Source organism: Syntrophales bacterium (assembly GCA_035363115.1).
In the GTDB taxonomy this organism is placed as follows: Bacteria; Desulfobacterota; Syntrophia; order Syntrophales; family PHBD01; genus PHBD01.
On the sequence record DAOSEM010000001.1, the window covers coordinates 285,840 to 400,190 of the forward strand.

The window sequence follows — 114,351 nt, forward strand, 5'->3', positions numbered from 1 at the left end:
CTCCACGAAGGACTCCGCCGTGTCGAGGATGATACCGATTTCCTCAACCGACAGGTCCTTGATTCCCAGGATATCTTTCTTCTGCAGGATCATAAATGGACCTCGTCTGGTCTGTCCGGTCCGTCGGCCGGTTTCCTGTTCATTCCTGGCCGGGCTCGATGACGACTTCGTCGACGCCGTTCTTTTCCGTCAGGTGCACGCTCACATCCTCCCAGAGGGAGGAGGGAAGGTTCTTGCCGACGAAATCGGCCCGGATGGGGAGCTCCCGGTGCCCCCGGTCGATCAGGACGGCCAGTTGGATGAGCTTCGGCCGTCCGAAGTCGATCAGGGCGTCCATGGCCGCCCGGATCGTCCGCCCGGTGAACAGGACGTCGTCCACCAGGACGACCTTGCGGCCGTCCAGGGAGAAGGGGATGTCCGTCTTGCCCAGTTGGGGCTTCCGTTTGGAAGTCTGAAGGTCGTCCCGGTACAGGGTGATGTCGACGATCCCCATGGGCACGCGGGCCTTTTCAATCTGCTCGATCTTGATCTGCAGCCGCTGGGCGAGATAGATTCCGCCCGTCCGGATGCCGATCAGGACCAGGTCTTCGATTCCCTTGTTCTTCTCGAGAATCTCATAGGCGATCCGCGTGAGGGAACGGTCGATGCCTTCCGCATCCATGACCACTTTTTTCTTTTCCATGCGATGGGCTGCCCCCCTTGGCAAAAAAAAACCTTCCCGGGCATTGGGAAGGTGTCACGTCATTCTGTCTCTGCGGAGCGGTTTTTTCATGGCGTTCCTTTTTCAATCTCGCCGGATCAAGTTAAAAGGACCGGTCCTTTTCGAGAGGGTACGTTAGTCCAGCGGGCCGCGGCCTGTCAAGGACAAACTGCCCGCTTCCCTGCTGCGGTCGGTCGGCGCTTCTTATTTCGTGGAACTGTGGTATAAGGACACCCGAAAAAGCGCCGGGGAGGGGTGGGACCGAACGTGAAGATCATCATCGTCGGGGCCGGCGAGGTCGGCTACCACATCGCGAAGAAACTGTCGGAAGAGAAGCAGGACGTGGTGCTCATCGACAAGGATCCGGGCAAGATCCGGCGGATCGGCGAGAACCTGGATGTCCAGTCCTACCAGGGTTCCGGCACCAGCCCGCAGGTTCTCCGGGATTCCGGGATCGCGGATGCGGACATGCTGGTTGCAGCGACGGACAGCGACGAGGTGAACCTGATCTCCTGCCTCCTGGCCCGGAGCCTCAATCGCCACATGCTCAAGGTCGCCCGGGTGAAAAACGAGGAGTACCTCCGCGAGACGGATCTCTTCCAGAAGGAGCTTCTCGGAGTCGACCTGATCATCAGCCCCCGGATCATGATGGTGGAGACGATCCTGAACCTCATGAAGATTCCCGGGGCCTCCGAAGCGGTCGATTTCGTCGGCGGCAAGGTCAAGCTGATCGGATTTTTCGTGACGGACGACCTGCCCTTTTCGGGGCAGAAGCTGAGCGCGCTCCGTGGATTCGAGGGAAGAGCCCTGGTGGCGGCCATCGTCCGGGGGCACCGGATCCTGATCCCCAGCGGCGGAGACACGATCCAGCCCCACGACCTGGTCTACATGGCGGTCCGGGCGGATCACCTCGACGACACCCTCGAACGGCTCAACCTGAAGGGGGGGCCCGTGAAGAACATCTTCATCGTCGGTGGCGGCGAGACGGGGTACGCCGTGGCCCGGGCCCTCGACGGCCGTGGCCTCAACGTCCGGATCCTGGACCATGACGGGGACCGCTGCAAGAAAATGGCGGCGACCCTGGACAAGGTCCTGGTCATCCGCGGCGACGGGACGGACCGCGACCTGCTCCGCGAGGAAAACGCCGGTGCCTCGGACCTGTTCATCGCCCTCACGGGCGACGAGGAGAGCAACGTCTTCATCTCCCTCCTCGCCAAGGGATTGGGCGCCCGCCGCACGATCACCCGGGTGAGCAAGCTCAGCTACATGCCCGTGGTCTCCGCCATGGGGCTCGACACGGTCCTGAATCCGCGGATGGCGGCGGTTCGGGCGATTCTCCAGTACATCCGCCGGGGGCGGATCCTGTCGGTGACCCCCCTTCGGGAGGAGCAGGCCGAGGCCATCGAGGCGGAGGCCCTGGAGACCTCCGAGATCGTCCGCGCCCCCCTCTCTCGGGTCAAGTTCCCCAAGGGGGCGATCCTCGGGGCCATCGTGCGGGGGGAGGAGATCATCATCCCCCGGGGTGATACCGTCGTCAAACCGAAGGACCGGCTCATCATCTTCGCCATGCAGGACGTCGTCGCCCGGCTGGAAAAGCTCCTGACGGTGAAGCTGGAGTATTTTGAATGAACGGGCGGCTCATAGCCTACCTGCTTTCCATCCTCGTCCTCGACCTGGGCCTCTTTATGGTCCTGCCCGTCCTGGTCTCCCTCTGGTACGGGGAGCCGTGCGCCCGGCAGCTGTTTCTCGCTGCGATCCTCACCGGATGCCTGGGCCTGGCCATGCGGGCCGCCTCGGGCCGGCCCGCCGACCGGTACCTGAGCCACCGGGACGGAGTCGCCATTGTGACGGGAGGGTGGGTGCTGGCCGGCCTGGTGGCGACCCTGCCCTATCTCCTGACGGGGACCATCCCGGATTTCACGGACGCCTACTTCGAGTGCATCTCCGGTTTCACCACCACGGGCTCCAGCATTTTCAGCAACGTCGAAGTTCTGCCGAGGGGCGTCCTCTTCTGGCGGAGCCTCACCCAGTGGCTCGGGGGCATGGGGATCATCGTCCTGTCCATCGCGATCCTTCCCTTCCTGGGGATCGGGGGGATGCAGCTCTACAAGGCGGAGACGCCCAGCCCCGTCGTGGACAAGCTGACGCCGCGGATCTCCGACACGGCCAGGGTCCTGTGGAAAGTATACGTCCTGCTGACGCTGATGCAGATTATCCTGCTCCTCTTCGGCGGCATGTCCCTCTTCGACGCCGTCTGCCACGCCTTCACGACGATGCCCACGGGCGGCTTTTCCACGAAGAATGCAAGCATCGCCGCCTATAACAGCGTCTATATCGAGGTCGTGGTGACCGTGTTCATGGTCCTGGCGGGGATGAACTTCGCCCTGCATTACCGGCTGCTCCGGGGAGATTTCCGTTCTGTCCGGAAAGATCCGGAGATCCGGGTCTATCTCCTCATTTTCGGAGTCCTGACGCTCCTGGTGGCGGTGGACCTTTTCGGCCGGACCTGCCCGTCGGCGACGCAGGCCCTCCGTTACGCCTCCTTCCAGGTGGCCTCGATCCTGACGACAACCGGCTATACCACGGCGGACTTCGAGCAGTGGCCCGCCTTTTCCCAGATCGTGCTGCTCCTGTGCATGTTCCTCGGCAGTATGGCCGGATCCACCGGCGGCGGCATCAAGACGCTCCGCCTGCTCCTGCTTGCCAAGCACGCCTACCTCGAGATCGTCCGCGTAATCCATCCCCACGCCATGACCATCGTGAAACTCGGGAATGTCCCCGTCTCCCAGTCCGTCCTCCGCAGCGTCTGGGGATTTTTTATCCTCTTCATGGGCATCTTCGTCCTGGCGACGCTTGTCATGAGCGCCCTGGGAGTCGATTTTCTGACCTCCGTCTCTTCCGTGGCCTCCTGCCTGGGAAACGTGGGGCCCGGGTTGGGCGCCGTCGGGCCGATGGATAATTTCGGCGGCCTGCCGGCGGCGGGAAAGTGGGTGCTCATCGCCTGCATGCTCCTGGGGAGGCTGGAGATTTATACGGTATTGGTATTCCTGATGCCCCGCTTCTGGAAGGACTGACGGGCTGCTGAAAAACAGCCGTCTGCGGCGTTTCCCTCCTCCTTCGCCATTCGACGTACCGAAAAGGGTACGACTCATGGCTCAGGATTTCGGGGGCCTTGCATCCGGGTATTTTTGAACAGCCCGCTACAGGCTTCCGGCAGGGATGTTCCAATTGCTCCTCTGGGAACCCCCGGTCGCGCCCCCGCGGACGTCGGCTGGTAAATGGGTAAATAGGGACACTTCCCCTATATTTTCTCGTAATGGTCGGTCCGGGGAGGGGGGCTTCCCGGAGCGCGAATAGCGGCTTTTTCGGGGCACCCTGCCGTCGCAGCGCAGCGCCCGCAAAGTCCTGTGTTTGAACACCGTCCGGTGCGAGTTATGACTTTGCAGCGGAGCGAAAAGATGCAAAGGGAGCAGATTTGAAATCTGTCCCATACGCTTCTGAACGCAAGGGATGCCCCCTCCCTGTTCAAACGGAAGCTTTTTCCCGTCGTAATTTCGCGGGGGCGCGACCGGGGGTTCCCAGAGGAGCAATCAGGAAGCGTTTCCAGGGCAGGGAGATCCGATTTGCCGGCACCGGAAACAGGAAACGCTTCCGCGACGGCGGGAATCCCCGTGGCAGCCCCCGCGCCCCGGATGAATCTGCCGGCCGTGGGGGCTGATACAGGAGAGTCGTTGTTTCAGGCGTGGTTGCGGAGCTTCAGCTCCTGAGGGTGTGGGTTGAGATAAACCTGGTCTTTCAGGTATGGCTCGTCGAACTTCCGGACGTAGTGGCGGATCAGGGTGACCGGGACGATCAGCGGGATATCGCCCCGGCGGTAGTCGGTGATGACCTCCTGCAGCTCCTGCCGCTCGTTCGCGGAAAGCTGTTGCTTGAAATACCCCGCCATGTGCTGGAGGACATTGGCGTTCTTGGCCGGTGTAGCCTTGAGCTGGAGGGCCTCCGCCATGAGCGCCTCGTACCGGGTATACAGCTCGCCCGCTGGGATTGTTCCGGCCTGGGCCACGAGTTTTCCCATCTCACGGTAGTGCTTTTCGCTGTGGGCCAGGATGAAGAGCTTGTGGATGGAGTGAAACCTCACCAGGCGCGAGGGCTTTCGGCCCGCCGCGATCATTTCGCGCCAGCGCCGGCAGGCGAAGATCCGCTCGATGAAGTTCTCCCGGAGGACCGGGTCCTGGAGTCGCCCCTCTTCCTCCACCGGCAGGAGGGGAAAGCGCTCCATGAAGATCCGGGCAAAGATGCCGGAGCCCTTTTTGACTGCCTGGCCGCCCCCTTCCTGGAAGACGTTCACCCGCTCCATGCCGCTGGAAGGGGACCTGCTCTTGAAGACGAAGCCGCAGAGCCCTTCCTTCTCCAGCTCGGCCACGCGGCGGCCGGCCCAGGCCTCCATGCGTCCGGTGAGATCCTGCCTGGAGCGCGTGGTGACCAGGCGGGGCCTCGCCGTGTCGCCCTCCAGGTGCATCGACTCCCGGGGAACCCCCAGCCCGCACTCCACCTCGGGACAGACGGGAACGTACTCCACATGGGCTCCGAGGGTGTCCCGCAGGTAGCGGTCCAGCTTGTGGCCGCCGTCGTAGCGGACGTTTTCTCCCAGGAGACAGGCGCTGATGCCGAGACGGATCCTGCCCGTAGAATCTTGATTTCCCATGCGATCCCCCTCCCGCTCCGGAATGTCCGCCTCCCTGGCTGCGCCCGTCAGGCTTTTTTCAGGTGCCGGACGCCCGTTGCGCCCGCCACGACTACTTCCGAGACGGCGTCCAGGAACAGCCCGTGCTCCACGATTCCGGCCCGCGACTCGAGGACCCGGACCAGCTCCCTGGGGGCCATGATGGGGCCGAAACGGCAGTCCATGATCAGGTTGCCCTGGTCGGTTTTGAAGAGGCTCTTGTCGGCGTTGCGCCGGTGGGATACCTTCGCACCCAGGGATTCCAGGAAAGCCAGTTGGGACCGCCAGCCGAAGGGGATCACCTCCACCGGGACGTTCCGCTTGGTTCCCAGCCGGGGAGAGAGTTTCGACTCGTCCACGACGATGACGACCCGCCGGCTGGCCTGGGCGACGATCTTTTCCCGGAGAAGGGCGCCCCCTCCTCCCTTGATGAGATTCAGGCCCGGGTCCACCTCGTCGGCCCCGTCGATGGTCAGGTCGATGGAAGGCCGGGCATCCAGGGTCGTCACCGGGATGCCGTACCGGAGGGCCTCCTCCTCCGCCTGGAAAGAGCAGGGGATGCCCGTGATGTCCCGGAGCCGGCCGTCCTTCATGCGCTCCGCGATCAGCTTCACGGCGTGGATGGCCGTGCTGCCGTGTCCGAGCCCCACCACCATCCCGGATTCAACGAATTCCACGGCGAACGCCGTGGCCTGTCTTTTCCACTCCGCGGTGTCTGTCGTCATGGTGTTCCCTCCCTGTTCCCCGGTTTTCTGGCGGTCAAGAGGAAGACCGTAAACTCCCGGATACCGCCCCTTTTCCCCTCTTTCAGGATTCGGGCCGCCGTTGTGGTCCCGACGGATTCGAATCCCGCCGCGGCGGCATCCCCGGCCAGCGAAGAGCGGTCGAATCCGAAATGGAAAACGCCCCGGTTGTCATGGTGGAAGCGTCCCTTTTCCGCGTCGAGGTCCGCCAGGGCGATCCGCCCGCCGGGATGGAGGACCGCGAAAACCCGCCGGAGGAGCGCGGGGATGTCCCGGATGTGGTGAAGGGTCATGCTGCTCGCGACCAGGTGGTACGGGCCGGCGGGGAGTGGACCGGCATCGATGTCAACCTGCAGGGTCTTCACACCGGTCCAGCCCATCCGCTCGATCTTTCCGTTCAGAACCTCCAGCATGCCGCGGGACCCGTCCGCGGCGGTCAGTGTTCCGACCTTCGGTGCCAGGAGGAGCGTGAGCAGGCCCGTCCCGCAGCCGAGATCGAGGCAGTCCATCCGTCGGTCCAGCGGGATCTCGCGCACAATCGCGTCGGCCACGTCCCCGGCGAGACGGACCCGCTCCGGCTTTTCGTCCCAGGACGTGGCCGCGTGGTCGAAATCGCGCCGCTGCGCTCCGTCGGATCCGGTCACGGAATACTCCTGGCTTTCGAGTGAGGGTTGCTTGAGGGATGAAATACTATTGCACACTTTTTGCGCCGAGAAAAGGACCTCGGCGCTTCCGCCGCCTTCAGGCCGGTGTGGGGCCTTCGGAGGCCGGCGAGCCGCCGTCTTCCACAGCCCGGCCCTTCCCACGCTTCAGCCTCCGCCCCAGGCGGTCGAAGCAGACGTAGAAGACGGGAGTCACGTAGAGGGTCAGCATCTGGGAGAACAGGAGGCCCCCGACGACGGCCACGCCCATGGACATCCGGGCGTCGCCCCCGGCGCCGATGCCCAGCGCGATGGGCAGGGTCCCGAACAGGGCCGCCATCGTGGTCATCATGATGGGGCGGAAGCGGATCACGCAGGCCTTGTGGATGGCGCTCCGGGCGTCCAGCTTCTCCTCTTCCTCCGCCACGACGGCGAAGTCGACCATCATGATGCCGTTCTTCTTCACCAGGCCCACGAGCATGATGATCCCCACGAAGGCGTAGAGGTCCAGATTCAGGCGGAACAGGATGAGGGAGACGAGGGCCCCGAAGGCCGCCAGCGGAAGGGCCGAGAGGATGGTGACGGGGTGGATGAAGCTCTCGTAGAGAATCCCCAGGACGACATAGATGATGAAAATGGTGACGAAGAGGAGGAAGCCCAGGTTTCCGAAGGATTTCTGGAATTCCTGCGAGGCCCCCTCGAACTGGGCCGTCACGGTCTGGGGCAGCACCCGGGCGGAGACATCCCGGATCTGGGCCATGGCCTGGTCGATGGAGAAGCCCTGCTTGAGATTGAAGGAGATCGTCGCCGAAGGAAGCTGTCCCGAGTGGCTGACCGACAGGGGGACCAGCTTTTCCTCGATGCTTGAGAAGGCTGTCAGCGGGACGAGCTTGTCGCGGGAGGACTTGATGTAGATCATGGAGAGGGAGGACGGGTCTTCCCGGAACGCCGGATCCAGCTCCAGGATCACGTTGTACTCGTTGCTTGTGCTGTAGATGGTGGAAACCTGCCGGGACCCGAAGGACGTGTACAGGCCGTCCTGGATCTGGGAGGCCGTGAGGCCCAGGGACGACGCCTTGTCCCGGTCGATGACGATGCGGATGCGGGGACTCTGGATGTTGAGGTCCGAGTTCACGTCCACGAGCGACGGAAGGCCTGCCATCTTCTCTTCGAGGGCCAGGGCCGCCCGGTAGAGATCCTCCAGGGAGTTGCTCTGCAGCGTGTACTGCCAGGCTGCGGTGGTGGACCTTCCTCCGATTGGAATGGGCGGCGGGTTGAAGGGGAAGGCGACCATGCCGGGGATGTCGTTCAGCTTCGGCCGAAGCTCATTGATGATGTCGGTCACGCTTTTCTTCCGCTCCGAGCCCGGTTTCAGGGTGACGAGGGCGAAACCGGAGTTTGACCCCTCCTCACTGCCGGCGACGGACAGAAGCCCCCGCAGGTCCGGGTGGGCCTGAATGATCCGGTTTACCTCGCCCTGGTGCTCCACCATGTAGTCAAAGGAGGACCGGTCGGCGGCCTTCGTGAAGACGAGGAAATAGTCCTGGTCCTGGGAGGGGACGAAGCCCTTGGGAATCCAGACGAACAGGAAGAACGACAGGAGGAGGATCACCCCGGTCAGGCCGAGCGTCGCCACCGGATGGTTGAGGGGGACCCAGAGGGTCCGGCCGTAGAAATCGGCGGCCCGCCGGAAGAATTGCTCCGTCCACTCCTGGAAGCGCCGCCGCCTGCCGTCGTGATAGCGGTTGAGGAGGCGGCTGCATAGCATCGGGGTCAGGGTCAGGGAGATGAATCCGGAGACGAGAATGGCGACGCCGATGCTGACGGCGAATTCCCGGAACAGGCGGCCGATGATCCCGCCCATGAAGAGAATCGGGATGAAAACGACCACGAGCGAGATGGTCATCGAGAGGATCGTGAAGCCGATCTCCCGGGAGCCCGTAAAGGCCGCCTGCATCGCGTCCTCCCCCTCCTCGATCTTCCGGACGATGTTCTCCATCATGACGACGGCGTCATCGACAACGAATCCGACGGACAGGGTCAGGGCCATGAGGGACAGGTTGTTGAGGCTGAACCCCAGGAGGTCCATGACGGCGAAGGTGGCCACCAGGGAAAGGGGAACGGCGATACCCGGGATGATCGTGGGCAGGAGGGACCCGAGAAACAGGAAGATCACCGCGACGACGAGGAAGATGGTCAGGAGGAGGGTGAACTGGACGTCCTCGATGGATTCCCGGATGTAGTCCGCCTGGTTGTACAGGAGCATGAACTCGACGGCCTCGGGGATCATCTTCTGGAGCTGCGGGATCTTCTCCTTCATGTCCGTGGCGATTCGGACCGTGTTCTGGCCGGGCTGCTTGCTCACGGCCAGGATGATGGCATTGTACTCCGTGTCCTTTGTCAGGAACCAGAGCTTCGTCTTCTCGTATTCGATGGCATCTTCTGCGCGGCCGATGTCCTCGATCCGGATGGGGATGCCGTTCTTGCTGGACACGACCAGGCGGTTGTAGGCCCGGGCGTCGGGGAGCTGGCCGGTCGATTCCATCGTATAGGACTGGAAGGATCCGTCAAGGGTCCCGCCGGGCCGGCTGACGTTCCCCTGCTTGATGGCGTCGCTCACCTCGTTCAGGCCGATGCCCCGGGCGGCCATCTTCCGCGGATCCACCCGGACCCGGACGGCCTTCTTCTGGGCCCCCATGACCTTGACCTGCGCCACGCCGTCCACGGTGGACAGGGAGCCGCTGACGAAATCCTCCGCCAGGTCCTGGACGTCCGTCATCGGCATGGTTTTGGAGGTCATGACGAAGTACATGATGGGCTGGTCGGCCGGATTCGTCTTGGAGTACGACGGGGGCGAGGGCATGTCGTTCGGCAGGAGGTAGCGGGCGGCGGCGATGGCCGTGTTCACGTCCTGGGCCGCGGCGTCGATGTTGCGCTCCAGGGAGAACTGGAGGGTGATGGTCGTGCTGCCCGTCCGGTTCGTCGAGGACATGGACTGGAGGCCGGCGATCTTCGTGAACTCCTTCTCCAGCGGCGTGGCCACGGTGGATGCCATGACCTCGGGACTGGCTCCGGTGAGGCTGGCATAGACCTGGATGGTCGGGAAATCGACGTTGGGCAGGTTGTTGACGGGAAGCTGCCGGTAGCTGTGGATCCCGAAGAAGAGGATGCTCACCATGACCAGGATGGTCATGACGGGCCGGCGGATCCAGATCGCGGAGAGGTTCATCGTCCTGCCTTCAGGGCTTTCCGGCTGCCGCCTTCTTGACCTCCACGGGGAAGCCCTCCCGGAGTTTCAGGTGGCCGTCCGTCACGAGTGTCTCCCCGGGCTCCACCCCCTTCGCCAGGACCGTGTCGGGCCCCGCGACGCGGTCCACCGTCACGGGACGCTGGGTCACCGTCCCATCCTTCCGGATGACGAATACGTAATGGCCCTCCTGGCTTCTCTGGACGGCCGGCGACGGCACCACCAGGGCGCTCTTCTGGATCGTGAGTTCCAGGGCCGCGCTGGCGAACTGCCCGGGCCACAGGAAGCCGTCCGGATTGGGGAATTCCGCCTTGAGGCGGATCATACCGGAGTCGGGATCGACGGCATTGTCGACAAAGACGAGGACCCCCTCCCGGGCGTCCTTTTCCTTTCCGGGCAGCGTGGCCGTCACCTTCAGGGACGACTGCCGCATCTGGCGGCGGACGTCGGCCAGCCGGTTCTCCGGGATGGAGAAGCGGACGTAGACGGGGCGGATCTGGTTCACCGTGGTGAGGGTCCCGGAGTTGGCCGAGACGACGGCCCCGGGATTGACGCCGTACGTTCCCGTCTTGCCCGCGATGGGGGCTGTGATGGAGCAGTACTGGAGGTTGAGCCGCGCTTTCTCGGCGGCGGCGCGGTTGTCCCGGACGGTCTGAGACTGGGTGGTCTCGGTTGTCCGGTACCGGTCGTATTCGGACCGGGAGACGGCTCCCTTCTCCAGGAGGAAGGCATAGCGCCGGGCCTCCGCCCGGTCGTGGTCGAACTGGGCCTCCTCCTTGGCCAGCCGGGCCTCCGCCTGGCGAAGCTCCTCGCGAAACGGGGCGGGGTCCAGGCTGAACAGGAGATCCCCCTTCCGGACCTCCTGGCCCTCCCGGAAATGAACGGCCGCGATCTTCCCGGTCACCTGGGGAACCACCGTCACGGTGCGGTACGCCTCCACGAGGCCCACGGCCTGGATCTGGACGGGCATGTCCTTCCGGACCGCCTCGCCGGCTGTGATGGGCACCGCCGCCGACGCATGCTGCGCTTCCTTCTTTCCGCATCCGGCTGCCGAGAAACCGACAGCCAGCAGCAATACCATCCCGAGGAGAACGCCTCTTTTCATATCTTCTTCCCCGTGGCCTTTTCGATGGCGGACTGGGCCTTCCGGTAGTCGTAGAGGGCCTGGATATGTTTCAGTTTCGCATCGCTGAAGCCCACCGTGGCGTCTGTGACCTCCACCGGCGTGCTCAGCCCCGCCGAGTACTTGAGCGTTACGATTTCCAGGTTTTCCTCCGCCTGCCGGACGGCCAGGGCTGCGTCAGAGATGCTTCTTTCCGCCTTCAGCAGGTTCAGGCAGGCCTTCTGGATCTCCGTGCGGACATCGAGCCGCTTGGAATCCAGCTGGGCCTGGAGCTTGTTCCGCTTCGCCAGGGCCTCCCGGATGCGGTTTTGCGTGGCCATGCCCTCGAAGAAATTGACCGACACGGTCACACCGGCATTCCAGCCCCGGGAGAGGGGCCTTTCGCTCCCGTCATACGAGTAGCCGGCCTTGCCGCTGAGGCTGGGGAGATACTCCTTCCGGGCCAGGTCGATTTCCCGCTCCGCCGCTTCGAGCTGTGCCGCCAGGGATTTCAGGTCCGACCGGGACTCCAGGGCCTGGGCCGTCGCTTCGTCAAGGACGACCGGGTAGCGCTGGAACGCCAGGTTGTCCTCGATCCGGTAGGACGGGGGAGAGGGGATGCCCATGACCTGGTTCATGCTCACCCGGGCCAGCATCTCTTCGTTTTCGGCGGAGGTCAGCTCCAGCCGGGCGTTGCTCAGGTCCACTTCCGCCTTGGTCACGTCGTAGCGGGACTTGGTCCCGGCCTCGAAGAAGAGCTTTGCCTGCCGGAGATGCGCCTCGAACTTGCCGGCCTTCTCCGTCTGCACCTCCCGGTTGCGGGAGGTCCGGAGGAGCTCGTAATAGGCCTCTCGGACGGAGTGGACCAGGGCCAGCCGCTGGTTTTCCAGGTCGTGCAGGGAGGCGTCCCGGGACAGATCCCTCATCCGGATGGTCGCTTCCCGTTTTCCGAAATCGTAGATGTTCTGGGTGAGGGTGGCGGAGGCGCTGTAGTAGCTGTACGATTCCAGGGGAATCAGGGAGTAGTTGTCGGCGGCGTTCCGGTCGTCGGGGGTGTAGCGCGTGTAGCCGCCGGTGACGTCGATCTTGGGGAAGTAGTCCTTCCTCGCCTGGGCCGCCTGGGCCTCCCGGGCCTCCGCTTCATACGCATAGGCCGCCAGGGCCGGATGCCGCTTCAGGGCAATCTCGATGCAGCGGGAAAGGGAGAGGGTCTCGCCTTCCCGGATGGCCGGCACCTCCGCCCGGGCCGATACGGTCGTGAAAAGAAGGAAAAGGGCGATCGGGAACAGGGTGAGCCGGAGATTTCTGAGACCCATGGATCGCTCCGTGTCTTTTCCTTCCGCCGCAGGGAGTGGCCGGAGGCGGCGGATATGCGCCACCATACACAAGTTTCGTCCCGTGATCAAGGAGACCCATGGAAGGGTGAGCGGATTCCCGGTCTCTCTCCCGCCGGAGGTTCACTGCAGAAGCATGCCCAGCCGGTCCCAGCGGACCCATGTGTCGTCGCGGTTCCAGGACCAGTAGATGACAAAGGCCTTGCCCATGACGTCCTTGAGGTCGACGAAGCCCCAGAACCGGCTGTCGTAGCTCTGGTCGCGATTGTCTCCCATCACGAAGATCGTGTCCCTGGGAACGGTAACGGGGCCGAAGTTGTCACGCGGCTGCAGGGAGGCCGGGAAGATGACCTCGTCCACGTGGACCCCGTGGCCGTCGTTCTGGGGATTGCCGTTCAGAAAGATCTGCTTGTTCCTGATTTCGACGGTGTCCCCCCCGACGGCGATGACCCGCTTGATGAAATCCTTGGAGCGGTCTTCCGGGTAGATGAAGACGACAATGTCACCCCGCTTCGGATCCTTGATGGGAATCAGGGTATTGCGGACGAAGGGGATCTTGACCCCGTAAATGAACTTGTTCACCAGGATGTGGTCCCCGATCAGCAGGGTCGGCTTCATGGATCCCGAGGGGATCTTGAAGGCCTGCACGAGGAAGGTGCGGATGAACAGGGCGATCAGAATGGCGATGATGATCGCCTCGACGTACTCCTGGGTCTTGGACTTTGGTTTCGACATGGCTTCCGTTACGAATAAATGTTGATGAGGGTAACGACGATCATGACCAGGGCGGCGCCTCCCTTTGCCAGGATGACCGCCATCCCGCCCAGAATCGACCCCAGGCCGGCGCGCAGGGCCGGCCGGATCTTCCGCTGTTGCATCATTTCCACGGCAAAAACGCCGGCAAATCCTCCGGCGAAGGCCCCCAGCACCGTTCCCAGGCCGAACAGGAACGGGGTGAAGAGAAACATGCCGGCGATGCTGCCCAGGATCGCCGCCCAGGCGCCCTTCCGGGAGGCTCCGAACCGGGCCGCACCGACCGCCCGGAGGCCGAAGTCGAGCGCCTCCGCCAGGGCCGCCAGGAAGACCAGAATCAGGAGGACCTTCCAGCCCAGGGTGGCGAATCCCGTCGCGGCGGCGTACACAAGGGCCGCCGCCAGGATCAGGAACTGGCCGGGCAGTCCGAGCAGGGTGGCCAGCAATCCCACCAGGAAGGTGATGATGAGAAGAAAGATGCCGGCCGATTCCAGAAAGGACAAGTTACTTTTTCCCCTTTTTCCCTGCCGGCCGGAGCCTCTCCCAGGCCAGCACGATGGAGCTGGCGATGAAAATGGAGGAATAGGTTCCGATCACGATGCCGACGAGGAGGGTAAAGGCAAAGTCGTGGATCACCGCTCCCCCCAGGAAGAAGAGCGCCACCAGGACGATGAAGACCGTCAGGGCGGTCAGGATGGTCCGGCTCAGGGTTTCGTTCACGCTGGTGTTGATCAGCGTGGCCAGGTCCTGCTTGATGTTTTTCCGGACGTTTTCCCGGATCCGGTCGAAGACGACGATGGTGTCGTTGATGGAGTAGCCGATGATCGTAAGCAGGGCCGCCACGATGGTGAGGTCGAACTCCTTGCCCAGGAGCGACAGTGCCCCCACGGTGATGATCGTGTCGTGCACCAGGGCCAGGATGCCGCCCACGCCGTAACGGAACTCGAACCGGAAGGCGATGTAGATGAGCATGCCGACCCAGGAAAAGAAAATCGCCAGGAGCGCCTTCTTGGTCAGGTCTTTCCCGACCTTGGGTCCCACGTACTCGACGCGGCGGATGTCGAAGGTCCCCGCTCCGAGGGCGGACGTCAGGGCCTGCTGGATCTTGTCGCTTGTTTCTTTTGTGTTTTCAGCCGAGTCGCCGATGCGCACCACCACCTCGTTCTCACCGTACTGCTGGATGGTGCTCCCCTCCAGGCCGATGGGCTTGAAGGCCGCCCGGATCTTCTCCGGGGCCGGCTCGTGCTGGAACTTGATCTGAATGAGAGTCCCCCCGGCAAAGTCGATGCCGTAGTTGAGACCTCCGTGCCAGACGATGGAGGCGATGCTGATGACGATCAGTGCCAGGGATATGCCGAAGGCGATCTTCATCTTGCCGACGAAATCGAAGTTGGTACCCGCCTTGATCAGTTCCATGCGGTGCTCCTCAGTTTGGGAAATGGCGTCCGGGGTTCTTTCCGCCCCGGTTTCATACGCTGATCCGGGAGATCTTCCGGTTCAGGACGAAGTGGTCGAAGACGATCCGCGTCACGAAGACGGCGGTGAACATGCTGGCGATGATGCCGATGGTGAGCGTCACGGCAAAGCCCTTCACGGGACCGGTCCCGAAGCCGAACAGGAACAGGGCGGCGATGAGGGTCGTCACGTTCGAGTCGAGAATTGTCAGGAACGCCTTGCCGTAGCCCGCCTCGACGGCCATCTTGGGGGTCTTCCCGTTCCTCACCTCCTCGCGGATCCGCTCGAAGATGAGAACGTTGGCGTCCACGGCCATGCCGATGACGAGAACGATGCCGGCGATGCCCGGCAGGGTCAGCGTCGCCTTAAAGGCCGAGAGGGTCCCCATGAGGAGGATGATGTTGAGAATGACGGCGCTGTTGGCGATGACGCCGGCCCATTTGTAGTAGAAGCCCATGAACAGGACCACCAGGAGGCCGCCGATGGCGACGGACCAGAGCCCCTTGTTGATGGAGTCCTGGCCCAGGGACGGTCCCACGGTCCGCTCCTCCAGGATCACGACCGGCGCCGGCAGGGCACCCGCCCGAAGAACGATGGCCAGGTCCTTGGCCTCATCCATGGTGAAGGTCCCCGTGATCTGGGCCTGGCCCCCGGAGATCTTCTCCTGGATGACCGGCGCCGAGTGGACAACGCCGTCCAGCACGATGGCGAGTCTCTTCTTGACGTTTTCCCCGGTGATCCGCTCGAATTCGTTGGCCCCCTGGCTGTTGAACTTGATGGCCACGTAAGGCTCGCCGAAGCGGTCGCTGATCTTGACCTGGGCGTTCTCCAGCGCCCCGCCCGTCAGGAGGGTCTTGTTCCGCACGAGATAGGGCACGTCGGTCCGGCGGCCCGATTCCGGCTCCACCTTGTAGCCGCGGAGGACCGCGCTTCCCTCGGGGACGTTGCCACGGAGGGCGTCGTCCAGGGAATGCTCCTCGTCGAGGAGCTTAAACTCCAGAAGCGCCGTCTTGCCGATCAGGTTCTTCGCCCGGGCGGGGTCCTGGATCCCCGGAAGCTGGACGACGATCCGGTCGTCCCCCTGGGGCATGATTTCCGGTTCGGAGATGCCGAACTGGTCCACCCGGTTCCGGATGGTCTCCAGGCTCTGCTCGACGACAAACGTCTTCATCTCCGCGGCCCGCTTGTCCTTGATCTTCAGGGTCACCTGGTCGCGCCCTTCCCGGGTTTCCGATTTGGCCACCTCCAGATCGGGGTAGCTGTCCTTCAGGATCTTGTCGAAGGCCCCCCGGGAGGCCGGATCCGGCAGCTCCAGGCTGATGCCCGCCTTCGTCCGCTCGATGTTGCGGAAGCGGACGCGCTTGTCCATCAGGGTTTCCTTCAAGTCGTTGGACGTGCGTTCCATCGTGCTTTCAAGGGCTTTCGCGGTGTCCACCTCCAGGATGAGGTGCATTCCCCCCTGCAGGTCCAGCCCCAGGTGGATCCGGTCCGAGGGAAGATTTTTCTTCCAGAACTCGGGCAGGTCCGGAATCAGGGTCGGCGTCAGGTAAAACAGCGCCCCCAGGCAGATGACAACGGTAATGGCGACACGGATGCGGATGCTCTTGATCATGGCGAACCCCTGGTTATTCCTTCGATTCCTTCCCGGCCTTCTGGAGGACGGTGCTGATGAAGCTCTTGCCCACCTTGATTCTCACCTTGTCGGCGATCTCCAGGGTCACGACGTTGTCCGCGACGGCGGTTATTTTCCCCTGGATCCCCCCCGAGGTCATGACCAGATCCCCGTGGGTCAGGCTGGCCAGCATGTCCTTGTGCTCTTTCTGCTGTTTCATCTGGGGCCGGATGAGCAGGAAGTAGAAGATGGCGAACAGGACGCCCATCATGACGATGAAGCTCCAGTCCCCTCCCGCGCCCCCGCCTCCGGGCATCCCCATGGCATATGCGGTTCCGATCACGAAAATATCCTCCCTGATTTATTCGGGAATCTCCGAGTTTGCATCGGCATTCCCCGCCGGCTCGTCTTCCCACCGGTCCAGAAACGCCCGTTTCCAGACCGTATAACTCCCCCCCCGGATCTCTTCCCGGATCCGTTCCATCAGTCGGAGATAGAACCGGACATTGTGAATCGTGTTGAGCACCATGGCCAGGATCTCCCGGGCCATGTAGAGATGCCGGAGGTAAGCACGCGAGTAGTGCCTGCAGGTGTAGCAGTCGCAGGCTTCGTCGAGGGGAAGCTCGTCCTCCCGCCAGCGGGCGTGCTTTATAACAACCTTTTGGGTGTTTGTAAATAATAATCCATTCCTTGCGCATCGCGTGGGCATGACGCAGTCGAAGAGATCGATGCCGGCGGAGACGCTCTTGACGATGTCGGCGGGGGTCCCCACGCCCATCAGGTAGCGGGGCTTTCCCCGGGGGAGGAGCGGAGCCGTCCCGGCCACGATCTCATCCATGATATCCTTCGGCTCCCCGACGCTGAGCCCCCCCAGGGCATAGCCCTCGAAGTCCAGGGCCGCCAGCTCCTCCAGGGCCTGCCGGCGCAGGTCCGGGTACATCCCCCCCTGGACGATGGCAAAGAGCATCTGGAAGCGGTTCGTCCGGGCCTCCAGGGACCTCCGAGCCCAGCGGTTCGTCCGCTCCATGGAGACCCGGGCCTCCCGGACCGTCGCCGGGTAGGGGGTGCACTCGTCGAGGCACATCATGATGTCCGACCCGAGGGCCTCCTGGATGGCCACGGCGGTCTCGGGGGTGAGGTCGTGCCTTGATCCGTCGATGTGGGACTGGAAGGTGACCCCGTCTTCGGTGATCTTCCGGAGGGCCCCGAGGCTGAAGACCTGGAATCCGCCGCTGTCGGTCAGGATCGGGCCGGGCCAGTTCATGAACCGGTGAAGCCCCCCCAGGCGGCGGACCAGCTCGTGGCCGGGTCTCAAATATAAATGATACGTATTCCCGAGGATGACATCCGCGCCCAGTTCCCGGACCGTCTCCGGAAGCAGGGCCTTGACGGTCCCCTGGGTCCCCACGGGCATGAACGCGGGCGTCCGGATCTCCCCGTGGGGCGTGGCGATCCGCCCCAGCCGGGCCCTGGTACCGGTGTCTTCTTTTAACAATTCAAAGCCTGGTTCTGTCATGGACGTCCTTACAACCCAATTTCCCCGCGGCAAAGCAATTGTATCTCGGCGCGGGGGCTGCCACGGGGATTCCCGCCGTCGCGAAAACGTTTCCGCTCTTCACCTTCTGAAATTGATGAGCCTGGGATCCGGAAACGTTTTCTAATCGCTCCTCTGGGAACCCCCGGTCGCGCCCCCGCGGATGCAGAGGAGAGGCGGAAAACAACCAGAATTCCCGTCTCGTGTGCCCCCGCCCCGCGGACATTGGTCGGGGAGGGGGGCTTCCCGGAGCGCGAATAGCGGCTTTTTCGGGATACCCTGCCGTCGCAGCGAAGCGCCCGCAAAGTCATCTGTCTGAGCACCGTCCGGTGCGAGTTATGACTTTGCAGCGGAGCGAGACGATGCAGGGTCGAAAAATCGCTTCTGAGCGCGAGGGAAGCCTCTCTCACGCGCAATTCCCATGAATCAACCCGGCGGCTGTTCAAAAAGGGTTGAATGCAAGGCGCCCGAAATCCCGGGCCGTGAGGCGTACTTGTCGGTACGTCGAGCGGAGCGGGATGAGGGCAACGCAGCAGACGCCCTTTTTCAGCAGCCGCGTATATTCAGAGGATCAGCATCGCATCCCCATAACTGTAAAACCGGAATCCGTCCTCCACGGCCCGGCGGTAGGCCGCCTTCATCCGTTCCGTCCCGGCGAAGGCGCAGACCAGGATGAAGAGGGACGACCGGGGGAGGTGGAAGTTCGTCACCATGGCCCCGGTGCAGCGGAACCGGTGCCCCGGGCGGATGAACAGGTCCGTGTATCCCTCCCCGGCGGCCACCCGTCCGTTCTCGTCGGCCAGCGTCTCCAGTACCCGGGTGGAGGTCGTCCCGACGGCCACCACGCGCCGGGCATCGTTGATCAGGCGGGCCGTTTCCGAAGTCAGTTCGTAATGTTCCGCGTCCAGGCCGGCGTTTTCCAGCGGACCTTCCGGCAGCGGCTGGAAGGTCCCGTATCCCACGTGCAGGGTCAGTCGCGCCACGGGAATATTCTTTTTCTCCAGCTCCGCAAAGACCGCCGGGGTGAAGTGAAGGCCTGCCGTGGGGGCCGCCACGGAGCCGGGGGGACGGGCGTATACGGTCTGGTAGCGCTCCCGGTCATGCGCCGTTCCGGGATCGCCGGGATCCCGGCGGATGTAGGGCGGCAGGGGTGGCCGTCCGATCCTGTCCAGATAGGCGTTGAAAGGCTCCCCGGCGTGAAACCGGACCCGCCACTTCTTGTCGGAAATGCGCTCGACGATCTCCGCGGCGGCCCCCTCCGGGAGGAGAATTCGGTCGCCCGGGCGCAGACGTCGCGCCGGCCGGAGGAGGGCCTCCCAGGTTCGTCCCTCCGGATCCGCTCCCGCCGGAAGCGGGAGAAGCAGGATCTCCACGGCCCCCCCGGTTTCCCGCCGCCCGTTCAGCCGTGCCGGGATGACCCGCGAGTCGTTGACGACCAGGACGTCTCCTGGCTTAAGAAATTCCGGAAGGTCGGCGAAGACGCGCTCCTCCAGCCCGTCCCGATCCCGCCGGACCACCAGCAGGCGCGACCGGTCGCGCTCCGCCGCCGGCTCCTGGGCGATTCGCTCGGGGGGCAGGAAATAGTCGAAGACCGACGGATCCATCCTTATTGCCTGCCGAGATAGACCAGGAGGAGCCCCATGACAATGGCCCCCAGGCCGAGGAACCGGAGCGTGCGTTCGGGGATTTCCAGGAGCTTCACCAGGTACTGCTTGATCTGCGCCGGAAAGGCGAAATAGGGCAGGCCCTCGACGATGAAGACCATCCCGAGGACGCAGAGAAAGAATTCCATTCCGCTTGTCTGTTCCATCCGTCTTTATGCCTCGATGGGGCTGCCCGGCACGGGTCCCTGGCATGTCCCCCGCGTCTTCATTTCATCTGCATCCGGACCCCGTCACGGGAGAAAACCCACCTTCCGCAGGGCTCGCAGGGTGTTGCGCGACACGGGCAGGGCCGCCAGATCCTCCGGGGACAGCCAGCGGGCGTCCGCGGCGTCGTCGGCGCCCTGCACCCGGCCGGAGACGTACTCCCCGATGACGTCCACGATGACGTAGTGGAAGCGGATCCGTCCCTCCGCATCGCGCTCGAAGAAATCGAACGTGTAGACCGGTTCACCCGCCCGGATCACGATTCCCGTCTCCTCCAGGATCTCCCGCTCCGCTCCCGCCTGGATCGTCTCGCCCAGCTCCAGGGATCCGCCGGGGATGGCCCAGAGGCCGCGGCTGGGGTCGATGCCCCGCTCTACGAGAAGAACCCTGCCTTCATGAATGACGATGGCCCCCACGCCGACCCGGGGCCGATCGGGGTATTCCCTTCCGCTCACGGCGCTGCCTCCCGGGAAAAGGTGAACTTGGCCGTCGCCCCGGAATCGGGGGAGCCCCGGAAGGACCGCTCGATAAAGGTGATCCCGCCGCCGCGGTCCGTCATGAGGACGGTCGAGGAGCGGGTCCCGTAGGTCGGGCTCGCAATGAACAGCGGCGACAGGATCCTCTCCCACTCGAGGCCGATCCCGGTTTCGGGGAGGTCCCCGTCGGGGGCCCGCTCCATGTCCGCGAGGAGCCGAAAGAGGGCCTCCGGGTCCGGTTCGGGATTCTGCTCCAGGAGGATTCGGAACGCCTCCCGGCCCCGGCGGATCTTGGGCCAGGGCGTGTCCAGGAGGGCGTTGGACAGCCCGTGGACGCCCGGGGGAACGGGGCCCGACGGCCCCCTGCCGGAGAGGTAGAAAAGCGAATCCGCATCGCCCAGGAACAGGTTGAAGGGATTGTATTCCGGTGCGCGGGGGGCAAGACGCTCCATGGCGGCTTGCGGGGATTCCGATCCCTCCAGGTATTCCCGGACCAGCCACCCCCGGGAGGGCCTTCCCGGCCGGATGGCCGCCGGATCGCGGAAGTTCGTCAGGGCCGCCCAGCGTCCCCGACGGGTCACGCCCAGCCAGGTCCCCCCTTCCTGGAGGTCCCGGCCGCCTAGAATGTCGGGCCGCTCTTCCCAGAAGTCCGCCGCCGCCGTCGGCCGGTCGTAGAACTCATCCCGGTTGGCCGCCAGGATCAGGGGATATTCGGGATGGGCCTGCCAGGCCAGGAGGATCAGGCACATGTCAGGACAGCCCGGCCCGGACACCCGCCAGGATCTTTTCCATGGCATCCCCCGCACCCGCCTGGAGGACCAGGTCCGCGTCCATGTCGTAGGGGGTGGGCGCCATGTTGATGATGACGAGTTTTGCGCCGGCCTCCTTGGCATAGGCGGGCATGTAGGCCGCGGGGTAGACCACCAGGGAGGAGCCGATGACGATGAAGAGATCGCAGCTCCGGGCGTGCTCGGTGGCGTCCCGAAGGACCCGGGGAGGCAGCATCTCGCCGAAGAAAATCACGTCGGGCTTCAGGATGCCGCGGCACTTTTCGCAAACCGGAACATCGGAACCGCCCATGGACTGCCACAGGATCGACTCCAGGGCATAGCGCTCGCTGCAATCGAGGCACTTCACCCAGGCCATGTTGCCGTGAAGCTCGTAGACCCGTTCGGGGTTGTTTCCCGCCTTCTGGTGCAGGTTGTCCACGTTTTGCGTGATGACGGCCCGCAGCCGTCCCATCCGCTCCAGCTCCGCCACGGCCAGGTGCGCCCGGTTCGGCTCGGCGGCGGTGAAGAGGCCGCTCTCCAGGAGGAACCGCCACTGCTTCCGGCGGGTCTGCGGGCTGGAGAGGAATTTGTCGATGGTGAAGTCCTCGGGATCGAACTTCGTCCAGATCCCCCCGGGGCTCCGGAAGTCGGGGATCCCGGACTCGGTGCTCGCCCCGGCGCCGGTGAAGACGACGATATTGGACGACCGGGCGATCATCCCGGCCACGGCGTCGATCTGTTTCTCCAGGTTCGTCTCCGTCATGCTCGTTTCCCACCCTGTCTGGAAGTCGTTCCTCTGTATGGAGAAAGGCCGGCGATGTCAACGGGAAAGACGCCCACGAGGCGCCGCCACCGGGCCTGCGCGGCCGCCCCGGAGCTTTTTTTGTTTGTTTTTGCCCTGTGATTTGGTTAAGGATAATCGCTCCATTCGGGATTGGGGCTCTCCGGCAGAGGAAACCATGGCGAGACGCAGGATCAAGCGGTCGGCAAAGTCCGGCCTTCCCCCCGGAACGCTTGTGCACATCGGTGAGCGCCGCGTGGAGGAGCCGCGGATCACCCTGATCCGGTACGAGGGGGAGCATTTCGAGGAGCACTCCGTCACCGCCGGCCAGGTGGTCCTCCCGCCCCGGGATCAGGGAGGGGTTGCCTGGTACCACGTGGCGGGTCTGCACGATGTGAAGATCCTGGAGCGCCTGGGAGAGGTCTTCGGTCTCCATCCCCTGATCCTGGAGGACATCCTCAACACGGAGCAGCGCCCGAAGATCGACGACGGGGACGACTACATCTTCATCGTCCTGAAAGGCTTCATCAGCGCCGAGGAGCCCGGAGGGGACCTGGTTTCCGAGCAGATCAGCATCGTCCTGGGACCCAACTGGATCCTGTCCCTGCAGGAACGGGAGGGGAACCGTTTCAGCGCGCTCCGCGACCGGATCGCCGCCTGCCAGGGAAGGATCTGCCGCCACGGTCCCGATTACCTGGCCTACGCCCTCCTGGATCAGCTGGTGGACGGCTATTTCGCCATCCTGGAGCAGATGAGGGAGCGGATCGAGGAGGTGGAGGAAGCGGTCCTCGAGCGCCCCGTTCCGGCGACGCTGCACTCCCTTCTGCACCTGAAGCGGGAGGGGATGTTCCTCCGGAAATCCGTCTGGCCCCTGCGGGAGGTGCTGAGCCGCCTGGAGCGGCTGGAGTCGCCCCTGGTCCGTCCGTCCACGGGGATCTACCTGCGGGACGTGTACGATCACGTGATCCAGATCAACGACGCCATCGACAACGACCGGGACATGCTCTCGGGCATGCTCGACATCTACCTGTCGAGCGTCAACAACCGGATGAACGAGATCATGAAGGTGCTGGCCGTCATCGCCACCATCTTCATGCCCATGACGTTCCTGGCCGGCGTGTACGGCATGAACTTCAAGCATTTCCCCGAGATCGAGTGGGCCTGGGGCTACCCTTATCTCTTCTGGGGGCTGATTGTGGTGATGGGCCTGTCGATGTTCGTGTATTTCAGGAAGAAAAAGTGGATGTGAAAAAATAAAAAAACAGAATCGAGGAGGTATTTGCAATGGGAAGCCTGTTTGATGCCACGGATATCGTTCAGTTCGCCGTCCGGGTCGAGGAGAACGGGGCGAATTTCTACCGGTTCGCCGTCCAGCTCATGAAGGACGACGACGCGAAGAAGATTTTCGAAAGACTGGCCGAGGAGGAGCTGAAGCACGGGAAGACCTTTTCCCAGATCTTCGCCGCCATGGAAAAGACCCCTCCGCCGCCGGAATCGTTCGCGGGGGAATACGCGGCATACCTGAGAAGCTATGTGGACAACGCCGTCATCTTCCGGAAGGATCTTCTCGACAAGGAGATGGCCCTGGTGAAGGACACCGTCTCGGCGCTGGATTTCGGGATCCGCCGGGAGCTCGACTCCATCAACTACTACCACGAGATCAAAGAACTCCTGGGCCCCGGAAACTACGACGCGGTCGACAAAATTATCGCCGAGGAGCGGAAGCATTTCTGCATCCTGACGGACCTGAAGGCGAAGTTTTCGAAGTAAATCCGGCACGGATGCCCGGGGCGGTCCGTTCCGGGCATCCGTGTGAAGGAAAAAGGAAGGGGGAGAGATCGAACGCATGGCCACGATGAACCTGACGAAGGAAGGGGCCGTCTTCGTCCTTACGATGACGAACGGCGCGGAACAGAACACCATGACCCTGGACTGGACCGCCGAATTCCAGGCCGCCCTGGACGAGGTCGCGGCGGCCGAGGGAAACGCGGCCCTCCTGGTTACAAGCAACGACCCGAAGTTCTGGAGCAACGGGATCAACCTGCCCTGGCTCCTCGCCCAGCCCAAGGACTGCTTCCCGAAACTGGCGAAGCAGCTCGACGACCTGTTCGTGCGGATCGCCCTCCTGGACATGCCCACGGTGGCCTGCCTCGTGGGGCACACCTTCGCCGGGGCGGCCGTCATGTCCACCTGCTTCGACTTCCGCCTCATGCGGGAGGACCGGGGCTTTTTCTGCTTCTCCGAGGTGGACGTCCGGGTGCCCTTCACGCCCCTGATGCACGAGATGATTTCCACCCTCGCGGATTATCCCAGCCTCCGGGAGTTGATGCTGACGGGGAAGCGGATCGCCGGGCCCGAGGCGCTGGCCATGAAGGTCGCCTCGGCGATCTACCCGGGCGACGTCCTGCCGGCGAAGGCCATGGAACTTGCGGATTTCCTGTCCAAGAAGGACCGGGCGACCTACACCTCCATCAAGCGGGGCCTCCGGAAGGGGCTCATCGCCATGGTGGAGGCGCAGAAGAAATAGACACGGCCCCGGGGAGGGCACGGATGCTGCGGCAAAGGACGGGTGAGCGACATGACCGGCCGGACGAACGACGACCACGTTTTCTACCGGAGCCCCGCGAAGTTCTACCCCACGGTGGAGCGGGGCGAAGGTGTCTACCTCTGGGACACGGACGGGAAACGATACCTTGACGGCTCCGGGGGAGCCGTGGTGGCCTCCATCGGCCACGGCATCCGGGAGATCGCCGCGGCCGCGGCGTCCCAGATGGAGAAGGTCACCTTCACCCACGGCAGCCAGTTCACGAGCCGTCCCGCCGTGGAGTTGGCGGAGCGCCTGGTGCGGATGGCGCCTCCCGGACTGGAGCGGGTCTACTACTGCTCCATCGGCTCCGAGGCGGTGGAGACGGCCGTCAAGATGGCCCGGCAGTACCAGGTGGACCGGGGGAAGCCCTCGAAATACAAGGTCATCTCCCGCTGGACGAGCTTTCACGGGAATTCCCTGGGGGCCCTGTCCCTGGGAGGCCACACGGGACGGCGGAAGTATTACCTGCCCCTGTTCCCCCACACACCCCACATCCCGCCGGCCTACTGCTACCGATGCCCCTGGGGCCGGGAGCCCGCTTCGTGCTCCCTGGAATGCGCCGACGAGCTGGAGCGGGCCATCCTGTACGAGGGACCCGACGCCGTGTCGGCCTTCATCGCCGAGCCCGTCGTCGGGGCGACCGCGGGCTGCCTGGTGCCGCGGGACGGCTATTTCCAGAGGATCCGGGAGATCTGCGACCGCTACGACGTGCTCCTGATCGCCGACGAGGTCATGACCGGGGTCGGCCGGACGGGCAGGAACTTCGCCCTCGATCACTGGAACACCGTCCCGGACCTGATCGTCTGCGCCAAAGGGCTCTCGGCGGGCTACCATCCCGTCAACGTGGTCATCGCGAAGGGGGAGATCCACCGGGTCATCCGGGAGGCCACGGGGACCTTCGTCCACGGCCACACCTACAGCCAGAACCCCCTGGGATGCGCCGTCGCCCTGGCGGTCCTCGACTACATGGACGCCCACGGCCTGGTGAACCGGTCCGCCGTCCTGGGGGCGTATCTCCTGGAGAAGCTCCAGGTCCTCCGCCGGCACCCCATGGTCGGGGACATCCGCGGGCTGGGGCTCTTTGCCGGGGTGGAGCTGGTGAAGGACCGGGAGACGAAGGAGACCTTCGCCCCGGCGCAGAAGGTCAACGCCCTCGTCGGGAGCCGCGCCTTCGCGAAGGGCCTCATCACCTATCCCGGCGGAGGCGGCGCCGACGGCGTCCACGGCGACCACATCCTCCTGGCGCCGCCCTTCATCATCACGGAGGCCCAGATCGACAACCTGGTCGCCACGCTCGACGAGGCGATCGGGGAGGTGGCGGCGGAGCTCGGATAGCCGTCGGCTGCCCGGTTCAGGCCTTTCCGGCCGACGGTCCGTCCGCGGTCCTTGCATAGGCGATCTGCCGGCCTCGGCGGGCGTATGCGTCCGCCAGGATGTCCTCCCGGCTGCGGAAGATGTCCGTCTCCTCGATTCCCAGCCCAACCAGCATGCGCCGTTCCATCTCCGGATGCGGTTCAGCGGTTCCGTCCGCCAGGATGTGCAGCACCTCGACTCCGCGCTCCTGGAGGCGGCGCGCCACGAGGATGCCCCGGTGGCAGTCCAGCGGATCTTTCTCCGCGCACATCAGGGCGATGCGATACGCCTCGATTCCCTTCATGACGCGCTCAATCCCCTGCCGGAACGATTCATCCCGGGCCAGCCGTTCGAAGCAGACCCGTCCGTCAAGGTAATGGGACGGGTTTTCGCTCCGCGCCCCGAGCTCGCGGCCGAGGAAGGCGTACGCGACGCCCGCTTCCTGCAGTTTCCGCTGGATCTCGCTCTTGTTGAACCGGGGAACGTGGCGGCTGTAGGGCCGGGAGCGGACATCCGCCACGGCGTCGATGCGGTGCCGCTCCAGCAGGAGGAGAAATTCCTCCCAGGTGTGGTTCGAGTGGCCGACGGTGTAGACCTTCATGATCGACCGGCCCGCTGCGCCGGAGGAGCAAAGAGATGCCGTCCCATGTCAGGTCCTGTCCGGCCCCCCCGGCGCCGGGACGCCCGTTCCGAAGAGCTGCTCCACCCGGGCCAGCCGCCGGGACGCCTCCCGGGTCGGCTTCCCCGCCGCGGAGACGATCTTCCGGATGGCTTCGAGCGCCCTTGCCCGCAGGCGGGCATCCGGGGGCAGCATGGACGGGATCGCGGCCAGCGCCGCTTCGCGGTCCAGGAGCAGGCTGTAGAACTGCCGCCTCACCATGCGCTTGAATTCCTCCAGGGTGACGGCGTCATTGCGGGCGCGCATCATGCGCAGGGCCTTGAAGTGGCGCTCGTCCACCCCGAACCCCGCTTCCAGCGTGCCGATGTAGATCAGGCTGCGGACGGCCGCCTCGTGCAAGCCGCCCTCGGCGATGCGGGCCTTGAAGGCGGCGATGCGCCCCCGGATGAACTCGATCCGCTCCGGCTCCACGCCGGGCCGCCGGCGCGGGCCCGCGTCGGTCGCCCGCAGTCCCACCAGCGCCTGCAGCAGGGGGGAGCCGTACGTCCACAGGAAGACCTGTTCCACGCTCCTGTCCCTCCAGTCGCGCCAGCCGTCGAGGGCGGCGACGATTCCCTCCGAGACCGCCGACTGCACCTCCTGCAGCCAGTTGTCGGGCGGCAGGGGCCGGCGCTCCCCTCGGACTTCTTCGGCGAGCCGGGCGAGAGGCTTCATCAGCGGGTTCTTGTCGGAAAAGAGCTCGAAGGGAAGCACCGCGGGATTCGTCATGTGCAGCCACGAGGCGACGGCGTCGTTGGCGAAGGTCTGCACGAAGGGCTGCAGCGTCATGCGGTACAGGCCTAGATTGATTTCGGAGACCCGGCGGGCCGTTGCGAACCGGCGGTCGTTTTCCAGGCTCGGCCGGACGACGGCCCGGATGTCGTCCAGGGTGCGGGGCTCGAACCGCACGATCCACTCCCCGGGGACCAGGTCCGGGCTGGCGGCCTCGCCGGTCTTGGGGGTCATGACCGCCTCGAACAGCCCGGGCGGAAGGACGTCGATCAGGTCGATGTTGGAGGCGAATTCATCGTGCTCTTTCCGGGCCACCGAGCCGGACACGAAGATGCCGAGGTGGCCGATGCTCTCGTGGATCGCATAGACGATGGTCTGGTCGCAGGCGAAGAGGTCTTCGTCCTTCTCGTACAGGTCGACGATCCAGCCGAGGGCCTGCTGGGGGGGCGTGATGTTGTCTCCTTTCGAGCAGAAGCAGACGATGGGCGAGCGGATGTTGCGCAGGTCGACACGGATCCCGTCGCTGGTGGTGATCTCGGCGGTGGCGAGCCGGTTGCCGACGAACAGATGGTCGACGATCCACTGCATCTCCGCGGCGTTGAGGTTGACGTGGCCGCCCCAGTAGTTCTCGAACTCCAGGAAGCGGGCCGCCTCGGTATCCACCTTCGCCCAGACGTTGTAGTTCTTGGCCCACAGGGTGTTGGCCGGATTGAGGTTCTCGAAATTTTCCACCAGGTAGGCGCCGTCGAACTTGCCGTTGCCCAGGTCTCCGGTGAGGGCGGTGAGCCAGCTTCCCCCCAGCAGCCCGCCGCTGTAGCGCATGGGATTCTGCCCCTCCACGCCGGCCCAGTAGGAAAGCGGGGCGCCGGCGATGATGATCGGGCCGAACAGATCCGGTCGCAGTGCCGCCAGCATCATGACCGACCAGCCGGCCTGGCAGTTGCCGATCACGCAGGGCCGGCCCTCCGCGTCCGGGTGCAGCTCGATCACCTTTTCCAGGAAGACCGCTTTGGCCCGGATGATGTCCTCGATGGTCTGGTCGGGCATCGGTTCGGGCAGGAACCCGATGAAATAGCAGGGGTGTCCGGCGCGCAGGGCCACGCCGATCTCGCTGTCGGCTTTGAACCCGCCGATCCCCGGTCCGTGCCCGGCCCGCGGATCGACCACGACGAAGGGGCGCTTCAGCGGGTCGACGACGATCCCCGCGGGCGGCTTGATCCGCACCAGTCCATAGCTGGCGGGCCGCTCGAAGAACAGGCCGTTGAGCACCGGCTCGGCCTCGAAATGAAGAACGTGCGGCACAACCATCGCCTTGTGCCGGCGGTACTGGTTGCCCCGCTGCCGGAGCACGTCCCAGTACAGGATCGTGCGCTGCCAGGCATCCGCCCAGTAGTCGACGGCCTGCTGTACGAAACCGGGCACCGCCGGTGCGCCGAATTTGGATTCCTCTGGGGGTGTCACGGGCAAACCTCCTTGCTGTTCTGTCATTTCATGATCAGCAACTCGTCCCATTTGCAATAGAGAAAACGAAGGAAATCGTACTCGAAGGGATAGCCGCTCTCATAGTACCGGAACGGCACCCGGTGTCTTGTGTCGACGGCTTCCAGCGCGGATACGCCCGCGAGGATGACCTCTCCGTGGTTGACGTTCCCGAGGGGGTCGATGGCGTAGAGCGCGGCGTAACGGATGCCCGCGTCCACTGCGAGCCCTCCTGTTCCGCGCACCGTGCTGGGGCCCAGCACGGGCAGGATCAGGTAGGGACCGGCATTGACGTTCCAGCGGCCCAGGGTCTGGCCGAAGTCGCCGTGCTGCCGTTTCAGCCCCATCGGCGTGGCCGCATCGAACAGGCCGCCGACGCCGAGGGTGCTGTTGGCCAGGAAGCGGCCGAGCGTGATGACGAACTTTTTCCCCTGCAACTGGAAAACGCTGTTGTAGAGTGTCCGAAGTTCTCCTATATTACTGAAAACGTTGGAGATACCCTTCTGGGCAAGGGTGGGGACGATGAACTCGTAGCCCTTTACGACGGGAATCACGACGTATCGGTCGAGGCGGTAGTTGAAGTTGTACATGCCGCGGTTGAAGCGCTCCCAGGGATCCTTGATGACGGCGATGCCCTCGTCGTCGCTGAATTCCTCGATCGAGTGCATGGCCGGAACCTCGGGAAGCACCCCGGGAGCCGTCGTAGCGGCACATCCGGCCATGACGGAAACCAGGCACAGGACGATCAGGATCGGGCGGGCAAGACGAAAGAGAGACGGCATGCGGTACACCTCTACTGCTGAAAGAAGCCGACCAGGTCGGTCATGTTGTCCCGGTATTCAAGGTTTCCCATGTGCCCCCCGCGCGGATAGACCCGGGTCCGCTCTCCGAAGAGCACGCGCAGATAATCGATTTCGTCCTTCGAAAGGATGAAGTCGTCTTCGTTCGTCATCGCCCCGAACTTGGGGGATGCCTTCAGGTACGCCTCGATGCTCCTGAGGCCCAGGGAATCGATGTAGGCCGCCCGGTCGAGCCCCGGCCGCTTCCCGCGGAAGTGGGGGTAGACATACTCGTCGAAGAAGTTGAGAAAACTCAGGTGGACGGAGACCCGGAAATAGTCGCCGAGCGGGTCGGTGGCGCTGAGAGCACGGTTTTTCGGTACGACGTAGCCGCCGTTGGTCATGACATCGGAGGTGAAAATCATTCCGGCCAGGGAGATCCGGAAGGTGAGCCCGATGAGCGCCCCGCTTTCCTCGCGCGAGAAGAGGTGGGCCTGGTAGATCGCGTAGAGGAACTCGTTGTCGATGTCGACATAATCGCCCCTGCGGTAGAACTCGGTGAACCGGGCGAGCATCCGGTTGAAGAAGGTGCCGATCTTTCGCTGGCCGCCGGGGATCCGGTCCAGGAGACCCTCGATGCGGGTGACCGAGTGGTAGAGATTCACCGCCGGATTGACCAGGAGGACCCTGCGAAAGTTGAATGTGCGGCGCTCCTCGTCCAGCCTGGCCACGAAGGCCGCCTGGGTCCCTCCCAGGCTGTAACCGCAGAGGTGGAACTCGGACACCTCGACATCCGCCTTCACCCGGTCCCAGACGAGCTCCATGGCCCGGTGGAGATCTTCCGCATCCTCGGTCAGGTCGCCGGGAACGTGGCTTCGGGAGGCGTTGATGATGAAGTTCGGGTGGCTGGGGGACGGCAGGGTGATGACGTGGTAGCCTGCCTTGTAGAGGGCCGCCATCATCACCAGCGCTTTCTGCGACTGGTCATCGGCGCCGGTCCCGGCGATCAGGAAAACCAGGGGAGCCTTCCCGTCCTGGCAGGCCAGCGTACAGCGAAGTCCCTCGTCGTAGAAGAACACATCGGGTTTCCGGAGCGCGGGACGGATGTCGACGACAACCTGGCGAACCCGGATGCGCTCCGGAGGCGGCGCCTTGAGGGGATCGGGGGTCCCCAGGATCGTGGCCTCGTAGGCGCCCGGGATCGGGTATCCGTAGTCCTGGTCCGCCGCCGGTCCGGCAGCGGGCAGCAGCAGGAGACAGAGCATGCAAAGGGTGATGAAGCGCTTCATTCGACAGGACCTCGTTGCGTGACGGCCTCAGGCCGATAAGGAGTTGCCGGGCGAAATGCTCCGGGGGACGAATCAAGGAATGGTCCTTCTATACATGATCGGGGGCCGCGTGCAGAGGAAAAAATCGGGTCGAAAGAACATCTTGCCCAACGGCCGGGAGGATTGTATCCTCTGCCGCGATACGGGTAGTGTTTCAAGCCTCCACCCCTTCCCCTGGAAAGGAGAAAATCATGTTCCGGAGAAAAATCGCGCTTTCCGGCAATCGGATGCGGCATTGCCCCGGGAGGGCTCTCGCCGTTCTTCTCCTGCTGTTCCTGGCTGCCCCGGCAATCCCGGCCGGGGCCTCCGAGACGGTCCCGTCGAAGATCCGGGACGTCATGCTCTTCACGGATCAGGCCCTGGTCACCCGGGAGGCGTCAATCCGCGTCAAGCCGGGCCTCCACGAGCTGCTCCTGGACGTGGAGGCCTTCCAGGTGGACGGTGACTCCGTCACGGCCAGGGTCTTCGGGGACGGGGAGATCCTGGGCGTCCAGTTCCGGGAGGTACCCCTCCGGGAGGCGGCCCAGGAGAACATCAGGACCCTGGAGCAGAAGCTCAAGTCCCTGCGCAGGACGGAGCGGCGCCTGAACGACGACAGGGAGGTCCTCGCAAAGAAGGAGCAGTTTCTGAAATCCGTCGTCTCCTTCTCCGAGGGGCAGGTGCCCAAGGACATCAAGACGTCCTTCCCGAAAACGGAAGACCTGGACAAGACCGTCCGGTTCCTGGGTACGCAGTTTGATGCCGTCGCGCGGGACCGGCGGGCCCTGGACGAGAAGATCGAGGACGTCCGGAAGGACATTGCGGTCGCCGAAAAGGAGCTGCAGGCCTTGCGGAGACCCTCGGGAGAGGCGAAGAAGGTCATCGAGGTGACCTTCCGGGCCGCCCGGGAGCATCGCATCCGCGTCGAGGCGTCCTACCTCGTGCGGCAGGCCGCGTGGGGCGCCCTCTACCGGGCCTCCGTTCCCGCCTCCATGGACGGCGTGGACCTGTCCCTGTTTTCCCGGATCCGGCAGAAGACGGGAGAGGACTGGGACAAGGTGGCCCTCTCCCTCTCCAACGTGGTTCCCCTCAAGGGTGTCGACCTTCCCGAAGCCGCCCCCTGGATCCTCTCGATGCCGAGGCCCGCGCCCATGGCCTACCGGAAGGCCGAGCGCAACGGCATGAGCCGGGCCAAGGCCACCATGGCGGCGCCGGCCCCGATGGCGGAGGCCTTGGCCGGGGCCGTGGAAGACGAAGCCCCCGCCCGGGAGGCCGCCTTCGTCTCTGCCGCCCGGGAGGCGGGTGCGCTGTCCTTCGAGTACCGCATCCCCCAGGCGGTGAGCATCGAGTCGCGGGACAAGGAGACGATCCTGCCCCTGACGGCTAAGCGCCTCAAGGGGGATTTCTTCCTCTACACGGTGCCGAAGGTCAACAGCCTTGCCTTTCTCGTGTGCCGGACCGCCTCCGACGCGGAGCTCCTGAGCGGGCCGCTGAACGTCTATTTCAGCGGGCGCTACGTTGGCAAGACCACGCTTGCGGAAAAGCGGCCGGGCAGGGAGTTCTACCTGAACCTGGGGGCCGACCGGGAGGTGAAGGTCCAGCGGGTGAAGAGCCGGGACAGGCTGAAGGAGACCCTCTTCGGGATGGAGCGGAACACGGCCGTCCGCGAGCTTTCCTACACGCTGACGGTCGAGAACCTGAAGGACAAGCCCGTTACCGTCCGGATTCTCGACGCCGTGCCGGTCTCCCGGACCGACCGGATCCAGGTGAAGGACCTGAAGCTCGACCCCCAGCCGAAGGAAAAGGACGTCCAGGGCCAGGAGGGCGTCTACCTCTGGGAAGTCGCGCTGAAGCCGGGAGAAAAGCGGGATGTCGGCATCTCCTTCGAGGTGTCCTACCCCAAGGACACGCCGCCCGTCGGCCTGTAGGGGCCGTGGGGAGGGCGCCCATGGGAGCGGCCGGGCGGCGGCTGTCCCGGGAGCGGAAGACCCTGGAGGCCATGATCCGACTCCGGTGCCGGGACGTCCACAGGCCGGAGGGAGGCGGTCTCTGCGGGGAGTGCAGCGATCTTCTCCGGTACGCCGAGGGACGCCTCGCAAAGTGCCCCTTCGGGGAGGGGAAGCCCACCTGTGCCCGCTGCCCCGTCCATTGCTACCGGCCGGAGATGCGGGAACGGATCCGGGAGGTCATGCGCTACGCCGGGCCCCGGATGATCCGGGAGCATCCCTGGCTGGCCATGATGCACCTCCTGGACGGGCGCCGGAAAACGCCCGGGAGGCCGGGCAAAGGGCGAGGCAGCCCGGAGGGATGACTGTCGTCGGCTGCCGCCCCGAATCAAATCATTCAGGAGAGTTCACTTCATGGACAAGGTCATCATCACCGCCGCGATCACGGGCAGCCGCATGATGCGCGATGTCGCCCCCCACATCCCCATCACGCCGGAGGAGATCGCCACCTCCGCCGTCGAGGCCTGGCAGGTCGGGGCCTCCATCGTCCACCTCCACGTCCGGGACCCCGAGACGGGCCTCGGCTCCCAGGACCCGGACCTGTTCCGGCGCGTCGTGGAGCCCCTCCGGGAGAAGACGGACCTGATCCTGAGCCTCACCACCAGCGGCATTCCCGGGCGGAACCTGCCGACGGAGGAGCGCCTGGCCCCCCTGGCCCTGAAGCCGGAGCTGGCCTCTTTCGATGCCGGATCGATCAACCTCGGCGGTCGCGTCTTCGCCAACAGCCCGGAATTCCTGGACGAGGCCGCACGGATGATGCGGGAGGCAGGGGTGAAGCCGGAGATCGAGGTCTTCGACCTGGGGATGCTTATCACGGCCGTCCGGATGCGGGACGAGGGGAAGCTGGACGACCCGCTCCACTTCCAGTTCGTCCTGGGGACCCCCTGGGGGGCGCCGGCGACGCCCAAGTCTTTCCTCCACCTTCACGAGCACCTGCCCGCGGACGCCACCTGGTCGACCATCGGCATCGGCCGGGGCTCCCTGCCCATGGCCATGATGGCCCTCATCCTGGGCGGCCACATCCGGGTGGGCATGGAGGACAACATCTACGTGGACCGGGGGGTGCCGGCGAAGACGAACGCCGAGCTGGTGGAGCGGGTGGTCCGCATCTGCCGGGCCTACGGCCGGGACATCGCCACGCCCGCCGAGGCGAGAAAGATCCTGGGAATTTAGTCTCCTGCCGAAATTCGGATTCATTCTTTCAACGAGGCAAACCATTCGTTTCCACCGCATTGCCGCCCCCCCGGACGGCAATCCACGGTTCCAAGGACCGGCCTTTCCCATCACCCCGCCAAACCTGCGCCGACGGGGACAAAGCAGGGTGACCGGCGTCCACACGTGGTAAGCCTCGGTTTTTTTCCTTCTGTCCGGCTGATGTGCACCCGCTTAAGCCCCGTTTCATGTTCCCGCTTTTTTCTTATCGCTGATCCACTTTTCGGCCATGACCAAACGGCCTGGTAGAGGTCCATGCCTGTACCGATGGTCGAACGTTTCCCCTCGGCCACGGCGATGCGGGTCGGTGGAAGTAGAACATGCCGATTATTTTACGGATTACATGACCACGATAAAAACGACTTGACAGGCGAAGGGAGAAAACTTAATTTTCGAACCAAAAGTTAAGTTTTTCTGGAGCGACTCATGGCCAAGAATCTGGACAAGGAAAAAATCCTCGATGTGGTCCGCACGATGTCGGTGAAATACGGCTTCGACAAGCTGACCCTGGCGGACATCGTCCGCCCCCTCGGCGTCAAGAAAACGGCCCTCTATCATTACTTCCCCGGCGGAAAGTGGGAGATGATCGAGGCCATGCTGCACTCCGAGGAAGAGAAGATCATGCGGAAGATGGAGGAGGCCGTCGCCGGGGAATCCGATCCCCGTCAGAAGCTGCGGGCCATGGTTCTGTCGGTCCTCGAACACACCCGCGGCCTGAGGGAGATGCTGGACGTCCCCAGAGAGATGGCGGAGCAATTGGGCGTCATTTACGGCAACATCGAGCTGTCCTTCAACCGGAACATGATCGACACGCTCATTGCGATTCTCGAAGAAGGAAAAATTCTGAAAATATTCACGGACATCGATACGAGTCAGCTGGCCATGTCGATACACTTCATCATGCATCGCATCCATCCGCCCCTTGCCTATGAGGAGAGCTGGCCGGTGCTGAAGGAGCGGGTGGACGGGTTTCTGAACCTGCTCTTCTACGGGATCGTCCGCCCTGAATGCCGTCCGGTGCCCGAACGAGCATGAGTGGAACGGTGAGGCCGCATGTTGAAACCCAGAGGTAATCGTATCGAACGCGTCCGTTTCATTGCCTGCCTTCTCGTGATTCCTGTGTTTCTTGCGGCCGGCTGCAGCGGTGGCAAAAGCGCGAGCGAGCAGGTGAGCGCCCCCGTCCCCGTGGCCGTGAAAACAATCGAGAAAACGGACGTCGAAAAGGTCATCTCCGTCACTGGGAACATCGAAGGGCTGAGAACCGCGCGCCTGGGCTTCCTGGTGGCCGGGAAGGTCAACTACATCGCCGCGAGGGAAGGGGAGACGGTCCGGGCGGGGCAGCTCCTGGCCAGCCTCGACCCGGAGAGCTACCGGATCGGCAAGGAGTTGGCCGACGCCGCCGTCGCCCAAATCGAGGACGAGCACCGGCGACTGACCCTGATGCACGAGCGGAAGAGCCTCTCGGACGGCGACTACGCGAAGATCAACAGCGGTCTGCGGCAGGCCCGGGCGCAGCAGCGGCTGCAGGCGAAAAACCTGGCGGACACGAGGCTGTACACGCCTTTCAGCGGGATTCTCCTGAAGCGCGGGGTCGAAGTCGGGGAGATCATCGGCACGGGCATGCCCGTCTTCGCGGTCTCCGACATCCACGTCGTGAAGGTCAACGCCTCTGTTCCCGAGACGGACCTGCAGTTCATCCGGATGGGCTCCGAGGCCCGGGTGCGCATTTCCTCCCTCGATTCCGAGTATGCCGGGAAGGTCGTGGAGATCGGCTCCCTCGCGGAAGCGACGACCCGGGCGTTTCCCGTGAAGATCGAAGTCGGGAACCCCGATCTGCTCATGCGTCCGGGCATGACGGCGGACATCCGGATCCAGTCCGGAAAGAAGACGGAGATCATGGCCGTGCCCGGGGAAGCGGTCATGCGAGACCCGGACAATGCGGCCTATGTCTTCGTCGTTGATGAAAACCGGAAACAGGCCTTCAAGCGCAGGATTTCCCTCGGGGAGATCCGTGAAAACGGCATCGCCGTGACCTCCGGCCTCGCTCCGGGCGAGCAGGTCGTGGTCGGCGGCCAGCATAAGCTGAATGACGGAACTCCCGTGACAGTCAAGCAGGCACCATGAACTTCGTCAAGAAATCCCTGAAGTATCCCCAGGTCACCGTCTCCGTCCTCCTCATCCTGTTTGCCGTCGGCACCTTCTCCCTCCTGGAGATGCCGCGGCGCGAGGACGCCAAGATCCGTATCCGGGTGGGGCAGGTCATTGCCTTCTACCCCGGGGCCGATTCGCTCCAGGTAGAGGAGCAGGTCACGAAGAAGCTGGAGCAGTACCTGTTCCAGTATGAAGAGGTCCGGAAAGAGAAAACGACCTCCACCACCCGCGACGGCGTCGTCCTCATCAACGTCTGGCTGAACGACAGCGTGAAAGACCTGGACGTCTTCTGGAGCAAGCTGAACCACCAGTTGCTCGTCCAGAAGGCCGTCAGCCTGCCGCCGGGTGTCCAGGGACCCATCGTGAATTTCGAGTTCGGCGACGTGGAGGCGCTCCTGATCGCCATTGAAATGGACGATCCCGACTATGCCCGGATGAGCGACTGTGCCCGGAAGCTGGAAGACAGCCTCCGGACCCTCAAGTCCGTCTCGAAGATCAGGCGCATCGGCGGCCAGAAGGAGCAGATCCTCATCTCGGCGGACAGCGCGAAGCTGGAGCGATACGGGATGACCTTCGCGACGGCCATGATGGTCCTGCAGTCGCAGAACACCATCGGCCCCGCAGGCGACCTTTCGACGCCGGACTCGCAGGTGCGCCTTTACACCAGGGGATATTACCGGACGGAGACGGAGATCGGCGACCAGATCATCGGCCTGGCCAGGACCGGCGAGACGGTGCGCCTGAGGGACGTGGCGGCGATCCAGAGGCAGTACCAGGAGCCGGCCTCCCGGGCCACGGTCAACGGCAGGAACACCATGCTCCTGGCCGTGCAGATGCATGAAGGCCGCAACATCGTCGAGTTCGGGAAAGAGGTGGACCGGAAGCTCGCCGAAACATCGAGGCTCCTCCCGGCGGGCGTCAAGCTGACCACGATCGTCAACCAGCCCGCCGTGGTCGCGAAAAACGTCGGCCATTTCCTTCGCGAGTTCATGCTGGCCATCGTCGCGGTCATCCTGGTCATCGTGCTGCTCCTCCCGTTCCGCGTGGCCGCCGTGGCTGCCATGGCCATCCCCATGACCGTCGCCGTGACATTCGGCGTCATGCACGCCCTGGGCATCGAGCTGCACCAGGTTTCCCTGGCCGCCCTGATCGTGGCGCTGGGCATGGTCGTGGACGACGCCGTCGTCGTTGCCGACAACTACGTGGAGCTGCTGGACGGGGGAGTGGACCGGAAGACCGCCGCCTGGCGCAGCGCCTCCGACCTCGTGGTGCCCATCCTGGCGGCGACGGTGACCATCATTGCAGCCTTCCTGCCGATGACGCTTCTGACGGGCATGGTCGGCGAGTTCATCATCGCCCTGCCCCTGACCGTCTCCATCGCCCTGGCGGCTTCCTTTTTCGTCGCCATGGTCCTGACGCCGCTCCTCTGCCTGACGTTCATCCGGAAGGGCCTTCACGACCGGGAAGAAACCGGGAAGACGAGCGGGAAAAAAGACCGGTCCCTTCTCGACTTCATGCAGCTTGGATACGACCGGGCCATCGCCTGGTGCATGGCCCACTCCCGGGTGTCGATCTCCGCCTGCCTCGTCATCATCCTGCTGGCGGTGGCCCTGTACCAGGCCATCCCCCAGAAATTCTTTCCGGCGGCGGAGCGAAACCAGTTTATCGTGGAGCTGTGGATGCCCACGGGCACGAAGCTGGAGAAGACCGGGCAGGCCGTCCGGAAGATCGAGGGCATGCTGAAAAACGACAGGCGGGTTGTGAACTATGCCGGCTTCATCGGCATGGGGGCGCCGCGCTTTTATTACAATTTCATTCCCGAGCCGCCGGGCGCCAATTTTGCGCAGGTGATCGTGAACACGAACACGGACGAGGAGGCGAAGCAACTCCAGCGTGAGTTGAACGCCCGGGTGGACGGAGAGGTCCCCGAAGGGAGGGTCCAGGCCAGGCTCATGCAGCAGGGAGTCCCCGCCGCCGCATCCGTCGAGGTCCGGATCGTCGGCGACGACATCGCGACCCTGAAAAGCGCCGGCCGCCAGGTGGAGGACATTCTCCGGGAGACCCGCGCCGCCGCCTTCATCCGCTCCGACTTCCGGGAGGACTATTACGGCGTCTCCGTCCGGCTCCTGGACAATGCCGCCCGCATGGGATTCACCACGGAAAGCGTTGCCAAGTCCATTTACGCCGGCTTCACCGGTGCGCCCGTGTCGACCCTCTACGAAGGCAACACGCCCGTGGAGATCCTGCTGCGCCTGGACGAGCGGAGCCGGGGCAGCTTCGACCACCTCAGGAACATGTACCTGCCGTCTCCCGTAACCGGTGCGGCGGTGCCGCTTCGCCAGATCGCGACGCTGGAGCCGCAGTGGCATCACGGCCGGATCCGGCACCTCAATGGTCTCCGGACGCTGACGGTTCAATGCGAGCCGGCGGAGGGCATCCTGGCCTCGCAGGTCCTGAAAAAGGCGCGGCCGCAGATATCCAGAATCGCGCTCCCACCGGGATTCCGGATCGAATATGGCGGGGAATACGAAAACCAGAGGGAGACCTTTTCGGAGATGCTGGTGGTGCTGGCCATCAGCATTGTGCTCATCTTTCTCGTTCTCCTGTTCCAGTTCCGCAACCTGAAGCAGTCCTTCATCGTCATGCTGACGATTCCCCTGAGCATGTTCGGGGCGTTTCTGGGACTGCTGATCACGGGCAATCCCTTCGGATTCACCGCCTTTGTCGGCCTGATCAGCCTGTCGGGCATCGTGGTCCGGAACGCCATCATCCTCATCGACCATGCCAACGAGCTCTGCCGCGGCGGCGCTTCCATCCGGACGGCCGCCCTGGAATCAGGAAAAAGAAGGCTGCGGCCCATCTTCCTGACGGCCAGCGCGGCGGCGATCGGCGTCCTTCCCATGATCCTTTCCGGGTCGCCCCTGTGGAGCCCTCTGGCCAGCGTGATCGCCGTGGGCATCATGCTCTCCATGGTTGTCTCGCTCCTCCTGGTGCCGGTTCTCTACGCCGCCATGATCAAGCCTTCCGGCGTCCTGGCGAAGTCCCCGGCAAGCCTTGAAAGGCCCGCCCATACAGGCCTGCGAAAACAAGTCGCTTCCCTGCTCCTGATCGCCCTGATTCTATTCCCGGCCGGTGCCGGCGCCCAGGACGGCCCGGAGCGGCTGAACCTGCAGAAGGTTACGGAACTGGCCGTCCGGAACAACCGGCTGCTCCATATCAGGCAGCTCCAGGTGGACGAAAAGCGGCAGAAAGTGAGCGAAAGCAGGGTCAAGTATTTCCCCGCCGTCGTGGTCGGCGGCTCGTATCAGTACAGCAGCGTGGCCGGCACGGTCGATCTCAGCCAGGGATTTCTCGGCACGGTTTCCACGGGCTCGGTCCATCTGCCGGTCCCCTCGGTGGACCTGGCCCTGGATCTGAACAGTTACGATGTTGCCAGCGCAGGAGTCCGCTTCTATCAGCCCGTCTCGCAGATCCCGAAGATCCGGTCTGGCGTTGAAATTTCCAAGGCGGACCTCGCGATTTCGGAAATCGAACAGGCCAAGGCGATCATGCAGGTGAAGCAGGCCGCGGAGAAGCTCTATTTCGGCCTGCTGATCCTCCAGAAGCAGAAGGAAGAGGCACAGATCAAGCGGACCCTGGCGAAACGGAAGCTTCACGACGTCGAGAGCGCCGTCCTGGCCGGCAAGACGACGCCGTCCAGCCTGGCGGGATTGAAGGCGGCCGTGGCCGACGAGGAGCAGAACCTTCTGAAGATCCGGATCCAGATCGACGACTATTCCGCCGATCTGAGGCACCTGATCGGCCTGCCGTCCTCCACTCCGTTCGTCCTTGATCCGGTAACCTTCGATGACACCATATACGAACTCATGCCGGTGGATGCCCTGGCCCGGGAGGCGCAGACCGGCAACAGCGATCTGAAAGCGGCGGCCGTTCAGAAAGCCAAGGCCGAGCACGCGATAGACGCCAGCCGGTTCAGCTACCTGCCGGACTTCGGCGTGATGGGCGGCTATACCTGGCAGGAGGGCAATGCGCACTTCCGGCAGAGCGCGATCCATTCCGGGTTCGATCCGGGGTGGAACGTCCGGGACGCCTTCATCGGCGTCTCTCTCCAGTGGAACATCCAGGACGCCGTCTCCAACGTGTACGTGAAGAGGCAGCGCCTCGCCCTGAAAAGGCAGGCCGAAGAGAACCTGGCCAACACGCTGGAGCAGGTGAATGCGGACATCGAAAAGGCGCACCGGAGGGCCTCCCAGGCGGTCGAGCTGATTTCCGTCGCCCGGAAGGTCGTCGACTACCGCCGGGAGGATTACCGGATCCAGAAGGACCGGTACGAGGCCGGGCTGAGTCTCGAAGCGGACTGTCTCACGGCGAAGGCGGCCCTCATGAAGGCCGAGTCGGACCTCTTTGCCGCGCAGCTGAATTACCGGATCGTCGTGACGGACCTGCAACTTCTGTCGGGGAGGCTCTAGCGGTTCGAGGGGGGATGGATGTTCCATTTCGCCTGAAAATTAACAAGGGACTGAAACCGGTTCACTCCAACGCCCATCGGAAACGTTCTTCAAACGCAGGATCCGGCCTTGACAGTGTAAGCGGTGGCTACCGATCTTTGCCGGCAGGGCCTGTGCCTTTTTTCGGGGATGCGGCAATCCGTTGAAATTCCTGTTCCAGACCACTCAGTCCAGTCGCGCTGATGTTCGTATCCAGCGGGTAGGTTTCTTTGCCTGGATAGACAACCCACAGATGGGCCAGTCCCAGTTCCCGGAAAGCCGAGTGCATGGAGGCGCTGACAGCCGGTGCTTCCGCATATTTGAATTCCACTCCCCAGGGTTTTCCCCGGGCATGAAAGAGAAGATCCAACTCTCCCCCGGTGTGTACGGCCCAAAAGAAAACCTCCTCATCGTGGAGCCCTAAATGTCGGATCACCTGCTCCAGGGCAAACCCCTCCCAGGAAGCACCCAGGCGGGGATGATAGAGGAGATCGCTTTCATCCCGGACGGTGAGCAAGGTGTGGAGGAGGCCGGAGTCGCGGAAATAGATTTTCGGCCTTTTCACGAGCCGTTTCGTTGTGTTGTAGAACCAGGGCTGGAGCTGCCGGATCAGGAAGGTGCCCGTGAGAATGTCCAGATAATGGCGGACCGCCGTGTCGGAAACGCCCAGGCTGCGCCCGAGTTCCGATACGTTCAGGACCTGACCGTGATAGTGGGACAGCATCGTCCAGAAACGGCGGAGTTGGAGAGCGGGGACCCGGATTCCCAGATTGGGAACGTCTCTCTCCAGGAAGGTCCTGACAAAGTCTTCTCTCCATGACAGGGAAGCATCCTCGCTTTCCGCCAGGAAAGAGCGGGGAAATCCGCCCCGGACCCACAACCGGCGGTACTCTTCAGGTTTAACGTCCCGGATGGCAAACCCGCCCAACTCGACGAAGGAGATGCGTCCGGCCAGGGTCTCGGAGCCTTGAGCAATCAAGTCCCTGGAAGCGCTGCCGAGTATGAGGAACCTTCTGGAGACGTCGCGGTCGACCAGCACCCGGAGAGCAGGGAAAAGATCGGGGCGGCGTTGAATTTCGTCGATGATGACCAGCCCCTCAAGGGGTTCCAGGGTCAACATGGGATTGGACAGACGCTCGACGACCCTCGGGTCCTCACAGTCGAAATGATGAAACGCCTTCTCCCCGAGGCGATGGGCATACTGCAGGGCAAGGGTGGTCTTGCCGCATTGACGGGGACCGAGAAGGGCGACGACGGGGACGCCGCGCAGTTTTTCCTCGATTGTCTGTAACTCTTTTACTCTTATGATTTCCATTGGATGCAATAGAACCATGAAATTTCTATTTCTGCAAGAGAAATTTCATGGTTCATGCCCGGGGCGAGTCCAGGCGCGACTTGGCAGGCGGACGTCGTTTTCGAACGTCCGTGGCATGGACAGCGGTTGTCGGGAAGATGCCCCCCGACAACGGTTCATCCCCACGCCTGAGGGGTAAATCTATGTGTCCGTCTATCAGAAGGGGGGTGGCAAATTTCCCCCACCCTTTAGGTAATCCTTTGTTAAAGCGATTCAATGGACTGCTTCATGTGAATGTATGTTCGGGTCGGATGATTCGTCGTGCATACGAGAAGCAGCCGGTATTTTCCTCTGCCGATATCCTCAAGATGATCGTTCTTTACCGCCCCTGCCGCCCCATCCACCCGTCGATGTAGGCGGCGACTTCCTGCCAGCCCGGTTCGGCGATGAGGAAGTGGTCGCGGCCGGGAAACTCGCGGTACATGGATACTTTCCCGTATTTGCGATGGATCTTCTGCACGATGGAGGGGGGCAGGAGGCGGTCCTCCTCCGCGGCGATGGTCAGGACCGGGCAGGTCACCTTCGATTCGTCCACCTGTGTGGCCTTGGTGGTATCGAGGAACCAGAAGCTGATCTCCAGGGCCGCCTTCGGAGATTCGTAGGTCAGTTTTTCGAATATCCGTTTCCGCTGATCTTCCGGCACGCGGTGGAAGGAGGAGTATACGGCCCCCTCGAAGGTCGGGCGGATCGGCTCTTTCCAGGAGCCCCAGCGCCCCATGTTCATCCAGGCGCTCTTGAAGCCGGTCCAGGACAGGGGGTTGACGCCCCGGGGAAAGGCCGGCGCCACGAGGACCGCCGCCTTCGCCACGCCCCGGCTCGCGAGGATCTGGGCGATGAGTCCGCCCATGGAATGGCCGATGATGACCGGTTTGGCAGGGAGGGCCCGGATCTCCTTTTCCACGTCCGCCGCATAATCCAGGACGCTCGTGTCCGTAAGGCGTGGATCCGGAGGGGAGCTCAGGGGGATGTTGTGGTAACGGAGGGTCGGGGTGACGACCTGATAGCCCTGTGCCTCGAAGTAGCTCCGGAAGGAATCCCAGCACCAGGGGCCGGCAAACATGCCGTGAATCATGACGAGGATCGGCTTCTCACCCCGCATCTTGCTCGCGGTGTCCGCGGACTGTACCGGGGCCGCTAAGACCACGAGGGCGATCAGGATTGCCAGGGCACCGTTCACGACGTGTTTCATGTCTTTCTCCCGGTGAGGTCCCGCGGGATCCCGTGTCCAGCGGAACGGGGAATTGGAAGGATCAGCCGGCGGTCCATGCATACATCAGGATCGCCGCCGCCTGCGGCAGGCTGAGCGATTCGGCGTCGCCCTTCCCGGGGATCGTCCATTGCTCGTCCGCCAGGGCCAGGAGATCCTCCGGCAGGCCGTGGCTCTCGCTCCCCAGGAGGATAGCCGCCGCACCGCCCGCGTGCGGGGGAGTGCCGCCCGCAGCGACGGCCGCCGCCACGGGGCCCCGTTTTTTCAGGAGCGGGATCGCTTCCCGGAGATCCACCTCCTCCAGCACATTCAGGTGAAACAGGCTCCCCATGGACGCCCGCACCGCCTTCGGGTTCGTCGGGCTCACCGATCCCGGGTCGATCAGGATCGTCCGGATGCCGAACCAGTGGGCAGTCCGGAGCAGAGCGCCCAGGTTGTTCGGGTTGTTCACCTCGTGGAGGCAGAGAACGGGTCCGGTCTCCCGCGAAAGGACCGCGGACGGCTTCTCCCGCTCGGCAACGGGGACGACGGCCAGAATCCCCTCGGGCTCAACGTCCTGGCTCAGCCCTTTCCAGTCTTCCTCCCTCACCGCATAGACGGGGGCTTTTTCAGCCAGGGAGTCCGGCAGGGACGGCCAGGATTCCCCGCGATCCTTCCGGACCAGGACCGCCGAGACAGGCCGGGCGCTTCGCAAGAGCTCCCGGACCACCTTCACGCCCTCCGCCAGGAACAGGCCTTCCCGCCGCCGGTATTTCTCCAGGCGGAGCTTCCGCCAGGCCTGGATCTCGGATCGCGAGGGGGCTGGAAAGCGCTCGGTCAAGGCAGGGGCCTCCGGTTATGCCGGCGGGTGCCCGTCGTCCAGGGACACGCCGGTGTCTCCCTCCTCGACCGGCTTGGGCCACAGGACGGAGGCCAGGATGGCCGTGAGCAGGACGCCGACGATCACCCCGAGGGAGACGAAGACGGGGATCTTCACCAGGTGGGACAGGAGCATCTTGACTCCCACGAAGGACAGGATGACCACCAGGCCCCAGTGGAGGTAGTGGAAGATCCGCATCAGACCCGAGAGGGCGAAGAAGAGGGACCGGAGGCCCAGGATGGCGAAAACGTTGGACGTGTAGACGATGAAGGGGTCCGTCGTGATGGCCAGGACCGCCGGGATGGAGTCGACGGCGAAGAGGATGTCCGTCGTCTCCAGGGCCAGGACCACGGCGAACAGCGGCGTGGCGTGGCGGACGCCGTCTTTGACCAGGAAGAAGCGGCCGCCATCGTAGGAGTTGTCCACCGGCATGAGCCGGCGGAGAAGCTTCAGGACGGGGTTCTTCTCCGGGTGGACCTCCCGGTCCTTGCTCACGGCCATCTTGGCCGCCGTGTAGATCAGGAAGAGACCAAAGACGTAAATGATCCATTCGAACCGTTCGATCAGGGCGACCCCGGCGAAGATGAAGACGGCCCGGATGACCAGGGCCCCGAGGATTCCCCAGAAGAGGGCCTTGTGCTCATACTGGGCAGGGACCTGGAAGTACCCGAAAATCAAGAGGAAGACGAAGAGGTTGTCGACGCTCAGCGAATACTCGATCAGGTAGCCCGCCAGGAACTCCAGGGCCTTGTGGTGCCCCTCGAACCAGTAGACGCCCCCGCAGAACAGCATGGCCAGGGTAATCCAGAAGCCGGTCCACAGGAGGGCCTCCTTGACTTGGACCACGTGGGCCTTCCGGTTGAAAACACCCAGGTCCAGGGCCAGAAATGCGAGAACGAGAATGGCGAAAACAATCCAGCCGACCACAGTGACTGTCATTTCTTTCTACCTCGGTTATGTTTCCGGAAAACCGGCACGGACGGTGTGCCCTGCGAACTGGGAGAGGTTGTGGATGATGCCCTTCTCCCGGCGGAAGCCGAGGCCGCAGGGCTCCCAGGAAAAGAAGACCCCCGCCTGGTAGAGACGGCCTTCGCCGTCGGCGGGCAGGTCCGCGAACTCCTGGTAAATGGAGCGGTACGATACATAATCCCCGTCCCTTCTGTCCAGTTCATTTCCCGATGGGTCGAGGATCCGCACGTTGTCCCCCTCCCGGCTGAAGGTCTTCTTCTCCACGCAGGTCTTCCCGCGGAGCGGATCGAAGGATGTCTCCAGGAGGAGCGGGTGGTCCGGGAAGAGGTCCCAGAGGACCTTCAGGATTCCTTTCGACTGGAAGAGGAGCGAGTAGGGTGGGTTCAGGAGGATGACCCTGTCGCGCCGGAGCAGGCCCGTCAGAATCTCCGCCAGTTCCGGCTCCTCCAGGGCGATGTATTCGTAGGGAAGAAGCTTGTACCAGAAATCGAAGCGGTCGCCCGCTGGATTGTAGATTCCCTCGTCATCGAAAAACACATCGTGGGCATACTCGAAACCGGTGATGAAACCTGCTTCGTAAGCCATCTCCTCCAGGAGGCGGGTCGTGTTCTCGTCTTCGAGGCCCAGGTCCAGGCAGGAGAAGAGGGCGCAGGGGATGGGGGCGTCGGGGCCGGCAAAGGCCGGGTGGAGATTGCGCATCCGGATGAAGGACTCCTGCAGGGTCTCGTAGAGGCGGTTGAACTGCCGCTCTTCATCGATGCCGTTGTGGCGGAGGATCATCCACTGGATCAGGGCCGTCTCGAAGATCATTGAGGGCGTGTCGGCGTTGAACTCGATGAGCTTGACGGGCTTTCCATCCAGCCCGCCGGCCAGGTCGAAGCGCCCAAGGAGGTGGAAGTGGCGGTCGTCCTCCCAGCTGAGCCGGATCATCTCCACCAGGTTTTCCGGGATGTCCAGGAGTTCGAAGAGGCCGTGATCGATGACGTGCTGGGCCGCCTGAACGTATAGGCCGTAGAGCTCATCCGCTGCCCGGTAGTAAGCTTCCCCCTCTTCCTCCGTCACCTGGACCAGCTCCTCCGCCACGTAGTCCAGATTGTCGGGAGACTGGTACCAGTAGAAGCCCACCTTCTCGAAGATGGACGGTGGAATGGGATTCACCTGCAGGGTATGCACGGCCTTCAGCCCGAGAAGCTCCGGAAGCTGCTCGTCATCCGGGAGAAAAACCCGGCCTTCCGGGCGCCCGGCGAGGTCGACGTGTAACGGCGGTTTCCGTAGCTGTATCCGTAATAGCGGCTTCCGTACCAGTAGCTTCTTGTGGGATTGCCCGACTGCCTTTCCTCTTCCTTGAGGCGTTCCTCCAGGGGCAGGCGGCTGGCGAGGCTCTGCTGGTAGACCGCTTCGTTAGCGTACACGAATGGGTTCGGGGACGTGGTCTTGCCCATCATGTACCCCAGAAGGCCCGCCGACAGGACGGTCCCCAGGCCCAGCATATTCCGCTCCTGGCCTGCCCCGTCCATGAGGCTGCGGACCTTGTCCTCCGGCAGGGTCTCGCTGGTTCCGTCCCGCCGCTTCACAACCACTCCCGTGGTGCTGCTGGGGTATTCGTTCACGATCTTGTAGTCTCCAGGCGCCGTTTCCTCGATCTGGGTCATGACGCCGGCCTTCCGTTCCTGCATGACGTTTCCGTCCGTGCCGCCGGTCGTCGTGACCGGCGCCTCATCGCACCCCGTGAGCAGGGTGTGGGCCAGGAAAAACACGCCCCCGGCGATGACTCGGCTTTTGCGCCCCGGCTGTTTCATGGCTTCCTCCTGATCCCGGTCAAACGATCATGCGGCTGATGACGACGGCGAGGGCGATGACGAGGCCCTGCACCAGGAGGGCCGCGGCGGTATTCCCCGCCTGGATCTGGTCTTCCAGTTTCGTCTTCGGGAGGAAGATCCAGTCGGAGACCTTCTGGAAAATCAGGAGAAACAGCATGCCCGAGGCGGCGCTGATGAGAAACCAGCCCAGGCTCTCGGCCCAGCCGGTGAAGTCTCCGGCGATGCTCGACCGCAGGATGATGCTGTAGGCCACGAGCAGCCCCGCCACGGTGATCCCCGCGCTGAGGTTGCCCTCCCGCAGGCAGGCCGCCGTGCGGAACCGGTAGATCCGCTGGTGCATGAAGACCGCCAGGTACAGGAAGAGCTGGCCCAGCCCGAAAAACGCCATGGCCGAGAGGATGCCTCCGACCTCTCCGGCAAATGCGCCGTTCAGCAGGATCCCCGTGGCGATGAAGCTGCCCGCCTCGACGATCCCCGTCGGCACGTTCCCCGCCTTGATCAGGTCGTTGTTGCGGACACCCGGGACGAGAATGCGGTCGTTCAGGAGATGGGCCGCGAAGAAGAGGACCGTCGTGATGGCCCCGTCGGTGAGAAAGACCACCAGGTCGGCCCTCCGGAGCCCCCCCTGGAAGACCCCCGCCAGGGCGGTGCAGATTCCAACGTAGAGGCCGAACCGGCGGAGCGCCACGGCCGTGTTGGCCTCCTTCTCCACGGCGAGATCGTCGTCGAATTTCGTGAGGACGTCGGCGATCCGCTTGGAAAGGTAGAGAAATGCCAGGATGAGCGCCATGTACACCACGATCATGCCGTATCGTTCCATCGTTCGCTCCTTGTCTTGAGGCCGCGGCGCCGGAACCGGCGTGGCGGCGGTGTTCGCGGGTCGTTCAGAGTTTCCGGAGCAGCCCCTGGGCGGCGATGTGGATTGGGTCCCACGGACCGCTGAAGGGTGGGGCGTACGCCAGGTCGAGGTAGGCCACTTCCTCCAGGGACAGGCCCGCCCAGAGGGCCGCCGAGAGTGTGTTCACGCGGCTGACCGCCCCCGCTTCGCCGATGGCCTGGGCCCCCAGGAACTTTCCCGTTCCCCGGTCCGCTGTGAGCTTCAGGCCCACTCTCCTGGCGGTGGGCATGGACCGGGCGGCGCTGGTTCCCCACAGGATCGTACTCACCGGGTGAAATCCAGCAGCCTTGGCTTCCCGCTCTCCCAGCCCCGTGACGGCGGCCTCCAGGTTGAAGACCTTGAAGGACTGGGCGCCCACGATGCCGGGGAATACCATGGGATCGCCACCGATGTTGCTGCCGGCCACGCGGCCCTGTTTGTTGGCGATGTCTCCCAGGGGCACATGGACCCATTTCCCGCTCACCCGGTGGAAGGATTCGCAGCAGTCCCCGGCGGCATATATGTTTTCTTCGGACGTTTGCTGGGAGAAGTTGACCGCGATGGCCCCCGTCTGACCGATGGCCACGCCCGCATCCCGGGCAAGGTCCGCGTCCGGACGTGTGCCGAGTGCCAGGAGGATGATGTCCGCCTCCAGGGGACCGGCGCTCGTGTTGAGGCGGTTGCGGCATGTGGAGCCGGCTTCGATGGAAAGCGTCGTCGTCTCCGGCAGGAACGTCACGTCGTTACGGCCCAGCTCTTCGATGATCAGATTCGAAAATTCCGGATCCCAGCGGGCCGCCGGCAGGGTTCCCCGGTGGACGATGGTCGTCCCGACCCCCGCCATGCGGAAGGCCTCGGCCATCTCCAGGCCGATGAAGCCGGCGCCGACAATGATGGCCTTCCTGCAGGGCATCTCCCGGATCAACTGCTTGATGCGGAGGGCGTCGGTCAGGCGCTTCAGGACGAAGACCCCCTCCCGGTCCTCTCCGGGCATCCCCGGCGTGAAGGCCTTGACGCCCGTGCCGAAGACGAGGAAGTCGAAGGGGAGCGTTCTCCCGCCCTCCGCATGCACCGTCCGTGCATGGAGATCCACGGCCTCAACGCCCGTGTCCGTGAGGACTTCAATCCCCGATTCCCGGAACTTCTCCGGGGTCCTTGCGATCAGTTTCCGCTCGTCCTTGATCAGATCGCCTATGAAATAGGGCATCGGACAGGCGGCTGTGGATGTATAAGCCGTCCGCTCGATGATGGTGACGGTCAGGTCCGGATCCTTCCTCCTTGCCTCCGCCGACGCGGAAGCGCCCCCGGCACCCCCTCCGATCACGACCATGTTCTTGCCCATCCTGAAGCCTCCTTTCGGGTTACCGATTCCGCGCCGCGGCGGTCTTTTGCATCCAGAAGACCGCCAGTCCCGCCCCGATCATGAGCAGGCAGAGAAGCTGTCCCATGCTCAGGGAAAGCCAGAGAAGCCCGAGCTGGGCGTCTGGTTCCCGGAAAAATTCAATGACGAAACGAATGAGACCATAGCCGATCAGATACAGCGAGAAGAGAAATCCGTCAAAGGGGCTTTTCCGGCGGATCGCCCAGAGAATGGCGAAAAGGACAAGGCCCTCGAAGAACGCCTCGTAAAGCTGGGAGGGGTGGCGAAGCCGGCCTGTGGGGTCGAGGGGAAAATACATCCCCCAGGGCATCGTCGTGGCGCGTCCCCAGAGCTCGCCGTTCAGGAAATTCCCGAGCCGGCCGAAGGTGTAGCCCAGCGGCACCGTGGGACAGATCAGGTCCGTCATGTTCCAGAAGGCGAAGCCGTTGCGCCGGCAGAACCAGACGGCCGCCAGGATCACCCCCACGAGCCCGCCGTGGAACGACATGCCGCTGATGCCGACGAAGCGGATTCCGTTTCCGAATTCAAAGGGCAGGAATATCTCCAGGGGATGATGCGCGTAATAGTCCAGGTTGTAGAACAGGACGTAGCCGAGGCGGCCGCCGAGGATCAGGCCCAGGATGATCCAGATGAATAGGTCCTGGATTGTTTCCGGCGTGTAGGGGTATTTTTCCTGCCGGATTCTCCGGACCACCAGGAAATAGGTGAGGCCGAAGGCCACCAGATACATCAGGCTGTACCAGCGGAGCTGGAAGGACCCGATCTGGAAGAGGAAAGGACTGATGTGGCTGGGAAGGTCCGCCCAGCCGGCCGGATGGTCCATGAGGTCTGCTTTCTCCCGCCTGCATCCCTGTGAAGCCGGCGGTGTCTGAGGGATTGTCCTTGTACGGCGGGTTGCCCTTCGGGAGACCCGACTGACGCCGCCGTTGGCACACGGGCAGTCTCTTATCACAGCGGGTGGTCCCTGTGCAACGGAAGTCCTTGAAACCGGGGTGTATTGACAGGGGGCGGCGCCTTCTGTATCGTGGCTCCGGCCGGGGCGGAGCGGACCGCAGCCGTCCGGGCGCATTCCGCCGCGCGGCGCCCGGTCCCGATTCCGGGTTGCCTGCATCGAAAAGGAGGCCTTATGAAGTGGGGGATCCTGGTGTTTCCGAACGTCGAGGAGCTGGATTTCGCAGGTCCCTGGGAGATCCTCGGCATGTGGGGCAAGTTCGCCGGGGGGCCCGACACCCGGCTGATTGTCGCCGAGACATCCGGACCGGTCACCTGCGCCAAAGGCCTGACCGTCCTCCCGCACGTATCTTTCGCGGACTGCCCGCCACTGGATGGTCTCCTCGTCCCCGGGGGCGAGGGAACGCGCCGGGAGGTCGATAATCCGGCCCTGATCGACTTCATCGCCGCGCAGGCGAAATCGTGCCGGGCCATCCTCTCGGTCTGCACCGGCTCCTTCCTGCTGCATCGAGCCGGTCTCCTGAGCGACCGGAAGGCGACGACCCATTGGAGCTCCCTGGAGCGGCTGCGGAAACTGGGAGACGTGCTCGTCGAGGAAGAGCGGTTCACCCGCGATGGCAACGTCTGGACCGCCGCCGGCGTGTCCGCCGGGATCGACATGATGCTCGCCTTTATCGCCGAGACGGCGGGGGAGCAGGCCGCGGGCGTCGCCCAGTTCGCCGCCGAGTATTACCCGCTCTGCCGCTCTTATGGAGACTCTCATATGCGCCCGGAAGCACCGGCGTATTTGAAAAGAAAGCGCTGAGACGGGCGGGCGGCGGCCGTCGCCGGGATCGCCCGGCGTGGTCATATCCATCCATCATTCACGGCATGCAGCAGCCGGCTCGTTGAAGCACGCCGCTGGAATGCATGCCCCGGGGGACCGTATGAAGCAGTGGGTATTTCTCTCGATCGCCATTGTGAGCGAGGTGGTGGCCACCTCGGCCCTGAAAAGCAGCGAGGGCTTCACGAGGCTTCTGCCGTCGCTGCTTGTTGTTGCGGGCTACGGCGCCGCTTTCTATTTCCTGTCCCTGACGCTTCGGACGATTCCGGTGGGGATTGCCTATGCGGTGTGGTCGGGGGTCGGCATGGTGCTCATTTCCGTGGTGGCCTGGCTTTTCCTGGACCAGAAGCTCGACGCCCCGGCGATTGCAGGAATCGTCCTGATTGCGGCGGGGGTTGTTGTCATGAACGTATGTTCGAAAACGGTGGTGCATTAGGCGGCTGTTGAAAACGGGCCGTCTGCGTCGTTCCCCTCGCCCTTCGCCATTCGACGTACAAACAAGTACGCCTTGTGGCTCAGGCCATCGGGAGCCTCGCATCCGACCCCTTTTGAACAGCCTGGGAAGGTACTTGACAGTGCGGCTGTTGAAAAGGGGCCGTCTGCGTCGTTCCCCTTTCAATGGAGGTCTTCGCAGCGTATGGAAAGCCGTTTCCGGGATTACAATCTGGCCCTCTTCTCGGGTGGGCGCCGGATTTTCACATCGATGGGGAAGGGGCTCCGGCCGCTGTTGGAGTGCCTGGACGCCTGCCGGGGTCTCCGGGACTGCGTGCTCCACGACAAGATCATGGGGCTGGCGGCGGCCCGGCTGGCGGCGGACTCGGGGATCGTGCGGGAGATCGTGTCCCGGACGGCCTCGGAGCCGGCAGCGCGCTTCCTGGAAAGGAGGGGGCTCCCGCTGGAGGTGGAGGAGACCGTTCCCGCCATCCTCACGCTGGATGGCGGCGCCGTCTGTCCCGGGGAGCGGATCGCCCTGGCCGTGGAAGATCCGGTGCGGTTTGAAGCGGAGATCCGGGCCATGATCGCCTCCGGCTCGGCCGGGCGGCCCGCCGGTCAGTAGGCCATGCCCTTGAGGTCCTCCACGTAGAGTTGGGCCGAGTAAGCCGCGACGGCGCCATCACCGCATGCGGTGATGACCTGCCGCAGTGGAGTCGCCGTGCAGTCCCCGCAGGCGAACAGGCCCGGCGCCGACGTCCGCATCGCCCGGTCCACCCGGACGGCCCCGTCGGGCCCCCGGTCGACCAGGTCCCGGACGAGGTCCGTGTTCGGGATCAGGCCCACGAAGAGGAAGACCCCCTCTGCCGGGATCTCGCGCTCCTCTCCCGTTTTCACGTCCCGGAGGCGGACGGCCTCCACAGTCTCCTTCCCGAGGATTTCCCGGACGACGGAGTTCCAGGCAAAGGCGATCTTCTCGTTGGCGAAGGCCCGGTCCTGGAGGATCCCCGTGGCGCGGAGACGGTCCCGCCGGTGGACCACGGTGACCTTCCCGGCAAAGTGGGTCAGGAACAGGGCCTCCTGGACGGCCGTGTTGCCTCCCCCGACGACGACCACCTCGCGGTTTCGGTAAAACGGCCCGTCGCAGGTGGCGCAGAAGGAGACTCCACGGCCGATGTACTGTTCCTCCCCCGGGACGCCGAGCCTCCTCCAGGAGGCCCCCGTAGCCAGGACAACCGACAGGGCATCGATCGTTTTCCCGCCCGCGCCGATCCGCCAGACCGGCAGGTCTCCCCGTCGGCCGGCTTCCAGAGACGTCGTGTCCTCGGACAGGATTTCCAGGCCGAACTGCACCGCCTGCTTCTTCAGGCGTTCCACCAGGTCGAATCCGTTGATGCCCTCCGGAAACCCCGGATAGTTCTCGATCATGTCGGTGATGGTGATCTGGGAGACCGTGGAGGCTCCCTGGACCAGGATCGTCCGGAGGTTGGCCCGGGCGGCGTAGATGCCCGTCGTCAGGCCCGCCGGACCTCCACCGATGATGGCCACGTCGAAGTAATGATCCGGGTGCGCCGCTTCTGCCATGGAAAGCCTCCTGCCCGCCGGTTGCGGAATGGTTTCCCATCCTTTAGACAATCGGACCGGCCGTGTCAACGGGAGGCCTTTTTCCCTTGGCAACCAGGGGCGGGTGTGCTATGAAACGGCGAATAAATCAGAATATTTATGGAACTTAATCCCTTCCGTTTCCAAGGAGAAAATCCCTTATGTCCGGCCATTCCAAATGGAGCACCATCAAGCGGAAAAAAGGCGCCATCGACGCGAAGCGAGGCAAGATCTTCACGAAACTCGCCAAGGAGATCAGCCTGGCGGCCCGGCTCGGCGGCGGCGATCCCGAAGCGAACGCGCGGCTCCGCCAGGCGGTCATCGCCGCCCGGGACGAGAACATGCCCAAGGACAACATCGAACGGGCCATCAAGAAAGGTACGGGCGAGCTGGGGTCGGTCAACTACGAGGAAGTCACCTATGAAGGGTACGGCCCCGGTGGCGTGGCGCTGATGGTGGAGATCATGACGGACAACAAGAACCGGACCGTGGCCGAGATCCGCCACATCCTCTCCAAGCATGGCGGGAACCTGGGGGAAAACGGCTGCGTCTCCTGGATCTTCTCGAAGCACGGCAGCATCCTGATCGAGAAGAAGCAGATCGGCGAGGACGAGCTCATGGAGCTGGCCCTGGAGGCCGGGGCGGAGGACGTCCGGGAGGAGGAGAACGAATTCGAGGTTCTCACCGATCCGCTGTCCTTCGAAGGCGTCCGGAAGGTCCTGCAGGAGAAGGGCCTGAAGTTCCTCGAGGCGAAGGTGACCATGATTCCCCAGAATCTCGTCAAGCTCGAAGGGAGCAAAGCGGAGCAGATGCTCAAGATGATGGAGAAGCTCGAGGACAACGACGACGTCCAGAACGTCTACGCGAATTTCGACATCGCCGATGACGTGATGGAAAAGATGAGCTGACCGGTTCCCGCGCTTCTCTTTCGGCATGCGTCCGGATCATCCCTTGAGAATCCTCGGTATCGACCCCGGAAGCCACGTAACCGGGTACGGTGTGGTGGAGAAGCGGCGAGCCGGCCTTTCCTGCATCACCTTTGGCGAGATCCGCCCGCCTCGGGGGGCCTCTCTCACCAAGGCGCTTTCCGTCGTTTATGAAAGGATCGAAGGCCTGATCCGTGAATCCGCTCCGGACGTCATGGCCATCGAGGACATCTTTTTCGGAAAGAACGTCCGGAGCCTGATCCGCCAGGGGCACCTGAGGGGGATTGTCCTTCTCGCCGGGACCCACGGAGGGCTGCCGGTTTTTGAATACACCCCCCTGGAGATCAAGAAGGCCGTCGTCGGTTACGGCCGGGCGGAGAAAAGCCAGGTGCAGAGCATGGTGAGGGCGATCCTGAAACTCCCCGGGGAGGCGCCCGCGGATGCATCCGACGCCCTGGCGGCGGCCATCTGCCACGCCCATTTCGGAAAGGACGAAACGGTCTGATGATCGCCCGCATCCAGGGAATTCTTCTCGAGAAATCGCTCAGCTCCGTCACCCTGGACGTCGGCGGCGTGGGATACCGCGTCTTCGTTCCCCTCACCGCCGTCTACAATCTTCCGGAGGCGGGCGAAAGGCTGGCCCTGCACATCCACACGCACGTGCGGGAGGATGCCATCCAGCTCTTCGGCTTTCCGGACCTCGCCCAGCGGGATCTCTTCCAGATGATGATTGCGGTCAGCGGGATCGGTCCCCGCCTGGCCATGAACATCCTGTCGGGAATCACACCGGAGGACCTGGCGGCGGCCCTCTCCCGGGGGGACCTGGCCCGGCTGGTAAGGATCCCCGGTGTAGGGCGCAAGATGGCCGAGCGGATGGTCCTGGAACTGAAGGAGCGGATCCTCAAGGCCGGCTTCACGGCCGCGGCGGGACGCGGCGAGGCGCCGCCGGAAGCCGCGGGCATGGAGGACGACGTCCTCTCGGCGCTCCTGAATCTCGGGTACAAGGAAGCGGCGGCGAAGAGCGCTCTGGAGAAGGCTGCAAGAGAGGTCTCGGAGCCGGCGTCGCTGGACGGGCTCCTCAAGGGAGCTCTCAAGATCCTGTCAGGCTGATGAAAAATGGCCGTCTGCGTCGTTGCCCTTGTCATTAGCCGTTCGACGTACGGACAACGCTTTTGAACGGCCTGGAATGCATCAGCGAATGGTCTGAGATTTGACAGGAAATGGGCCACTGCGGTTCCGCTTGGAGTGGAATTAACGGTGCCCGAGCAGGAAAGGACGATCCGGGTGGCGAAGAAGCGGAAAGAGGAAGCACCGGAAGAGAGAAACCCGCTGGTTCATCCGGCGGTCCTGGAGGAGGACGCGGGGCTGGATGTGTCCCTGCGCCCCCGGAGCCTGGAAGAATACATCGGCCAGCCGAAAATTAAGGACAACCTCTCCCTCTTCATCCAGGCCGCCCGGGAGCGGGGCGAGGCCCTCGACCACGTACTCCTCTACGGTCCTCCCGGCCTCGGCAAGACAACCCTGGCCTATATCGTCGCCCGGGAGATGGGAGTGGACATCAAGGTGACCTCGGGTCCCGTCATCGAGCGGCCCGGGGATCTGGCGGCGATCCTCACGAACCTCCACGACCAGGACGTCCTGTTCATCGACGAGATCCACCGCCTCTCCCACGTGGTCGAGGAAATATTATATCCGGCCATGGAGGACTACCACATCGATATCCTCATCGGACAGGGGCCCTCCGCCCGCTCGATGAAGCTGGGTATCCCCCGGTTCACCCTGATCGGCGCCACCACGAAGGCGGGGTTGTTGACCTCCCCGCTCAGGGACCGGTTCGGCATGAGCTTCCGCTTCGATTTCTACAGCCCGGAGGAACTCGCGGTGATCATCCGGCGCTCCGCCGGGATCCTCTCCATCGCCATCGACAACGGCGGTGCGGTGGAGCTGGCCCGCCGCTGCCGGGGCACCCCCCGGATCGCCAACCGGCTCCTCCGGCGCGTCCGGGACTATGCCCAGGTGAAGGCCCGGGGAAAGGTCGACCTGGAGGTGGTAGTCCGGGCCCTGGAGCTCTTCGAGGTGGACGGACGGGGATTCGATCACATGGACCGGCGGATCCTCCTGACCCTGATCGAGAAGTTCGGCGGCGGGCCCGTGGGCATCGACAGCCTGTCGTCGGCCATCGGGGAGGAGCGATCCACGCTGGAAGACGTCTATGAACCCTTCCTGGTTCAGGAAGGCTATATTCAGCGGACCGCCCGGGGAAGGCTGGCGACGAAAGCGGCCTATGACCACTTCGGAATGGCCTGGCCCGGGGCCCGCCAGGGGGAACTGCTATGAAAGTCCTGCTTCACATCTGCTGCGCCCCGTGCGCCATCGTCCCCGTGGGGGAACTCAGGGACGAGGGCCATGACGTCACGGGCATGTTCTTCAACCCCAACATCCACCCCTTCCAGGAACACCAGCGGCGCCTGGAGACCCTCCGGGAATATGCGGACATGGTTTCCTTGCCGGTCATCTGGCCCGAAGAGTATCCCCTGGAGGAGTACCTGCAGGCGGTGATTTCCCTGGGTACCGAACGGTGCACGCAGTGTTACCGGATCCGCCTGGAGCGGACAGCCGAGACCGCCCGGGCCGGAGGGTACGATGCCTTCACCTCCACCCTCCTTTACAGCCGGTACCAGCGGCATGAACAGATCCGGGAAGTCGCAGCGGAAATGAGCAGCAGGCACGGGGTTCCATTCCTTTACCGCGATTTCCGGGAGGGATGGCAGGAGGGGCTCCGGAAATCCCGTCACATGGGACTCTACCGCCAGCCCTATTGCGGCTGCATCTTCAGCGAGAAGGAGCGTTTCTATCGCCCGCCCAGAACGGCAAAGCACGCGGCTTCCCAGGAGCCGTCCGCCGACCGGATGCCTCCCGGATGCGGATGACGGTGTACCGGGGCATGCTTCCGGTTCCCGGGCCGTGCCCCGATACCCTGTTTCATGCTGATGGCCGCCTCTGTGTTCTTATCGACACACCCGGTACGGATATCCGTTCCGGCAGGCTCGGAAATGGTTCCCATTAAGGGCTCAATATGAGGGGTCATTTTAAACCACCACCCTGTTTTTCGTCAGGGCAGGGGGGCATGGTGCAGAACTTGCTTTTTAATGCTCCATCACATCGGGAATCGCGGGTTTTATGCATTTACAAAGAACCATAAACGACGAAATCTATTGTAATAGTACGGGCTTGCACTCGGGGCGGAAAGTCTCCATGACGATCCGGCCCGCCCTGGTGGACGAGGGGATTGTGTTCATTCGCAAGGATATCCCCTCCGGATACCGGATTCAGGCGGACTATAACAACGTGGCGGATACGACCCTTGCCACGACCCTCGGAACCAATGGCGCGAGCATTTCCACGGTGGAGCACCTCCTGTCGGCCTTCTCGGGCATGGGGGTCGACAATGCGATCGTGGAAGTGAACGCCCCGGAAGTGCCCATCATGGACGGCAGCGCCCTGCCCTTCGTCGAGATGCTCAAAGGGGTGGGAACCCGGACCCAGGGCAAGTACAAGAAAGTCCTGGTGGTTCGCCGGGAGGTTTCGGTCTCGGACGGGGTGGGGACGGCCATGTTCCTGCCGGCGCCGGAATTCAAAATCACGTATAAAATCGATTTCAAGCACCCCATTATCGGACAGCAGTCCCATTCCATGACCTTCACCGACGAGTGCTACGAGCGGGACATCTGCCCCGCACGCACCTTCGGCTTCCTTCGGGACGTTGAATACCTGCAGGCCCGGGGACTCGCCCTGGGCGGCTCCCTGGGGAACGCCGTCGTTCTGGACGATGAACGTGTCCTGAACAAGGAGGGCCTCCGCTTCCCGGACGAGTTCGTGAAACACAAGATCCTGGACGCCATTGGAGACCTGGCACTCCTGGGGATGCCCATCATCGGCCACTTTGTGGCGTACAAGTCCGGTCACAAAATGAACAACCTCCTCCTGAAGGAACTGATGTCCCGGGAGGAAAACCGGGAGATCATCGACCACCCGACCGCAGAGGCCGCGCCGGAGCGGTTCCGGTCGCTGCGAATTCCGGCCTTTCGGGTTCTCGATGCGGCCCGGGCTTGATCGGGCTTAGAAAATACCAATCTTCCCGCCTTGTTGTAGCTTCCGTGATCCATATCTGGAGCTTGCAATTTCCGTGACAGTTCCTTAGAATCCCTTTTTGCTTTCCAGGCGGACAGGTTTTTGAAGGTTTCGAAAACCTGTTTCGTCCGGGGGAGAATGCTTGCACCGGGGAAAGACATCCATGAAAAAAACCAGTTTGTTTGCATCGGCCGTCCTGATCCTGCTCACGGCCGTCATGGCTACGGCCGCAGCGACGTCGAAGCCGTACATCCGGGATATCCTCGTAACCACAAAAGGAGAACAGGTTCTTCTTTACGGAAAGGTCACCAACGGCTTCACCCCGGAGATGAACGCGGAGATTATGGCCGGGTTCCCCGTCCGGTTCACGTTTTATGCCGGCGTCTACCAGGATCGTTCCTTCTGGTTCGACCGTCGGCTCTCGGAAATCGAGGTCAACCGGACGCTCAAGTACGATAACCTGAAGAAGACCTTCCTGGTTGCCTCCGACGGCACCCCCGAGCCCGCCGTTTTCCAGACCCTGGGAGAGGCAAGGTCCGCCATGTCCGACCTGAACGGGTTCTCCGTCGGCTCGGTGAAGTCGCTTGCCAAGAACACGGAATATTACCTGAAGGTGATGGCCAAGCTGGACCGGGTGCAGCTTCCGCTCCGGCTGGAATACGTCTTTCTGTTCGTCTCCCTGTGGGATCTGGAGACGCCCTGGCACACGTACAGGTTCATCTATCGCGAATGAAACCGAATCGGAAGAACCCGGTCATCGACGAGAAGGAAGCCCGCAAGCGGCGGCGGGAACGGCTCATCATCCTCCTGACGGTGTGCCTGATCGTCCTTCTGGCCTACGTGGAGAGCAGGATCTCCTGGCGGGGCCAGGTCCTGCCCATCTCGGACAATGTCCTGATCTTCGGCTTCATCAACATCAACATCATCCTGATCATCCTCCTCATCTTCCTGATTGTCCGCAACGTGGTGAAGCTGGTATTCGAGCGCCGGCGCGGCGTCATCGGCTCGAAGTGGCGGTCCAAGCTGGTGGCGGCCTTCGTGAGCCTGTCGCTGATTCCCACGGCTCTCCTGTTTGTCGTGTCCATCAACTTCCTTTCCTACAGCATCGAGAACTGGTTCAATGTGCGTCTCGGGGATGCCCTGAACACAACCCTGGAAGTGGCCCAGTACTATTACCAGCAGGGGACCGAGTACGCCCGCTACCATGCCCGCGGCATCAGCGGAGAAATCACGGACAATCGCCTCTACGAGCCGGACAAGCATTCGTACCTGAAGGCCCTCATGGAGCGGCGCCAGTCCAGCCTGAATATCGGGGTCCTGGAAGTGCATTTCGACAGCCAGAGAGAGGGGATGATCGTCCGCAGTACTCCCGCGGAGACAATACCTCCGTCTGTCCTGACGGCATCGCAGCTCGAGAAGGTCTATGCGGGGCAGGAAGTGGCGGAGATACAAACCAGCACGGCCGCCGGGGAGATCATCCGGGGGATCGCGCCGGTTTACACGTTCCTGGTTCCCAGGGAGGTGATCGGGTACGTGACGGTCAGTTACATCATGCCGAAGGCCATGGTGGACAAAATGGCCGTAATCTCCGCCGCGTCGGAGCAGTACCGCCAGCTGAAAATCCTGAAGAACCCGGTCAAGTTCACCTATGTGGTCACCCTGTCGGTCGTGACGCTCCTGATCCTTTTTTTCGCCACCTGGTTCGGCCTGTTCCTGGCGAAGGGAATCAACGAGCCCCTCGAGGACCTGGCGGAGGCGACCCGGAAGATTGCTGCCGGTGATCTTGATTATCAGATCAACCTCGCCGGGGATGACGAGATCGGGGTCCTCGGGCAGTCCTTCAATGCCATGACCCGGGAGCTCAAGAAGTCGAACCAGCGCCTGGAAGAGGCGAACAGGGACCTGGAAGAGCGCCGGAAATACATGGAAACGGTCCTGGGCAACGTTTCGGCGGGCGTCATCGCCGCCGACCGGGACGGCATCGTTACAGCCGTCAACCGGGCGGCGGAGCGGATGCTCCATATCCGGACGGAACAGGTCCTCTGGAAATCGTACCTGGACATCCTGACGGCGGAACAACTGGTGCTTGCCCGGGAAATGCTCCAGGAAATGAAGGAAAGCCCGGAGGGAGCCCTTCAGAAGCAGATGGAAATCGTCGTGGAAAGCCGGGCTATCACGATCCTCATGACGGCAACGGACATCCGGGATGACGATGGACGCGACATGGGGGTCGTCGTGGTATTCGAGGACCTTACGGAGATGCAAAAGGCCGAGCGGGCCGCGGCCTGGCGGGAAGTGGCGCGGCGCATGGCCCACGAAATCAAAAACCCCTTGACGCCGATCCAGCTTTCTGCCCAGAGACTGCAGCGGAAATACGGGGACCGCCTCGGGGAGGACGTCAAGGTCTTCCAGGAATGCACGAAGACCATCATCGATCACGTGGACGTCCTCAAAAACCTGGTGAACGCCTTTTCCCAATACGCACGGATGCCCGTGACGAATCCGTCGCCCAATGACCTCAACGAGGTCGTCACCGATCCGGTGGTCCTGTTCCAGGACGCCCACAAGGACCTCCGGTTCGACCTCGACCTCGATCCCGGAATCCCTCGGCTGCTCATCGATCCCGAGCAGATCAAGCGGGTCATGATCAACCTCCTGGACAACGCCGTGGCGGCGGTGCAGGGCTCCTCCGGACACATCGCCGTCCGCTCCGCCTTCGACCGGCGGAACTCCCGGGTGACGGTGGCCGTGGCCGACAACGGGTGCGGGGTGCCGCCACGCTACAAGATGAAGATTTTCGAGCCCTATTTTTCAACAAAAGTGTCCGGGACCGGACTCGGCCTCGCCATTGTCAGTTCCATCATCTCCGACCACCAGGGCCAGGTTCAGGTGGCGGACAACAATCCCTGCGGGACCGTTGTGTCTTTTCATCTTCCCGTAATGGAAGGGGACGGGAACGCGGCCATGAAGCAGCCTTCCCTGGAATCGGAACATGCATAAGAACATCCTGATCGTTGACGACGAGAAAAGCATCTGCCAGTCCCTCGAGGGAATCCTCGCCGACGAGGGCTACGAAGTCCAGACGGCGCCGAGTGCCGAAGATGCCCTCCGCATGATGGAGGAGGAGGCACCGCACCTGGTGCTCCTGGACATCTGGCTTCCCGGAATGGACGGCCTCGAGGCGCTCAAGATCATCAAGACCGAGTTTCCCCAGGTCCGGGTGGTCATGATGTCGGGCCACGGAACCATCGAGACGGCCGTCAAGGCGACGAAGCTGGGCGCCTTCGATTTCATCGAGAAGCCCCTGTCGCTGGAAAAGATCATCCTGGTGATCAACCACGCGATGGACATGATGCGCCTGGAGGAGGAGAACGTCCTCCTGAAGCAGAAGCTAACCCAGAGCTTCGAGCTGACGGGCAAGAGTCCCGTGATCATGGAGCTCAAGGAGCAGATCTCCATCGTGGCTCCCACCAACGCCTGGATCCTCATCATGGGGGAAAACGGAACCGGAAAAGAGCTGGTGGCCCGCTCCATTCACCGCAAGAGCCGACGGAACCAGAAGCCCTTCGTGGAGGTCAACTGTGCGGCCATCCCGGAGGAGCTGATCGAAAGCGAGCTTTTCGGCCATGAAAAAGGCGCCTTTACGGGGGCGACCTCGAAGAAGAGGGGCAAGTTCGACCTGGCCAACGAGGGGACCATCTTCCTCGACGAGGTAGCCGACATGAGCCAGAAGGCCCAGGCGAAGATCCTCCGCATCCTCCAGGAAAAAACCTTTGAACGGGTGGGGGGCAACCGGCTCATCTCCACGGACGTCCGGGTCCTGGCGGCCACCAACAAGGACCTGGAACGGGAAATGGAGGAAGGACGCTTCCGGCAGGACCTGTACTACCGCCTGAACGTCATTCCCCTGCATGTGCCGCCCCTGCGGGACCGGCGGGAAGACATCCCGCTTCTTGTAGCCCGTTTTATCCACGACTTTTCACTGAAGGAAGGCGAGGTGGAAAAAACGATGAGCAACGAGGCCCTGGAGAAGCTCATGCGGCACGACTGGCCGGGGAATGTCCGGGAGCTGAAGAACATCGTCGAGCGCCTGGTCATCATGACGCCCGGCAGGGTCATCGACGTGGCGGATATCCCCCCGCTCCAGAAGACGGAGAACGGCCAGCGGCCGGAGACCGCCGACATTCCCATTCCCTCCGATTCGGACTCCCTCCGGGATGCCCGGCAGGACTTCGAGAAACAGTTCATCATCAAAAAACTGAAGGAGTTCGACGGGAATATCTCCCGAACGGCGGAGGCCATCGGGCTGGAGCGGAGCAATCTTCACCGGAAGATCAAGTCCTTCGGGCTGGACGCCAGGCCGGACGACCGGGAATCCCAGCCGTCCTGATCAGGACTTTTCTCCGCCGTTCATCTGCCGCTGCAGGTCCGCCAGCGAGAATTTCATGAAGGGCAGGAACGGAAGTCCCATGACCACGATGAACAGTACGGAAATGAAATGGTAGACCACGGCGAAGGGCAGTGCCTCCGCCTTGGTGATTCCGAACAGCCCGAGACCCAGGATACAGGCGTAATGCCAGTTCCCGATAAATCCCGGGGCCGTGGGAATGGCGATTCCGATCAGGAGGATGACCATCAGGATCAGGGCTGCCGTGACCGACAGGGGAAGGGAAAAGGCCGCGAACATGGCGTAAATGATCGCCACGTCCACGACCCAGATCACAAGCGACAGTATGCCCACCCGTACAAGCAGGCGCGTGTCCCGGATGATCCCGAACCCGTCGATGAAATGGAGGATCATCCCCCGGATCGGGGCGGCAAAACGGCCGGGAATCCATCGAATGATGAACTCCGCCGCCTGCATGGCGTTTTCCCGCCGGAAGGACAGAAAGATCATCAGGAAGACCAGCCCCAGCATGGCCGCCCCGAACAGGATGCCGGAACGGACGAGCCAGGGCGGGAAGGGCGTCCACTGCAGGGCGATCATCGCCAGCAGGAGAACGGTTGCGCCGTCCATGACCCTCTCCACCAGGATCGTACCGAGGGCGGAGGTCATCCGGATGCTGCTGTGGCGGGCGATGAGGTAGGGTCGGACCAGCTCTCCCAGGCGGGCCGGCAGGGCCGTGATGGCCAGGAATCCGACGTTGGAGATTTTAAAAACGGTCCACGGGCGGACCGTTTCCAGGGGTTTGAGGATCAGGCCCCAGCGCCATGAGCGCAGGACCTGCATGGCCAGCATGCCTGCGAGCGCGGGAACGAGAAAGCCGTAGCGGATCGACCGGAATCCCTCGGCCACATCCCCGAAACGAATGCCCCTCACCGAGAGCCAGACCAGGGCCGCACTCAGCAGGATTCCCAGGATCAGTTTCTTTTTCATGGGCATTCCCGGCCGGTGACGGCGCTCAATCCGCCGCTCTCCCCGCAGGGGGCCGGGGTCCCTCGTTCATCAGGGATTTCCGGTCGCTGCACCGGCTGCCGGAAGAGGTTTTACAACCGGCGCGGGACTGCTTCCCAGCCCTCCGTTCCCGATCTTTGCGAGATTGTCCCGGATCCGATCCTGGATGAGCTGTGAGGAGACCTTGTTGCCGAACAGCCCCACCCGGACGGAGACCGTGGTGACGTCTTTGTCCTTGTACTTCAGTGCGATGGTCACGTCCTCCCCGTCGATGACGGCCTTGATCGTTCCCTCGCCGATCTTCCGTTCCGGCGACACGTCCCGACCCTTCATGTCTGCCACGGTCTTCTCGCAGGCTTTCCAGGTCTTGTCCATGGCGAAATAGTAATCCGTCTTCATCTCGCCGTTGATGTACGCATAGGTGCCGCCTCCGGCCCCCGCCGCGGCGACTCCCCCGACGATCAGGGCTGTCTCCAAACCACATCCGGCAAGCATCAGGACCCCGAACACGACCGCCAGCGCTTTTTTCCACTTGTCCGTCATAGCTCCTCCTTTTGCTTCCTGGTGTTGGTGGCCGCCGGTGCGGTATGGACAGGCGGAACGCCGGCACCGGGGTGTGGGTCTCTTAGCACATTTTTCCTGGGACGTCACGGCTGAGCATGACGGGGACGAAGGGGGGACCCCTTATTCTCTCCCGAGGCGCTCGAACTCCCGGAGGAGTTCCTCCTGCTTCCGGTTCAGCGACGTCGGGATCGCAACCACGGTTTCGATGATCTGGTCGCCCCGTCCGTGGCCGCGCAGGCGGGAGACCCCCCTGCCTTTCAGGCGGAACGTCTTGCCGCCCTGAGTGCCCCGCGGGATCTTCAGCTTTTCCGTTCCTTCCAGGGTCGGCACCTCGATGCTGGCGCCGAGGGCGGCCTGGACAAAGGAGATGGGGATCCGGCAGTAGATGTCGTCACCGCTGCGCTCGAAGAACTCATGAGGCTCCACGTGGAGGAAAATATAGAGATCTCCGCTGGGGCCACCGTGAACCCCTTTCTCGCCCTCTCCCCGCAGGCGCAGGCGGGAGCCCGTTTCCACGCCGGCGGGAATCTTCAGGTTGACGGTCTTGTGGACCCGTTCCCTTCCAGATCCGCCGCAGGCTTTGCAGGGGCTGGTGATGACCGCTCCCTGCCCCCGGCAGGACGGACAGGTGGAGCTGATGCTGAAAAAGCCGCTCGTCTGGGTGACCTGGCCCCGGCCCCGGCAGCGGCTGCAGATCTCCGGGGCCGTTCCAGGTGCCGATCCGGATCCCTCGCACTCCCGGCACGGTTCGTATTTCTCGATGTCGATATCCCTGGAAATGCCCCTCACCGCCTCCATGAAGGAAAGGGAAAGGTCGTAGCGGAGGTCGGCGCCGGCCCGGGCCGCCGTTCGGGAGCGGCCGCCGCGAAAACCGAAAATGTCTTCGAAAATACTGCCGAAGCTGGTAAAAATGTCGTCAAACCCGGAAAACCCCCTGAATCCGCTGCTGGTCAGTCCCTCGTGGCCGTAGCGGTCGTAGATCTCCCGCTTCTGGGGATCGCTCAGGACCTCATAGGCCTCCGCGGCTTCCTTGAACTTCTCCTCCGCCTCCCGGTCCCCGGGATTCCGGTCCGGGTGGTACTGCATCGCCAGCCGGCGGTAGCTCTTCTTCATCTCCTCTTCGCTGGCCGTCCGCTGGACTTCGAGAATTTCATAGTAGCAGCGTTTGCTCATTCGACACCTCCGCCATCCACCGGAGCCTTCCCGGCGTCGTGAACCTGCCGGAGGCCTTCCGTGTTTCCGCTCTTCTCGAAGGCATGGCGGGCAAAGGTGAGGCGGCCCCTCCGGAGGGCCTGTTCCCCGAGCCGGCTCCACTCTTCTTGTGTTGCTTCCCGGCCCAGCGCCTTGACGGCCTGGAGAAAGAACTGGACGTCCCCCTCTTCTTCGGCCCGGGCCATGATGGCGCGGAGCTTGCCCGCGTCGTTCCCCCGGCCGAAACACTCGACGGCGTCGGCGATCCGCCCGGCGGCGAGGTATCGGTCTCCCAGGGCGGAGAGGGCCGCCGGAGCTGTCCTGTCGAGATGGAGAATGCGCTGCTTTTCTTTGTAATCGGGAAGATCTTGACGTTTCATGAGGAATTACGGGACCACCCTGTCCGGCCGGTGCAGGTCGCGACGGCACCGGGACCGCTTTCTCAACACCCGAAGTTAATCATGGGGGATGGGTCTGTCAAGGCGGGCGCCTGTTATGCAGTCAGCCGCTGCAGCGCCTCCTCATACCGTTCCAGGGTTTTCCGGACGATGTCCGCTGGCAGGGGCGGCGCCGGCGGCTTCTGGTCCCAGTTCAGCGACAGGAGGTAATCCCGGAGGAACTGCTTGTCGAAGCTCTTCTGGGACCGTCCCTCCCCGTAGGAGTCGGCCGGCCAGAAGCGGGAGGAATCGGGCGTCAGAAGCTCGTCGATCAGGATCAGCTCGCCGTCCAGGAGTCCGAATTCCATCTTCGTGTCGGCGATGATGATGCCCGCCTTGAGGGCACGCTCGGCGGCCCGCCGGTAGACGGCGATGCTCAGTCCGATCACCCGTTCCGTAAGCTCCGCTCCGATCTTGTCCTCCATTTCCTTCCGCGTCATGGGCAGGTCGTGCTGTCCGATTTCCGCCTTGGTGGTCGGCGTGAACAGGGGTTCCGGCAGGCGGGCCGACTCGTTCAGTCCCTCCGGCAGGGGGATCCCGCAGATGGAGCGGCTCTTCCGGTACTCCTGCCAGCCGGAGCCGCTCAGGTACCCGCGGACGATGCATTCCACGGGAAGGGGGCGCGCCTTTTCAACCAGCATCGAACGGCCCTCCAGGATCTCGCGGTGCGGGGCGCAGGAGGCGGGGAAGTCCGCCGGGTCCGTGGACAGCAGGTGATGGCGCACCAGGTCCTTCATGACCCCGAACCAGAACGAGGACATGCGGGTCAGGATCCTGCCTTTGCCGGGGATGGGATCGGCCATGACCACGTCGAAGGCGGAGATCCGGTCCGATGTTACGATCAGAAGCCTGTCTCCCAGGTCGTATACGTCGCGGACCTTCCCGCGGCCTGCCAGCTGCAGGCCGTCCAGGTTCGTTTCCATCAGGCCTTTCGATTCATTCATGGGTATTTGCGCCTCCGTTCGAGTCGTTGTTTCCTGCCCGGAAGGCATCCGGCTATCGCAGGAACGGATTGAATTTCTTTTCGTGTCCGATGGTGGAGGTGGGTTGGCGTCCATAGTTGTGTCCCGGCAGGACCACGGTGTCGTCAGGGAGGGAGAGCAGACGCTCCCGGATGGAGCGGCTCATGACCTGCCAGGATCCGCCGGGAAGGTCGGTTCGGCCCACCGCCTCGACGAAGAGCGTGTCTCCCGTGAAGACGAAGCCTTCCGTGTAGAGGGCCATTCCTCCGGGCGAGTGTCCCGGGGTGTGGATGACCTTCAGGGAGACGCTGCCGACGGTGATCGTGTCGCCGTCCCGAACGGTGAGATCCGCCGCCGGCGACTTCTGGGCCCTGAACATGGCGAGCATCATGGCCGGCGTGGACGTCAGCATGTCCGCATCGTCCTCGTGAACGACAATCGGAGCGCCGGTCTTTTTCTTCATGTCCTGGTTGCCGGAGATGTGGTCCACGTGGCCGTGGGTGTTCACGATATACTTGATGGTGAGGTCGGCCCGTTTGGCCTCCTCGAGAATGCCGGCGGTGTTCGCCGCCGGATCGATGACCAGGCCTTCCCCCGTCCGGGGATCGCCGACGATATAGGCGAAAACGGCCATCATCCCCACCTGCATCTGTTTCAGAAACATGGTTTTCTCCCGTCTTGGACGATTCGGGGCAGGCCTATCACTTTTCCTTTTTTCCCGTCAACGGAATTTGACCGGGCGACCGCCGGCGGATTGTTTTGACACGCCGGCCGCCGATGCCTTATGGTGCGGGCGGTTCATCACGGGAAGCGGAACGGAGGAGCGGAACCCATGATCCGGGAGAAATCGGACCGTTATGACTGCGTCGGCTGCGGATACTGCTGCATCCGCCACACCTGCACCTTCGGACTGCACCGCCATCCCGGAAAGCGCGACCGCCGCTGCCCGGAGCTGCACTGGAACGGCTCGCGATACGTCTGCCGCCTCATGGTCGAGCCGGGGGGCATGTCCGATTTCATCCGGGAGCAGCTTCAGGCGGGATTCGGCTGCCGGTCTTATCACAATCCCTGGCGCTCCGAGGTGCGGGAGCGGACGGAAGAAGAGGAGAAGATCCTGTTTGATCGCTGAACGGAAGGCCCCTGGCCGCCGGGACGTGCTTCAGAGCAGCGACCGGTCCCGGAGGATCCGGAGGAGCTCAAGGGCCTTCTCCTCCGTCGTCCCTTCCAGGAAGCGGCAGGATGCGGCCGGCGGGGCCGAGACCCCGAGGGAGCGCTCCCGGATCTCCGGGGCCGGCAGGGTATCCGCGGGGACTTCCGTGAGACCCTGCGAGCGGGCCCGGAGCACGTGCGACAGGGCCGGGTAGCGAGGCCGGTTGATTCCCGTCTGAACCGCCACGACCGCCGGGAGGCGGATCGCCAGGATCTCCCTTCTGCCCCCCTCCATCTCCCGTTCCACGACGATGCAGGAACCTTCCAGACCAGCCTGTTCCCCGGGGCTGACATCAAGACGGACCGCGGAGGTGGCCCACGGCCAGTCCAGGCGCGCCGCCAGCATGGGCCCGGTCTGGCCGTGCATGTCGTCCTCCGAGAGCGTTCCCGCCAGGATCAGGTCGTATCCCCGACCCTCGGCCCAGGCGGCCAGGAGGGCGGAGATCTCCGAGGGCATCGGGTTTGCGTCTTCCTCCATGAGGATCAGGATTCCTTCGTCGGCGCCCATCTCCAGGGCCCGTCGCAGGGCGGCCCGCACGCGCGGGGGACCGGCGGAGACGGCGTCGATCCGCGTGCCCGGGAGCGCCTCCCGGATCCGCAGGGCCTCCTCCAGGGCGTGCTCATCGTAGCGGTTGATCCGCCAGTCCGCTCCTTCGGCGGCCCTCCAGCGGGTCCCGCTGTCGTCCGGTGCCACCGGGGCGTCGTCGTCCGGGACTTGCTTGATGCACACCAGGATCTTCATGGATTCGCCTGCATCAGCCCGTACAGCTTCAGCTTCTTGTGGAGGGTGCGGCGCGTGATGCCGAGCCGGCGGGCTGCCTCGCTCTTGTTTCCTCCGGCATCCTCCAGGGTTTTCAGGATGGCGGCCCGTTCCAGTTCCTCGAGGGAGGTTCCCTCCACGGAAAGGGCCGTCTCTCCCGGGATCTCCGCCGGAGTGGGCGGGGCGCCGCCGGGGAGCGTCAGGGCCAGGTCGTCCTCCCCGAGCCGCTCCGATCGGGCCAGGACCACGCCTCGTTCTACCGCGTTCATCAGCTCCCGGACGTTTCCCGGCCAGGCGTGGCGGAGAAGCCGGTCCATCGCCCTGGGCGCGAATCCCTTGATGGCCTTTTTGTTTTTTTCCGCAAACCGGGCCAGGAAATGCTGGGCCAGAAGCGGGATGTCCTCACGGCGCTCCCGGAGGGGAGGAACGGCCAGGTTCACGACGTTCAGGCGGTAGTAGAGATCGTCCCGGAAGCGGCCCTGGCCGATTTCCTGGAGGAGATCCCGGTTCGTGGCGGCGATGATCCGCACGTCCACCGCGAGGACGTCGCTGCCGCCCACCCGCGTGATCTCACGCTCCTGGAGAACCCGGAGCAGTTTTACCTGCATCCCCAGGGACATTTCGCTTACCTCGTCAAGGAAGAGCGTTCCCCTGTCGGCCTGGCGGAATTTTCCCTCCTTGCGCCGGTCGGCCCCGGTGAAGGCCCCCTTTTCGTGACCGAAGAGCTCGGACTCCAGGAGGCTTTCCGCCAGGGCGGCGCAGTTGATCTTGACGAAGGGGCCGTCCTTCCGGAGGCTGTTGTAATGGATGGCGCCGGCGATCAGCTCCTTTCCCGTGCCCGATTCTCCCGTAATCAGGACCGTCGCCTCCGTGGGGGCGATCTGGACAACCGTCTCCAGGAGCCGGGTCATCGCGGCGGAGTGCCCCAGGAGGTTGGTGCGGTCGTACTGCTCCTTCAGGTTTTCCCGGAGCATCCGGTTCTCCTCCGCCAGGCGCAGGTGCTCCATGGCCCTTTGGAGCGTCAGCTTCAGCTCGTCGAAGTCCAGGGGCTTCGTGAGGTAGTCGTAGGCCCCCTTCTTGAGCGCCTCCACGGCGGTTTCCACCGAGGCGTAGGCCGTCATGAGGATGACCGGCAGGGCGGGGTTGAAGGCCTTGATCTCCGCCAGGGCCTCGATGCCCGAGACATGCACCATCCGGATGTCCATCAGGACCAGGTCGAGCGGTTCCTCCCGGACCGCGGCCACGGCGGCGGCACCGTCGTCGGCCTCGGTGATGTCGTATCCCCATCCTCCCAGGAGGGTTTTCAGCATGGTCCGGTGGGCCCGGTCGTCGTCGACGACGAGAATGTGTTCGCTCTTTTTCATGTCGTTTTCCTGTCGGGGATCCGGAACGTCACGACGGTTCCCCTGCCCGGACCGCTCTCCAGGCGGATGTCTCCATCGTGGGCCTCGACGATCTTGTGGACGATGGCCAGGCCCAGGCCCGTTCCGGACGGTTTGGTCGTGTAATAGGGATCGAAGACGCGCTCCAGGTCCTCCGCAGGAATGCCCGTCCCCGTGTCCGATATCTGAATCCGGACGGTTCCGTCCGCGTCGGCGGCCGCCGCGGTGGTCAGGATCCCGCCCTTCTCCATGGCCGCCAGGGCGTTCAGGTACAGGTTGAGGAACACCTGGTGCAGCCGGTCCGGATCCGCCTCGACGGCCGGCAGATCGTCTGGAATTCGGTTTTCCACGACGACGTTCTTCTCCCGTGCCTCTCCTGCAACGACCCGGAGCGCGCGTTCGGCCGCCTCTCCGATGGAAACGGGTTTCTTCTGGAGCGTCATGGGACGGGCGAACTCCAGGAGCTGGGTGATGACCCGGTTGAGCCGGTCCACCTCCTGGATCAGGATGTCCGCGGTACTGCGGTCTTCCGGGATCTCCCGGTAACGCTCCCGGAAGTACGTGGCAAATCCCTTGATGGAGCTCAGGGGGTTGCGGATTTCATGGGCCACGCCGGCGGCCAGGCTGCCCAGGGATGCCAGGCGCTGGCTCCGGGCGACCTCTTCCTTGAGCTGGCGCATTTCCGTGATGTCCCGGAAAAGGAGAATGGATCCGAGCGGTGTGCCTTCTTCCGATTCCAGGGTTGTGGCCAGGGTCTCCAGGGGAAGGGTGCGGCCGTCCTCAAGCGGGCACTCCAGCTCCTTCTCGAGGGTTTTCCCACCTTCCCGCAGATCCTCCAGCAGATCCCACAGGCATTGGGGGAGCATTTCCCGGGCCGGCTTGCCGTCCACCCCGCCCGGAGCAAGGCTGAGGATGTCCTCGGCCGACCGGTTGCAGGCGGCAATGAGGCCGTCGTTTCCGACGGCGATGAGACCGATGGGCATGTGCTCCACAAGCCGGTCCGAGAAGGCCTTGATCCGGGAGAGCGACTGTCGCGTCATCCGCCATTCCTGGACGATGAAGAGAATCAGGAATCCGGCGCAACCAACCAGAAGGAAAAGGACGCCCTGGGCGATCGACTGGTTTCTCTGCCGCTTCCGGATGTCCTCGAGGGGGGTTGTATCCAGCCCGACGAAAACGATCAGCTGCCGGATCGCCTCCGGATTCACAGGAGGAGCGATCCGGCCTCCCGGGCCGAAGAGGCGACGGCCGGCGACGGGCTTGAAAGCCTGGTAAACCTCGAAGCTGTCTTCGCCGCCGGGGTTCGGAACCAGTCTCCAGCGAACCTGCCCGGAGCGGGCGATCTCCTTCAGATCCAGGTCGGTTCCATAGGGACGGCCCACCGACGAGGGATCACTGTCCGCCAGGATGGTTCCCTCCCCGTCCACGACAACCATGTAATCGATACCCTGCTGCTGGGCCGTCTCGATCAGCAGTTTCTGCAGTTCCAGATATCCCCAGCGGTGCAGGCCCAGGCCCGTTCGGGCCCCCGCCTCATAGGAGCGGATCAGGGCTTCTCCCTTCTCCAGGAGAAGCTGGTTCATGAAAGCCTCGTGGCGGGTCATGTTTGTCATCGCCATCCAGCCGTAAAGGGGGGCAAGAATGACCGCGGCGCCGAGGACGATCCAGGGCGAGAAACCGGCCCAGAAGGGTTTCCCGGGAGAGAGGCGGGCATGTTTTGTTCGTTTCGTCCGGGTGTTCATGATGTCCTGTTTCCAGGGTGGATAGTTCGTATCCAGCCGGATACCACGGGCGGATATTCTGTATCCACTTTTTTCTCACCAGGGTGCCAGGAAGCGGAGCGGGGAACGGTTAGTTTATTATAACAATTGTTAAATCAATAGGTTGTGGATTGGCTTCTGTGTTGGCATGGCCGTTGCTTCGTATCCCCGCAAAAGGGAAACGGAAGCGCGAAGAACAAAAAAAAGAAAGAGCAATATAGAAAGGAGATCCGGAAATGAAAGGCAAGAAATGGATGACGACCGTGGCCATTCTGGCTGTTGTCCTGATGGCCACCACGACCTGGGCATACGGTCCGGGCGGAGGCAGAGGATGGGGGAGGGGCCCCTGTTACAATACGGGTGACGTAGGCGGTCCGGCGGGCCTGAACCTGACGGCGGAACAGAGTGCGAAGATGCAGGCCCTGCGGGTAGCCCACCAGAAGGATGTACAGCCCCTCCAGGCGGCCATGTTCGCGAAGCGGGGCGAGCTCAGGACACTCTGGCTGGATAACCCCCCGAGCGAGGAGAAGATCCTGAAGGTGAACAGAGATATCGATGCCATCAAGGCCCAGTTGAATGAAAAGGCCACGAAGCACCGCCTCCAGATGCTGAATGTCCTGACACCCGAGCAGAAGGCCCAGGTCCAGACGCGCGGTCCCGGCTTCGGTCGTGGCTTCGGTCCGGGAGCGGGTGCCGGATGCGACGGGTGGGGCCCCGGCAGCGGTCAGGGACGGGGAATGGGTCCCAGGGGCTGGTAAGCAACTCCCAACCGGCGCAGAGCGCCTGACATAGAGAAAAGGGTCGGAGGATCGTGAACCTCCGGCCCTTTTTTTCGTCCGGGGCGCGGGGGCTGCCGCGGTGGTTTCCGCCGTCGCGGAAGCGTTTCCGCAAACGGTGTACTGAGAGCGGTAAGCCGGCGGAATGAAAACGCTTCCCAATGCTTCCTCTGGAAACCCCGGTCGCGCCCCCGCGGACATTGGGCGATGCCGGGTGATCTGGTCTCCGGGGCTGCAATCTGAGGGTTGATGTCCGGGACGGGAAAGCGTAGGAGAAATGTCCTGTCGTTTTCCTGGAGCAAACCCGAATGATCCGGACCATCCATCGAATATTTCTCTCCGGTGCGTCACTGCGACGGCCCTTTACGCGGGAATTCTTCCCGCCGCGCAGGCGGATCGTTCCGCTGCTGCTCTCCCTGCTTTTCCTGCTCATGGCCGCTCCCGCCTCGGCGGAGCGAGCCTGCCGGCATCTCGTCATCCTGGGCGATCCCCATGTCCCCGGGCAGCACATGGCCGCGAAGGAACAGGTCCTTCAGACGGTGAACTCCTGGCCGGACGTGGATCTGGTCGTTGCCGTGGGGGACCTCTGCGAGGACCGCGGGACCGTCGATGAGTACCGGACGGTGAAGCGGTTCTTCGGCGGGCTCGCGAAACCGTTTCTGCCGATTCCGGGCAACCATGACGTCGTGTACCGGGACGAGCTGAACGCAAACGGGCGGAGGGTGCGCGGAGACGACGCCTCCCGGGAGGAGAAGCGGCGGCGTTTCCGGGAGACCTTCGGGTTGGCTGCGGACTATCACAGCAGGAAAATGGGCGCTTACCTGCTCGTTTTCCTCGCGCCGGAGAGGCCCGAGCACCTCGCGGAGATGTCGTACCGGCAGGTCGACTGGCTGAGATCGGAACTGAAAAAGAACCGGCGGCTCCCGACCATCGTATTTTTCCACGCCCCCCTCCGGGGCACCCTCCCGGACTACAATTTCCGCGTCAACACGCCGAACTACATCGCTCAGCCGGCCGACCGGATCCACGACGTCCTGATGGAGAATCCCCAGGTCTTCCTCTGGGTCTCCGGGCACACCCATACGGTACCGTTCCGGGACGGTTTCGCCTCGCCGATCAACACATACGGGAAACACGTCACGAACATCCACAATCCCGACATGAACCGCGCCGGTATCTGGACAAATTCCCTCTACCTGTTTCCCGACCGCATCGTCATCCGGACCTACGATCATAGAAAAGGCGCCTGGCTTCCGGAGCTCGAGCGGACCATCCGGCCGGAGGACCCGCGGAAAACGTCAGGCCGGAGCCGCGCCGGCATTCCGCCCTGACGGTGGCCTGCATCGGAACGTTCGGGTTGATTAACGGGCGAAGATATTATAGAAAGAACGCCACTCGGCATTTGTGGAGCGAGTACAAATGGGCCTCACCATCACCGAAAAAATCCTTCTCCGGCACACCGACCTCACGGACATCCGTCCGGGCATGCTCATCAACGCCCGCGTGGACGTGGCCCTGGGGCACGACATCACGGCGCCCATCGCCATCGACGAGTTCAGGAAAGCCGGGGGGGGAAAGGTCTTCGATCCCTCCAGGGTCGTCCTGGTGGCGGACCACTTCACCCCTAACAAGGACATCCTCTCGGCGGGACAGGTGAAGATCCTCCGGGAGTTCGCCCGGGAGCAGGGCCTGACCCACTATTATGAGGGGGGGCGGTGCGGCGTCGAGCACGTCCTGCTTCACGAGAAGGGGATCGTCGTCCCCGGAGACGTGGTCATCGGCGCCGACAGCCACACCTGCACGTACGGTGCCCTGGGGGCCTTCTCCACCGGTGTCGGGAGCACGGATCTCGCGGCGGTCATGATGACCGGCGAAGTCTGGCTCCGCGTCCCCGAGAGCATGGAGATCGTCCTCCGCGGTCGCCTAGGGCGCTGGGTGGGCGGGAAGGACGTCATTCTCCACGTCATCGGCCGGATCGGCGTTGACGGTGCCCTGTACAAGGCCATGGAATTCAAGGGAGACGGTGTTTCCGCGCTGTCCCTGGCGGACCGGTTGACCATGGCCAACATGGTCATCGAGGCGGGGGCCAAGAATGGGATCTTCGCGGCGGATGCCGCCACGGAGGCCTATGTGAAGGAGCGGGCCGGCCGGACCGGCAGCCTCCTCGCCTCCGACCCGGACGCCCGGTACGCCGAGCGCCTGGAGGTGGACCTGGACGCCCTGGAGCCCCAGGTGGCCTTTCCCCACCTGCCCTCCAACACCCGGGGAATCCGCGACGCGGGCAACGTTCCCATCGACCAGGTCTACATCGGCTCCTGCACGAACGGCCGGATCGAGGACCTGCGGATCGCCGCGTCGCTCCTGAAGGGGAGAAAGGCGGCGCCGGGGCTCCGCCTGATCGTCGTCCCTGCCACGCCGGAGGTCTACGGCCAGGCCCTGCGGGAAGGGCTCCTGGAGATCTTCCTTGCCGCCGACGCCGTGATCGGTCCGCCTACGTGCGGACCTTGCCTGGGCGGGCACATGGGGATCCTGGCGGAGGGCGAGCGGGCCGTGGCGACAACGAACCGGAACTTCGTGGGCCGCATGGGCCACACGAAAAGCGAGGTCTACCTGGCCAACCCCGCCGTGGCTGCGGCGTCGGCCGTCCTGGGCCGGATCGCCGGACCCGACGAACTCGAGAGGGGTGCCCGATGAAATTCCGGGGCCGCGTGTGGATCTTCGGGGACAACGTCGACACCGACGTCATCTATCCCGCCCGGTACATGAACATCCACGATCCGAAGCAGATGGCCGCCCACTGCATGGAGGACGCCGACCCGGATTTCATGAAGAAGATCCGCCCCGGCGACATCATCGTGGCGGGAGAGAATTTCGGCTGCGGCTCCTCCCGGGAGCACGCCCCCATCGCCATCCGCGAGGCGGGCCTTTCGTGCGTCGTGGCCCGGAGCTTCGCCCGCATCTTCTACCGCAACGCTTTCAACATGGGGCTGCCCATCTTCGAGTCGGCGGATCTGCGGGACCGGGTGGCGGAGGGGGCTGAGATCGAGATAGACGGTGCCGCCGGGACGATCCGCATCCTCGGCGGAGAGGGAGAGACCCTGTCCATCCAGCCCATCCCGCCGTTCATGCAGGAACTGCTTCAGGACGGCGGCCTCATGAAGCACCTGGCGAAGAAGCGGTCCGCCGGGGAGGGACGGACATGAGCGGGAAACAATTCCGGATCGCCGTATTCGCGGGCGACGGCATCGGGCCGGAGGTTGTCCGGGAGGCCCTGCGGGTCCTTGAGGCCCTGACGGAGGACACGGGCCTGTCCGTCGATATCCGGGAGGGCTTTGTCGGCGGTGCCGCCTTTGACCGGTTCGGGGAGCCCCTTCCGGAGCAGAGCCTGTCGCTGGCGATGGAGTCCGACGCCGTTCTCCTTGGCGCCGTGGGCGGTCCCAAATGGGAGGCCCTTGAGTACGGCCTCCGGCCGGAGCGGGCCCTCCTGGGGCTCCGGGAGCGGCTGGGCCTGTTCGCCAATCTCCGCCCGGTCCACGTCTTCGAGGAACTTCTGGACGCCTCCCCGCTCAGGCGCTCCGTCGTCGAGGGAACCGACGTCCTGATCGTCCGGGAGCTGACGGGAGACCTCTACTTCGGGATCCCCCGGGGGGTCCGTGTCGAGGACGGGCAGCGGGTGGGGATCAACACCCTCGTCTACACGGAAGGGGAGATCCGCCGCATCGCGAAAACGGGCTTCGAAGCCGCCCGGGCGCGGAGAAGGAAACTGCTCTCCGTGGACAAGGCAAACGTCCTGGAGAGCACCCAGCTCTGGCGGGACGTGGTGACGGAGGTCGGCCGGGACTACCCGGACGTGGAGCTCGGCCACATGTACGTGGACAACTGTGCCATGCAGCTGGTCCGCAATCCGCGCCAGTTCGACGTCATCGTCACGACGAACATGTTCGGCGACATCCTGAGCGACGAGGCCGCCATGATCACGGGATCCATCGGCATGCTGCCGTCGGCGAGCCTTGGGGACGGCCGGGGGATGTACGAGCCCATCCACGGATCGGCCCCGGACATTGCCGGGACGGACGCGGCCAATCCCCTGGGAACGATCCTCTCCGTCGCCATGATGCTCCGCCATTCCTTCGGCCTCGAGAAGGAGGCCCGGCGGATCGAGGACGCCGTCCGGGCGGTCCTCCGGGACGGGCTCCGGACCCGCGACATCGCCGGGGACGGGGCAGGGCCGGCGCCCGTCGGCACCGTCGCCATGGGGGACGCCGTCGTCCGGAAGATCCGGGACGGGGCCTGACGGTCTCCCCGGGCAAGGACCGCCGGCGAACCGATCCGGCCGCCCCGAAGGGAGCGAAGATGCAGGACACACCCGGCCGGCCCTGGCCGGTCACCGTTTTCGACGCCATTCCCCTCCGCACGCCCGTCCGGGAGATCTATCGCCGCCTGGGCTGGCGGTCGGGACGTACGGAGCTTCCGGACGAGCGGCGGCGCGAGGTGGACCGGCAGATCCGGGAGGCCGAATCCCTGATTCATCTTCGGGGGGCGGCCCGGAGAGTTCCTCTCCGCCTCCTGGAGGCGGGACGTACGGTCCTGGCCGGAGGACAATCGCTGGAGAGCGCGAAGCTGTCCCGTTTCCTGGAAGGGTGCCCGGATGTTCTCCTGATGGCCGCCACGGCGGGAGGGGACATTGTAGCGGAGGCCTCCCGGGATACCGCCGCAGGAAGCGCCACACGCGGGGTGGTTCTGGACGCCGCGGCTAGCGAGATCACCGACGCCGCCCTGGACTGGATCGCGGCCTGGTTCAACAGGATGCTCCTCCGGGAGGGGCGGAGGCTGCTCAAAAGGCGGTATTCCCCCGGCTACGGGGACCTGGCCCTGGAGAGCCAGCGGACTCTCTTCAAACTCCTGGAGCTTGACCGGATCGGCGTTTCCCTGACGGATCACAGCCTCCTTGTGCCGGAAAAGTCCGTTATCGCCCTGACGGGCATCCTGCCGGGGACGGAGCCGGATCATGATCGCTGACCACTCGTTCCTGTTCGAAGAGGGGCTCTGGGGCGCCCGTGGATACTACATCGATTCCATCGGGGTCCCTTATCCGGTGGAGGGCGAATCCCGGATCACCCACGAGGGGGACTCTTGGATCAACGATTCGTGGATGCGCATCCCGGCGGACCCGCCCGTGGAATACCGGAACCGGTACGTGATCACGCCCTTCGAGGAAGGGACCGACTGCACCGCCTGGATTTCCGACAATCCGGCGCTGGGCCGGCTCCGGGGGACGTTCGTCCTGGTGGACGACGCGATCCTGTCCGTCTATGGTACGGAAGACGGCCGTCTCCGGGGCAGTGAGGCTCTTTTCAGGGTTTCGAGCATTTTTTACAGGGGGCGGGGGTGCCTGATGGAAGGGGAGAAGAAAATTTCCTCCTGGTCGGTGGAGCTGAAGCGGCGGGAAAGCGGGACAAGATGAAGAATAGAAGGACAGCGGCAAAACGATCGATCCGGAATATCGTGAGCGAGCGGATCCTGATCCTCGACGGGGCCACGGGGACGGAGCTCCAGAAGCGGGGAATGCCCGCCGGGGTCTGCCCCGAGGTGTGGTGTCTCGAGCACCCGAGGCACACCGGGGAGATCCACCGGGCCTACGCCAGGGCAGGATCGGATGTCATCTTCACCTGTACCTTCGGGGCCAACCGCCTCAAGATGGAGACGTACGGCATTGCGGGTGTGCGGGAGATCAACCGGGACCTGGCCCGCCTGGCGCGGGAGGCCGCCGGCCCCGGCGTGTTCGTCTTCGGGGACATCGGATCCACGGGCCGGTTCGTCGAGCCCTTCGGCCCCCTCGGGTTCGAGGAGGCCGTGGCGATCTTCCGGGAGCAGGTGCGGGGTCTCCTGGAGGGCGGCGCCGACGGGTTTGCCGTCGAGACCATGATCGACATCCAGGAGGCCCGGGCGGCCCTCCTGGCGATCCGCGAAGAATCCGATGCCTTTGCCATCGTGTCCATGACCTATGAAGCCGACGGACGGACCCTTGGCGGGACGGACCCGCTGACGGCCCTGGCGATCCTCCAGGGTCTCGGGGCCGACGCCGTTGGCTGCAACTGCTCCGTGGGACCCGAGGCGATGGCGGAAATGGTCCGGGCCGTGAAGCCCTATGCGAAGGTCCCCCTCGTCGCCAAACCGAATGCGGGCCTGCCCCGCCTTGTTGAGGGACGGACCGTTTTCGACATGACGCCCGATGCCTTCGCCCGTGCGGCCGTTACAATGGTTGAGGCGGGAGGAAACCTCCTGGGCGGCTGCTGCGGGACGACGCCGGAGCATATCCGCGCCCTCGCCGATGCGGTCCGGGACCGGAAGCCCGGGGCGCCGAACCGCCGGCCCCCGGCCGTGCTCAGCAGCGCCCGGGGCTGCCGGGTTCTCGAAGACGGTCCCCTGATGATCGTGGGCGAGCGGATCAACCCCACCGGCAAGAAAGCCCTCCAGGAGGAGCTCCGGGCGGGAAGCATGGAGACGGTCCGCCGGATGGCCCGCGAACAGGAGGAGGCCGGGGCGGATCTCCTGGACGTCAACGTCGGCGTCCCCGGCATCGACGAGGTGAAGACCGTCCGGGAGGTGATCGGCAGTGTCATCAGCGTCACCGCCCTGCCCCTGGTGATCGACTCCTCCCGGGTGGAGACCATCGAGGCGGCCCTTCGGCTTTACCCCGGCCGGGCCTTGATCAATTCGATCTCGGGGGAGAGGGACAAGCTCGACCGGCTGCTGCCGCTGGCCGCCCGCTACGGGGCCATGTTCATCCTCCTTCCCCTGAAGGGCCGCGAGGTGCCGGAGACCTTCGAGGAGCGGCGGGAGATCGTCCGCGAGGTCCTGAGGGAAGCGAAACGGTATGGGCTGACGAAGGAAGACGCCGTTGTGGACGCCCTGGTGATGACCGCCGCGTCGAGGCCCGCGGCGCCCCGGGAGACCCTGCGGACCGTGGAGTGGTGCGCCCGCAGCCTGCGCTGCCGGACGATCGTGGGGCTCTCCAACGTGTCCTTCGGGCTGCCGGAACGGCGGTGGATCAACGGGTCCTTTCTGGCCATGGCGCAGACCCTGGGCCTGACGATGGCTATCGCCAACCCGGGGCAGGAAGAGCTCATGAGCCTGAAGATGGCCGGCGACGTCCTCCTGGCGAAGGACCGGAATGCCGCCGCCTATGTCCGGCGCTTCTCCGCAATCCGGAAGGAGCCGGAGCCGGCGGCCGCTGCGGATCCCGCCCGGCGGGTGGCCGACGCCATCCTGGAGGGGGACCGCGACGCCGTGGTCGCCCGCGTCGAGGAGGCCCTGTCCGCGGGCATCGGTGTCGGGGATCTGGTGGAGGGCACGATGATCCCGGCGGTAGTCCGGGTGGGGGACCTCTACGAGCAGAAGCGCTACTTCCTGCCCCAGCTCATCGCCGGGGCGGAGGCCATGCAGCGGGCCATGGATCACCTGGAGCCCCGCCTCCGTGGGGATGCGGCCCGGGCCCCCAGGGGATCGGTCGTCCTGGCCACGGTGGAGGGGGACATCCACGACATCGGAAAAAACATCGTCTCCCTGATGCTCCGCAACGCCGGCTGGCGGGTGGTGGACCTGGGGAAAGACGTGAGCGCCGCCCGCATCGTCTCGGCCATGGAAGAAGTGCGGCCCCGGGCCGTGGGCCTGTCGGCCCTGATGACGACAACCATGGTTCACATGAAGCAGGTGATCGACCTGGCCCGGGAAAATGGGTTCCGGACGCCGTTTCTTGTCGGCGGCGCCGTGGTCACCCGGGAGTACGCGGACTCGATCGGGGCCGCCTACGGGAAGGACGGCGTGGAGGCCGTCCGGGTCCTGGAGGCCCTGCCCCCAGCGGAGGATTCCTGAAGCCATGACGCAGATCCGCCTTCCCTCCCGGCAGAGGGACATCCGGATTTCTCTCCTGGTGTCGGCGGCCCTTCATGCCACCGTGGTGGTGCTCCTGCTTATGGCCACCGCCGAATCCGGCCTGCCGAAGCTCCTGAAGGCGGAGGGGACGAATCTGATCGTCTCCTGGATCTCCGTGGTGCCGGCGGTTCAAGAGACCGCTGTGGCTCCGGCGGGCAGGGCGGCTCCGCGCATTTCCACGCCGCCGGTTTCGGTTCCGCAAACGAAGGCGCTGCCCGGACCGCAGGAGGAACACGCGGCGCCCGAGGCGGCGGTGGAGGCAGGGCGGATGACCTATACCCCGGCCGCCTTGACGGCTGCCGTATCGGGCCGGGTGGCGGGTGTCCCAGGCGTTCCGGCGGCGTCTGTACCGACCGGAAGCGGAGCCTCCGGGGCGGTTCCGACCGCGGCGCTTCCGCGCTACCGGGACAATGCCAGGCCCGCGTACCCGCTTGCGGCCCGGCTCCGCGGATACGAGGGGATGGTGCTCCTGTCCGTGGACGTGTCCGCCGAAGGCCGGGTGGACGGCCTCACGGTGAAGCGGTCGTCGGGTTACGAAGTCCTGGACCGGTCCGCCCTGGAGGCCGTCCGGACCTGGACGTTCGAGCCGGCCCGGCGGATGGGCCGGCCGGTCGGGATGCGCGTGGATATCCCCGTGAAGTTCGTACTCCACGGGGAGGAGTCCCTGTCCTGAAATCTCTGATGGAGGAAATCGACCCTATGGACCTGTCTCAAAGCCGGGATCGCCTGGCGGAGCTGATTCTCCGCCGATCCTTTCAATACCGGGAGGACCCGCCGTTCACCCTGGCCTCCGGGAAGACGAGCTTCTACTACTTCAACTGCAAGCCGGTGACCCTGGATCCCGAGGGGATGAACCTGATCGGCCGCGTCCTCTTCGGGATGGTCCGCGGCACCGGCGTCACCGCCGCCGGAGGCCTGACCCTGGGGGCGGATCCCCTGGCCAACGCCCTGTCGGTTATCTCGTTCCAGGAGGGCGAGCCGATCAAGTCGTTCATCGTCCGGAAGGACGTGAAGGCCCACGGGACAAAGAGCGCCGTCGAGGGGAACGTGGCGAAGGGAGAGCACGTGGTCGTCCTCGACGACGTCATCACGACGGGGGGATCGACGATCACGGCCATCGAGAGGGTCCGCGAGGCGGGCCTCATCGTGGACCGCGTCATCGCCCTCATCGACCGGGAAGAGGGAGGGCGTGAAAACATCCTGGCCCTGGCGGGCCGCGTCGATGCCGTCTTCACCCGGACCGAGATCATGGAGCGGTACAAAAAAAGCTGAGCCCCGCTGCTTTCAGGAGGAGCGGGTCCATCGCGGGCTCCAATGCCGAAAGCAATGAAGAAATCAGCGAAAAACGGGCAGACCGCTTCGAAGATCCGTTCGATCGAGCAGCGTTACCGACGGATTTTTGAGGCGCTCAGCAAGTCGGAGCAGGAGAAGTCGGTCATCCTCGACGCCATGACCGAGCTGGTCCTGTATCTCGATACGGACATGCGGATCATCTGGGCCAACAAGGCCATGCACGACGCCTTCCGCCTCGTGCCGGGCCGGTTGACCGGAAAGCACTGCTACCGGGCGCTGCACCGCCGAACCAGGACCTGCAGCATCTGCCCGGCGGAAAAAACCCTCGAATCCGGCGAGCCCCGGGAAGTCGTCGATTTTTCATCATACGGGAAAAACTGGGTGCTCCGCAGCTATCCCGTCCGGAATGAAAAGGACATTCTCACCGGCGTCGTCGAAATCGTCACGGACACCACCGAGCGCATCCGCGCCGAGGAGGCGATGCGCCTCTCGGAGCAGAGATACCGCGAGCTTTTCGAAAACGCCACCGACATCATCTTCATTCTGGACCTGAAAGGCCGGATCCTCTCCTGCAACGCCTCCGTCTCCAGGACGTACGGCTACGAAAAGGAACAGCTCCTGGGGCGCAGCATCGAGACCCTTCTGGACCGGGACTATGTGCCCGTCGTCCGGGACCTGATCCGGAAAAAGCGGGATGGCCTGCAGGTTCCGAACCCCATCGAATTTCTCACCTGCACAAAGGACGGCGGGATCGTCTGGCTGGAGGTGAGCGCCCGGATCGTGAAGGAAAACGGGCGGCAGGTGTCGATCCACGGCATTGCCCGCAACATCACCGAGCGCAAGCTGATGGAGGAGGCCCTGAAGAAGAGGGAGCGGGAGTTGGAGGAACAGTCCCGCAACCTGGAGGACGCCAACACGGCCCTGAAGGTTCTGCTCAAGCGCCGGGAAGAGGACAAGTCGGAGCTGGAGGAGAAGGTCACCTTCAACATGAGGGCGCTGATCCTGCCGTACATCGAAAACCTGAAGATCACCCATCTCGACAGCCACCAGCGGAATCAGCTCGACATCCTCGAGCGAAACACGAGCGAGATCGTTTCCCCGTTCCTGCGCACCCTCTCCTCGAAATACCCCAATCTCACGCCGATGGAGATCAAGGTGGTCAATTTCATCAAGGAAGGGCGCACGACGAAGGAAATGGCGGCTCTTCTGCACGCATCCGCCCGGACCGTGGAGGTCCACCGGGACAACATCCGGAAAAAGATCGGACTGAGGAACCGGAAGGCGAATCTGCGGTCTCATCTGCTGTCTCTCTGATCGGCGGCGGTCCGCGAAGGCCGGCACGTATTTGAACTACGTATAGAATACGTAATCTTTCCGGATTGCCCTGTTCCAGAATCGGTGGTTTTGTTCCATCATGCGTTACCCCGGGGGTTCCCGGCGCGGAAATTCGAGGGGGATTCTCCGTCTCCGGAGAGTTCTGTCAGCCTGTCCACTTAAGCGGGGGGAAAATCGATGACGAAAGAAGAGAAGATCGAGGAAATCCGCCAGCGGGCCCGAAAGAATTTCTCGCTCGGATACAACTGCGCCGAGTGCGTGACCGAGGCCATTCTTTCCCTTGTCGACACGGGGCTGCCGGCGGAGGTGAAGAAGTGCGCCACGGGCTTCGGCGGCGGGATCGGGCTGTTCGGAGACACCTGCGGAGCGCTTGCCGGGGCCGTCATGGCCGTCAGCGCAGTCCACGGGAGAAGCAACCTTCCTGAAGGCGAGGGCAAGGAGGCGGTGAAGAAAGCCGCGGATCAGCTCTATGGAAGGCCCGGCCTGTACCGGCTGTTCAACATCATTCCCAACCGGTTCCAGACCAAGTACGGGAAAACCCTTTGCCGTGAGCTTACCACCCAGTGGCAGTCCACCTGGCTCTGCCGTGATCATGCGCTCTTCTGCAGGGATCTCATCACCGAGGCGGCGGGTATTGCGGGGGAGCTGGTTCTTTCCGACCGGGAGGCGCTGGCTTCGGGGAACTTCGGAACCAACGTCGAAAACCTGAAAGACTGACAGGAGATCAACGACATGAGTCAACGATTGGTGGTCATTGGTGGCGGGGCTGCAGGTCCTTCCACGGCGGCGGAAGCCAAGCGGAGGAACAAGTCTTTCGATGTATGCATGATCGAGGGCGGCGACTTTGTCTCCTATGCCGCCTGACCGATGCCTTATTACATCGGTGATGTAATCAAGGACTACAAGCGGTTGGTGATCCGGACGCCGGAAGAGTTCGGGAAGACGGGAATCGAGGTTAAGATCAGGACCCGGGCCCTTGATATTGATCTCCGGAAAGGACTGGTCCATCTGTCCGATGATTCCAGCATTCCCTATGACTTCCTGGTCATGGCGACGGGTGCTGAGGCCGTACGCCTGGATATCCCGGGGGCCGATCTGGAAGGAGTCTTCGTCCTGAGAAACCTGACGGATGCCCTGCGTTTCAAATCCTACCTGAACGAGCACAATTGCCGGAAGGCCGTTCTGATCGGCGGTGGTTTTATTGCGATGGAGATGTGCGAGGCCCTCAGGAACCTGGGAATTGAGACAACCGTGATGATCCGGGGTTGCCGGCCGGTCACCCGCTGGGATCCCGAGTTCACGAACCTGATTGTCGAGGAGCTGAAGCAAAACGATGTGACCTTTCTGCCGGAAACGAAGCCCCTGTCCATTGAAAGAGGAACGAACGGCGGACTTGTGCTGAACACGGACAAGGGCGAGGTGGCTGCCGACATTGTCTTGTCGGGAGTGGGCATACACAGCAGTACGAAGCTGGCGAAGGCCATCGGCCTGGAAATGGGGGCAAGCGGGGCCATCAAAGTGGATCATCGGCAGCGGACCTCCATCGAAGGGATCTACGCCGTCGGTGACTGCTGCGAGGTTTTTCACAAGGTTGCCGGGCGCTGGGTCTATTTGCCCCTGGGAGACATCGCCAACAAGCAGGGCCGGGTGGCCGGCCAGAATATCGGTGGACACATGGCGGAATTCCCGGGGGTTGTCGGTGCGCAATCGTTCAAGGTGTTCGATCTCGAGGTCGGGGCTGCGGGGCTGACAGAGGACGAGGCCGTCCGCTATGGATTCCAGCCGGTCAGCACGATGATCTGGGGTCTTCCCATCGGGCGCCCCATGTCGAGAGGCGAGAAGTTGGGCGTGAAACTCATTGCCGACAAAACCTCGGGAAGACTCCTCGGCGGACAATGCATCGGCGAAAAAGGAGCCATCCAGCGAACCTTTGCCCTGTCGGTTGCCCTGTGGTCGGAACTGAGCATCGACGAGGTGGGGTATCTGGACTTGCCCTACTCCCCGCCTTTCGGAGGTGCCTGGGACGCGATTCACGTTGTGGCCCAGTCCCTGCGGGCCAGGATGTAGCCGGCAGGCATCCTGCCGGAAGGCAGGAAGGGCCGATGAGAGCGCCCCCTTGGGCAGATGAATGGCGGGACGGAAGGCAGGTACCGGATGAAGAAAAAAGCGAAGAAAGCAGACACAAGCGCGGTTGAATCAGGGTTTGACGTGGTCAGCGTCCATATCGGGACAGAAGATCCGGTTGTCTACAGGGGACTGGGCGGAACGTTCGCCAGTTTCGCCGACAGCTGCCTTCGCAAGCGGGTCCTGCCGGGCTTCCATCAAAAGGGGCTGATCGCGGAAGCGGAGCCGAAAGAGTCGGGCCTTGTCCTCTGCTTATCCGGCAAGCGCAGCGAGAAAAGGCTTCGGGAAATCATGGACATCGCGTTGGTCAACACGGGAGCCTATCCTTCCAGGGGGGGGAAGGCTGGATTTTCCATAAACGTCACATCAAAGATGCAGGACGTGAAAAGGAGGAAATCATGGCTCTGAAGACGGCGAACGAGTTTTTGGACACCATCCGGAAAATGAAGCCCCGCGTATACTGCGGGGGGAAATGGGTGACCGGCCTGCTTGACAACCCGGTCACGCGGTCCATGGTCATGGCCAACTCGGCAATCTACGGCCTGGCCGAGGATCCGGCCAACAAGGAGGTGATGGTGGCGACCTCCCACCTGACAGGGGAGCCGATCAACCGCAACCTGAACGTCGCCCGGAACATCCACGACCTGGACATGCGTCAGGAGATGGCGCTCCTCACAAGCCAGACGGTGGGCACCTGCAACTACCGCTGCGTCGGCTGCGATGCCCTCAACAGCCTGGCCGCCACGACGTGGGAGATGGATCAGGCCCTGGGGACGAACTACGAGGAGCGGTTCAACAAATGGCTGGCCTTTGCCCAGGCCAACGACCTGGCCGTGTCCGGAGCCATCACCGACGCCAAGGGCGACCGGAAGAAACGCCCCTCCCAGCAGGATGAGATCGACACCTTCGTCCACCTGGTGGAGAAGCGAGACGACGGCATCGTGGTCAGGGGGATCAAAGTGAGCCAGAGCGGCGCCATCGGCTCCCATGAAACCCTGGTGCTTCCGGGCGGGGCCCTCAAAGAGGGGGAAGAGAAGTTCGCCCTGGCTTTTGCAGTCCAGAACAGCGTCCCGGGGCTGTCCTACATCTGCCAGTACAACGCCTACTCCGCGGAGCGGGAGATGTTCGGCGACGAGGAATGCGAGCTGGGGAACCCGATTTACGGCCAGCGGGAGACCTCGACGATGGTGTTCGACAACGTCTTCATCCCCTGGGAGCGGGTTTTCCTCTGCGGCGAGACCAAGTACTGCGGGCGGATGGTCACCCGGTTCGCCAAGGCCCACCGCATGAACTGCGGAGGGGCCTGCAAGGTGGGGTTCGCCGACCTGATCATCGGCGGCACCATGCTGGCCGCCGAGTACATCGGAGTGGAAAAGGTCCCCCACATCCAGGAGAAGATCATCGATATGGTCCGTTTCAGCGAAACCTCCCACGCCTGCGCCATCGCGGCCGCCATGAGGGGGCGGGAGGAGCCGAAGGGCTCCGGTGTCTACCTGCCGGACGACCTGTTCGGCAATGCCGCCAAGCTGAACATTGCCCACGGGTTCTGGGAGATCATCAAGAACGCCGGGGACATCGGCGGCGGCCTGGTGGTGACCATGCCGAGGCTGAAGGATCTGGAGGACCCGGAAGTCGGCCCCGTTCTGAAGAAGGCCTTCGGGGCCGCGGCTCCGGCGGACAAGCGGCTGAAAGTCGCCAAGTTCCTGCAGCACTGGTCGGCGGGACTTCACGGGCCCGGGACCTGGCATGGCGCCGGCGCCCCCCAGACCCAGCGGTTCATGTTCACGGTGCTGACGGATTTCGACGCGAAGAAGAAGATGGCCAAGAAGATTATGGGGATGAAGGACTGATCCCGCAGAAGCCGGAACGGAAAGGCAGGGCACAGAGCCCTGCCTTTCTTCTTTGGGGCAGCGGATGGTACCCGCCGCCACGCCGGTAACGCCCTTCCGGCACTCCCTGCCAGGGCTCGAAGCGATGCGGACGTCGATGGGGGTGCAAAGCATTCCCGCCCCGTCGTCTGCCTGGAGTTGAGAAGGATCCCCGATGCATTGCCGTGAGATCCTTCCATATTGATTCGGGAAGATGCCTGTTTATGCCCGAAGCAACAGCCGATCCGGTGCAGAAAGGACTTGCAACCACTTCCCCTTTGCACTATGATCGCGGGCTGTAAAATATAAGTATTTAAGATTCTTGGGGTATTCCCATTTCTGGCTGGTCCGGCGGTTCCTTTGCCAAGCCGTCGTCGTTCGGTTCAGAACGTGTACGGCGGCGATGAAGGGTTCGTTATCCCAGGCCTTCCGCAACAAGGGCCGGGAAAATGCCGGTACCCGGGAATCGGAGCAGGTTGTACCATGAGCAGAAAAAAGAGGATCGTTGTCCTGGCGGCAATGCTGGTTCTGGTGTCCGCCGCCGCGGCGTATGCCCTGCGGGGAGAGATCGTGGAGGTGGCCCTCTACCGGAACGCAAAGATGGTCAACGGCGTTCCGGCGGGCTGGAAGATCATGCGCCATTCCGGCACGCCGGTCATCCGGCTGGAGAAATTCGGCGATGCCTACTATGTGCGCATGATCAGCGATTCCCGGTCGGGTTTCGGCATTGAAAAGGAAGTCAGTGTCGACCTAAGGGAATACCCCTACCTGAACTGGACCTGGACGGCGACGAAGCTGCCCCGGGGCGGCGATGTCCGGAAATCCGCCACCGACGACCAGGCGCTCCAGATCTATGTTGTCCTGCCTACAACTGGATTCCCGGAGCAGCTGAACTACCCGATCCTTACCTATGTCTGGGACAATGAGGCCCCGAAGGGACTGGTCACCAAGAGTCCCAAGCCCCTCATGAAAAAGATCCGCTACGTCGTTGTCCGCAACAAGACGGACCGCCTCGGCACGTGGTACACGGAGAAGCGGAATGTGTACGAGGATTTCCGGAAGGTTTTCCGGGACGTGGACGGCGGTGAGCCCCGGGGGGCTACGCACGGGCTGCGCTTCTACATCAACTCGCAGAACACCAAGAGCCAGGCGGAAGGCTACATCGGCGAAGTCTTCTTCAGCAAGTCCTGACAACCCCCGGATTTTCGTTTCCTGACCTGCAGGACCACCGGGCCGGCTTTCCACTCACGGATGCCGGCCCCTTTCGGTTCCTCACTCTCCCGCCGCCACCCGGATCCGGTTTACCGCCCGGTGGGCCTGGCGGACCGGTTCCGGCAGGCGATAGCCCCGGCAGCAGGATAGGATGATCCCGACGGCCTTCTCCAGGCCGATCCGGTGTCCCTGGGAGACGTACACGGGCTTTACCCGGTCCCGCGTCCTGAGTGCGGTGCCGACGATGGCGCCGTCCGCCAGGAGATCCGCCCTGTTTCCCGTCTCCATGCCCACTTCACCGTGTATTCCATAGAGCCGGGTCTTGGCGCAGCCGATCGCCGGCAGGTCGAGAAACAGCCCCAGGTGGGAGGCGAGGCCGAATCCGCGCGGATGGGCGATTCCCTGTCCGTCGAAGAGAACCGCGTCGGGATTGCGGCGCAGCCGCCTGAAGGCCTTCAGGACGACGGGACCTTCCCGGAAGCTGAGGAGGCCGGGGACGTAGGGGAAGGAGGAACGGTCCTCGGCGGAGGCCTCTTCCAGCAGTTCCAGGGATGGGTAGGCGAGAACGACAACCGCGGCGAAGAAGCGGTCGCTCCCCCGGGCGTAGGAAACGTCGGCCCCGGCAATGGTCTGCAGGGAGGAGGGAAAGGACCGGTCGTCCAAAATCAGCCGCTCCCGCAGCTGTTGCTGAAGGGCGATGGCCTCTTGGCAGCACAGGTCCCAGGGATGGAGGCTACGGGCCCTCATCGGGATTTTCCAGCCAGTCCGCCAGGATGCTCTCTGCTTTGGCCACATCGGCGCGGATCTGCGTCACCAGCGCCTCGGGACCGTCGAACTTCATCTCCGGCCGGAGGCGGTCGATGAAGAGGATCTCCAGCGATTCCCCGTACAGGTCGCCCCGGAAGTCGAGGATGAAGACCTCCACCGACAGCTCCGAGTCTCCGAACGTCGGATTGTAGCCGATGTTGAGAACGGACTTCATGGAGCGGCCGTCCATTTTCGTGACGGCGGCGTAAACGCCCCGGGCCGGCAGGAGCTCCTTCCCGGGCCGGACGTTTGCCGTCGGGAAACCCAGCCCCGTGCCGCGGCGGTGGCCGTGGACGACCCGGCCGGCCACGTTGTAGGGACGGCCGAGGAGGCGCCGGGCCGTGCGGACGTCGCCGTCGAAGATGGCGTTCCGGATCCGGGTGCTGCTGATGACGTCGCCGCTCCCCGAGACGGCCCCAAGGGCCTCCACGTCGAAGCCGAGGGTCTTCCCCCAGCGGACCAGGAATGCCTCGTTTCCCTCCTTGCCTCGGCCGAACCGGTAATCGTGGCCGATCAGGATCTTCCGGATGTGGAGCCGCTTCCAGAGGACGTCCCGGACAAAGGATTCTGCGGAAAGAGCGGCAAAGTCCAGGTCGAAGGGGATCAGCAGGAGAGCGTCGACGCCGGTGGCGGCAATCTCCCGGATTTTTTCCTCCGGCGTCGTGATCAGGTAGAAGGGCCGGCGATCGGCCCGGAGAACGCTTTTCGGATGCGGCTCGAAGGTGATGACCAGGACGGGCGCCCCGGAGGGACGCGCCTCCTCGATGAGCCGGCGGAATATGGATCGGTGGCCCCGGTGCACACCGTCAAAATTGCCGATGGTGACGAATGCTCCCTCCAGTTCCCGGGGGATTTCCTCCAGACTGCGGATGACCTCCATGCTTTCCCTTTCCGCTGGCCTGCCCCGTCCGATTCCTTGTGAATCCGCCACTGGCGCGGCCCGGGCGGATCATTTTCCTTGACAGGGGATTGGCGATTCGTGTAGAAACAAACGCTCTTTTGAGATGCACCAGCCTTTTTGCCGAAGTGGCGGAATTTGGTAGACGCGCTAGGTTCAGGGTCTAGTGGGCGTACGCCTGTCCGGGTTCAAATCCCGGCTTCGGCACCATATATACAGACGGGGGCGCTCTGTCAAGCAGGGCGCCCCCTCTGCATTCCGGACCGGGTTCGCTTTTGCTGCGGTCCTCTCACCCATTGTTCCGTCTTCTCCCTGCTCATGGCTCCTCTAAGCCGGGAGTGGTCCTGCCGGCACGCCTGATGTTCAGCGTGAGCGGTTTTGTGCGTGCCTACCCCCAGAGAATCAGCCCCATCTCCTGGAGCGTTGCCAGCTGCGGATGGAACGGCAGTACGCGGATCCCGTAGGAGAACATCCCGTTTTCCCGAACGGTGTACTCGCCGGAAAAGACCAGCATGCCGCTTTTCTCCACGTCCGCGACTTTCAGGGGGACTCGTTGCGGAGAGCCGGTAAAGCCGTGGCTGTCCCGGAGGCCGACGACCATCTCCACGAGAATCTCCTCGGGTGCCATCTTTCCCGGATCGATCCGGACCTGGACGGACAGGGGCTGGTCCACCACGATCGTGTCCCCGTGGATGCCCCCGATGGACACTTCCTGGAGTTTCAGGGAGGAGAACCGCATGGGCACCTTGCGCTTCCAGTCGACGATCGTGCGGGCCAGGGCGAACCCCTCCGACGTCAGCTCCTGATCCCGCTGCGCCGCGGGCCGGTACATCAGGCTGTAATACTCGGAAAGCATCCGCTCGGTGTTGAATTTTGGAACCAGGGTCTGCATGGAGCGTTTGACCGCGGCCATCCAGCGTTCCGGAACCCCGGAAAGATCGCGGTCATAGAAGGTGGGGATCACGGTTTCCTCGAGGAGATCGTAGAGATCCCGCCCGTCCTCCTCGTCGGCATTGGGCCGCTCCTCCACCTGTTGCCGCACCAGCGGGCCCATCGTCCAGCCGTTTGTCCCGTCGAAGCCCTCGGGCCACCATCCGTCGGAGACGCTCAAGTTCAGGACGCCGTTGGCTGCCACCTTCATGCCGCTTGTACCGCTGGCCTCGTAGGGGCGCCGGGGTGTGTTGAGCCAGAGATCGACTCCCTGGACCAGCATCCGTGCGCTGCCGAGGGAATAGTCTTCGATGAAGAAGATGCGGCCCCGGAACCGGACGTCCCGGCAGACGTCGATGACGCGCTTCACGAGGTTCTTCCCCATGTCGTCGTTGGGGTGGGCCTTGCCGGCGAAGAGGATGTGCACCGGCCGGGTCGGATGGTTGACGATGCGGTCCAGCCGGTCCAGGTCCGACAGGAGCAGGTCCGCCCGCTTGTACGGCGCGAAGCGGCGTGCGAATCCGATCAGGAGCGCCGAAGGATTCAGCCGGGAAAACATGTCCTCCCTCCAGTTTTTCCAGGAGGGAAACTTTGTGTCCGTCGCGGCGGTATAATCCCGGAGGTAGTCGAGCAGCCGCTGTTTCATCTCGTGGCGGATCCGCCAGAGCTGAATATCCGGGATGTCCTGGATGCGCCGCCAGCGTTCCGGATCCGTCAGGTGCTTTTCCCAGTCCATTCCGAGGTACGTGTCGAAGCACTCCTTCATCCGGGGGGCGATATAGGACATCACATGGACGCCGTTGGTGATCTGTCCGATGGGAATGTCCGAATCGTCGAACCCCTTCCAGACGTCCCGCCACATGTGCCGGGCCACCTGCCCGTGGAGGTTGCTCACGGCGTTGCTCCGGTGGGACATCTTGAGGGCCAGGATGGTCATGAAGAACGGCTTGTCGTCGCCCCGTTCCTTCCGGCCGAGGTCCCAGAACCGGGCCCAGGACAGGCCGAAGCGCTTCATGTATCCTCCGAGGTACGACTCGATCAGGTCCTTCGAGAAGCGCTCGTTTCCCGCTTCCACGGGGGTGTGTGTGGTGAAGACCGTGCTGCCGTGGACGACCTCCGCCGCCTCCTCCAGGGACAGCCCCTCCCCGCTCATCAGGTCGGCGGTCCGCTCGAAGATCAGGAATGCCGAGTGTCCCTCGTTGATGTGATAGACCCGGGGACGGATGCCCAGCTTCTTCAGGAGGCGGACTCCCCCCGCTCCCAGCAGGATCTCCTGCTCGATCCGCACTCGCGGGTCGGCCCCGTAGAGACGGGACGTAATGGAGCGGTCCTGGAGTGTGTTCCTCGGAACATCCGTGTCCAGGAGGTAGAGAGATACACGGCCCACCTTGATTTCCCAGATGTTTGCGTACAGGGTGCGCCCGGGGAGCTCCAGGGAGATCTGGACATCCGCTCCCAGATCGTCACGGACGATCTGCACGGGCAGGCTGGAGAAGTCGTTCTCGGGATACTCGGCGACCTGGATGCCGTTCCGGTCGATGAGTTGCCGGAAGTAGCCGTTTTTGTAAAGCAGCCCTACCCCGACGAGGGGGATGTTCATGTCGCTGGCGGTCTTGAGATGGTCCCCGGAGAGCGTGCCCAGGCCGCCGGAATAGATGGGAAGGCACTCGTGGAGACCATACTCGGTCGAGAAATAGGCCACCGGGCTGGACCAGCGGATGCCGTTTGCGGCGTAGGGGTTGCTGTCGGAGGTCTTCTCCTCCATGTAGTCGTCGAACTGGCCCATGATCTGGCCGTACAGGGCCATGTAGCTCGGGTTTTCCGCCGCTTCGGAGATCCGCTCGGAGCTCACCGTTTCGAGCATCCGCACGGGATTGTTTCCCATGTCAAGCCAGAGCTTCGGGTCCAGCGTGGCGAACAGGTCCAGGGCCCGGGGAGTCCAGACCCACCAGAGGTTGTATGCCAGCTCGCGCAGGCGGCCGATCTTTTCCGGAAGGTGGGCCACCGCGGTGAAGGTCCGGAAATGGGGCTGGGTGGAGGCGGTGCCCGCAAAGACGTGCTTCTTCTCGCCATCCTCGGTCACTGCCATCTTGGCGGACCGCTCGAAGGCCGTTCCCAGGGCCCGGTCGTAGGCCGCCAGGTAGGCCCCGTAAAAATCGTGCCAGCCGGCATGCAGGGCCAGGAGGCGTGCGCCCTTGCGCATCCGGAGCCAATCCGGCTCCGTCCAGGCAAAGCTTTCCCGGAGGATCTCCTTGAGCTCCTCCTCCACGGTCGCCGGTTCCTGGTTGCGCCGGTCCAGGATCCTCACGCCGTCATAACCGCCGCTCATCTGCCGGACCCACTGCCCGAACCCGGCCAGATCGGTGGAGACGGTCGGTACGGCAAAGGCGGCGCACTCCAGGGGGGTGTATCCCCATGGCTCATAATAGGAGGGGAAGACGCCCATGTCGCATCCCTGGAGGGCTTCATAGTAGGGAAGGTTGAGAAAACCGTCTTTCCCATCCAGCGGGGCCGGAACGAAGATGACGCTGACCCGGTTTTCGGGCATGTTCCGGAGACCCAGCCGCTTGCAGGTCTCCATGACAGGATCCGAGGCCCCGTAGTGAAGGCGGTGCGTGGCGATGGGAAGCGGACCCGAATCGGTCCGCGTATAGTGCTCCTTGAGAGAGGGCAGCAGGTCCATGTGGCCGCCCATGACGAAGAGGAAGGCCACGGCCGACTGTTCCGCTTCGAGTTCCCGCTCGAGGCGGCCCAGGGCTCCGAGGAACACGTCGATCCCCTTGTTGTGGAACTCGTAGCGGCCGGATGTCAGGAAAATCCGCGAGCTTTGCGGGAGGTCGCGGCGGAGGAACCGGGAGGCCGCCTCCAGCAGGATCCTTCTCGACGTCTCCGACGGTTCCCGGTCTTCCGTCAGGTCCGGGATGGTTTCCATGTCCAGCCCGTTGGGGGTGATCACGTCGGGTGACCGGCCGAGGATGTTGCGGGCCTCCAGGGCGGTGATCTCGCTGACCGTCGTGAAGCAGTCGGCCTCCCGGGCCGCCACCTGCTCCATGGAAAATTTCGCGCTGATGTTGTGGACCACGGCCTCTCTCTGGGGAGACAGGTGTTCCATCGAACCGTACAGGTCCATGCCGGTGCCCGAGAGGGTGCGGCCCAGGATGGTGGCGTGGGTGGTGAATACGGTTGCCATCTCGGGAATCCGCCGCTTCAGGTAGAGAAGACCCGCCCCGCACATCCATTCGTGAAAGTGGGCGATCGCGGGGTTGCCGGCGGGCCTGGCCAGGACGTTGTACGCCGTTTCGATGACCTCTCCCGCGGCACTGCTGAACATGACGGGCTCCACGTAGTCCCAGCCGCCGGTCATCGAATCGACCCCCCAGTTTTCCCAGATCCGGAAGAGAAGCTGGTCCTTGTCGTAGCGGTTGCGGAACTCCACGAGGATGACTTTCGGACGTCCCGGAATCCGCCACCGGCCGAAGCGGCAGGGGAGTTCCTTGATGGCCGTTGCTTCGCGGATCCGGTTCCAGCATTCCTCGTCCGTTTCCTCGAACTCGGTGTAGTTCTTGAGATCCGGACCCAGCAGGATGCAGCGGTCTCCGAAGGTGCGCAGGACCTCCCGCATCTTGCTCGTGAGGACGGTGTGGATCCCGCCTACCTTGTTGCATACCTCCCAGCTGACCTCAAACAGGTAGGTGTTCCGGTGTTCCGTCATGAATCGTGCTCCCTGCGCTTGCTGGACCGGCTTCCCGTTCAATCCCCGGGGGGCAGGAGCCGGTAGATGCCGTCAATGATTTCCGCCGCAGCCTGCCACCGGACCGCCTCCGCTTCCGTCCGGACCGATTCCGCCAGGGCCGCTGCCCCGGCCGGATCGGCCAGGAGGTCGAGAATGTTCCGGGCCAGCCCTTCCGTGTCCCAGAAATCGAACTGCCGTGCCGATTTCAGCACTTCCGCGACCCCCGACTGGCGGGATATGATCACCGGGATACCCCGGCGGGCCGCTTCCAGCGGGGCGATTCCGAAGGGTTCGGAAACGCTGCTCAGCACAAAAAGATCGCACGCGGCCAGGGCGTTCTCGACCTCCCGCCCCTCGAGAAATCCGGGAAAGCGGACCCGGTCGGCGATTCCGAGGTCCCGTGCGTGCCGCTTCGCGTCGTCCAGTCCGTCCCCGTCTCCGGCCATGATGAAGGTCGCCTCCGGCATCTCCCGGAGGACATGCCCGGCGGACTCCAGAAAAAACCGGGGGCCTTTCTGATACGTGATCCTTCCCAGGAATAGAACGGTTTTCCCGTCCCGGTCCCGAACCGGGAACGGTCCCTCCTCCATGCCCGGATCGGCTGCGTTGTGCGCGACGGTGACCCGCTCCGTTGGGATCCCGTAGCGGCTCACGATCATGTTTTTCAGAAAGGCGCTCACAGCGATGACGTGATCCGCCCGCTCCATCCCGTATCGTTCGATTTCAAAGATGTTCCGGTTGATGTCCTCGCCCCGGCGGTTAAATTCCAGGGAATGGAAATGGAAGACCAGGGGCCTGCCGGAGGTCTCCCGCGCCCGGACCGCGGCAAAGGCCGTCATCCAGTCGTGGGCGTGAATCACGTCGAAAGCGAGGTCCCGGGCGAGCCAGGACGCCTCTTCGCCGTACCGGATCACCTCCGAGAGGAGATCCGGCCCGTAGCCGCTCTCCGGAGCCGGATCGGCCGCTCCCTCTTCGCGAAGAGGCGGCTGCAGGTAGGATGCCGGCGTCTGGTAAGGGGTCAGGGGAGATGGCACGGGCCGCACCTCCATCTCCCGGCTGCCGGCGTTTCCTGTGCCCGATGCCGTGTCACTGCGTGGAAAGACGAGGATCACCTCGTGGCCCATCCCGGAAAGGGCGTCCGTGATTCCCCGGCAGGCCGGACCGATGCCGCCGCTGGACCGGGCCGAGAATTCCCAGCCGAACATCAGAACGCGCAAGGGCCTTCCCTCCGCTTTGCCGTGTTGAGAAATTCTGTCACAGTCAATCCGGGTTGTAAACGGAATTCCCGGCGCGGGTCAGCCGCCCGGAAGCCGCTCATGCCGCCGGCTTCCGGCCCTCCTCCATCCCTGTTGTCCCCGCCTGGAGGAGAGAATGAAGGTGCAGAACGGCGGCGACGCTCCAGGCCTGGGCGATGCAGCCGCCCGGGCGGTGGGGGGGATCGCCGTCGAAGACCTCCGAGATGCTTCCAATGCCGGCTTCCGGGAGGTGCTCCCGGATGAAGATGCGCAAGTGCCCGAGTAGGAACGCCTCCGCTTCCCGCCGGTCCGAGGTCCGGAGAAGGGCCATGCCGAAGGGAAGGAGGAGCCACGGCCAGACCGTCCCCTGGTGATATGCCCGGTCCCGGGATGCCTCGTCTCCCTCGTAACGGCCATGGTAGCGGGAGTCCGTCCGGGCGAGTGTGCGGAGACCCCGGGGAGTCAGGAGGGATCTCCGGACGATTTCCACAACCGCTGCCATCCGATCCGGATCGAGGGGGGAGAAGGGAAGGGCGGCCGCGATGACCTGGTTGGGCCGGACGGACGGATCCAGCCGGCCGCCCTGCAGAACGTCTCCCAGGCAATTCCCTTTTTCGTTCCAGAAGACCTCCTGAAAGGAGCGGCGGATGCGCGACGGGAGGCCACCCAGGGAGAAGTCGCGTTCACCGAAGCGATCCGCCAGCTCGGCGGCGAAGCAGACGGCGTTATACCAGAGGGCGTTCACCTCCACGGCGAAGCCGCCCCTGGGCGTCATGGGGACGCCGCCCACCCGGGCGTCCATCCAGGTCAGGTTCATCTCCTCCGATCCGGCGTGGAGAAGGCCCCGGCTGTCCATGTAGATGTCGAAGGACGTTCCTTCGATCATGTGGCGGAGGATCCGCTTGAGGACCGGCCAGAAACGCTTCCGCACCAGGTCCAGGTCGCCCGTAGCGGCCAGCATCTCCTGCACCGCCCAGAAGAACCAGAGCGGGGCGTCGACGGCGTTGAACGACCCGGGATGTCCGTCGTCGGAGTAGAAGTTCGGGAGGAGCCCCCCATGTTCCTGTTCGGCCAGGCCGATCAGGATTTCCGTTCCCGTTTCAGCCCTGCCTGCCCGGAATGTAAGCCCGGGGAGTGAGATCAACGCGTCGCGGCCCCAGTCGGTGAACCATGGGTAGCCGGCGATGACGGCCGGCCGGCCGGCGGGGGTGCGGATCAGGAACTGCCGTCCCGCCCGAAGAAGGGAGTGCATGGCAGGCCGGTCCCCCGGATCGCACCGATCGAGGAAAGACCGGTCGTCCGCGGTCTCCCGTTTCCGCCGGTTCGACTCGATCTTCCAGAGGCCCGTCAGGTTCCGGCGGCAGAGGTTCAGGGAGGAGGAGAAAAAGACGGGTTTCCCCGGCTCCAGGGGAATCGTCAGTCTGCCGGGGGTGAACAGGTCCTCCTTCCATTCGTAACCCCGCTCCCGCTCCCGTTCGTATTCGAAATGGAAATGCCAGTCCGGGGCATGGTCCTGCGAGGGGGGGACGCTGGTCTGGAAAAAGATGGAGGGCATCCCGTCGTAGGGCTGGAGGGAAAAGCCGTCTGCCATCCGGTGGGGCCGGACCTGGATGTATCCGTTTTGGCGGGCCAGGTCATGGATGCCTCGATATGCCAGGAAGGGACGGATCACCAGCTCGCCACGCGGCGGACCCTCGAGAAGCTCGTAGCGGACGAGAACCTGGTCCTCCTCGAAAACCATCAGGATCTCCTTGCGGAGCAGAAAGCCCGTGGCGGCGAACTCGAAAACGGGTCCCGGCATCCAGCGGAAGGCCCGCAGGGGCGGTGTCGCCGCAGGTATAAAACAGCCGGGGAAGCGGTGGCAGAAGAGGGGGATGCTCCGGTCTCCGCATTGAAAGGATTCCTCCAGCTTGGAGAGGAGGACGAAACGCCCCGGCGGTGTCTTCAGGTTTGCCGCCAGAAGCGCGTGGTATTTTCTCGTATGGCAGTTCAGGACCGTGCTGGAGGCGTAACCGCCCCGGCCGTTGGTCTCCAGCCACTCCAGTCCAAGGAGGGTTTCTCGGGAGAGGACAGAAAGGTTTTCCAGCGACGGCGTCGTCATGGCGGCCCCCTGCGGGTTGCGGGATGACGATGATAAGAGGCAACGGTTCCCGTCGGATTATGGAAGATGGAGAACCTCGACGCCCTTTGGGGGTTGGAAGGAAAACGTCCGGTCGGGTATTGCTACGTTCTCCCTGAGATCCCGAAAGGCAACCCGGGTGAAATTCCCGAAGGAATCGGTGAATCGAACTTCGTGAACCTGGAGATCTTCCCTGCCTACGGTCAGGTTCAGCCGGGAGACGCCCAGGCCGGAATCGCGGGGTGTAAGGACGAGCAGCAGGTTTCCGTCCCGGTCGACGGCATCGGGCCTGGCGTACTCGATCTGGAAATCCTCCCGCAGTTTTCCCAGCCCGGTGAAGAAGCGGATGGTCAGACGGGATTTGAGCAGGCTTTCGGCCTTCTGGACATAAACGGCCCGGTCTTCCGGGACGTAAAGCCATGAGGTCCTGGGGCCGATGATCAGCTTCTTTGCTTTCGGTTTCTCGTAATGCCAGGCCATCCGGCCGGGATTTCGAAAGTAGACCGTTCCTTCCTCCCGTTCGGCCTTTTTCGATCCCTTCACCGTCACTTCCTGGATAAAGCGTCCCTTCAGGGATTCGGTTTTCTCATACCGTTCCTGCATGTCCGCCAGAAGCTTTTCCAGAGGCGGCGCTTCCGCTCCACGGACTGCTGCGGGCAAAAGGAGAATCCCCAGGAGGGGCAGCCACACAAGGGACAGGACAGCCGTGAGCCGGTGGAGAGAACGCCGGCTCCGGCCGGAGCGCAGACGTGCCTCCGGTGATAAATCCGTTGAAACAGAGAGGGAATTTCGCTTCACAGAAAAAACCTCACGATTTATCCCGCAGCATGGTGCCGCTGGCATATTTCTTTCAATGGGTTTCCGGAAGGGGGTTCTGGCATGCGCTAACCTTCCGAAATTCTGCCCTGCTTTGTAAGCTTTTGTTATAAATAACGATTTTCCGTGCCTACACCTTGTGCAAGGCGGTATAAAATCGTGACATTTGAAGCCTTAGGGTTTTTATCCACAGAGTTGTCAACAGGTTCATCAACAGCTCTGTGGATTCCTTCGTTAACTCCCCGGATCAAGGGAAAGAACCCGCGGAATAGCAGTTACCCTGATATTTTCAGACGCCAGCCGAAGGGATCTTCCTTCTGGCCGTACTGGATCTGCAGGATTTCGTTGTAAAGCCGCTCCGTCAGGGGGCCTGTCTTCCCGCTGCCGATCTTGTGCTCCTTCCCGCGGAAGAACATCCGGCCGATGGGCGAAACGATGGCGGCCGTTCCGGAGGCGAAGGCCTCGTTGAGGAGTCCCCGCTCTGCGGCCTGAATGACCTCTTCCATGGCAATGGGGCGTTCCATGACGGGAATCCCCCAGCTGCGTGCCATCTCGATCACCGAATCCCGCGTCACGCCGGGCAGAATCGTTCCACCCAGGGGCGGCGTCACCAGTTCGTCGCCGATCAGGAAGAATATATTGCTGGTGCCGACTTCCTCGACGTATTTCTTGTGAACGGCATCGAGCCACAGGACCTGGGTATAGCCTTTGTCCTGGGCGGCTTTGCTGGCATACAGGCTGGCGGCGTAATTGGCCGCGGCCTTACAGTAGCCGATGCCTCCCGGAGCGGAGCGGACGTAGTGCTCCTCCACGTAAATCTTCGTGGGGCTGAATCCCTCGGGATAATAGGCGCCGACGGGGCCCACGATGATGAAGAAGAGGTATTCCGGGGAGGCGTGAACGCCCAGGGCCGGCTCCGTGGCGATCATGGTGGGCCGGATGTAGAGGGACGTGCCCAGGCCTTTGGGGATCCAGTCCTTTTCGATGAGCACCAGTTCCCGGACGGCCTCCAGGAACAGGTTCTCGTCAACCGCGGGCATGCAGAGGCGTCGGGCCGAGTTGTTCATGCGCCGGGCGTTTTCGAGGGGACGGAACAGGTAGATCTCGCCACCCTTGCCCCGGTATGCCTTCAGGCCTTCGAAAATGAGCTGGGCGTAGTGCAGGCAGATGCAGGCGGGATCCAGGGCGAACGCCTGGTAGGGCTCGATGGCCGGGTTGTACCAGCCCTTGCCCTCCTTGTACTGCATGGTGAACATGTGGTCCGTGAAGATCTTCCCGAACCCCAGCGTTGCCTCGTTCTTGTGTTTCGGTTTGTGCTTTGCCGGTGCGGTCTTCGTGATCTTGATCTTCATGATTATCCCCCAGTATGATTTAACATCCCAAAAAAATTACAGATCGCTTTATCACGATTGGACCAGCCGATCAAGGCTTCTGTACTGGATCGCCTCGGCGACGTGGGAAGGCCCGATGGATTCCGCCTCCTCCAGGTCGGCGATCGTACGGGAGGTCCGGAGGATTCTCGAGTAGGCCCGGGCGCTGAGACCCAGCCTGTCCATGGCCATTTCGAGGAGCTGCCGGGACTCCCCGTCCAGGGTGCAGAACCGGCCGATCTGGTCATTGTCCATCCGGGCATTCGTTGCCGCTTCGTCTCCTTCGAAACGTGCCCTCTGAAGCCTCCTTGCGCTGCGGACGCGGGCGGCGATGGCGGCGGAGCCTTCCCCCCGGGTTCCCATGGTCAGCTCCCGGTGCCGGACGGCGGGAACCTCGATATGGAGGTCGATCCGGTCCAGGAGCGGTCCGGAGATCCGTGACTGGTAGCCACGGATCGCCGCGGCGGAGCATCGGCATCGCCGCCTCGTCTCCCCGAGAAACCCGCAGGGGCAGGGATTCATCGCCGCCACGAGCATGAACCGGGCGGGAAAGGTGGCGCTCACGGCGGAGCGGCTGATGGTGATGACCCCGTCCTCCATGGGCTGGCGGAGGGCCTCCAGGACGTTCCTGCGAAATTCCGGGAGCTCGTCGAGAAAAAGAACGCCGTGGTGGGCGAGGCTGATCTCCCCCGGCCGTGGCTGCTGGCCGCCTCCCGCCATTCCCGCATCGGACACGGTGTGGTGGGGCGATCGGAAGGGCCGCGTCGAAACCAGGGAGCGGCTTCTCTCCAGAAGGCCGGCTACGGAAAAGATCTTCGTCGTCTCGATGGCCTCCGGCAGCGTCAGCTCGGGAAGAATACCGGGAAGCCGCTGGGCGAGCATGGTTTTCCCCGACCCGGGGGGGCCGATCATGAGGATGTTGTGCCCTCCGGCGGCGGCGATCTCCATGGCCCGCTTGGCCTGTTCCTGGCCCCGAATCTCGCTGAAGTCCGGGAAGGCCCGGAAGTCACGCCGGAACAGGGACACCGGCTCCACCCGGTGAGGTTCGATCGGCTTCGTCCCGGACAAACCGTCCACGACGTCCGACAGAACGTCCACCGGCAGGACGTCGAGGCCTTCGACCATAGCCGCTTCGTCTGCATTTTCCCTGGGGACGACCATTGCCGGCCTGCCGGAACGGTGTACCTCCTGGGCAATCGGAAGAACTCCCGGGACTCCCTTGACCGCTCCGTTCAGTGAGAGCTCTCCGGTAAACACACAGCCGTCGAGCATCGCGGGCTGGACGATGCCCTCAGCCGCCAGAATGCCCATGGCGATGGGAAGATCGAACCCGGTACCTTCTTTCCGGATGTCCGCCGGCGCGAGGTTGACCGTTACATGATGACGGGGAAAGGAATAGCCGGCGTTTCGAATGGCCGCCCGAATCCGGTCCCGGCTTTCACGGACGGCCGCATCGGGCAGCCCGACCATGGAAAAATGAGGAATGCCGTTGGTTACGTCCACTTCCACGTCCACCAGGCGGCAGTCGATACCAATGACCGCGGCCCCGCAGGTCTTGACGATCATATTTCCCTCAAAAATGGTCTGTGGCAGGTTGTTCCTTGGAGGAAACACGGGGATGGAAAGACTGTACCCGGCAGGGACGTCCTCTTTAATTCAGAACACCAATGAATGCAAGGTCTTTCTCTCTCTCGCCGACGCCCAGCGGAACCGGCTTGACGGCGGGAAAACGCTGTGTTAAGTTTCACCCGCTTTTGCTAATCCGTTCACTTTCACTTTCCCGGAGTCAGCCCATCACAGCAAACGCAATGACCCGCATGACCCATTTGGATGAATACGGCCGCGCCCGTATGGTTGACGTCACACGGAAGAAAGAGACCGTGCGTGTGGCGGTTGCCAGGGGATCGGTGCTCATGAAGCCGGAAACCCTGGCGATGATCTCGCGGGGCGAGATGGCCAAGGGGGATGTTTTTTCCGTCGCCCGGATTGCGGGGATCATGGCGGCCAAGAATACGTCCGGCTTGATTCCTCTGTGCCACCCGCTGCAGTTGACGGGTGTCGAGATCCGGTTTTCCGTGCGGGACGAACGCACGCTGGAGATCGAGGCGCAGGTGACCAACCGCGGGAGAACGGGCGTGGAGATGGAGGCCATGACGGCTGTCAGCGCGGCGGCCCTCACGGTCTACGATATGTGCAAGGCCGTGGACCGTCGCATGGTCCTGACGGAAATACGCCTGATCTCGAAAACGGGGGGCAAGAGCGGAACTTTTGTACGGGAACCATGATTCCGCGAGACCGGACGACCCCATGACACAGACAATTTACCGGATCAAGTCATCCTTCCTGATTCCCCTTGGCCTGGATGTCGTTCTTCTGCTGGTGCTTCTCGGGTGGTCCGTTCTGGGATCCGGAACCTATACGGAGCGCGTGGTTTTGGGTATTTTCTTTCTCCTGGCACTGGCGGTCTTCGCTGAGGCGGTGTCCCGGAACGTGTCCGCCGACGAGGAAGGGATCTCCATCCGGAAATTCTTCCGGGGGACCCGTCTTCTCTGGCTGGAAATCAATTATGCCGGAACCCTGATCATGCGTGGCAAGGCCTATATCCTCCTGACCACGACAAAAGGATACCATGTCCTGTCCAGTGCCTACGGGAACTACGAAAAACTGATCGACCACATGGTCCGTCACCTGGACGCGGAGAGGGTGGAGGAGACGCTTCGAGCGCAGATCGACCAGCCGGTTCGCGGCAGGTCGGATGCGGCGTCGGCATGGTTCGCAGCAGCTGTGATCCTCGGTATTCTTATCCTGAAATTGCTGAAGATTTGACCCTTCCAACGGAGAAAGCCTCAAGACCATGAAGACCAGGAAATCCACAGCCGGTAGTCGGATGGAGAAAGCGGATGATCCCGTCCGGGTCGTGGAACGGATGATGGAGATGAAGCTCGAGGATATCGCCACGGTGCTGGGCGCGTCGGGCAATGGAAAAAGCCGGCTCCATGAAAATGTGATGACGATGGTGGAGCGGAGCCTCTTCCGGATCGCCCTCGGCCGTTCCGGCAATGTGCGCAGCAAGGCCGCGGCATACCTGGGGATCAACCGGAACACCTTCCAGAAAAAACTGATCCGGCTTGGTCTGGACGGCAATCCGGAGGAGGAGTGAGGATGCCGGGGGAGAAACCGGACCGGACTTCGGTACGGGAGAGGCCGGGAGATGGATGATGCTTTCCTGCCCGCCACCATACGCAGGCTCCTCGAGAAAGGCGTCCGCATCCCTCATCCCTGGACCGTCGAGGTGGGGGATGAGGTTTCCCTCGACCGCGTCTCCGGCCGGGGCGTTGTCCTCCATGGCGGTGTCCGGCTTCGCGGTGAACGGACGCTCCTCTGTGACGGGGTAAAACTGGGGGCGGAAGGCCCGGCCGTCGTGGAAAACTGCCTCGCGGGGCCCGACGTCGAACTGAAAGGCGGCTTCTTCCGGGGGTCGGTTTTCCTCCGCGGCGTTCAGATCGGTTCCGCCTCCCATGTCCGGGAAGACTGCCTCCTCGAGGAAGAATCCTCCGGAGCTCATGCCGTCGGACTCAAGCAGACCATCCTTTTCCCCTTCGTGACCCTCGGCAGCCTGATCAACTTCTGCGACTGCCTCATGGGGGGCGGCACGAGCCGCCGAAACCACAGCGAGGTGGGAAGCTCCTTCATCCATTTCAATTATACCCCCCGGCAGGACAAGGCGACGGCGTCTCTTCTCGGCGATGTTCCGCGCGGCGTCATGCTGGATCAGCCCCCCATCTTTCTCGGCGGGCAGGGAGGAATCGTCGGGCCCGTCCGGATGGGGTTCGGAACGGTCCTTCCCGCCGGTTCGATCTGCCGCCGGGACGTTCCGGAGGGAGGCGTGACAACCGGCGAAGACGGCAGGGACCGGATTGAAGGACCCTTCCTCTCGAAACGGGGGGGGGATCTTGCCAGAAAAGTGCGGAACAACCTCCTGTACATAGCCAATCTTTTCGCCCTGCGGGCCTGGTATGCACAGGTCCGGAGTCCCTTTTTCCGCGCCGCTTCGCACGAAGCGGAGCTGCTGCCGGGTGCGCTGGACGTCCTCGAAGGGGCGATTGCGGAGCGGCTTCTGAGGCTTCGGAATGTCGCCGCAAAACTGCCGCCGGAGGGCGAAGCGACCGGACCGGCGGGGGTTGTATCCGAACGCCGCCGGCAATTCAGGGAGCGGTGGCCGGAAGCCGAGGAGGTCCTTCAGGACGGAGCCGGGGATTGTGGAGATCCGATGCTCCGGGACCGGTTCCTGGCCGTCCGGGACCGGCTGGCGGGACGTCCGGCTGGGGCGGCGGACTATCTTCCCTTCATCCAGGCGCTCAAAAAGCCGGAGCGCCTCCTGGGGACGGCCTGGCTGGAGAGCATCGTGAACGACCGGATGGAACGGGTTCTGGGTGTGCTGACGGCCTTCCGTTCCGGGCCTGTGGAGGCGGCATGACAGGGAAAACCATGATGAAATTCGTCCGGGACATGAATCGATTCGGCATTGGCATCGTCAGGGCTCTCTCGGCCTGGCGGATTTTCGTTGGAAAGCGCCCCGAGGATGTCCGCGTTCCCGCCGTGATTCTTTTCCCGCTGCAGCCGGGGCTGCTTGCCTGTGGTCTTGCCGGCATCGTCACCATCAAGCGGGCCGGTCCAGCCGGGGAGACATCCGATGTGGAGAGACTCGCGGCGGCCTTCGGACGGGTTCGGGCCAGGGGCATGAAGGCACTGCGCATGGGAGTCCTTCTGCCGCAGGATTACCTGGAGCCTGAATCCCTGCGGGAGCTGGAGGCCGGGACATCGCGGCTCAAGGAAGACGCTTCCTATCAGGATTTCTTCTTCCGGGACGGCCAGGTTGCCGACATGAAAATGCTCTGCGAGGATCTGGCGGGCTTTGTCGGTGATGAGGAGAGGGAACTGGAGGAGGCCGCGACATCCTTCAGCACCGCGGAGCTGGAGATCCTGGGGAGCCGGCAGATCCTGCTGAAGGACATCCTGTGGGCGCTGGAGCAGGACGTGCTGGCTAACGTGGAACGGATCACCGCCCTGGCCGGGGCCGCCTCGCCCCGGGACGTCGATCCGGTCGCCTTCGGCAAGTACAGGAGAATGAACTTCCTCCTCAACTGCATTGACCGCCTGGAAGTGCGGGGCCGGGACTCCGCGGGCCTGACGCTGGCCATGACCTTCCCCGATGGCGACCATCTTCGCCGCCTGGAGGACCGCCTGCGGGAGGAAAGGCTGTACGAAGCCTATTCCCGGAGAACGAGCGGGGGAGATCTCCTCAACGGGAGCATTCGCCTCTCGGAGCGGGGGGCCGGCAACGGTTCAGGACGCCGGGATGTAACGGCCAATTTCGTCTACAAGACGTCCTCCATCATCGGCGAACTCGGGAGGAACGTCCGGGAACTCCGCAAGGCCGTTTCCGAAGACCCGGTCCTCCGGTTCTTCGTCCGGCAGGAGACGCTCCTGGAGACGTCTTTGACCCATACCCGCTGGGCGTCCGTCGGTTCGATCACGGAAGAAAACTGTCATCCCGTGAACAGCTTCACCCTGGCGGACCGGACGGGACGCAAGGCGTACCCCCGGTATGGCGTTGGAAACTGGGCCATTCACGTCGTCCTCAACGGCGACATCGACAATTATCCGGAGCTGCGGAAGGGACTGGAGACCGATCAGGAGCTCATTGCACCGGCACTCACCACCGACACGAAGATCATCCCTCTCCAGATCGAACACTACCTGCTGGAGGGGTACGACCTGGCGGAGTCGTTCCGGCTGGCCGTGAGCAGTTTCGAGGGGTCCCATGCCATTGCGATGACGAGCGACCTGGAGCCGGGCAAGGCGTTTCTGGCCCTCCGGGGAAGCGGCCAGACGATTTACATTGGCCTGGCTCCGGACCAGTATGTCTTCTCCTCCGAGCTGTACGGCATCGTGGAGCGGACGCCCTGGTTCATCAAGATGGACGGGGAGGCGCCGGCCGATCCCGATATCCCCGAATCGACGGGGCAGGTCTTCGTCCTGCACCAGGAATCGGAGGGGGGGCCGGCCGGTATCCGGGCCTTCGCCTACGACGGATCGCCCATTGCCCTGGGTGCATCCACTGTCAAACGGGCCGAGATGACCACCCGGGACATCGACCGGGGAAGCAACCCCCACTTCTTTCTCAAGGAAATCGGCGAATCCGCCGTGTCCATCCGAAAGACCCTCCGGGGAAAATACCGCATTCACCGGGCAAACGGGGAGGATCCCCAGGTCGTCTTCAACATCGGCGGGGACATCGTGCCGCTCTCCGTGCAGTCGGACCTTCGGAACGGCGCCATCCGGCGCATCCTGGTCATCGGGCACGGGACGGCAGCCGTGGCGGGCTCCGCCGTGGCCGACGCCATGGAGCGGTATCTCCGGGGGTCCCGCATCCGCGTGGAAGGGAAAGTGGCCTCGGAGCTCAGCGGATTTTTCCTGGAAGATGACCTGGCGGACACGCTCGTGGTGCCCATCACCCAGTCGGGCACCACGACGGATACGAACCGGGCCGTGGCCATGGCCCATGAGCGGGGGGCCCGGGTGGTCTCCATCGTCAACCGGCGGCAGTCCGACATCACCTCCAAGTCCGACGGCGTTTTCTACACCAGCGACGGGCGGGACATCGAGATGTCCGTGGCGTCCACGAAGGCCTTCTATTCCCAGATCGTGGCCGGCCACGTTTTGGCCCTTTTTATCGCCCAGCTCATGGGGTCCCTGTCCGATGAAGACATCGCCGGGGAGCTCTCCAGCCTCGAACAGGCCCCGGAGATGATGAAGCGGGTGCTGGCCCGGAAGGATCTCATCCGGCATTCCGCGGAGCTCCTGGCGAAGCAGAAGCGCTACTGGGCCATCGTGGGCAGCGGCCCCAACAAGGCCGCGGCGGACGAGATCCGCATCAAGCTGAGCGAGCTGTGCTATCGAACGATTTCCTCGGACGTAACGGAAAACAAGAAGCACATCGATCTCTCGGCGGAGCCCCTGATCATCGTCTGCGCCGCCGGAAACCCGGAAGCGGTCGTGGGCGACCTGGTGAAAGACGTGGCCATCTTCAAGGCCCACAAGGCCGCCGTGGTTGTCTTTGCCGACGAGGGGGAGGAGCGGTTCGATTCCCTGGCCGACTCGGTCGTCCCCATCCCCGGGGCCCGCATGCCCCTTCCGGTGATCCTCAACACCCTGGCTGGCCACCTGTGGGGCTATTACGCCGCCTGCAGCATCCACAAGGACTCCCTGTTCCTCAGGGACTTCCGGAACCGGATCCACCAGGCCATGGTGGACCCGGCCGGCCGGCCCGTATCGTTCTACGAATGGATGGCCGACCGGACCTTCCGCCGCATGATCCGGGACTTCTCCCACACCTTCAACAAGCTCCGGGACGAAGGGTCCTTTTCCGCCACCAGCGTCAAGGCCGTTTCGGATCTCGTTCTCCTCCTGAAGTACGCCATGGGCAAACTCCCCCTGGAGGATTTCTGGAATGACTTCCGCGGCGACAACGGGCCGGTCTCGCCGCTGGACCTCCTGGACTTCACCCTTGCCCAGGCGGCGGAGGATCTCTCCCGCCCGGTGGACGCCATCCGCCACCAGGCGAAGACCGTCACCGTCGGGACGAGCCGCAAGGCCGCACCGCTCCGGGGGATCTTCTTCGACCTCCTCAGGGAGCTTGGCTTCACCGTGAAGGACCTGTCCTCCAGGGACATCATCGTCCTCAACCGCATTCAGCCGGGGGTGGAGGCGATCAAGGGGTATACCCTCTACGGGATCGACCGCCTGGACGACGACGGAAGGCCCGCCGACCAGACCACGATCACGATCCGTGCAAGGGGCGGGGTCTCCCTCGGCATGGCCTCCCGTGCGGAAGGAACGAAAACGCTGATGGGAACGAAGCGGATGATTGTCCGCATCGGCCGCCTGTACGTGGGCAGGGGAAAGTCCGACGGGGCACCCATTGTAATTATCCCCCTGCTGAAGGGAGGAATGGTCCGGAGCCTGCTCCTGATCCACGTCCGCTACAATGAAGCCCTGGCTCTCCGCGAAAAGGTGGAAGTCATCGGCTACGCCTACAACGACATCCGGAACCTGGTAAACGAGTACAACCTGGCGTGGGATGATCGTTACCTCGAGTCCTTCACCCTCGAATCGCTCCTGAGCGAGCCTCCCGAGGTGATTGCAGGAAAAATCAAACAAATGCTGGAGCCGGTATGAAAACAACCAAATTCATCTTCGTCACGGGCGGAGTGCTTTCCTCCCTGGGAAAAGGGCTGGCCGCGGCGTCCATCGCGGCGCTCCTGGAATCGCGGGGACTCCGGGTCACGAACCAGAAACTGGATCCCTACATCAACGTCGATCCGGGCACCATGAGCCCCTTCCAGCACGGAGAGGTCTTCGTCACCGACGACGGCGCCGAGACGGACCTGGACCTGGGGCATTACGAGCGGTTCTCCACCACGCGCATGGGCCGCGGCAACAACCTCACGACCGGCCAGGTCTACTACTCCGTCATCGCCAAGGAGCGCCGGGGCGACTACCTGGGCAAGACGGTGCAGGTCATTCCCCACATCACCAACGAGATCAAGGATTTCATCCGGACCACCGCGGAAGGATTCGACGTGGCCATCGTGGAGATCGGCGGGACCGTGGGGGACATCGAGAGCCTGCCCTTCCTGGAGGCCATCCGCCAGTTCCGCAACGAGGTGGGAAGGCAAAACGCCATCTTCATCCACCTGACGTGGGTTCCCTTCATCAAGACGGCGGGGGAGGTGAAGACCAAACCCACCCAGCACAGCGTCAAGGCCCTCCGGGAAATCGGCATCCAGCCGGACATCCTCCTCTGCCGGACGGAGGATATCCTTTCCGAGGACATCAAGGCGAAGATCGCCCTGTTCTGTAACGTCGAGGTGGCCTCCGTCTTCACGGCGAAGGACGTCCGATGCATCTACCAGGTGCCGCTCAATTTCCACCGGGAGGGCCTGGACGGCAAGATCATCGACCTCCTGAACATCTGGACGGGCCAGCCCCACCTCGATGCCTGGGAGTCCGTGGTAGACCGGATGATCGGCCCCTCCGGCGAGGTCTGCATCGCCATCGTGGGAAAGTATGTCAACCTTACCGACTCCTACAAGAGCCTCAACGAGGCCCTCGTTCACGGCGGCATCGCCAACGACTGCCGGGTGAACCTCCGGTTCGTCGATTCGGAGAAGATCGAGAAGGAAGGGCTGGGACACCAGCTCGACGGTGCGGACGGGATTCTCGTTCCCGGGGGGTTCGGAAACCGGGGCATCGAGGGCATGATTATGGCTATTCATCAGGCCAGGACGAAGGGGATTCCCTTCTTCGGGATCTGCCTGGGGATGCAGATGGCGGTCGTCGAGTTCGCCCGGTTCGTCTGCGGGATGGAACGGGCCAACAGCTCGGAGTTCGACGAGGAGACTCCCTTCCCGGTCATCGATCTCCTGCCCGAGCAGAAGGGCGTGACGGAGAAGGGGGCCACCATGCGCCTCGGTTCATATCCCTGCATGCTGGAGGAAAAAACCTTCGCCCACGAGGCTTACGGGCAGTGGGAGATCCAGGAGCGCCACCGGCACCGCTACGAGTTCAACAACGACTTCAAGGAGACCCTGACCGGGAAGGGGCTCCGGATCACCGGCACTTCCCCCGACGGCCGCCTGGCGGAGATCGTCGAGATCAAGGACCACCCCTGGTATCTGGGATGCCAGTTCCACCCGGAATTCAAATCCCGGCCCACGAGCCCGCATCCCCTGTTCGCCCGGTTCATCGAGGCGGCCCGGGCGTTCAAGAGCAAGGACGGGTGCTGAATTCCGTCCCCGGTGGACATGGAACCCCTGCTCCTGCACCTGGAAAACAATGTTACCCTCGAAGAGGACCGGCTGGTCCTGGTGGACCGGCGGCGGCTGCCCCGGGAGATCGTCCGGGTCTCCTGTGCCGGCTACGGGGACGTGGCGCGGGCCATTGAAGACATGGTCGTCCAGGGGGCGGGTGACATCGCCGTCACCGCCGGATTCGGGCTATACCTGGCGGCCCGGGAGGCGGAGCGGCTGGGCGGTCGGGAGGCCGGGGCCTTTCTGGAGAGGGCCGCAGAGCGGCTGAAGGCCACTCGGCCAACGGGCTATCACCTGGCGGCGCTTTTGGACCGGCTTCTGGGAATGCTGGCGGAAGAGCCGGACGATCCCCGCCCGGCGGAGAGAATCCTGTCTTTCCTGAAAAACATCCTGGACCGGCAGCGGCGGATCTCCGAAGACACGGGGCGCCACGCCGAGACGCTCCTTGTCCCGGGGGAATCGATCCTGACCCACTGCTTTGCCGGGGGAGCGCTCCTGTACATGCTGCGCTTCGCACGGGAAAAGGGGAAGGACGTCCGCATTTTCTGCACGGAAACCCGACCTTATCTCCAGGGCGCGCGGCTCACCGCCTGGTCGGTCAGCCATCTCGGCCTCCCCGTCACCCTCATCACCGACAACATGGCGGCCCACTGCATGTCCCGGGGGATGGTGCAGAAAGTTTTCACCGCCGCCGACCGGATCGCCCTGGACGGAACCGTCGCCAACAAGGTGGGAACCCTGCAGCTGGCGATCTGCGCGGACCGGTACAAAATTCCTTTCTGGGTGCTTGCCTATGGAGGGCCGGACCGCCGGACGGCCCGCGGGGAGGACATTCCCATCGAGGAGCGGGATCCGGCGGAGGTGCTGACGTTTCGGGGCACTCCCATCACCGGGGAGGATGTGAAGGGATATTATCCGGCCTTCGACCTCACGCCACGGGAGCTGGTGACGGGCATCGTCACCAGCCGCGGGATCGAGACCTGGAAGGGCTGATTCTACTGGATCGTCCGTGGCGGAGTGTCGCTGCGCTGCTCCATCTTCAGCATGGACCGGGGAATCAGAAAGCTCCGCATCCGGGAGGGGACGTAAACGAGCATCCACAGGTCGTCGGGAACCCTGAGGCCCCTCCTGCCTACGATCTTTCCCTGCAGCCCGTTCAGGGGATGCCGGGGATCATTCACGAGGACGAGGTCGCCGAGGTCCATTCGATTCTCCTCTCTTGGAGCGGATCCGTCCGGCGGCGGGATCAAGGGCGGGCGGCCGGGCGTGGGATCGGACGGTGGGATCACCCGTGACTGACATGACGATAGCACAAAAGACCGCGTACTGCATGGGGAATCATACCCACTATGACATTTCATACGGCATGTGATAAGAAATGACGACCCGACACAGGAGGGAGAGCCGATGAAGATCCGGATGCCCATCTCGTTTCACGGCAATTACCTGGTCCAGATCCGCCTGGGGGAAGAGGAGAGCCGGGAGCGGTGCCAGAAGTTGACCGTCAGGGAACTGTCGACGGAGGAAAGGGCCCAGTCTTTCCCGGGCATGCCGGAGGACCGGATGCCCACCCACCAGATCACCTTCTACGACTTCGGCTGCAAGCGGGTCATCGAGGGAAAAATCACGGCCAATGAGGAGAGCCGGATTGCCTTTGCCGTCCGGGACAAGGAGTACATCTTTTCCCCCTTCCGCCCCCGTTCGGCGTGAAAGCCGGCCGGATGGGCGGACCGGGCGCTTCGAACCCGACGGGCCGGGAGCCTTTGTTCTATGAGCATTTCTCCGGGGAAGGCTGAAATCCCCATTCTGTCCATTGTCGGCAAGTCCAACACGGGAAAGACGACCCTTATCGAACGGCTCATTCCCGAGCTCGTGCGGAGGGGCTGGCGGGTGGCGACGATCAAGCACAACCGCCACGGCTTCCAGATGGACCACGAGGGGAAGGACAGCTGGCGCCACCGGAACGCCGGAGCCCGCATGACCGTCGTCGCATCCCCGCATGAGGTGGCCCTCGTGGCGGACGCTCCCCGGGACTACACGATGGCCGAGCTAAGGGACCTCTTCATCCGCGACGTCGATCTCGTCCTGGCGGAGGGATTCAAGAAGAATCCCCACCCCAAGATCGAGGTGTTCCGCCCGGAGGTCCACTCCGAGCGCCTCTGCGGCCCCGATGACCACTGCATCGCCGTAGTCACCGGATCCGACCTGGCGCCGGCGGTTCCCCGGTTCGGGCCGGACGAGATCTCCGCCCTCTGCGATTTCATTGAGAAGAGCATCCTGGGGGGGCCTGCGCCGTGACGGACATTGCCGCGTGGGATATCCTCAAGTGGGTGCTCCTGGTTCTGCTGGCGGGGTTCATCGGCCAGTTCGGCAAGAGTTTCGCCCAGGCGGTCATGTCCCGGATTCGGAAAAAAAAGTCCGTGAGCGGGGTCTCTCCCGAACGCTCCGAACCGTCCGCAGCCGTGGCAGGGCCGGGTGAGCCGGGGACCCTGCCGGCTCCCGCGGAACCGGCCGAATCGAAGCCCGGGGGGATGGAAGAACCGGCCACCGGTTCGGATGGGAACAAGAAAGCCCTGAAGACCCTGGCGAAGACGCAGAAAAAAGAAGCGAAGCTCCGTTCGAAACTCTCGAAGTAGTCTCCGGCACGGTTGCGGAATCATGATGGCCCAGCAGCCCCCTCCCCCGATCCATGTAGACACCGTCGCCATCGCCTGGCACAGCGGCGAGGATCCCCTTCCGGGAACCTGCGAAGCCGTCTCGGCGGCCCGGTTCCTGAGCGCCGCTCCGGTGGGGAGGACGGTCGTCGCGATGTGCGGCGCCAACCCGGAGGCGGCCGCCCGCAAGGTCGCCGCCGATACGGGACTGCCGGTGTTCGCCCTTCGGGGATCGTCGCTCGATCCCGCCGCCGGGGACGACGCCGTCCCGGCGCTGGCCTCGTTCCTCCGTGTTCTCGATCCCGCCCTGATCATCCTGGTCCATGATTCCCACGGAGCCGATCTGGCTCCCGCCCTGGCTGTCCGCCTGGGCGCCGCCTGCATCACCGCCGTGGAGGAGTTTTCTTTCCGGGACGGCCGGCGAACGTTCCTCCGCCCGGTCTGCCGGGGGCGGATGCGGATGGAGATTCTGCCTGAGACGGCGTGTACCGTCCTGACCGTCCTGCCCGGCGCCGTCAGCCCCGGCTTTCCGGAGGATGATCGTGCCGGCGGCCGGAATACAAGGACGGTTTCCGTCCGGATCCGGGATGCAGAGCCCGGGCGCGGCAGGGTCGCGCTGCGGGGTGAAGTCTGCGGCGAGGAAGGCGGTGTTGAACTGGCGGAGGCGGACGTGATCGTTTCGGCGGGACGGGGAATCGGTCGGGAAGAGAACCTCGATCTGATCCGGCGCCTGGCGGGCCTGTTTCGGAACGCCGCCGTGGGCGCTTCCCGTCCCGTCTGCGACCAGGGCTGGCTCGGGTATCGGCACCAGGTCGGCCTTACGGGCCAGACCGTTGCACCGGACCTTTATGTGGCCTGCGGGATCTCCGGGACATCGCAACACCTGGCCGGGATGAAGGGCTCCCGCTGCATCGTCGCCGTCAACCGGGATCCTGCCGCCCCGATTTTCCGGGCGGCCCATTACGGAGTCGTCGAGGACCTGACGGTCTTTCTTCCCCGGCTGATCGAGGCGGTGAAGGGTTAACCCGGCCCGCCGCGTCTTATTCCCACCCCAGCGGTTCGTAACCCCGGTCCTGCAGGCATTTGTCGACGAACTTTTTGTACAGCGGGGAGGGACGGGAGGCCCTGGCGATTCCGTGAACCAGGCCCGAAGCCGCGCCGACGGCGGCGCCCACGCCGATGCCCCGGCCGAGGCTGCCGGTGACGGCCCCGGCGGCCCCACCGACGACGGCCCCCGCCGCTCCGCCCGCCACGGTGCTCTTTGCCGTTTCCAGTTCGGGGTGGTCCTTTATGTACGTTTCCGCCAGGACCTCGCATTCATCGATGTCTTTTTGTGCCTGTACCTCCCCGACGGCCTGGAGGTGCGCATTCGGGTACAGGACCGGACCGTACCGGGCGGCGCACCCCGCCGTCATCCACAGGAAGACCGCGAGGACGGCGAGACAGAACAGGGGAAAACCCGCCGGCCCTCTCCTGCGGCTGCTTCCCTCAGGCGGGTCCCCGGTTTTCCGGATGATCCAGAGCATCGCAATACTCCTTAGAAGTGATACTTGAGGCCCACGCCGAGGGCGTTGGACGCCCCGTGGACGCCGTTGAAGAGCCCGTAGACCCCCGAACGGTGATGGATGCGCCAGACCATGCTCCACTGGGGCTGCTGCGGCAGGGAAAACGCCAGTTCGAAAAGCATGTAATCCAGGAACTGGTGCGTCTTTTCATGCTGGATCTCTTCGATCCGCGGCGTCCGGGTGGCGTAGGAAAGGCCGTTGCCGATGGCAAAGCTCGTGTTGAGGTAGGAGTTCCATGGGAAGGTAAGCCACCGGGCGATGAGAAGCACGTTGAACTCCATGTTGTTCTGATCGCCGAAATGCTTGACCGCCTGTCCTTCCACT

General features: G+C 63.7%; 106 protein-coding genes and 1 tRNA gene (2 of these 107 running past the window's edge). 54 read left to right on the top strand and 53 right to left on the bottom strand.

Translation table 11 applies throughout. The annotated features are described in order from the left end of the window. Positions 1-93 carry the beginning of an aspartate carbamoyltransferase catalytic subunit gene (locus PLO63_01235; GenBank protein ID HOI72743.1) on the bottom strand. Its footprint begins 831 nt before the window's first position, so 93 of the gene's 924 nt are visible here — the first part of the coding sequence; it begins with the start codon at positions 91-93; its stop codon lies off the left edge, out of view. A gap of 46 nt (positions 94-139) precedes the next feature. Continuing rightward, on the bottom strand, positions 140-682 hold the full coding sequence (pyrR, locus tag PLO63_01240; protein HOI72744.1) for a bifunctional pyr operon transcriptional regulator/uracil phosphoribosyltransferase PyrR: 543 nt from the start codon (positions 680-682) through the stop codon (positions 140-142). 285 nt (positions 683-967) lie between these two features. Here pyrR and trkA point away from each other — a divergent pair, with 285 nt between their 5' ends. Next, complete coding sequence (gene trkA / locus PLO63_01245) at positions 968-2,329, top strand: Trk system potassium transporter TrkA (GenBank protein ID HOI72745.1); 1,362 nt, start codon at positions 968-970, stop codon at positions 2,327-2,329. Beyond that, positions 2,326-3,774 (top strand): TrkH family potassium uptake protein, encoded by a 1,449-nt coding sequence (locus PLO63_01250; protein HOI72746.1) that lies wholly within the window; start codon positions 2,326-2,328, stop codon positions 3,772-3,774. Before trkA ends, PLO63_01250 begins: the two co-directional genes overlap by 4 nt. A 662-nt stretch (positions 3,775-4,436) precedes the next feature. Here the strand turns inward: PLO63_01250 and PLO63_01255 are convergent. From PLO63_01255 to PLO63_01335, 17 genes are all read right to left on the bottom strand, one after another. Continuing rightward, positions 4,437-5,405 carry a DUF523 and DUF1722 domain-containing protein gene (locus PLO63_01255; protein ID HOI72747.1) on the bottom strand — a complete coding sequence of 323 codons (969 nt, stop codon included), beginning with the start codon at positions 5,403-5,405 and terminating at the stop codon, positions 4,437-4,439. Between the two features lie 47 nt (positions 5,406-5,452). Next, positions 5,453-6,148: a ribose-5-phosphate isomerase RpiA gene (gene rpiA / locus PLO63_01260; GenBank protein HOI72748.1), complete on the bottom strand. Its 696-nt coding sequence runs from the start codon at positions 6,146-6,148 to the stop codon at positions 5,453-5,455. After that, positions 6,145-6,810 (bottom strand): methyltransferase domain-containing protein, encoded by a 666-nt coding sequence (locus PLO63_01265; GenBank protein ID HOI72749.1) that lies wholly within the window; start codon positions 6,808-6,810, stop codon positions 6,145-6,147. Before PLO63_01265 ends, rpiA begins: the two co-directional genes overlap by 4 nt. A gap of 97 nt (positions 6,811-6,907) precedes the next feature. Next, positions 6,908-10,036 (bottom strand): efflux RND transporter permease subunit, encoded by a 3,129-nt coding sequence (locus PLO63_01270; GenBank protein HOI72750.1) that lies wholly within the window; start codon positions 10,034-10,036, stop codon positions 6,908-6,910. 10 nt (positions 10,037-10,046) lie between these two features. Further along, positions 10,047-11,159 carry an efflux RND transporter periplasmic adaptor subunit gene (locus PLO63_01275; protein ID HOI72751.1) on the bottom strand — a complete coding sequence of 371 codons (1,113 nt, stop codon included), beginning with the start codon at positions 11,157-11,159 and terminating at the stop codon, positions 10,047-10,049. Then, the gene (locus PLO63_01280; GenBank protein HOI72752.1) at positions 11,156-12,472 is read right to left on the bottom strand and encodes a TolC family protein; all 1,317 of its coding nucleotides are present in this window, start codon (positions 12,470-12,472) and stop codon (positions 11,156-11,158) included. The genes PLO63_01275 and PLO63_01280 overlap by 4 nt, the downstream gene beginning before the upstream one ends. 141 nt (positions 12,473-12,613) lie before the next feature. After that, a complete protein-coding gene (lepB, locus tag PLO63_01285; GenBank protein HOI72753.1) occupies positions 12,614-13,225 on the bottom strand; it encodes a signal peptidase I in 612 nt (203 codons plus the stop codon). 8 nt (positions 13,226-13,233) lie between these two features. After that, complete coding sequence (locus PLO63_01290; GenBank protein ID HOI72754.1) at positions 13,234-13,746, bottom strand: DUF456 domain-containing protein; 513 nt, start codon at positions 13,744-13,746, stop codon at positions 13,234-13,236. A 1-nt stretch (position 13,747) separates the two neighbouring features. After that, a complete protein-coding gene (secF, locus tag PLO63_01295) occupies positions 13,748-14,659 on the bottom strand; it encodes a protein translocase subunit SecF (protein HOI72755.1) in 912 nt (303 codons plus the stop codon). A 52-nt stretch (positions 14,660-14,711) separates the two neighbouring features. Next, positions 14,712-16,310 carry a protein translocase subunit SecD gene (gene secD / locus PLO63_01300; GenBank protein HOI72756.1) on the bottom strand — a complete coding sequence of 533 codons (1,599 nt, stop codon included), beginning with the start codon at positions 16,308-16,310 and terminating at the stop codon, positions 14,712-14,714. Positions 16,311-16,323: 13 nt separating this feature from the next. Next, positions 16,324-16,653, bottom strand: coding sequence for a preprotein translocase subunit YajC (gene yajC / locus PLO63_01305; GenBank protein HOI72757.1), 330 nt, complete (start codon positions 16,651-16,653; stop codon positions 16,324-16,326). Positions 16,654-16,671: 18 nt separating this feature from the next. Beyond that, positions 16,672-17,826 (bottom strand): tRNA guanosine(34) transglycosylase Tgt, encoded by a 1,155-nt coding sequence (gene tgt, locus PLO63_01310; GenBank protein HOI72758.1) that lies wholly within the window; start codon positions 17,824-17,826, stop codon positions 16,672-16,674. Positions 17,827-18,407: 581 nt separating this feature from the next. Beyond that, the gene (gene queA / locus PLO63_01315; GenBank protein ID HOI72759.1) at positions 18,408-19,448 is read right to left on the bottom strand and encodes a tRNA preQ1(34) S-adenosylmethionine ribosyltransferase-isomerase QueA; all 1,041 of its coding nucleotides are present in this window, start codon (positions 19,446-19,448) and stop codon (positions 18,408-18,410) included. A gap of 2 nt (positions 19,449-19,450) precedes the next feature. Continuing rightward, a complete protein-coding gene (locus PLO63_01320; GenBank protein ID HOI72760.1) occupies positions 19,451-19,654 on the bottom strand; it encodes a DUF2065 domain-containing protein in 204 nt (67 codons plus the stop codon). An 84-nt stretch (positions 19,655-19,738) separates the two neighbouring features. Then, positions 19,739-20,167: an NUDIX hydrolase gene (locus PLO63_01325; protein ID HOI72761.1), complete on the bottom strand. Its 429-nt coding sequence runs from the start codon at positions 20,165-20,167 to the stop codon at positions 19,739-19,741. Further along, entirely contained in the window at positions 20,164-20,937 is a 774-nt protein-coding gene (locus PLO63_01330) for an NRDE family protein (GenBank protein HOI72762.1), read from the bottom strand. Before PLO63_01330 ends, PLO63_01325 begins: the two co-directional genes overlap by 4 nt. A 1-nt stretch (position 20,938) precedes the next feature. Continuing rightward, on the bottom strand, positions 20,939-21,721 hold the full coding sequence (locus PLO63_01335; protein ID HOI72763.1) for an NAD-dependent deacylase: 783 nt from the start codon (positions 21,719-21,721) through the stop codon (positions 20,939-20,941). Positions 21,722-21,917: 196 nt separating this feature from the next. Here PLO63_01335 and corA point away from each other — a divergent pair, with 196 nt between their 5' ends. From corA to PLO63_01355, 4 genes are all read left to right on the top strand, one after another. Beyond that, on the top strand, positions 21,918-22,988 hold the full coding sequence (gene corA, locus PLO63_01340) for a magnesium/cobalt transporter CorA (GenBank protein ID HOI72764.1): 1,071 nt from the start codon (positions 21,918-21,920) through the stop codon (positions 22,986-22,988). Between the two features lie 35 nt (positions 22,989-23,023). Then, positions 23,024-23,509: a ferritin family protein gene (locus PLO63_01345; GenBank protein HOI72765.1), complete on the top strand. Its 486-nt coding sequence runs from the start codon at positions 23,024-23,026 to the stop codon at positions 23,507-23,509. 76 nt (positions 23,510-23,585) lie between these two features. Beyond that, entirely contained in the window at positions 23,586-24,266 is a 681-nt protein-coding gene (locus tag PLO63_01350; protein HOI72766.1) for an enoyl-CoA hydratase/isomerase family protein, read from the top strand. Between the two features lie 51 nt (positions 24,267-24,317). Next, positions 24,318-25,661: an aspartate aminotransferase family protein gene (locus PLO63_01355; GenBank protein ID HOI72767.1), complete on the top strand. Its 1,344-nt coding sequence runs from the start codon at positions 24,318-24,320 to the stop codon at positions 25,659-25,661. Between the two features lie 16 nt (positions 25,662-25,677). On the opposite strand, the gene PLO63_01360 is transcribed toward PLO63_01355, so the two are convergent. Genes PLO63_01360 through PLO63_01375 form a run of 4 tightly spaced genes read right to left on the bottom strand, consistent with a single transcriptional unit; the run spans position 25,678 to position 30,616 of the window. After that, the gene (locus PLO63_01360; GenBank protein HOI72768.1) at positions 25,678-26,280 is read right to left on the bottom strand and encodes a DUF488 domain-containing protein; all 603 of its coding nucleotides are present in this window, start codon (positions 26,278-26,280) and stop codon (positions 25,678-25,680) included. Between the two features lie 48 nt (positions 26,281-26,328). After that, positions 26,329-28,530, bottom strand: a complete 2,202-nt coding sequence (locus PLO63_01365) for a DUF3141 domain-containing protein (protein HOI72769.1) — start codon at positions 28,528-28,530, stop codon at positions 26,329-26,331. Positions 28,531-28,553: 23 nt separating this feature from the next. Continuing rightward, the gene (locus tag PLO63_01370; protein HOI72770.1) at positions 28,554-29,330 is read right to left on the bottom strand and encodes a VacJ family lipoprotein; all 777 of its coding nucleotides are present in this window, start codon (positions 29,328-29,330) and stop codon (positions 28,554-28,556) included. A gap of 11 nt (positions 29,331-29,341) precedes the next feature. Beyond that, complete coding sequence (locus PLO63_01375) at positions 29,342-30,616, bottom strand: alpha/beta fold hydrolase (GenBank protein ID HOI72771.1); 1,275 nt, start codon at positions 30,614-30,616, stop codon at positions 29,342-29,344. A 230-nt stretch (positions 30,617-30,846) separates the two neighbouring features. On the opposite strand from PLO63_01375, the gene PLO63_01380 reads away from it, so the two are divergent. From PLO63_01380 to PLO63_01405, 6 genes are all read left to right on the top strand, one after another. Then, a complete protein-coding gene (locus PLO63_01380) occupies positions 30,847-32,562 on the top strand; it encodes a mucoidy inhibitor MuiA family protein (GenBank protein ID HOI72772.1) in 1,716 nt (571 codons plus the stop codon). 20 nt (positions 32,563-32,582) lie between these two features. Further along, complete coding sequence (locus PLO63_01385; protein HOI72773.1) at positions 32,583-32,945, top strand: nitrous oxide-stimulated promoter family protein; 363 nt, start codon at positions 32,583-32,585, stop codon at positions 32,943-32,945. Between the two features lie 49 nt (positions 32,946-32,994). Next, positions 32,995-33,813: a 3-keto-5-aminohexanoate cleavage protein gene (locus PLO63_01390; protein ID HOI72774.1), complete on the top strand. Its 819-nt coding sequence runs from the start codon at positions 32,995-32,997 to the stop codon at positions 33,811-33,813. A gap of 465 nt (positions 33,814-34,278) precedes the next feature. Further along, complete coding sequence (locus PLO63_01395) at positions 34,279-34,887, top strand: TetR/AcrR family transcriptional regulator (protein HOI72775.1); 609 nt, start codon at positions 34,279-34,281, stop codon at positions 34,885-34,887. Positions 34,888-34,905: 18 nt separating this feature from the next. Continuing rightward, a complete protein-coding gene (locus PLO63_01400; GenBank protein ID HOI72776.1) occupies positions 34,906-35,976 on the top strand; it encodes an efflux RND transporter periplasmic adaptor subunit in 1,071 nt (356 codons plus the stop codon). Further along, on the top strand, positions 35,973-40,472 hold the full coding sequence (locus PLO63_01405) for an efflux RND transporter permease subunit (GenBank protein ID HOI72777.1): 4,500 nt from the start codon (positions 35,973-35,975) through the stop codon (positions 40,470-40,472). Before PLO63_01400 ends, PLO63_01405 begins: the two co-directional genes overlap by 4 nt. A 127-nt stretch (positions 40,473-40,599) precedes the next feature. Here the strand turns inward: PLO63_01405 and PLO63_01410 are convergent, their stop codons facing one another. The 9 genes from PLO63_01410 to lgt form a co-directional block, all read right to left on the bottom strand. After that, positions 40,600-41,805, bottom strand: a complete 1,206-nt coding sequence (locus tag PLO63_01410; protein ID HOI72778.1) for an ATP-binding protein — start codon at positions 41,803-41,805, stop codon at positions 40,600-40,602. 358 nt (positions 41,806-42,163) lie between these two features. Next, positions 42,164-43,033, bottom strand: coding sequence for an alpha/beta hydrolase (locus tag PLO63_01415; GenBank protein HOI72779.1), 870 nt, complete (start codon positions 43,031-43,033; stop codon positions 42,164-42,166). Between the two features lie 61 nt (positions 43,034-43,094). Beyond that, positions 43,095-43,871, bottom strand: a complete 777-nt coding sequence (locus PLO63_01420) for an RNA methyltransferase (protein HOI72780.1) — start codon at positions 43,869-43,871, stop codon at positions 43,095-43,097. Between the two features lie 15 nt (positions 43,872-43,886). Then, on the bottom strand, positions 43,887-44,849 hold the full coding sequence (locus PLO63_01425; GenBank protein ID HOI72781.1) for a TerC family protein: 963 nt from the start codon (positions 44,847-44,849) through the stop codon (positions 43,887-43,889). 15 nt (positions 44,850-44,864) lie between these two features. Then, positions 44,865-46,052: a glutathionylspermidine synthase family protein gene (locus PLO63_01430; protein ID HOI72782.1), complete on the bottom strand. Its 1,188-nt coding sequence runs from the start codon at positions 46,050-46,052 to the stop codon at positions 44,865-44,867. A gap of 5 nt (positions 46,053-46,057) precedes the next feature. Next, positions 46,058-46,678, bottom strand: a complete 621-nt coding sequence (locus PLO63_01435) for a hypothetical protein (protein HOI72783.1) — start codon at positions 46,676-46,678, stop codon at positions 46,058-46,060. Positions 46,679-46,697: 19 nt separating this feature from the next. After that, the gene (locus tag PLO63_01440) at positions 46,698-47,519 is read right to left on the bottom strand and encodes a DUF350 domain-containing protein (GenBank protein HOI72784.1); all 822 of its coding nucleotides are present in this window, start codon (positions 47,517-47,519) and stop codon (positions 46,698-46,700) included. 64 nt (positions 47,520-47,583) lie between these two features. Further along, the gene (locus PLO63_01445; protein HOI72785.1) at positions 47,584-48,918 is read right to left on the bottom strand and encodes an FAD-dependent oxidoreductase; all 1,335 of its coding nucleotides are present in this window, start codon (positions 48,916-48,918) and stop codon (positions 47,584-47,586) included. Positions 48,919-48,937: 19 nt separating this feature from the next. After that, entirely contained in the window at positions 48,938-49,780 is an 843-nt protein-coding gene (gene lgt, locus PLO63_01450) for a prolipoprotein diacylglyceryl transferase (GenBank protein HOI72786.1), read from the bottom strand. 303 nt (positions 49,781-50,083) lie between these two features. Here lgt and PLO63_01455 point away from each other — a divergent pair, with 303 nt between their 5' ends. The 3 genes from PLO63_01455 (at position 50,084) to PLO63_01465 (ending at position 51,788) form a co-directional block, all read left to right on the top strand. After that, positions 50,084-50,713, top strand: coding sequence for a DJ-1/PfpI family protein (locus tag PLO63_01455; protein ID HOI72787.1), 630 nt, complete (start codon positions 50,084-50,086; stop codon positions 50,711-50,713). A gap of 121 nt (positions 50,714-50,834) precedes the next feature. Beyond that, a complete protein-coding gene (locus tag PLO63_01460; GenBank protein HOI72788.1) occupies positions 50,835-51,167 on the top strand; it encodes an SMR family transporter in 333 nt (110 codons plus the stop codon). A 201-nt stretch (positions 51,168-51,368) separates the two neighbouring features. Then, the gene (locus PLO63_01465) at positions 51,369-51,788 is read left to right on the top strand and encodes a DUF1893 domain-containing protein (GenBank protein ID HOI72789.1); all 420 of its coding nucleotides are present in this window, start codon (positions 51,369-51,371) and stop codon (positions 51,786-51,788) included. On the opposite strand, the gene trxB is transcribed toward PLO63_01465, so the two are convergent. Next, positions 51,782-52,747 (bottom strand): thioredoxin-disulfide reductase, encoded by a 966-nt coding sequence (gene trxB, locus PLO63_01470; protein ID HOI72790.1) that lies wholly within the window; start codon positions 52,745-52,747, stop codon positions 51,782-51,784. The two genes, PLO63_01465 and trxB, sit on opposite strands and share 7 nt — an antisense overlap. A 179-nt stretch (positions 52,748-52,926) precedes the next feature. On the opposite strand from trxB, the gene PLO63_01475 reads away from it, so the two are divergent. The 9 genes from PLO63_01475 (at position 52,927) to PLO63_01515 (ending at position 62,212) form a co-directional block, all read left to right on the top strand. Then, a complete protein-coding gene (locus tag PLO63_01475; GenBank protein HOI72791.1) occupies positions 52,927-53,673 on the top strand; it encodes a YebC/PmpR family DNA-binding transcriptional regulator in 747 nt (248 codons plus the stop codon). 43 nt (positions 53,674-53,716) lie between these two features. Further along, positions 53,717-54,196, top strand: coding sequence for a crossover junction endodeoxyribonuclease RuvC (ruvC, locus tag PLO63_01480; protein ID HOI72792.1), 480 nt, complete (start codon positions 53,717-53,719; stop codon positions 54,194-54,196). Next, positions 54,196-54,801, top strand: a complete 606-nt coding sequence (gene ruvA, locus PLO63_01485) for a Holliday junction branch migration protein RuvA (GenBank protein HOI72793.1) — start codon at positions 54,196-54,198, stop codon at positions 54,799-54,801. Before ruvC ends, ruvA begins: the two co-directional genes overlap by 1 nt. A 147-nt stretch (positions 54,802-54,948) precedes the next feature. After that, positions 54,949-56,028: a Holliday junction branch migration DNA helicase RuvB gene (gene ruvB / locus PLO63_01490; GenBank protein HOI72794.1), complete on the top strand. Its 1,080-nt coding sequence runs from the start codon at positions 54,949-54,951 to the stop codon at positions 56,026-56,028. Continuing rightward, positions 56,025-56,621, top strand: a complete 597-nt coding sequence (locus tag PLO63_01495) for an epoxyqueuosine reductase QueH (protein HOI72795.1) — start codon at positions 56,025-56,027, stop codon at positions 56,619-56,621. Before ruvB ends, PLO63_01495 begins: the two co-directional genes overlap by 4 nt. Positions 56,622-56,871: 250 nt before the next feature. Then, the gene (gene lpxC / locus PLO63_01500; protein HOI72796.1) at positions 56,872-57,804 is read left to right on the top strand and encodes a UDP-3-O-acyl-N-acetylglucosamine deacetylase; all 933 of its coding nucleotides are present in this window, start codon (positions 56,872-56,874) and stop codon (positions 57,802-57,804) included. 181 nt (positions 57,805-57,985) lie between these two features. Beyond that, a complete protein-coding gene (locus tag PLO63_01505; protein HOI72797.1) occupies positions 57,986-58,555 on the top strand; it encodes a DUF4390 domain-containing protein in 570 nt (189 codons plus the stop codon). Further along, positions 58,552-60,822 carry an ATP-binding protein gene (locus tag PLO63_01510; GenBank protein HOI72798.1) on the top strand — a complete coding sequence of 757 codons (2,271 nt, stop codon included), beginning with the start codon at positions 58,552-58,554 and terminating at the stop codon, positions 60,820-60,822. The genes PLO63_01505 and PLO63_01510 overlap by 4 nt, the downstream gene beginning before the upstream one ends. After that, positions 60,815-62,212 (top strand): sigma-54 dependent transcriptional regulator, encoded by a 1,398-nt coding sequence (locus PLO63_01515; protein HOI72799.1) that lies wholly within the window; start codon positions 60,815-60,817, stop codon positions 62,210-62,212. The genes PLO63_01510 and PLO63_01515 overlap by 8 nt, the downstream gene beginning before the upstream one ends. Here the strand turns inward: PLO63_01515 and PLO63_01520 are convergent, their stop codons facing one another. From PLO63_01520 to PLO63_01545, 6 genes are all read right to left on the bottom strand, one after another. After that, positions 62,213-63,199 (bottom strand): lysylphosphatidylglycerol synthase transmembrane domain-containing protein, encoded by a 987-nt coding sequence (locus PLO63_01520; GenBank protein HOI72800.1) that lies wholly within the window; start codon positions 63,197-63,199, stop codon positions 62,213-62,215. Positions 63,200-63,268: 69 nt separating this feature from the next. Then, positions 63,269-63,760, bottom strand: coding sequence for a DUF3568 family protein (locus tag PLO63_01525; protein HOI72801.1), 492 nt, complete (start codon positions 63,758-63,760; stop codon positions 63,269-63,271). Positions 63,761-63,901: 141 nt separating this feature from the next. After that, positions 63,902-64,954, bottom strand: a complete 1,053-nt coding sequence (gene dnaJ, locus PLO63_01530) for a molecular chaperone DnaJ (GenBank protein HOI72802.1) — start codon at positions 64,952-64,954, stop codon at positions 63,902-63,904. After that, positions 64,951-65,352, bottom strand: a complete 402-nt coding sequence (locus tag PLO63_01535) for a hypothetical protein (GenBank protein HOI72803.1) — start codon at positions 65,350-65,352, stop codon at positions 64,951-64,953. The genes dnaJ and PLO63_01535 overlap by 4 nt, the downstream gene beginning before the upstream one ends. Before the next feature lie 113 nt (positions 65,353-65,465). After that, positions 65,466-66,353, bottom strand: a complete 888-nt coding sequence (locus PLO63_01540) for a phosphoribosylaminoimidazolesuccinocarboxamide synthase (GenBank protein ID HOI72804.1) — start codon at positions 66,351-66,353, stop codon at positions 65,466-65,468. Positions 66,354-66,405: 52 nt separating this feature from the next. Next, on the bottom strand, positions 66,406-67,035 hold the full coding sequence (locus tag PLO63_01545) for an MBL fold metallo-hydrolase (GenBank protein ID HOI72805.1): 630 nt from the start codon (positions 67,033-67,035) through the stop codon (positions 66,406-66,408). A gap of 168 nt (positions 67,036-67,203) precedes the next feature. Here PLO63_01545 and PLO63_01550 point away from each other — a divergent pair, with 168 nt between their 5' ends. After that, positions 67,204-67,500 carry a hypothetical protein gene (locus PLO63_01550; GenBank protein ID HOI72806.1) on the top strand — a complete coding sequence of 99 codons (297 nt, stop codon included), beginning with the start codon at positions 67,204-67,206 and terminating at the stop codon, positions 67,498-67,500. A 30-nt stretch (positions 67,501-67,530) separates the two neighbouring features. On the opposite strand, the gene PLO63_01555 is transcribed toward PLO63_01550, so the two are convergent. Genes PLO63_01555 through PLO63_01565 form a run of 3 tightly spaced genes read right to left on the bottom strand, consistent with a single transcriptional unit; the run spans position 67,531 to position 71,464 of the window. Beyond that, the gene (locus PLO63_01555) at positions 67,531-68,322 is read right to left on the bottom strand and encodes an electron transfer flavoprotein subunit beta/FixA family protein (protein ID HOI72807.1); all 792 of its coding nucleotides are present in this window, start codon (positions 68,320-68,322) and stop codon (positions 67,531-67,533) included. After that, positions 68,319-69,704: a sigma-54 dependent transcriptional regulator gene (locus tag PLO63_01560; GenBank protein ID HOI72808.1), complete on the bottom strand. Its 1,386-nt coding sequence runs from the start codon at positions 69,702-69,704 to the stop codon at positions 68,319-68,321. Before PLO63_01560 ends, PLO63_01555 begins: the two co-directional genes overlap by 4 nt. Further along, on the bottom strand, positions 69,701-71,464 hold the full coding sequence (locus PLO63_01565) for an ATP-binding protein (protein ID HOI72809.1): 1,764 nt from the start codon (positions 71,462-71,464) through the stop codon (positions 69,701-69,703). The genes PLO63_01560 and PLO63_01565 overlap by 4 nt, the downstream gene beginning before the upstream one ends. Before the next feature lie 254 nt (positions 71,465-71,718). Between PLO63_01565 and PLO63_01570 the strand changes: the two genes are divergently transcribed. The 17 genes from PLO63_01570 to PLO63_01650 all read left to right on the top strand — a co-directional run bounded on the left by PLO63_01570 (position 71,719) and on the right by PLO63_01650 (position 88,004). Continuing rightward, positions 71,719-72,240: a Spy/CpxP family protein refolding chaperone gene (locus PLO63_01570; GenBank protein HOI72810.1), complete on the top strand. Its 522-nt coding sequence runs from the start codon at positions 71,719-71,721 to the stop codon at positions 72,238-72,240. 326 nt (positions 72,241-72,566) lie between these two features. Further along, a complete protein-coding gene (locus PLO63_01575) occupies positions 72,567-73,589 on the top strand; it encodes a metallophosphoesterase (GenBank protein ID HOI72811.1) in 1,023 nt (340 codons plus the stop codon). Positions 73,590-73,677: 88 nt separating this feature from the next. Further along, positions 73,678-74,952, top strand: a complete 1,275-nt coding sequence (gene leuC, locus PLO63_01580; GenBank protein ID HOI72812.1) for a 3-isopropylmalate dehydratase large subunit — start codon at positions 73,678-73,680, stop codon at positions 74,950-74,952. Further along, positions 74,949-75,461: a 3-isopropylmalate dehydratase small subunit gene (locus PLO63_01585; protein ID HOI72813.1), complete on the top strand. Its 513-nt coding sequence runs from the start codon at positions 74,949-74,951 to the stop codon at positions 75,459-75,461. Before leuC ends, PLO63_01585 begins: the two co-directional genes overlap by 4 nt. Further along, positions 75,458-76,552: a 3-isopropylmalate dehydrogenase gene (gene leuB / locus PLO63_01590; GenBank protein ID HOI72814.1), complete on the top strand. Its 1,095-nt coding sequence runs from the start codon at positions 75,458-75,460 to the stop codon at positions 76,550-76,552. The genes PLO63_01585 and leuB overlap by 4 nt, the downstream gene beginning before the upstream one ends. Before the next feature lie 59 nt (positions 76,553-76,611). Next, on the top strand, positions 76,612-77,277 hold the full coding sequence (locus PLO63_01595) for a hypothetical protein (GenBank protein ID HOI72815.1): 666 nt from the start codon (positions 76,612-76,614) through the stop codon (positions 77,275-77,277). Then, positions 77,267-77,722, top strand: coding sequence for a hypothetical protein (locus tag PLO63_01600; GenBank protein ID HOI72816.1), 456 nt, complete (start codon positions 77,267-77,269; stop codon positions 77,720-77,722). Before PLO63_01595 ends, PLO63_01600 begins: the two co-directional genes overlap by 11 nt. Next, positions 77,719-80,133, top strand: a complete 2,415-nt coding sequence (locus PLO63_01605; protein HOI72817.1) for a homocysteine S-methyltransferase family protein — start codon at positions 77,719-77,721, stop codon at positions 80,131-80,133. The genes PLO63_01600 and PLO63_01605 overlap by 4 nt, the downstream gene beginning before the upstream one ends. A 4-nt stretch (positions 80,134-80,137) precedes the next feature. Next, entirely contained in the window at positions 80,138-80,866 is a 729-nt protein-coding gene (locus tag PLO63_01610) for an energy transducer TonB (protein ID HOI72818.1), read from the top strand. A gap of 26 nt (positions 80,867-80,892) precedes the next feature. Continuing rightward, positions 80,893-81,465, top strand: coding sequence for an orotate phosphoribosyltransferase (gene pyrE, locus PLO63_01615; protein HOI72819.1), 573 nt, complete (start codon positions 80,893-80,895; stop codon positions 81,463-81,465). Positions 81,466-81,519: 54 nt separating this feature from the next. Continuing rightward, positions 81,520-82,800 (top strand): PAS domain S-box protein, encoded by a 1,281-nt coding sequence (locus PLO63_01620; GenBank protein HOI72820.1) that lies wholly within the window; start codon positions 81,520-81,522, stop codon positions 82,798-82,800. A gap of 198 nt (positions 82,801-82,998) precedes the next feature. Further along, positions 82,999-83,538 carry a C-GCAxxG-C-C family protein gene (locus PLO63_01625; GenBank protein HOI72821.1) on the top strand — a complete coding sequence of 180 codons (540 nt, stop codon included), beginning with the start codon at positions 82,999-83,001 and terminating at the stop codon, positions 83,536-83,538. Between the two features lie 15 nt (positions 83,539-83,553). Beyond that, positions 83,554-83,685 carry an FAD-binding protein gene (locus PLO63_01630; GenBank protein HOI72822.1) on the top strand — a complete coding sequence of 44 codons (132 nt, stop codon included), beginning with the start codon at positions 83,554-83,556 and terminating at the stop codon, positions 83,683-83,685. Between the two features lie 3 nt (positions 83,686-83,688). Beyond that, positions 83,689-84,888 (top strand): FAD-dependent oxidoreductase, encoded by a 1,200-nt coding sequence (locus PLO63_01635; GenBank protein ID HOI72823.1) that lies wholly within the window; start codon positions 83,689-83,691, stop codon positions 84,886-84,888. Positions 84,889-84,975: 87 nt separating this feature from the next. After that, positions 84,976-85,353: a hypothetical protein gene (locus PLO63_01640; protein HOI72824.1), complete on the top strand. Its 378-nt coding sequence runs from the start codon at positions 84,976-84,978 to the stop codon at positions 85,351-85,353. Then, on the top strand, positions 85,344-86,795 hold the full coding sequence (locus tag PLO63_01645; protein ID HOI72825.1) for a 4-hydroxyphenylacetate 3-hydroxylase N-terminal domain-containing protein: 1,452 nt from the start codon (positions 85,344-85,346) through the stop codon (positions 86,793-86,795). The genes PLO63_01640 and PLO63_01645 overlap by 10 nt, the downstream gene beginning before the upstream one ends. 501 nt (positions 86,796-87,296) lie before the next feature. Beyond that, complete coding sequence (locus PLO63_01650) at positions 87,297-88,004, top strand: DUF3047 domain-containing protein (protein ID HOI72826.1); 708 nt, start codon at positions 87,297-87,299, stop codon at positions 88,002-88,004. An 81-nt stretch (positions 88,005-88,085) separates the two neighbouring features. On the opposite strand, the gene nfi is transcribed toward PLO63_01650, so the two are convergent. Together nfi and PLO63_01660 are read right to left on the bottom strand one after the other, a co-directional pair. Beyond that, positions 88,086-88,772: a deoxyribonuclease V gene (gene nfi, locus PLO63_01655; protein ID HOI72827.1), complete on the bottom strand. Its 687-nt coding sequence runs from the start codon at positions 88,770-88,772 to the stop codon at positions 88,086-88,088. After that, the gene (locus PLO63_01660) at positions 88,759-89,712 is read right to left on the bottom strand and encodes a bifunctional riboflavin kinase/FAD synthetase (protein HOI72828.1); all 954 of its coding nucleotides are present in this window, start codon (positions 89,710-89,712) and stop codon (positions 88,759-88,761) included. The genes nfi and PLO63_01660 overlap by 14 nt, the downstream gene beginning before the upstream one ends. A gap of 140 nt (positions 89,713-89,852) precedes the next feature. On the opposite strand from PLO63_01660, the gene PLO63_01665 reads away from it, so the two are divergent. Then, positions 89,853-89,940, top strand: a tRNA-Leu gene (locus PLO63_01665). 178 nt (positions 89,941-90,118) lie between these two features. Here PLO63_01665 and glgP read toward each other — a convergent pair. From glgP to PLO63_01695, 6 genes are all read right to left on the bottom strand, one after another. Further along, positions 90,119-94,372 (bottom strand): alpha-glucan family phosphorylase, encoded by a 4,254-nt coding sequence (gene glgP / locus PLO63_01670; GenBank protein ID HOI72829.1) that lies wholly within the window; start codon positions 94,370-94,372, stop codon positions 90,119-90,121. Positions 94,373-94,410: 38 nt separating this feature from the next. Beyond that, on the bottom strand, positions 94,411-95,610 hold the full coding sequence (locus tag PLO63_01675; protein HOI72830.1) for a glycosyltransferase family 4 protein: 1,200 nt from the start codon (positions 95,608-95,610) through the stop codon (positions 94,411-94,413). Between the two features lie 97 nt (positions 95,611-95,707). Then, a complete protein-coding gene (locus tag PLO63_01680; GenBank protein ID HOI72831.1) occupies positions 95,708-97,729 on the bottom strand; it encodes an amylo-alpha-1,6-glucosidase in 2,022 nt (673 codons plus the stop codon). A gap of 57 nt (positions 97,730-97,786) precedes the next feature. Beyond that, positions 97,787-98,407, bottom strand: a complete 621-nt coding sequence (locus PLO63_01685) for an outer membrane lipoprotein carrier protein LolA (protein HOI72832.1) — start codon at positions 98,405-98,407, stop codon at positions 97,787-97,789. A gap of 431 nt (positions 98,408-98,838) precedes the next feature. Further along, entirely contained in the window at positions 98,839-99,915 is a 1,077-nt protein-coding gene (locus PLO63_01690; GenBank protein HOI72833.1) for a branched-chain amino acid aminotransferase, read from the bottom strand. Between the two features lie 51 nt (positions 99,916-99,966). Next, positions 99,967-101,499 carry a YifB family Mg chelatase-like AAA ATPase gene (locus PLO63_01695; GenBank protein HOI72834.1) on the bottom strand — a complete coding sequence of 511 codons (1,533 nt, stop codon included), beginning with the start codon at positions 101,497-101,499 and terminating at the stop codon, positions 99,967-99,969. A 251-nt stretch (positions 101,500-101,750) separates the two neighbouring features. Here PLO63_01695 and moaC point away from each other — a divergent pair, with 251 nt between their 5' ends. The 7 genes from moaC to PLO63_01730 are packed head-to-tail and all read left to right on the top strand — an operon-like array spanning position 101,751 to position 110,801. After that, positions 101,751-102,218, top strand: a complete 468-nt coding sequence (gene moaC / locus PLO63_01700; protein ID HOI72835.1) for a cyclic pyranopterin monophosphate synthase MoaC — start codon at positions 101,751-101,753, stop codon at positions 102,216-102,218. 22 nt (positions 102,219-102,240) lie between these two features. Next, the gene (locus PLO63_01705) at positions 102,241-102,759 is read left to right on the top strand and encodes a hypothetical protein (protein HOI72836.1); all 519 of its coding nucleotides are present in this window, start codon (positions 102,241-102,243) and stop codon (positions 102,757-102,759) included. A gap of 28 nt (positions 102,760-102,787) precedes the next feature. After that, complete coding sequence (locus PLO63_01710; GenBank protein HOI72837.1) at positions 102,788-103,093, top strand: helix-turn-helix domain-containing protein; 306 nt, start codon at positions 102,788-102,790, stop codon at positions 103,091-103,093. Positions 103,094-103,144: 51 nt separating this feature from the next. Further along, the gene (locus PLO63_01715; GenBank protein HOI72838.1) at positions 103,145-104,410 is read left to right on the top strand and encodes a UDP-N-acetylglucosamine pyrophosphorylase; all 1,266 of its coding nucleotides are present in this window, start codon (positions 103,145-103,147) and stop codon (positions 104,408-104,410) included. After that, a complete protein-coding gene (locus PLO63_01720; protein HOI72839.1) occupies positions 104,407-108,174 on the top strand; it encodes an SIS domain-containing protein in 3,768 nt (1,255 codons plus the stop codon). Before PLO63_01715 ends, PLO63_01720 begins: the two co-directional genes overlap by 4 nt. Then, positions 108,171-109,784, top strand: a complete 1,614-nt coding sequence (locus PLO63_01725; GenBank protein HOI72840.1) for a CTP synthase — start codon at positions 108,171-108,173, stop codon at positions 109,782-109,784. The genes PLO63_01720 and PLO63_01725 overlap by 4 nt, the downstream gene beginning before the upstream one ends. An 18-nt stretch (positions 109,785-109,802) precedes the next feature. Beyond that, the gene (locus tag PLO63_01730) at positions 109,803-110,801 is read left to right on the top strand and encodes a s-methyl-5-thioribose-1-phosphate isomerase (GenBank protein HOI72841.1); all 999 of its coding nucleotides are present in this window, start codon (positions 109,803-109,805) and stop codon (positions 110,799-110,801) included. 2 nt (positions 110,802-110,803) lie between these two features. Here PLO63_01730 and PLO63_01735 read toward each other — a convergent pair whose 3' ends face one another. Further along, positions 110,804-111,013 carry a hypothetical protein gene (locus tag PLO63_01735; protein HOI72842.1) on the bottom strand — a complete coding sequence of 70 codons (210 nt, stop codon included), beginning with the start codon at positions 111,011-111,013 and terminating at the stop codon, positions 110,804-110,806. A gap of 202 nt (positions 111,014-111,215) precedes the next feature. Between PLO63_01735 and PLO63_01740 the strand changes: the two genes are divergently transcribed. Genes PLO63_01740 through PLO63_01755 form a run of 4 tightly spaced genes read left to right on the top strand, consistent with a single transcriptional unit; the run spans position 111,216 to position 113,486 of the window. After that, positions 111,216-111,518, top strand: coding sequence for a hypothetical protein (locus tag PLO63_01740; GenBank protein ID HOI72843.1), 303 nt, complete (start codon positions 111,216-111,218; stop codon positions 111,516-111,518). A gap of 60 nt (positions 111,519-111,578) precedes the next feature. Continuing rightward, positions 111,579-112,106 (top strand): molybdopterin-guanine dinucleotide biosynthesis protein B, encoded by a 528-nt coding sequence (gene mobB / locus PLO63_01745; protein ID HOI72844.1) that lies wholly within the window; start codon positions 111,579-111,581, stop codon positions 112,104-112,106. Beyond that, a complete protein-coding gene (locus PLO63_01750; GenBank protein ID HOI72845.1) occupies positions 112,103-112,444 on the top strand; it encodes a hypothetical protein in 342 nt (113 codons plus the stop codon). The genes mobB and PLO63_01750 overlap by 4 nt, the downstream gene beginning before the upstream one ends. Before the next feature lie 22 nt (positions 112,445-112,466). After that, a complete protein-coding gene (locus tag PLO63_01755) occupies positions 112,467-113,486 on the top strand; it encodes an electron transfer flavoprotein subunit alpha/FixB family protein (GenBank protein HOI72846.1) in 1,020 nt (339 codons plus the stop codon). Positions 113,487-113,502: 16 nt separating this feature from the next. Here PLO63_01755 and PLO63_01760 read toward each other — a convergent pair whose 3' ends face one another. Both PLO63_01760 and PLO63_01765 read right to left on the bottom strand, forming a co-directional pair. After that, positions 113,503-113,988 (bottom strand): cell envelope biogenesis protein OmpA, encoded by a 486-nt coding sequence (locus tag PLO63_01760; protein ID HOI72847.1) that lies wholly within the window; start codon positions 113,986-113,988, stop codon positions 113,503-113,505. Positions 113,989-113,999: 11 nt separating this feature from the next. After that, positions 114,000-114,351 carry the 3' portion of a hypothetical protein gene (locus tag PLO63_01765; GenBank protein HOI72848.1) on the bottom strand. The gene runs 248 nt beyond the window's last position, so 352 of the gene's 600 nt are visible here — the last part of the coding sequence; its start codon lies beyond the right edge, outside the window; its stop codon occupies positions 114,000-114,002.

Coding starts and splice junctions, on each gene's coding strand:
- pyrR (HOI72744.1), bottom strand. CDS start 682: ATGGAAAAGAAAAAAGTGGTCATGGATGCGGAAGGCATCGACCGTTCC.
- PLO63_01250 (HOI72746.1), top strand. CDS start 2,326: ATGAACGGGCGGCTCATAGCCTACCTGCTTTCCATCCTCGTCCTCGAC.
- PLO63_01255 (HOI72747.1), bottom strand. CDS start 5,405: ATGGGAAATCAAGATTCTACGGGCAGGATCCGTCTCGGCATCAGCGCC.
- rpiA (HOI72748.1), bottom strand. CDS start 6,148: ATGACGACAGACACCGCGGAGTGGAAAAGACAGGCCACGGCGTTCGCC.
- PLO63_01270 (HOI72750.1), bottom strand. CDS start 10,036: ATGAACCTCTCCGCGATCTGGATCCGCCGGCCCGTCATGACCATCCTG.
- PLO63_01275 (HOI72751.1), bottom strand. CDS start 11,159: ATGAAAAGAGGCGTTCTCCTCGGGATGGTATTGCTGCTGGCTGTCGGT.
- PLO63_01280 (HOI72752.1), bottom strand. CDS start 12,472: ATGGGTCTCAGAAATCTCCGGCTCACCCTGTTCCCGATCGCCCTTTTC.
- lepB (HOI72753.1), bottom strand. CDS start 13,225: ATGTCGAAACCAAAGTCCAAGACCCAGGAGTACGTCGAGGCGATCATC.
- secF (HOI72755.1), bottom strand. CDS start 14,659: ATGGAACTGATCAAGGCGGGTACCAACTTCGATTTCGTCGGCAAGATG.
- secD (HOI72756.1), bottom strand. CDS start 16,310: ATGATCAAGAGCATCCGCATCCGTGTCGCCATTACCGTTGTCATCTGC.
- tgt (HOI72758.1), bottom strand. CDS start 17,826: ATGACAGAACCAGGCTTTGAATTGTTAAAAGAAGACACCGGTACCAGG.
- queA (HOI72759.1), bottom strand. CDS start 19,448: ATGGATCCGTCGGTCTTCGACTATTTCCTGCCCCCCGAGCGAATCGCC.
- PLO63_01320 (HOI72760.1), bottom strand. CDS start 19,654: ATGGAACAGACAAGCGGAATGGAATTCTTTCTCTGCGTCCTCGGGATG.
- PLO63_01330 (HOI72762.1), bottom strand. CDS start 20,937: ATGTGCCTGATCCTCCTGGCCTGGCAGGCCCATCCCGAATATCCCCTG.
- PLO63_01335 (HOI72763.1), bottom strand. CDS start 21,721: ATGACGGAGACGAACCTGGAGAAACAGATCGACGCCGTGGCCGGGATG.
- corA (HOI72764.1), top strand. CDS start 21,918: ATGGCGAGACGCAGGATCAAGCGGTCGGCAAAGTCCGGCCTTCCCCCC.
- PLO63_01345 (HOI72765.1), top strand. CDS start 23,024: ATGGGAAGCCTGTTTGATGCCACGGATATCGTTCAGTTCGCCGTCCGG.
- PLO63_01350 (HOI72766.1), top strand. CDS start 23,586: ATGGCCACGATGAACCTGACGAAGGAAGGGGCCGTCTTCGTCCTTACG.
- PLO63_01355 (HOI72767.1), top strand. CDS start 24,318: ATGACCGGCCGGACGAACGACGACCACGTTTTCTACCGGAGCCCCGCG.
- PLO63_01360 (HOI72768.1), bottom strand. CDS start 26,280: ATGAAGGTCTACACCGTCGGCCACTCGAACCACACCTGGGAGGAATTT.
- PLO63_01370 (HOI72770.1), bottom strand. CDS start 29,330: ATGCCGTCTCTCTTTCGTCTTGCCCGCCCGATCCTGATCGTCCTGTGC.
- PLO63_01375 (HOI72771.1), bottom strand. CDS start 30,616: ATGAAGCGCTTCATCACCCTTTGCATGCTCTGTCTCCTGCTGCTGCCC.
- PLO63_01380 (HOI72772.1), top strand. CDS start 30,847: ATGTTCCGGAGAAAAATCGCGCTTTCCGGCAATCGGATGCGGCATTGC.
- PLO63_01385 (HOI72773.1), top strand. CDS start 32,583: ATGGGAGCGGCCGGGCGGCGGCTGTCCCGGGAGCGGAAGACCCTGGAG.
- PLO63_01390 (HOI72774.1), top strand. CDS start 32,995: ATGGACAAGGTCATCATCACCGCCGCGATCACGGGCAGCCGCATGATG.
- PLO63_01395 (HOI72775.1), top strand. CDS start 34,279: ATGGCCAAGAATCTGGACAAGGAAAAAATCCTCGATGTGGTCCGCACG.
- PLO63_01400 (HOI72776.1), top strand. CDS start 34,906: ATGTTGAAACCCAGAGGTAATCGTATCGAACGCGTCCGTTTCATTGCC.
- PLO63_01405 (HOI72777.1), top strand. CDS start 35,973: ATGAACTTCGTCAAGAAATCCCTGAAGTATCCCCAGGTCACCGTCTCC.
- PLO63_01410 (HOI72778.1), bottom strand. CDS start 41,805: ATGGAAATCATAAGAGTAAAAGAGTTACAGACAATCGAGGAAAAACTG.
- PLO63_01415 (HOI72779.1), bottom strand. CDS start 43,033: ATGAAACACGTCGTGAACGGTGCCCTGGCAATCCTGATCGCCCTCGTG.
- PLO63_01425 (HOI72781.1), bottom strand. CDS start 44,849: ATGACAGTCACTGTGGTCGGCTGGATTGTTTTCGCCATTCTCGTTCTC.
- PLO63_01435 (HOI72783.1), bottom strand. CDS start 46,678: ATGAAACAGCCGGGGCGCAAAAGCCGAGTCATCGCCGGGGGCGTGTTT.
- PLO63_01440 (HOI72784.1), bottom strand. CDS start 47,519: ATGGAACGATACGGCATGATCGTGGTGTACATGGCGCTCATCCTGGCA.
- PLO63_01445 (HOI72785.1), bottom strand. CDS start 48,918: ATGGGCAAGAACATGGTCGTGATCGGAGGGGGTGCCGGGGGCGCTTCC.
- lgt (HOI72786.1), bottom strand. CDS start 49,780: ATGGACCATCCGGCCGGCTGGGCGGACCTTCCCAGCCACATCAGTCCT.
- PLO63_01455 (HOI72787.1), top strand. CDS start 50,084: ATGAAGTGGGGGATCCTGGTGTTTCCGAACGTCGAGGAGCTGGATTTC.
- PLO63_01460 (HOI72788.1), top strand. CDS start 50,835: ATGAAGCAGTGGGTATTTCTCTCGATCGCCATTGTGAGCGAGGTGGTG.
- PLO63_01465 (HOI72789.1), top strand. CDS start 51,369: ATGGAAAGCCGTTTCCGGGATTACAATCTGGCCCTCTTCTCGGGTGGG.
- trxB (HOI72790.1), bottom strand. CDS start 52,747: ATGGCAGAAGCGGCGCACCCGGATCATTACTTCGACGTGGCCATCATC.
- PLO63_01475 (HOI72791.1), top strand. CDS start 52,927: ATGTCCGGCCATTCCAAATGGAGCACCATCAAGCGGAAAAAAGGCGCC.
- ruvA (HOI72793.1), top strand. CDS start 54,196: ATGATCGCCCGCATCCAGGGAATTCTTCTCGAGAAATCGCTCAGCTCC.
- PLO63_01495 (HOI72795.1), top strand. CDS start 56,025: ATGAAAGTCCTGCTTCACATCTGCTGCGCCCCGTGCGCCATCGTCCCC.
- lpxC (HOI72796.1), top strand. CDS start 56,872: ATGCATTTACAAAGAACCATAAACGACGAAATCTATTGTAATAGTACG.
- PLO63_01505 (HOI72797.1), top strand. CDS start 57,986: ATGAAAAAAACCAGTTTGTTTGCATCGGCCGTCCTGATCCTGCTCACG.
- PLO63_01510 (HOI72798.1), top strand. CDS start 58,552: ATGAAACCGAATCGGAAGAACCCGGTCATCGACGAGAAGGAAGCCCGC.
- PLO63_01515 (HOI72799.1), top strand. CDS start 60,815: ATGCATAAGAACATCCTGATCGTTGACGACGAGAAAAGCATCTGCCAG.
- PLO63_01520 (HOI72800.1), bottom strand. CDS start 63,199: ATGAAAAAGAAACTGATCCTGGGAATCCTGCTGAGTGCGGCCCTGGTC.
- PLO63_01525 (HOI72801.1), bottom strand. CDS start 63,760: ATGACGGACAAGTGGAAAAAAGCGCTGGCGGTCGTGTTCGGGGTCCTG.
- dnaJ (HOI72802.1), bottom strand. CDS start 64,954: ATGAGCAAACGCTGCTACTATGAAATTCTCGAAGTCCAGCGGACGGCC.
- PLO63_01535 (HOI72803.1), bottom strand. CDS start 65,352: ATGAAACGTCAAGATCTTCCCGATTACAAAGAAAAGCAGCGCATTCTC.
- PLO63_01540 (HOI72804.1), bottom strand. CDS start 66,353: ATGAATGAATCGAAAGGCCTGATGGAAACGAACCTGGACGGCCTGCAG.
- PLO63_01545 (HOI72805.1), bottom strand. CDS start 67,035: ATGTTTCTGAAACAGATGCAGGTGGGGATGATGGCCGTTTTCGCCTAT.
- PLO63_01550 (HOI72806.1), top strand. CDS start 67,204: ATGATCCGGGAGAAATCGGACCGTTATGACTGCGTCGGCTGCGGATAC.
- PLO63_01555 (HOI72807.1), bottom strand. CDS start 68,322: ATGAAGATCCTGGTGTGCATCAAGCAAGTCCCGGACGACGACGCCCCG.
- PLO63_01560 (HOI72808.1), bottom strand. CDS start 69,704: ATGAAAAAGAGCGAACACATTCTCGTCGTCGACGACGACCGGGCCCAC.
- PLO63_01565 (HOI72809.1), bottom strand. CDS start 71,464: ATGAACACCCGGACGAAACGAACAAAACATGCCCGCCTCTCTCCCGGG.
- PLO63_01570 (HOI72810.1), top strand. CDS start 71,719: ATGAAAGGCAAGAAATGGATGACGACCGTGGCCATTCTGGCTGTTGTC.
- PLO63_01575 (HOI72811.1), top strand. CDS start 72,567: ATGATCCGGACCATCCATCGAATATTTCTCTCCGGTGCGTCACTGCGA.
- leuC (HOI72812.1), top strand. CDS start 73,678: ATGGGCCTCACCATCACCGAAAAAATCCTTCTCCGGCACACCGACCTC.
- PLO63_01585 (HOI72813.1), top strand. CDS start 74,949: ATGAAATTCCGGGGCCGCGTGTGGATCTTCGGGGACAACGTCGACACC.
- leuB (HOI72814.1), top strand. CDS start 75,458: ATGAGCGGGAAACAATTCCGGATCGCCGTATTCGCGGGCGACGGCATC.
- PLO63_01595 (HOI72815.1), top strand. CDS start 76,612: ATGCAGGACACACCCGGCCGGCCCTGGCCGGTCACCGTTTTCGACGCC.
- PLO63_01600 (HOI72816.1), top strand. CDS start 77,267: ATGATCGCTGACCACTCGTTCCTGTTCGAAGAGGGGCTCTGGGGCGCC.
- PLO63_01605 (HOI72817.1), top strand. CDS start 77,719: ATGAAGAATAGAAGGACAGCGGCAAAACGATCGATCCGGAATATCGTG.
- PLO63_01610 (HOI72818.1), top strand. CDS start 80,138: ATGACGCAGATCCGCCTTCCCTCCCGGCAGAGGGACATCCGGATTTCT.
- pyrE (HOI72819.1), top strand. CDS start 80,893: ATGGACCTGTCTCAAAGCCGGGATCGCCTGGCGGAGCTGATTCTCCGC.
- PLO63_01620 (HOI72820.1), top strand. CDS start 81,520: ATGAAGAAATCAGCGAAAAACGGGCAGACCGCTTCGAAGATCCGTTCG.
- PLO63_01625 (HOI72821.1), top strand. CDS start 82,999: ATGACGAAAGAAGAGAAGATCGAGGAAATCCGCCAGCGGGCCCGAAAG.
- PLO63_01630 (HOI72822.1), top strand. CDS start 83,554: ATGAGTCAACGATTGGTGGTCATTGGTGGCGGGGCTGCAGGTCCTTCC.
- PLO63_01635 (HOI72823.1), top strand. CDS start 83,689: ATGCCTTATTACATCGGTGATGTAATCAAGGACTACAAGCGGTTGGTG.
- PLO63_01640 (HOI72824.1), top strand. CDS start 84,976: ATGAAGAAAAAAGCGAAGAAAGCAGACACAAGCGCGGTTGAATCAGGG.
- PLO63_01645 (HOI72825.1), top strand. CDS start 85,344: ATGGCTCTGAAGACGGCGAACGAGTTTTTGGACACCATCCGGAAAATG.
- PLO63_01650 (HOI72826.1), top strand. CDS start 87,297: ATGAGCAGAAAAAAGAGGATCGTTGTCCTGGCGGCAATGCTGGTTCTG.
- nfi (HOI72827.1), bottom strand. CDS start 88,772: ATGAGGGCCCGTAGCCTCCATCCCTGGGACCTGTGCTGCCAAGAGGCC.
- PLO63_01660 (HOI72828.1), bottom strand. CDS start 89,712: ATGGAGGTCATCCGCAGTCTGGAGGAAATCCCCCGGGAACTGGAGGGA.
- glgP (HOI72829.1), bottom strand. CDS start 94,372: ATGACGGAACACCGGAACACCTACCTGTTTGAGGTCAGCTGGGAGGTA.
- PLO63_01680 (HOI72831.1), bottom strand. CDS start 97,729: ATGACGACGCCGTCGCTGGAAAACCTTTCTGTCCTCTCCCGAGAAACC.
- PLO63_01690 (HOI72833.1), bottom strand. CDS start 99,915: ATGAAGATCAAGATCACGAAGACCGCACCGGCAAAGCACAAACCGAAA.
- PLO63_01695 (HOI72834.1), bottom strand. CDS start 101,499: ATGATCGTCAAGACCTGCGGGGCCGCGGTCATTGGTATCGACTGCCGC.
- moaC (HOI72835.1), top strand. CDS start 101,751: ATGACCCATTTGGATGAATACGGCCGCGCCCGTATGGTTGACGTCACA.
- PLO63_01705 (HOI72836.1), top strand. CDS start 102,241: ATGACACAGACAATTTACCGGATCAAGTCATCCTTCCTGATTCCCCTT.
- PLO63_01710 (HOI72837.1), top strand. CDS start 102,788: ATGAAGACCAGGAAATCCACAGCCGGTAGTCGGATGGAGAAAGCGGAT.
- PLO63_01715 (HOI72838.1), top strand. CDS start 103,145: ATGGATGATGCTTTCCTGCCCGCCACCATACGCAGGCTCCTCGAGAAA.
- PLO63_01720 (HOI72839.1), top strand. CDS start 104,407: ATGACAGGGAAAACCATGATGAAATTCGTCCGGGACATGAATCGATTC.
- PLO63_01725 (HOI72840.1), top strand. CDS start 108,171: ATGAAAACAACCAAATTCATCTTCGTCACGGGCGGAGTGCTTTCCTCC.
- PLO63_01730 (HOI72841.1), top strand. CDS start 109,803: ATGGAACCCCTGCTCCTGCACCTGGAAAACAATGTTACCCTCGAAGAG.
- PLO63_01735 (HOI72842.1), bottom strand. CDS start 111,013: ATGGACCTCGGCGACCTCGTCCTCGTGAATGATCCCCGGCATCCCCTG.
- PLO63_01740 (HOI72843.1), top strand. CDS start 111,216: ATGAAGATCCGGATGCCCATCTCGTTTCACGGCAATTACCTGGTCCAG.
- mobB (HOI72844.1), top strand. CDS start 111,579: ATGAGCATTTCTCCGGGGAAGGCTGAAATCCCCATTCTGTCCATTGTC.
- PLO63_01755 (HOI72846.1), top strand. CDS start 112,467: ATGATGGCCCAGCAGCCCCCTCCCCCGATCCATGTAGACACCGTCGCC.
- PLO63_01760 (HOI72847.1), bottom strand. CDS start 113,988: ATGCTCTGGATCATCCGGAAAACCGGGGACCCGCCTGAGGGAAGCAGC.